General features: G+C 70.1%; 94 protein-coding genes, 5 tRNA genes and 2 pseudogenes (2 of these 101 only partly in view). 64 read left to right on the top strand and 37 right to left on the bottom strand.

Annotation, left to right across the window (positions count from 1 at the left end):
* Nucleotides 1-1,379, bottom strand: the 5' portion of a protein-coding gene (locus tag OG819_RS04620; RefSeq protein ID WP_266648134.1) for an MFS transporter. 190 nt of this gene lie to the left of the window's left edge; the window shows 1,379 of its 1,569 coding nt (coding positions 1-1,379); it begins with the start codon at nt 1,377-1,379; its stop codon lies beyond the left edge, outside the window.
* Between the two features lie 96 nt (nt 1,380-1,475).
* Between OG819_RS04620 and OG819_RS04615 the strand changes: the two genes are divergently transcribed.
* Complete coding sequence (locus OG819_RS04615) at nt 1,476-2,063, top strand: TetR/AcrR family transcriptional regulator (RefSeq protein WP_266628923.1); 588 nt, start codon at nt 1,476-1,478, stop codon at nt 2,061-2,063.
* Nucleotides 2,064-2,069: 6 nt separating this feature from the next.
* Here the strand turns inward: OG819_RS04615 and OG819_RS04610 are convergent, their stop codons facing one another.
* Nucleotides 2,070-3,050 carry an MFS transporter gene (locus OG819_RS04610; protein ID WP_266648132.1) on the bottom strand — a complete coding sequence of 327 codons (981 nt, stop codon included), beginning with the start codon at nt 3,048-3,050 and terminating at the stop codon, nt 2,070-2,072.
* Nucleotides 3,051-3,070: 20 nt separating this feature from the next.
* Between OG819_RS04610 and OG819_RS04605 the strand changes: the two genes are divergently transcribed.
* Entirely contained in the window at nt 3,071-3,232 is a 162-nt protein-coding gene (locus OG819_RS04605) for a hypothetical protein (protein ID WP_266648131.1), read from the top strand.
* Nucleotides 3,233-3,395: 163 nt separating this feature from the next.
* On the opposite strand, the gene OG819_RS04600 is transcribed toward OG819_RS04605, so the two are convergent.
* The gene (locus tag OG819_RS04600; protein WP_266652565.1) at nt 3,396-4,607 is read right to left on the bottom strand and encodes a helix-turn-helix domain-containing protein; all 1,212 of its coding nucleotides are present in this window, start codon (nt 4,605-4,607) and stop codon (nt 3,396-3,398) included.
* Between the two features lie 259 nt (nt 4,608-4,866).
* On the opposite strand from OG819_RS04600, the gene OG819_RS04595 reads away from it, so the two are divergent.
* The 3 genes from OG819_RS04595 (at nt 4,867) to OG819_RS04585 (ending at nt 8,451) form a co-directional block, all read left to right on the top strand.
* A complete protein-coding gene (locus tag OG819_RS04595; protein WP_266648130.1) occupies nt 4,867-5,793 on the top strand; it encodes a proline dehydrogenase family protein in 927 nt (308 codons plus the stop codon).
* 49 nt (nt 5,794-5,842) lie between these two features.
* Nucleotides 5,843-7,483 carry an L-glutamate gamma-semialdehyde dehydrogenase gene (pruA, locus tag OG819_RS04590; protein WP_266648128.1) on the top strand — a complete coding sequence of 547 codons (1,641 nt, stop codon included), beginning with the start codon at nt 5,843-5,845 and terminating at the stop codon, nt 7,481-7,483.
* A gap of 104 nt (nt 7,484-7,587) precedes the next feature.
* Nucleotides 7,588-8,451: an alpha/beta fold hydrolase gene (locus OG819_RS04585; protein WP_266648127.1), complete on the top strand. Its 864-nt coding sequence runs from the start codon at nt 7,588-7,590 to the stop codon at nt 8,449-8,451.
* A gap of 31 nt (nt 8,452-8,482) precedes the next feature.
* On the opposite strand, the gene OG819_RS04580 is transcribed toward OG819_RS04585, so the two are convergent.
* Together OG819_RS04580 and OG819_RS04575 are read right to left on the bottom strand one after the other, a co-directional pair.
* On the bottom strand, nt 8,483-8,689 hold the full coding sequence (locus OG819_RS04580) for a DUF5988 family protein (RefSeq protein ID WP_266628935.1): 207 nt from the start codon (nt 8,687-8,689) through the stop codon (nt 8,483-8,485).
* 142 nt (nt 8,690-8,831) lie between these two features.
* Nucleotides 8,832-10,781 (bottom strand): glycoside hydrolase family 97 protein, encoded by a 1,950-nt coding sequence (locus tag OG819_RS04575; protein WP_266648125.1) that lies wholly within the window; start codon nt 10,779-10,781, stop codon nt 8,832-8,834.
* 196 nt (nt 10,782-10,977) lie between these two features.
* Here OG819_RS04575 and OG819_RS04570 point away from each other — a divergent pair, with 196 nt between their 5' ends.
* The 3 genes and pseudogenes from OG819_RS04570 to OG819_RS04560 all read left to right on the top strand — a co-directional run bounded on the left by OG819_RS04570 (nt 10,978) and on the right by OG819_RS04560 (nt 13,453).
* Complete coding sequence (locus OG819_RS04570; protein WP_266648123.1) at nt 10,978-11,298, top strand: MFS transporter; 321 nt, start codon at nt 10,978-10,980, stop codon at nt 11,296-11,298.
* Between the two features lie 223 nt (nt 11,299-11,521).
* Nucleotides 11,522-12,744 (top strand): annotated as a pseudogene (locus tag OG819_RS04565) (RNA-guided endonuclease InsQ/TnpB family protein).
* 580 nt (nt 12,745-13,324) lie between these two features.
* Nucleotides 13,325-13,453, top strand: coding sequence for a hypothetical protein (locus tag OG819_RS04560; protein ID WP_097286358.1), 129 nt, complete (start codon nt 13,325-13,327; stop codon nt 13,451-13,453).
* Between the two features lie 58 nt (nt 13,454-13,511).
* On the opposite strand, the gene OG819_RS04555 is transcribed toward OG819_RS04560, so the two are convergent.
* Nucleotides 13,512-15,080 carry a metallophosphoesterase family protein gene (locus tag OG819_RS04555; protein ID WP_266648122.1) on the bottom strand — a complete coding sequence of 523 codons (1,569 nt, stop codon included), beginning with the start codon at nt 15,078-15,080 and terminating at the stop codon, nt 13,512-13,514.
* Between the two features lie 142 nt (nt 15,081-15,222).
* Between OG819_RS04555 and OG819_RS04550 the strand changes: the two genes are divergently transcribed.
* Complete coding sequence (locus OG819_RS04550) at nt 15,223-16,266, top strand: 3-isopropylmalate dehydrogenase (RefSeq protein ID WP_266628945.1); 1,044 nt, start codon at nt 15,223-15,225, stop codon at nt 16,264-16,266.
* Nucleotides 16,267-16,527: 261 nt separating this feature from the next.
* A complete protein-coding gene (locus tag OG819_RS04545; protein WP_266628947.1) occupies nt 16,528-17,616 on the top strand; it encodes a branched-chain amino acid aminotransferase in 1,089 nt (362 codons plus the stop codon).
* Between the two features lie 450 nt (nt 17,617-18,066).
* Here the strand turns inward: OG819_RS04545 and OG819_RS04540 are convergent.
* Nucleotides 18,067-18,524 (bottom strand): annotated as a pseudogene (locus OG819_RS04540) (cytosine permease); the annotation flags it as partial.
* A 144-nt stretch (nt 18,525-18,668) separates the two neighbouring features.
* Between OG819_RS04540 and ureA the strand changes: the two are divergent.
* The 5 genes from ureA (at nt 18,669) to cimA (ending at nt 24,712) form a co-directional block, all read left to right on the top strand.
* The gene (gene ureA, locus OG819_RS04535) at nt 18,669-19,388 is read left to right on the top strand and encodes an urease subunit gamma (protein ID WP_266628949.1); all 720 of its coding nucleotides are present in this window, start codon (nt 18,669-18,671) and stop codon (nt 19,386-19,388) included.
* Nucleotides 19,385-21,061, top strand: a complete 1,677-nt coding sequence (locus OG819_RS04530) for an urease subunit alpha (protein ID WP_266648120.1) — start codon at nt 19,385-19,387, stop codon at nt 21,059-21,061. The genes ureA and OG819_RS04530 overlap by 4 nt, the downstream gene beginning before the upstream one ends.
* 14 nt (nt 21,062-21,075) lie before the next feature.
* On the top strand, nt 21,076-22,113 hold the full coding sequence (locus tag OG819_RS04525) for an agmatine deiminase family protein (RefSeq protein ID WP_266648118.1): 1,038 nt from the start codon (nt 21,076-21,078) through the stop codon (nt 22,111-22,113).
* 80 nt (nt 22,114-22,193) lie between these two features.
* On the top strand, nt 22,194-22,730 hold the full coding sequence (locus OG819_RS04520) for a TetR/AcrR family transcriptional regulator (protein WP_266652563.1): 537 nt from the start codon (nt 22,194-22,196) through the stop codon (nt 22,728-22,730).
* 377 nt (nt 22,731-23,107) lie between these two features.
* Nucleotides 23,108-24,712, top strand: a complete 1,605-nt coding sequence (gene cimA, locus OG819_RS04515) for a citramalate synthase (RefSeq protein ID WP_266431044.1) — start codon at nt 23,108-23,110, stop codon at nt 24,710-24,712.
* Nucleotides 24,713-24,746: 34 nt separating this feature from the next.
* Here cimA and OG819_RS04510 read toward each other — a convergent pair whose 3' ends face one another.
* Nucleotides 24,747-25,430, bottom strand: coding sequence for an SLATT domain-containing protein (locus OG819_RS04510; protein ID WP_266648117.1), 684 nt, complete (start codon nt 25,428-25,430; stop codon nt 24,747-24,749).
* Between the two features lie 288 nt (nt 25,431-25,718).
* Entirely contained in the window at nt 25,719-27,587 is a 1,869-nt protein-coding gene (locus tag OG819_RS04505) for a ricin-type beta-trefoil lectin domain protein (protein ID WP_266628957.1), read from the bottom strand.
* A 290-nt stretch (nt 27,588-27,877) separates the two neighbouring features.
* Between OG819_RS04505 and OG819_RS04500 the strand changes: the two genes are divergently transcribed.
* The 4 genes from OG819_RS04500 to OG819_RS04485 all read left to right on the top strand — a co-directional run bounded on the left by OG819_RS04500 (nt 27,878) and on the right by OG819_RS04485 (nt 34,029).
* Nucleotides 27,878-30,895 carry a glycoside hydrolase family 3 N-terminal domain-containing protein gene (locus OG819_RS04500; RefSeq protein ID WP_266628959.1) on the top strand — a complete coding sequence of 1,006 codons (3,018 nt, stop codon included), beginning with the start codon at nt 27,878-27,880 and terminating at the stop codon, nt 30,893-30,895.
* A 350-nt stretch (nt 30,896-31,245) separates the two neighbouring features.
* A complete protein-coding gene (locus tag OG819_RS04495; RefSeq protein ID WP_266648115.1) occupies nt 31,246-32,592 on the top strand; it encodes a hypothetical protein in 1,347 nt (448 codons plus the stop codon).
* Between the two features lie 351 nt (nt 32,593-32,943).
* A complete protein-coding gene (locus tag OG819_RS04490; RefSeq protein ID WP_266648113.1) occupies nt 32,944-33,228 on the top strand; it encodes a hypothetical protein in 285 nt (94 codons plus the stop codon).
* A gap of 9 nt (nt 33,229-33,237) precedes the next feature.
* Nucleotides 33,238-34,029, top strand: coding sequence for a hypothetical protein (locus OG819_RS04485; protein ID WP_266648112.1), 792 nt, complete (start codon nt 33,238-33,240; stop codon nt 34,027-34,029).
* Here OG819_RS04485 and OG819_RS04480 read toward each other — a convergent pair.
* Nucleotides 33,938-34,966: a zinc ribbon domain-containing protein gene (locus OG819_RS04480; protein ID WP_266648111.1), complete on the bottom strand. Its 1,029-nt coding sequence runs from the start codon at nt 34,964-34,966 to the stop codon at nt 33,938-33,940. The two genes, OG819_RS04485 and OG819_RS04480, sit on opposite strands and share 92 nt — an antisense overlap.
* Nucleotides 34,942-35,244, bottom strand: coding sequence for a hypothetical protein (locus OG819_RS04475; protein ID WP_266648110.1), 303 nt, complete (start codon nt 35,242-35,244; stop codon nt 34,942-34,944). The genes OG819_RS04480 and OG819_RS04475 overlap by 25 nt, the downstream gene beginning before the upstream one ends.
* A gap of 214 nt (nt 35,245-35,458) precedes the next feature.
* On the opposite strand from OG819_RS04475, the gene OG819_RS04470 reads away from it, so the two are divergent.
* From OG819_RS04470 to OG819_RS04455, 4 genes are all read left to right on the top strand, one after another.
* A complete protein-coding gene (locus tag OG819_RS04470; protein WP_266648108.1) occupies nt 35,459-36,394 on the top strand; it encodes an ATP-binding cassette domain-containing protein in 936 nt (311 codons plus the stop codon).
* On the top strand, nt 36,391-37,239 hold the full coding sequence (locus OG819_RS04465; protein ID WP_266628971.1) for an ABC transporter permease: 849 nt from the start codon (nt 36,391-36,393) through the stop codon (nt 37,237-37,239). Before OG819_RS04470 ends, OG819_RS04465 begins: the two co-directional genes overlap by 4 nt.
* A 180-nt stretch (nt 37,240-37,419) precedes the next feature.
* Nucleotides 37,420-38,778 carry a sensor histidine kinase gene (locus OG819_RS04460; RefSeq protein WP_266628973.1) on the top strand — a complete coding sequence of 453 codons (1,359 nt, stop codon included), beginning with the start codon at nt 37,420-37,422 and terminating at the stop codon, nt 38,776-38,778.
* On the top strand, nt 38,775-39,470 hold the full coding sequence (locus OG819_RS04455; protein ID WP_266648107.1) for a response regulator transcription factor: 696 nt from the start codon (nt 38,775-38,777) through the stop codon (nt 39,468-39,470). Before OG819_RS04460 ends, OG819_RS04455 begins: the two co-directional genes overlap by 4 nt.
* A gap of 118 nt (nt 39,471-39,588) precedes the next feature.
* On the opposite strand, the gene OG819_RS04450 is transcribed toward OG819_RS04455, so the two are convergent.
* Complete coding sequence (locus OG819_RS04450) at nt 39,589-40,203, bottom strand: YceI family protein (protein ID WP_266628977.1); 615 nt, start codon at nt 40,201-40,203, stop codon at nt 39,589-39,591.
* A gap of 529 nt (nt 40,204-40,732) precedes the next feature.
* Between OG819_RS04450 and OG819_RS04445 the strand changes: the two genes are divergently transcribed.
* Together OG819_RS04445 and OG819_RS04440 are read left to right on the top strand one after the other, a co-directional pair.
* Nucleotides 40,733-42,322, top strand: a complete 1,590-nt coding sequence (locus tag OG819_RS04445; protein ID WP_266431010.1) for an acyl-CoA carboxylase subunit beta — start codon at nt 40,733-40,735, stop codon at nt 42,320-42,322.
* 57 nt (nt 42,323-42,379) lie between these two features.
* Nucleotides 42,380-42,574, top strand: coding sequence for an acyl-CoA carboxylase subunit epsilon (locus OG819_RS04440; RefSeq protein WP_067370986.1), 195 nt, complete (start codon nt 42,380-42,382; stop codon nt 42,572-42,574).
* A 157-nt stretch (nt 42,575-42,731) separates the two neighbouring features.
* Here OG819_RS04440 and OG819_RS04435 read toward each other — a convergent pair whose 3' ends face one another.
* The 8 genes from OG819_RS04435 to OG819_RS04400 form a co-directional block, all read right to left on the bottom strand.
* Nucleotides 42,732-43,313: an ATP/GTP-binding protein gene (locus tag OG819_RS04435; RefSeq protein WP_266431006.1), complete on the bottom strand. Its 582-nt coding sequence runs from the start codon at nt 43,311-43,313 to the stop codon at nt 42,732-42,734.
* Nucleotides 43,294-43,884 (bottom strand): DUF742 domain-containing protein, encoded by a 591-nt coding sequence (locus OG819_RS04430; protein ID WP_266628981.1) that lies wholly within the window; start codon nt 43,882-43,884, stop codon nt 43,294-43,296. Before OG819_RS04430 ends, OG819_RS04435 begins: the two co-directional genes overlap by 20 nt.
* A 94-nt stretch (nt 43,885-43,978) precedes the next feature.
* Complete coding sequence (locus OG819_RS04425) at nt 43,979-44,392, bottom strand: roadblock/LC7 domain-containing protein (RefSeq protein ID WP_266652561.1); 414 nt, start codon at nt 44,390-44,392, stop codon at nt 43,979-43,981.
* A gap of 10 nt (nt 44,393-44,402) precedes the next feature.
* A complete protein-coding gene (locus OG819_RS04420; RefSeq protein ID WP_266648105.1) occupies nt 44,403-47,609 on the bottom strand; it encodes a nitrate- and nitrite sensing domain-containing protein in 3,207 nt (1,068 codons plus the stop codon).
* 350 nt (nt 47,610-47,959) lie between these two features.
* Nucleotides 47,960-48,535, bottom strand: a complete 576-nt coding sequence (locus tag OG819_RS04415) for an ATP/GTP-binding protein (protein ID WP_054235412.1) — start codon at nt 48,533-48,535, stop codon at nt 47,960-47,962.
* Entirely contained in the window at nt 48,516-48,914 is a 399-nt protein-coding gene (locus tag OG819_RS04410; protein WP_266648104.1) for a DUF742 domain-containing protein, read from the bottom strand. Before OG819_RS04410 ends, OG819_RS04415 begins: the two co-directional genes overlap by 20 nt.
* A 111-nt stretch (nt 48,915-49,025) precedes the next feature.
* Complete coding sequence (locus OG819_RS04405; protein ID WP_010984127.1) at nt 49,026-49,439, bottom strand: roadblock/LC7 domain-containing protein; 414 nt, start codon at nt 49,437-49,439, stop codon at nt 49,026-49,028.
* A 9-nt stretch (nt 49,440-49,448) separates the two neighbouring features.
* A complete protein-coding gene (locus OG819_RS04400; protein ID WP_266648103.1) occupies nt 49,449-53,234 on the bottom strand; it encodes a sensor histidine kinase in 3,786 nt (1,261 codons plus the stop codon).
* 598 nt (nt 53,235-53,832) lie between these two features.
* On the opposite strand from OG819_RS04400, the gene OG819_RS04395 reads away from it, so the two are divergent.
* From OG819_RS04395 to OG819_RS04355, 9 genes are all read left to right on the top strand, one after another.
* Complete coding sequence (locus OG819_RS04395; RefSeq protein WP_266648101.1) at nt 53,833-54,018, top strand: hypothetical protein; 186 nt, start codon at nt 53,833-53,835, stop codon at nt 54,016-54,018.
* 249 nt (nt 54,019-54,267) lie between these two features.
* On the top strand, nt 54,268-55,056 hold the full coding sequence (locus OG819_RS04390) for a fumarylacetoacetate hydrolase family protein (RefSeq protein ID WP_266430993.1): 789 nt from the start codon (nt 54,268-54,270) through the stop codon (nt 55,054-55,056).
* Nucleotides 55,049-56,518 carry a glutamate--tRNA ligase gene (gene gltX, locus OG819_RS04385; protein ID WP_266648099.1) on the top strand — a complete coding sequence of 490 codons (1,470 nt, stop codon included), beginning with the start codon at nt 55,049-55,051 and terminating at the stop codon, nt 56,516-56,518. The genes OG819_RS04390 and gltX overlap by 8 nt, the downstream gene beginning before the upstream one ends.
* A gap of 185 nt (nt 56,519-56,703) precedes the next feature.
* The gene (locus OG819_RS04380; RefSeq protein ID WP_266628991.1) at nt 56,704-57,459 is read left to right on the top strand and encodes an HAD family hydrolase; all 756 of its coding nucleotides are present in this window, start codon (nt 56,704-56,706) and stop codon (nt 57,457-57,459) included.
* 91 nt (nt 57,460-57,550) lie between these two features.
* Nucleotides 57,551-57,622, top strand: a tRNA-Gln gene (locus OG819_RS04375).
* A 42-nt stretch (nt 57,623-57,664) separates the two neighbouring features.
* Nucleotides 57,665-57,737, top strand: a tRNA-Glu gene (locus tag OG819_RS04370).
* Nucleotides 57,738-57,799: 62 nt separating this feature from the next.
* Nucleotides 57,800-57,872, top strand: a tRNA-Glu gene (locus tag OG819_RS04365).
* 21 nt (nt 57,873-57,893) lie between these two features.
* A tRNA-Gln gene (locus OG819_RS04360) sits at nt 57,894-57,965 on the top strand.
* 20 nt (nt 57,966-57,985) lie between these two features.
* A tRNA-Glu gene (locus tag OG819_RS04355) sits at nt 57,986-58,058 on the top strand.
* 130 nt (nt 58,059-58,188) lie between these two features.
* Here the strand turns inward: OG819_RS04355 and OG819_RS04350 are convergent.
* A complete protein-coding gene (locus OG819_RS04350) occupies nt 58,189-58,833 on the bottom strand; it encodes a MerR family transcriptional regulator (protein ID WP_266648098.1) in 645 nt (214 codons plus the stop codon).
* A gap of 79 nt (nt 58,834-58,912) precedes the next feature.
* On the opposite strand from OG819_RS04350, the gene OG819_RS04345 reads away from it, so the two are divergent.
* Entirely contained in the window at nt 58,913-59,446 is a 534-nt protein-coding gene (locus tag OG819_RS04345) for a DUF4188 domain-containing protein (protein ID WP_266648096.1), read from the top strand.
* Nucleotides 59,447-59,594: 148 nt separating this feature from the next.
* Here OG819_RS04345 and ndgR read toward each other — a convergent pair whose 3' ends face one another.
* On the bottom strand, nt 59,595-60,311 hold the full coding sequence (gene ndgR, locus OG819_RS04340; RefSeq protein WP_075031172.1) for an IclR family transcriptional regulator NdgR: 717 nt from the start codon (nt 60,309-60,311) through the stop codon (nt 59,595-59,597).
* 189 nt (nt 60,312-60,500) lie between these two features.
* Between ndgR and leuC the strand changes: the two genes are divergently transcribed.
* From leuC to OG819_RS04320, 4 genes are all read left to right on the top strand, one after another.
* Nucleotides 60,501-61,934: a 3-isopropylmalate dehydratase large subunit gene (gene leuC, locus OG819_RS04335; protein ID WP_266628997.1), complete on the top strand. Its 1,434-nt coding sequence runs from the start codon at nt 60,501-60,503 to the stop codon at nt 61,932-61,934.
* Between the two features lie 6 nt (nt 61,935-61,940).
* Nucleotides 61,941-62,534: a 3-isopropylmalate dehydratase small subunit gene (leuD, locus tag OG819_RS04330; protein WP_266628999.1), complete on the top strand. Its 594-nt coding sequence runs from the start codon at nt 61,941-61,943 to the stop codon at nt 62,532-62,534.
* A 277-nt stretch (nt 62,535-62,811) separates the two neighbouring features.
* Nucleotides 62,812-63,042, top strand: coding sequence for a hypothetical protein (locus OG819_RS04325; RefSeq protein ID WP_054235400.1), 231 nt, complete (start codon nt 62,812-62,814; stop codon nt 63,040-63,042).
* A gap of 138 nt (nt 63,043-63,180) precedes the next feature.
* Nucleotides 63,181-63,822: an HU family DNA-binding protein gene (locus tag OG819_RS04320; protein WP_266586099.1), complete on the top strand. Its 642-nt coding sequence runs from the start codon at nt 63,181-63,183 to the stop codon at nt 63,820-63,822.
* Nucleotides 63,823-63,940: 118 nt separating this feature from the next.
* On the opposite strand, the gene OG819_RS04315 is transcribed toward OG819_RS04320, so the two are convergent.
* Nucleotides 63,941-64,144, bottom strand: a complete 204-nt coding sequence (locus OG819_RS04315; protein ID WP_054235398.1) for a hypothetical protein — start codon at nt 64,142-64,144, stop codon at nt 63,941-63,943.
* 108 nt (nt 64,145-64,252) lie between these two features.
* On the bottom strand, nt 64,253-64,900 hold the full coding sequence (gene cofC, locus OG819_RS04310) for a 2-phospho-L-lactate guanylyltransferase (RefSeq protein ID WP_266629002.1): 648 nt from the start codon (nt 64,898-64,900) through the stop codon (nt 64,253-64,255).
* A gap of 145 nt (nt 64,901-65,045) precedes the next feature.
* On the opposite strand from cofC, the gene OG819_RS04305 reads away from it, so the two are divergent.
* From OG819_RS04305 to OG819_RS04295, 3 genes are all read left to right on the top strand, one after another.
* Complete coding sequence (locus OG819_RS04305) at nt 65,046-65,849, top strand: lysophospholipid acyltransferase family protein (protein ID WP_266648093.1); 804 nt, start codon at nt 65,046-65,048, stop codon at nt 65,847-65,849.
* Nucleotides 65,846-66,856 (top strand): NAD(P)H-dependent glycerol-3-phosphate dehydrogenase, encoded by a 1,011-nt coding sequence (locus OG819_RS04300; protein ID WP_266648092.1) that lies wholly within the window; start codon nt 65,846-65,848, stop codon nt 66,854-66,856. The genes OG819_RS04305 and OG819_RS04300 overlap by 4 nt, the downstream gene beginning before the upstream one ends.
* Nucleotides 66,857-66,996: 140 nt before the next feature.
* Nucleotides 66,997-68,154, top strand: a complete 1,158-nt coding sequence (locus OG819_RS04295; protein WP_266648090.1) for a D-alanine--D-alanine ligase family protein — start codon at nt 66,997-66,999, stop codon at nt 68,152-68,154.
* Between the two features lie 57 nt (nt 68,155-68,211).
* Here the strand turns inward: OG819_RS04295 and OG819_RS04290 are convergent, their stop codons facing one another.
* Together OG819_RS04290 and OG819_RS04285 are read right to left on the bottom strand one after the other, a co-directional pair.
* Entirely contained in the window at nt 68,212-68,706 is a 495-nt protein-coding gene (locus tag OG819_RS04290) for a DUF3515 domain-containing protein (protein WP_266648088.1), read from the bottom strand.
* Nucleotides 68,707-68,726: 20 nt separating this feature from the next.
* On the bottom strand, nt 68,727-68,960 hold the full coding sequence (locus OG819_RS04285) for an Lrp/AsnC family transcriptional regulator (RefSeq protein ID WP_059131736.1): 234 nt from the start codon (nt 68,958-68,960) through the stop codon (nt 68,727-68,729).
* Between the two features lie 206 nt (nt 68,961-69,166).
* Here OG819_RS04285 and OG819_RS04280 point away from each other — a divergent pair, with 206 nt between their 5' ends.
* Nucleotides 69,167-70,132, top strand: coding sequence for a thiamine-phosphate kinase (locus OG819_RS04280; RefSeq protein WP_054235392.1), 966 nt, complete (start codon nt 69,167-69,169; stop codon nt 70,130-70,132).
* 12 nt (nt 70,133-70,144) lie between these two features.
* Here OG819_RS04280 and OG819_RS04275 read toward each other — a convergent pair whose 3' ends face one another.
* The 3 genes from OG819_RS04275 to rpmB all read right to left on the bottom strand — a co-directional run bounded on the left by OG819_RS04275 (nt 70,145) and on the right by rpmB (nt 74,875).
* The gene (locus OG819_RS04275) at nt 70,145-71,377 is read right to left on the bottom strand and encodes an FAD-dependent monooxygenase (RefSeq protein ID WP_266648086.1); all 1,233 of its coding nucleotides are present in this window, start codon (nt 71,375-71,377) and stop codon (nt 70,145-70,147) included.
* Nucleotides 71,378-71,445: 68 nt separating this feature from the next.
* Nucleotides 71,446-74,559, bottom strand: a complete 3,114-nt coding sequence (locus OG819_RS04270) for a BTAD domain-containing putative transcriptional regulator (RefSeq protein WP_266648084.1) — start codon at nt 74,557-74,559, stop codon at nt 71,446-71,448.
* 130 nt (nt 74,560-74,689) lie between these two features.
* Entirely contained in the window at nt 74,690-74,875 is a 186-nt protein-coding gene (gene rpmB / locus OG819_RS04265; RefSeq protein ID WP_003993230.1) for a 50S ribosomal protein L28, read from the bottom strand.
* Nucleotides 74,876-75,135: 260 nt separating this feature from the next.
* On the opposite strand from rpmB, the gene OG819_RS04260 reads away from it, so the two are divergent.
* Nucleotides 75,136-76,911, top strand: coding sequence for a DAK2 domain-containing protein (locus OG819_RS04260; protein ID WP_266648082.1), 1,776 nt, complete (start codon nt 75,136-75,138; stop codon nt 76,909-76,911).
* Between the two features lie 272 nt (nt 76,912-77,183).
* Here the strand turns inward: OG819_RS04260 and OG819_RS04255 are convergent, their stop codons facing one another.
* Nucleotides 77,184-80,213: a tetratricopeptide repeat protein gene (locus tag OG819_RS04255; RefSeq protein WP_266648080.1), complete on the bottom strand. Its 3,030-nt coding sequence runs from the start codon at nt 80,211-80,213 to the stop codon at nt 77,184-77,186.
* Nucleotides 80,210-82,048: an HSP90 family protein gene (locus OG819_RS04250; RefSeq protein WP_266629017.1), complete on the bottom strand. Its 1,839-nt coding sequence runs from the start codon at nt 82,046-82,048 to the stop codon at nt 80,210-80,212. Before OG819_RS04250 ends, OG819_RS04255 begins: the two co-directional genes overlap by 4 nt.
* A gap of 166 nt (nt 82,049-82,214) precedes the next feature.
* Between OG819_RS04250 and OG819_RS04245 the strand changes: the two genes are divergently transcribed.
* From OG819_RS04245 to mutM, 8 genes are all read left to right on the top strand, one after another.
* Nucleotides 82,215-85,454, top strand: coding sequence for a helicase-related protein (locus tag OG819_RS04245; RefSeq protein ID WP_266648078.1), 3,240 nt, complete (start codon nt 82,215-82,217; stop codon nt 85,452-85,454).
* Nucleotides 85,455-85,493: 39 nt separating this feature from the next.
* Nucleotides 85,494-86,081, top strand: a complete 588-nt coding sequence (gene rsmD / locus OG819_RS04240) for a 16S rRNA (guanine(966)-N(2))-methyltransferase RsmD (RefSeq protein ID WP_266629021.1) — start codon at nt 85,494-85,496, stop codon at nt 86,079-86,081.
* Nucleotides 86,082-86,107: 26 nt separating this feature from the next.
* On the top strand, nt 86,108-86,587 hold the full coding sequence (gene coaD, locus OG819_RS04235; RefSeq protein ID WP_180362364.1) for a pantetheine-phosphate adenylyltransferase: 480 nt from the start codon (nt 86,108-86,110) through the stop codon (nt 86,585-86,587).
* Nucleotides 86,588-86,686: 99 nt separating this feature from the next.
* Entirely contained in the window at nt 86,687-87,760 is a 1,074-nt protein-coding gene (locus OG819_RS04230; RefSeq protein ID WP_266629022.1) for an ATP synthase F0 subunit B, read from the top strand.
* A gap of 162 nt (nt 87,761-87,922) precedes the next feature.
* Nucleotides 87,923-88,576, top strand: coding sequence for a YceD family protein (locus tag OG819_RS04225; protein WP_266648077.1), 654 nt, complete (start codon nt 87,923-87,925; stop codon nt 88,574-88,576).
* Nucleotides 88,577-88,578: 2 nt separating this feature from the next.
* Nucleotides 88,579-88,752 (top strand): 50S ribosomal protein L32, encoded by a 174-nt coding sequence (gene rpmF, locus OG819_RS04220; RefSeq protein ID WP_006139588.1) that lies wholly within the window; start codon nt 88,579-88,581, stop codon nt 88,750-88,752.
* Between the two features lie 19 nt (nt 88,753-88,771).
* On the top strand, nt 88,772-89,629 hold the full coding sequence (gene rnc, locus OG819_RS04215) for a ribonuclease III (protein ID WP_266629024.1): 858 nt from the start codon (nt 88,772-88,774) through the stop codon (nt 89,627-89,629).
* 165 nt (nt 89,630-89,794) lie between these two features.
* Nucleotides 89,795-90,679 (top strand): bifunctional DNA-formamidopyrimidine glycosylase/DNA-(apurinic or apyrimidinic site) lyase, encoded by an 885-nt coding sequence (mutM, locus tag OG819_RS04210; RefSeq protein WP_266430942.1) that lies wholly within the window; start codon nt 89,795-89,797, stop codon nt 90,677-90,679.
* On the opposite strand, the gene OG819_RS04205 is transcribed toward mutM, so the two are convergent.
* Entirely contained in the window at nt 90,669-91,088 is a 420-nt protein-coding gene (locus OG819_RS04205; RefSeq protein WP_266629025.1) for a helix-turn-helix domain-containing protein, read from the bottom strand. The two genes, mutM and OG819_RS04205, sit on opposite strands and share 11 nt — an antisense overlap.
* 101 nt (nt 91,089-91,189) lie before the next feature.
* On the opposite strand from OG819_RS04205, the gene OG819_RS04200 reads away from it, so the two are divergent.
* Nucleotides 91,190-91,801, top strand: coding sequence for a flavodoxin family protein (locus OG819_RS04200; protein ID WP_266629026.1), 612 nt, complete (start codon nt 91,190-91,192; stop codon nt 91,799-91,801).
* Between the two features lie 163 nt (nt 91,802-91,964).
* Here the strand turns inward: OG819_RS04200 and OG819_RS04195 are convergent, their stop codons facing one another.
* A complete protein-coding gene (locus tag OG819_RS04195; RefSeq protein WP_266648076.1) occupies nt 91,965-92,954 on the bottom strand; it encodes a CAP domain-containing protein in 990 nt (329 codons plus the stop codon).
* A 140-nt stretch (nt 92,955-93,094) separates the two neighbouring features.
* On the opposite strand from OG819_RS04195, the gene OG819_RS04190 reads away from it, so the two are divergent.
* The 4 genes from OG819_RS04190 (at nt 93,095) to OG819_RS04175 (ending at nt 99,612) form a co-directional block, all read left to right on the top strand.
* Nucleotides 93,095-93,376, top strand: a complete 282-nt coding sequence (locus OG819_RS04190) for an acylphosphatase (RefSeq protein WP_266629028.1) — start codon at nt 93,095-93,097, stop codon at nt 93,374-93,376.
* A gap of 381 nt (nt 93,377-93,757) precedes the next feature.
* Nucleotides 93,758-93,961, top strand: coding sequence for a hypothetical protein (locus OG819_RS04185; protein ID WP_028802434.1), 204 nt, complete (start codon nt 93,758-93,760; stop codon nt 93,959-93,961).
* Between the two features lie 221 nt (nt 93,962-94,182).
* On the top strand, nt 94,183-97,941 hold the full coding sequence (locus OG819_RS04180) for an AAA family ATPase (RefSeq protein ID WP_266648075.1): 3,759 nt from the start codon (nt 94,183-94,185) through the stop codon (nt 97,939-97,941).
* Between the two features lie 252 nt (nt 97,942-98,193).
* Nucleotides 98,194-99,612, top strand: coding sequence for a sugar porter family MFS transporter (locus OG819_RS04175; RefSeq protein WP_266586143.1), 1,419 nt, complete (start codon nt 98,194-98,196; stop codon nt 99,610-99,612).
* Between the two features lie 87 nt (nt 99,613-99,699).
* On the opposite strand, the gene OG819_RS04170 is transcribed toward OG819_RS04175, so the two are convergent.
* The gene (locus tag OG819_RS04170; RefSeq protein WP_266430921.1) at nt 99,700-100,671 is read right to left on the bottom strand and encodes an LLM class flavin-dependent oxidoreductase; all 972 of its coding nucleotides are present in this window, start codon (nt 100,669-100,671) and stop codon (nt 99,700-99,702) included.
* Between the two features lie 45 nt (nt 100,672-100,716).
* On the bottom strand, nt 100,717-102,183 hold the full coding sequence (locus OG819_RS04165) for a cytosine permease (protein WP_266648073.1): 1,467 nt from the start codon (nt 102,181-102,183) through the stop codon (nt 100,717-100,719).
* A gap of 128 nt (nt 102,184-102,311) precedes the next feature.
* Between OG819_RS04165 and ftsY the strand changes: the two genes are divergently transcribed.
* A complete protein-coding gene (gene ftsY / locus OG819_RS04160; RefSeq protein ID WP_266629032.1) occupies nt 102,312-103,523 on the top strand; it encodes a signal recognition particle-docking protein FtsY in 1,212 nt (403 codons plus the stop codon).
* Nucleotides 103,524-103,638: 115 nt separating this feature from the next.
* Here the strand turns inward: ftsY and OG819_RS04155 are convergent, their stop codons facing one another.
* Entirely contained in the window at nt 103,639-104,301 is a 663-nt protein-coding gene (locus tag OG819_RS04155) for a bifunctional DNA primase/polymerase (RefSeq protein ID WP_266648071.1), read from the bottom strand.
* 458 nt (nt 104,302-104,759) lie between these two features.
* Here OG819_RS04155 and OG819_RS04150 point away from each other — a divergent pair, with 458 nt between their 5' ends.
* The 6 genes from OG819_RS04150 to ftsH all read left to right on the top strand — a co-directional run bounded on the left by OG819_RS04150 (nt 104,760) and on the right by ftsH (nt 114,469).
* Nucleotides 104,760-106,235 (top strand): hypothetical protein, encoded by a 1,476-nt coding sequence (locus OG819_RS04150; RefSeq protein ID WP_266648069.1) that lies wholly within the window; start codon nt 104,760-104,762, stop codon nt 106,233-106,235.
* Nucleotides 106,236-106,572: 337 nt separating this feature from the next.
* Nucleotides 106,573-107,910: an ammonium transporter gene (locus tag OG819_RS04145; RefSeq protein ID WP_266648068.1), complete on the top strand. Its 1,338-nt coding sequence runs from the start codon at nt 106,573-106,575 to the stop codon at nt 107,908-107,910.
* Entirely contained in the window at nt 107,907-108,245 is a 339-nt protein-coding gene (locus OG819_RS04140) for a P-II family nitrogen regulator (protein ID WP_123997477.1), read from the top strand. Before OG819_RS04145 ends, OG819_RS04140 begins: the two co-directional genes overlap by 4 nt.
* A gap of 27 nt (nt 108,246-108,272) precedes the next feature.
* Nucleotides 108,273-110,723, top strand: a complete 2,451-nt coding sequence (locus tag OG819_RS04135) for a [protein-PII] uridylyltransferase (protein ID WP_266648067.1) — start codon at nt 108,273-108,275, stop codon at nt 110,721-110,723.
* Nucleotides 110,724-110,858: 135 nt separating this feature from the next.
* Nucleotides 110,859-112,412, top strand: a complete 1,554-nt coding sequence (gene ffh, locus OG819_RS04130) for a signal recognition particle protein (protein ID WP_266648066.1) — start codon at nt 110,859-110,861, stop codon at nt 112,410-112,412.
* Between the two features lie 119 nt (nt 112,413-112,531).
* Nucleotides 112,532-114,469, top strand: a complete 1,938-nt coding sequence (ftsH, locus tag OG819_RS04125; protein WP_266648064.1) for an ATP-dependent zinc metalloprotease FtsH — start codon at nt 112,532-112,534, stop codon at nt 114,467-114,469.
* A 52-nt stretch (nt 114,470-114,521) separates the two neighbouring features.
* Here ftsH and OG819_RS04120 read toward each other — a convergent pair whose 3' ends face one another.
* Nucleotides 114,522-115,343: the 3' portion of a class I SAM-dependent methyltransferase gene (locus tag OG819_RS04120; protein WP_266648062.1), read on the bottom strand. 6 nt of this gene lie beyond the right edge of the window; only the last 822 of its 828 coding nucleotides appear in the window; the start codon falls outside the window, past its right edge; the stop codon is at nt 114,522-114,524.

Genomic DNA, 115,343 nt, shown 5'->3' with positions numbered 1-115,343 from the left:
GGCAGCTGGTGGGCGACCGCCAGCGCGCCGCCGAGGGTCTCCTGGGCCGGCGCCGGGGCGCCGGACGGAATCTCGTGGCGGTAGACCGCCGTACCGATGGAGCCGAGGACTGCCATACCGAGCGCGCCGCCGAACTCGGCGCCCGTCTCCAGGAGGGAGGACGCGGCGCCCGCGTTGCCGACGGGGACGGTGCCGAGCGCCAGATCCATCATCTGGGACATCACGGTGACGATCCCCGAGGCGAGGACACCGGCACCGGCGAGGACCAGCCACAGAGAGTCGGTCCCGGTGAGGGCCAGCAGACCGTAGCCGCACGCGCCGAGGACGAAGCCGCCGGAGACGACGTGGGCGCGGTGGACGCCCTTCTGGACCAGCTGCGCGGCGACCGGCGCGGCGACCCCGACCAGGACCGTCGGCAGCAGCGACCACAGGGCGGCCTCCATGGAGCTCTTGCCGAGGACCGACTGCAGGTACTGGGTGGTGAAGTACGCCGAACCCATCATCCCGAACGCGGAGACCAGGTTGAGCACGACGGCGGGCGCGAAGCCTCGGCACCGGAACAACTCGGGGGAGATCAGCGGGGATTTCGCGGTGCGCTGACGGTGGACGAAGAGCGCGGCGAAGACGAGACCGACGACGATCGAGGCACCGTACTCGAACGTCCAGCCCTCGGAGGGGATTTCCTTCACGCCGTAGATGACGGGCAGCACGGCGGCCATCGACAGAGGCACGCTGAGCAGGTCGAAACGGCCCGGTTCCGGGTTCTTCGACTCGGGGAGCAGGATCGGGCCGAGGACGAGCAGCAGCACCATCGCGGGCAGGTTGACGAGGAAGACCGAGCCCCACCAGAAGTACTGGACGAGGACACCGCTCATCACCGAACCGAGCGCGATGCCGCCGGTCATGACGCCGGACCACAGTCCGATCGCCTTCGCGCGCTGCCCGGGGTCGGTGAACATCGTGCGGATGATGGCCATCGTCGACGGCATGAGGGTGGCGCCGCCGATGCCGAGGACCGCGCGGGCCGCGATCAGCATCTCGGCGCTGCCCGCGTAGGCGGCCATGACCGAAGCGGTGCCGAAGGCGGCGGCGCCGATGAGGAGGAGCTTGCGGCGGCCTATGCGGTCGCCGAGCGAGCCCATCGTCATCAGCAGGCCGGCGAGCACGAACGCGTAGATGTCGAAGATCCACAGCTGCTGGGTACCGCTCGGCTCCAGGTCCGCGCTGATCGCGGGGATCGCGAAGTAGAGGACAGATACGTCCATCGAGACCAGGAGCAGCGGAAGCATCAGGACGCCGAGGGCGGTCCATTCGCGGCGGCCGGCGAGGCCTCCGCCGGGTGCGGGGGTGGTGCTCGTCGAGTGCTTCGAGTGCGTCATGACAGCGACTGTACGGACGTCTTAAACGCTTGTCTAGTACGCTTGTTTAAAACAGGCGTCTGGGACGGTTGTCTGTATCGGGGTACGCTGATCGGCATGGGACACCGTGAGGATCTGCTCGAAGGCGCCAAGCGCTGCCTGCTGGAGAAGGGGTTCGTGCGCACCACGGCGCGCGACATCGTGAAGGAGTCCGGGACGAACCTGGCGTCCATCGGCTACCACTACGGATCGAAGGACGCGTTGCTGACGCAGGCCTTCGTGGAGCTGGTGCAGGAGTGGGGCGAGAAGTTCGCCCCGCACCAGGAGCGCGAGGACACGCCCGGGGGTTCCGTGGAGCGGTTCCATGAAGTGTGGGCGCGGATGCTGGAGTCCTTCGAGGACTTCAGGCCCGTCTGGGCGGCCAGCATGGAGATCGTGACGCAGGGGGAGCGGGTTCCGGAGCTGCGGGACCTCATGGCGAAGGCACAGATCGAGGGACGGTCCGGGCTCGTCGCGATGCTCACGGGCCTGGACGAGGAGACGCTCGACGAGCGCACCGTCCAGTCCCTCGGCGGCTTCTACCAGGCGCTGCTCAACGGTCTGATGGTGCAGTGGCTCTTCGACCCGGCGAGCGCCGCCACGGCGGACGACCTCACGGAGGGGCTGCGCCGGGTGATCGAGGGCGCGACCAGGGCGCGGGACTGAGAAGCGTCACCCGGTCACGACTCCGGTCGGCGGGGTGCCGGACCCGCGATCGGCCCGGGCATCGCGGTACGCCGGGATCAGCGCCACCAGCATCAGTACGGCGGTGACGGCGAAGGCCGACGGATACCCCGTCACCCCGGCCAGCACGCCGAAACCCGCCGCGCCGACGCCCATGCCACCGTCGTACGCGATGTTCCACAGCGCGGTGACGGTGCCGTATCCGGAGGCCGGGACCCGCGCGTACATCAGGGCCAGCGTGGCGTTCTGGGCGATGCCGAAGCCGGTGCCGAAGACCGCGACACCGGTGAGGACCGCGACGGGACTGCCGGTCACCGCCGTGATCAACAAGCCCCCCGCCGAGAGGACAAGGCCGGGCACGACGAGTCGCGCGGGCCCGTGCCGGTCGCCGTACCGGCCCGCCGTCCAACGGGCCGCGGTCGACGCGGCCGGCTGCACGAAGAGGGCCACGGCGACGACCGTGCCGTACGCGGCCGGGACCGCCAGCGGCAGGAACGTGACGACGATCCCGGCGGCGAGGGCGGTGGTCGCGAAGACGGCCCCGGGCCGCATCAGACCGCCGGTGCGCAGCCCGGCCAGCACCCCCACCGGTTTCCCGGACGTTCGCTCCCGGTCCGGCAGGCCCGGTACGGCGACGATCGCGGCCAGCGCCGCCATGCCCGCGGCCACGGCGACCGGCCCGTACCCGACGTGCGCGGCGAGCCACACGCCGAGCGGCAGCGCGATCAGCGACGGCACTCCGGAGACCAGGCCCGCCAGCGCGAGGCCCTCCCCGCGCCGCTCGGCCGGGATGAGCGACGCGGTGAGCGCGCCGCCCGCCACGAGCGTGAGTGCGAAGCCGAGGCCGCGGACGAGACAGACCGTCACGATCCACGCCATGCCGTCGGAGGCGGTCAGGACCAGTGCGGGAGCGCCGAGCAGGGTGAGCCCGGCGATCAGCGCGACCCGGTAGCCGTAGCGGGCGCGCACGGTCCGTCGGCCTGTACGGGATGAGCGCCTGCCGCTCGAACCGGGCGACGGCGCCGCCCCGACTCGTCCTGGGCTTCGGTGACGTGGGGGAACGCGCGATCACGGAAGGCATCGCGACGATCGGCGACCTGCTCGTCCGGCCCGGACAGCTCGAACAGCCCGGACGGGTCGTGGCGGGCTAGGACCGGCGCAGGGCCCCGCGCCAGGGTTCCGGCGCCGTCTTCCCGTACTCGACGTCGGTGGTGGCCCCCTCCATCCGTACGGGTATGTCGCGGCCCTCACCCGTGAGGGCGCGCGGAGAGCGCTTCGACGGCGCACCTCACGGCTGATCGCCGCGTACAGGCCTCACAGTCGCGCCGCCTTCAACGCCATGTGCAGCAGCAGGCGGTCCTCGCCGTCGTCCAGGTCCAGGCCGGTCAGTTGCTCGACGCGGGACAGGCGGTAGTAGAGGGTCTGCCGGTGGATGCCCAACTCCGCCGCCGTACGCCCGGCCTGGCCCGCGCAGTCGAGGAACACCTCGGCGGTGCGGGCGAGTTCACGGTGCGCGGGGGAGAGGAGGACGCGGACGGCGGGGTCGTGGGCCGTCTCCGGGGGCAGAGCCGTGAGGAGGCGGTACGGGCCGATGGAGGCCCACTCGGCGACCGGGCCCAGGCGGGGCTCCGCGAGGACGGCGCGGGCGGCGGCGGACGCCTCCTGCCAGGCGGCCCCCAGCTCGGCGAGGCCCATCCGGGCCCCGGCGACTCCGGCGGCCACCGTCGTCCCGGCAGTCGCGGCGCTCCCGGCAGCCTTGGCCGCTCCGGACGCCCCCGCCCCCTGCCCGCCGCCGCGCTCTCCTTCCCCCTCGCGTACGAAGCGTGTCGCCGCCGTGAGTGCCGGAGTCAGTACGTCCGCCGAGCGCAGCCGCACGAGGAGGGCCAGGCTCTGGCCGGCGGCCCCCCACGGCACCGTGCACAGCGCGGTCGCGCCCGGCACCGTACGGACCGAAGGGGCGTCGTCCGGGTCGGCGGACGGCCAGGGGGCGACGCACACCACCGTGTGCAGGCCGTCGCCGCGTGGGCCGAGGGCGGTGCGCAGCTCGGCCACCGCCATCTCCCGTTGCCAGCCGCGCTCGGCGGTCAGGACCGCCCGCAGCTCGCGGGTGAGGTCCGCGCCCGCCTGCGCCTCGTCGGCGAGCAGGTCGCCGATGCGGGCGGCGACCTGCATGGCGGCGGAGAGCTGCGCCTCGGACGGGCCGGGGTCGTCCTCCAGCAGCCACACATAGCCGAGGACGACACCCCGATGGCGTACCGGAAGGCAGATCCGGCCCCGGTACACGCCCGCCTCGGGGGTGGGCGGGATGTGCACGGGCGCCGTCGCGCGCGTGATGCCGAAGCCCTCGAACCAGGTGCGGACTGCCGTCGTGGAGCGGCGCGTGAGGATCGAGCGGGTCCGTACGGGGTCCAGGGCCGACGCGTCGAGCTCGCCCTCGCTGTCGTACGCGCCGAAGGCGATCAGCTCGAAGTCCCGGTTCTCCAGCGTCGCGGGCGCCCCGAGGAGCGCCGAGATCTCGTCGACCAGCTCCTGATAGCCGCCGTGGTCGCCCCGGTGGTCCCGGTGCTCTCTCTGCTCTCTCTGATTCCTGTGTTCACCGCTCACCCGGGCATTCTCCCGCAATTCCGCAGGCCTTCATACATCTGTCTGAGATCCAGGGCACGGATGCGTGACAGCTGTCGATGGCTCAGGATCGGAGGGATCCTTAGGTTTCACGGTGGTTCTCCGTGCCGTACCCGAATGGTCGGGATGCGGCCTTCTGCTCGCCTTGTTGTGGAGGTGCCCCGTGCTGGGTCCCGTGATTCTCGCCGCGTCGCGCAGCGACCGGATGCGCCGCTTCGTGTCGGCGGCGCCCGGCACCAAGCAGGTGGTCGCCCGCTTCATCGCAGGTGAGAGCGTCGACCAGGTCATTCCGGTCGTCCAGGACGCCGTCGCCAAGGGTCTGGAAGTCACCCTCGACGTCGTCGGCGAGGACATCACCACCCGCGAGCAGGCCTTCGCCGCCCGGGACGCGTACCTGGAGCTCATCGAGCACCTGAAGGAGCTGGACCTCGGCACCAAGGCCGAGATGTCGGTCAAGCTGTCGATGTTCGGGCAGGCGCTGGAGGGGGGCCACGAGCTGGCCCTCGCCAACGTGCGCCCCGTCGTCGAGGCGGCCGCCGCCATCGGGACCACCGTCACCCTGGACGCCGAGGACCACACCACCCTCGACTCGATGTTCGCCATCCACGAGGAGCTGCGGAAGGACTTCCCGCAGACAGGGTGTGTCATCCAGGCCTACCTGTACCGCACCGAGGCCGACGCCCGCCGCCTCGCCGCGAGCGGCAGCCGCGTCCGCCTGGTGAAGGGCGCCTACAAGGAGCCCGCCGAGGTCGCCTACCAGGACAAGGCCGAGACCGACAAGGCGTACGTCCGCGTCCTGCGCGTCCTCATGGAGGGCGAGGGGTACCCGATGATCGGGTCCCACGACCCGCGCCTCATCTCCATCGCCCAGGAGCTGGCGCGCAAGGCCGGGCGCAAGCCGGACGAGTACGAGTTCCAGATGCTGTACGGCATCCGGAGCGAGGAGCACCTGCGGCTCGCCGCCGAGGGCCACCGTATGCGCGTGTACACCGCGTACGGCACCGACTGGTACGGCTACTTCATGCGCCGCCTGGCCGAGAAGCCGGCCAACCTGCTGTTCTTCGCCCGCTCGATTGTGACCAAGGGCTGATCCACGGGCCGAGCCCGAACCACCCGCTCATAAAGGAGTTACGGACACCATGGACGCTGTGACCCAGGTCCCCACCCCCGTCAACGAGCCGGTGCACGGCTACGCCCCCGGTACGCCCGAGCGCGCGCGCCTGGAGGCCAAGCTCAAGGAGCTCGCGGAGAACCCGATCGAGCTGCCGATGACCATCGGCGGCGAGAAGAGGCTCGGCGGCGGTGAGCGTTTCGAGGTCGTGCAGCCGCACAACCACAAGGCCGTCATCGGCACCGGCGCGCACGCCACCCAGCAGGACGCGCAGGACGCGATCGACGCGGCTCTCGCCGCCGCGCCCGCCTGGCGTGCGATGTCCTTCGACGACCGCGCCGCGATCATCCTGCGCGCCGCCGAGCTGCTGGCCGGTCCCTGGCGCGAGACGCTGGCCGCCTCCACCATGCTCGGCCAGTCGAAGACCGCCCAGCAGGCCGAGATCGACTGCCCCTGCGAGCTGGTCGACTTCTGGCGCTTCAACGTGGCCTACGCCCGCCAGATCCTCGCCGAGCAGCCCCCGGCGAACTCCCCGGGCGTCTGGAACCGCCTCGACCACCGCCCGCTCGAGGGCTTCGTCTACGCGATCACGCCGTTCAACTTCTCGGCGATCGCGGGCAACCTGCCCACCGCGCCCGCGCTGATGGGCAACGTCGTGGTCTGGAAGCCGTCCCCGACGCAGACCCACGCCGCCGTCCTCCTGATGCGGCTCCTGGAGGAGGCCGGTCTTCCCAAGGGCGTCATCAACCTCGTCACCGGCGACGGCATCGAGGTCTCCAAGGTCGCCCTGGAGCACCGCGACCTCGCGGGCATCCACTTCACCGGGTCGACCAAGACCTTCCAGTACCTGTGGAAGACGGTCGGCAACAACATCGAGAAGTACCGCTCGTACCCGCGCCTGGTCGGCGAGACCGGCGGCAAGGACTTCCTGGTCGCGCACCCCAGCGCCGACCGCGCGGTCCTGAAGACCGCCCTGACCCGTGGTGCCTTCGAGTACCAGGGCCAGAAGTGCTCCGCCACCTCCCGCGCGTACATCCCGGCGTCCATCTGGAACTCCGGGTTCAAGGAGGAGTTCGCGGCCGAGGTCGACTACCTGACCATGGGTGACGTCACCGACCTCGCGAACTTTGTCGGCGCGGTCATCGACGAACGCGCGTTCGCCAAGAACAAGGCGGCGATCGACCGGGCGAAGGCCGACCCGACCTGCACGATCGTCGCGGGCGGCTCGTACGACGACTCGGTCGGCTACTTCGTGCGCCCGACCGTCGTGGAGTGCTCGGACCCGGAGAACGAGGTCTTCAAGACGGAGTACTTCGGCCCGTTCCTCGCCGTGCACGTGTACGACGACAGCTCGGCCGAGAGCTACGACGAGATGCTGACGCAGATGGAGTCGGCGTCCGACTACGCGCTGACCGGCTCGGTCATCTCGGGCGACCGTGCGGCGACGGCGTACACGATGGAGAAGCTCCGCTACGCGGCGGGCAACTTCTACATCAACGACAAGTCGACCGGCGCCGTCGTCGGCCAGCAGCCCTTCGGCGGCGGCCGTTCCTCCGGCACCAACGACAAGGCGGGCGCCCCGCAGAACCTGATGCGCTGGACGCTGACCCGCGCCATCAAGGAGACCCTGGTCCCGCCGACCGACTACACGTACCCGCACATGGGCTGATCAGCCCTTCCGATACCCGGGCCGGGAAGCCTGACCTCCGAGCGGACTTCCCGGCCCGTCTCCATGTCGGGGCGTCTTCGGACGTCTCCGGGCAGAATCTCCCCATGGCCCTGACGCGAAGCGAGACGGTCGAGACCGACGACGGAGTACGTCTGTGGGCGCGGCGGTCGGGTGAAGGCCCCCCGCTCGTGCTGTGCCACGGCGGACCCGGTCTGTGGGACATGTTCGAGGACATGGCCGGATCACTGGCGGACCGGGCCACCGTTCACCGCTGGGACCAGCGCGGCTGCGGACGGTCCCAGCCGTACGCCGGGCCCTGGACGAGCGAGCGGTTCGTCGCCGACCTGGAGGCCGTACGCCGGCACTTCGGGCTGGAGCGGATGACGCTGCTCGGCCACTCGTGGGGTGCGCAGCTGGTGCTGAGCTACGCGCTGGCCCATCCCGAGCGGGTGAACGCGCTGATCTATGTGAGCGGTACGGGGATCGGGCCCGACTCCGACTGGTTCGGCGACTACAAGGCGAACCTCCTCGCCCGGCTGGGCGAGCGTCCCGAACGCCTGGCCCGCTGGCGCGAGTTGACGGACCGTCCCCTTCGCTCCGAGGCGGCGGAACGGGAGTGTGCGGTGCTGCAGTGGTCCGCCGAGTTCGTGGACCGCGAGCGGGACCTGGAGCATGCCGGGCGGATGGCCGAGCCCTGGTTCGACATCAACACCGAGTGCAACAAGGCCTTCAACGCCGAGCGGAGAAGGACCTGGGGCACCCCGGAGCTGTACGCCGCGTGCCAAAAGCTCGACCTGCCCGTGGTCGTCGTCGACGGGGCGCTCGACATCCGGCCGCGTTCGGCGGTGGACTCACTGGAGCGGGCCCTGCCCCGGGTGCGCCGGGTGATCCTGCCGGAGGCCGGGCACCTGCCGTGGGTCGAGGACCCGAAGGGCTTCGGGGAGGCGGTGACGGCGGCGTTGCGGTGATCCGCCGTCCCCCGCCGTGGCGGGCGCGGCGTTACCCGGCGAACTCCGTCCGCTCCCACCACTCGTACACGGGCAGCCTGCCCTCCGGTGTGTCCGCGTGCCGTGGGGTCGCCCTGAAGTGTTCGTATCCAGCGCGCAACTCGATCTTCACGTCCGTTCCAGGGGGCGGGACCGGGACGATTCGTTCCGGCAGATCGTCCGGGCCGCCCTCGAGCAGTGCTTTGGTCGTGTCGCTCATGACGTCACCGTTCCCCCGGCGGAGTCCGATGTCGCATGCCGCGCGGAGGATCAGTCGTGTGGGCGATCCGCTTCTGAGCCGTCGGCGGTCGTCGTGCACGAACGGCTCCCCTGACCCCGGACGGGGCCAGGGGAGGGGTGGGTCAGTTTTCGCAGGTGGTACGGCCCTCGCGTGCGCGACAGGCGAGCGCCGCGAAGCCGCCGTCCGCCACGACCGGTACGGTCAGCGTGCCGCCGCCCCGGACGACGTGCGTCTCGCGCACCAGCCCCGACGGCCCGTCCGTCAGGGTCTCCACCAGCCAGCGGCCGGTGCCCAGCCGCATCGGTACGTCGACCGTGCGGGCCGCGCCCGTGAACGTGCCGCCGATGAACCACCGGCCGTCGGCGGCGCGCCGGGCCAGGACCGCCGAGCGGCCCGGGTCACCGGTCAGCAGCCGGGTCTCCTCCCAGCGGGCGGGGAGCTGCTCCAGATAACGGCGGGCCTCGGGCCGCGCGTCGTACGACTCCGGGGTGCCGGAGAGGTTCTGGATCCCGGACTCGTACAGGACGCTCAGGCCCAGCTCACCCGCGTCCGAGGCGACGTTGGGGCGGTACGGGCGGTGGAAGGCGCCCGGGGTGAAGTCCATGGAGCCGATGACATTGCGGGTGAAGGGGAGCGAGGCCAGCTGCACCGCCGTGTTGTTGCGCTTCTCCTCACCGCCGACGCCCTCCATCGTCATGACCTGCGGCCAGGTGCGCTGGATGCCCTTGGGGATCGTCGAGCCGTGGAAGTTCACCATGAGGTGGTGGTGGGCCGTGGACTCCAGCACGTCGTCGTACCAGCGCATCCGCTCCTGGGACTCCGAGTCCATGAAGTCGATCTTCACTCCCTTGACGCCCCAACGTGACAGCGTGGAAAGCCACTTCTCGCGCTCGACGGGATCGGTCAGCAGGCTGTAGTGCAGCCAGACGTGGATGCCGACGCCCTTGGCCGCCGCGTAGCGCACCAGTTCCGGCATCCAGCTGTCCGTCTGCCACTCGGGATCGATCACGTCCCAGGCGTCCGCCTTGAAGTACCAGCCCGCGTCGACCACTTCATACGGCCAACCGCGCTCGGCCGCGTAGTCCACGTACTTCTCCTGCGCGGCCAGGCTCTGCCCCGCCTCCTTGCCGCCCGCCAGCCAGGTCCACAGTGCGGGGCCCGGCTTGATCCACGAGGTGTCGCGGACCCGGGACGCCGGGGCGAGGTCGTCGATGAACGTCGACTCGGTGACGGTCGCGAGATCGCCGGTGACGATCGCGCGCCACGGGGTGGTGAGCGCGCCGGTCGTCACGATCGGCTCGTCGTTCCAGAGACTCAGCCCGTATGTCGAGGAGTTCGCGGCGTGCGTCAAGTGGGCGCCCGCGTAGGTGCCGTTGACGTCCGACTCGGCGATCAGGGCGTAGTCGCCGTCGCTGCCGGAGGCGCTGCCCCCGTCGCCGCTTCCCCCGTCCGTCCGGAACAGCCCCTGCATCATGTACGCGCCGGCCGGTGCCGACGCCGCGGAGTCGTAGCGGGTGAAGGGGAGCTCGTTGTCGGCGCGGTAGCCGCCGAGGAGGGCGTTCGCGCCGGTGGGGAGGGTGAAGGCGGAGGCCTCGCGCAGCACGTCGCCGTGGTTTCGCGGCAGGACGTAGCGGTAGGCGACGCCGTCGCGGGCGACCCGTGTCACCAGGTCGAGGCGGGAGCCGTCGGCGGTGCGGAAGCGGAAGCGGGCCTCGGTCATGCGGGCGACGCGGTCGCGGGACTTGCCGGTCGGACTGGTGTAGTGCTCGGTGATCGTGCGCTCGGAGCGTCCGGCGAGGGTCAACCCCCGGGAGAAGTCGCTCTGTTCGGTGACCAGGCCGAGGGGGGAGGGTTCCAGGACCGTTCTGCCCTCGCGTCTCACGGCGAGCGTGGGACGCCCGTCCGTCCGGTCGAGTGCGACGACCGCGGTCGGGGAGCCGTGCGGCCCCTTCACCTCCCAGGCGGCCCGTGCCGTGCCCTCGGCGCGGGCGGGGAGCGCCGCCACCGCCGTGGCGAGCAGGGTGGAACAGAGCGTCAACACGATGGTGCGGGCCCGTAACTGGACCGACATCAGGAACCCTCCTTCTCGCAGCCATCTCCTGTATTCATCCGATGATTCTGAGAGTGAAGGTGCGTGATGGGACTGTCAAGGCGTCTGACCGCATCAGAGATGGGATCAATTGCTTCGCTCGGTGGGAGGGGGACGTGCTGTGACCGTCACCCTCACCCGGATGCGTCGACGACGCACCTGACCTCCTCCGCCACTCATGCCAGCGCCGTTGCTCTTCCAGGAGGTGTTCGGCTGGAGCGCGGTGAGGTCGGGCGCGGTGGTGCTGTTCGTCTTCGTGGGGAACATCGGGGTCAAGCCCGCGACGACGTATCTGATCAACCGCTTCGGCTTCCGTCCACTGCTGAGCGTCTCCACGCTCGGGCTCGCGGTCACCACCGCGGCCTGCGCGCTGTTCACGCAGGGGACGCCGGTCGCGGTGATCGCGGTCGTCGCGGTGCTCTCCGGTGTCGCCCGTTCGGTCGGTCTCAGCGGCTACCGGGATTCATTCGCAGTGCATCGGCCTTCAGGCCGGTGGTGAAGCGAATCTGTCATGGTGGCGTGGAGCGTCACGGATGCTGTCCTGCGGAGCATGAGGGCGCAGGCGTCACCACGGCCGGCGCGGAGCGTCACGGGGCCCGGTCCGGCGAAGCCGGGCAACGCCTCCCCCGTTCGGCCCGTTCCGCTCCCCCGGTTCAAGGGGAGTATCGACCGTTCATACGTTCCCTCTGGTAGCGGGCGGCGCTCGTTCGTACGATCACCGCATGCAGCTTCGGTACGCCTTCAGGCTGTACCCGGAACCGGGCCAACGCCTCGCGCTGGTCAGGGCGTTCGGGTGCGCTCGCGTCGTGTACAACGATGCGTGCGCGCCCGCGAGGACGCCCGCAGGGCGGGCGAACCCTTCCCCACGGCGGGTGTGCTGTCCCAGAAACTGATCACCCAGGCCAAGCAGACACCCGACCGGTCCTGGCTGGGCGAGGTCTCCTCAGTGGTGCTCCAGCAGTCCCTGCGCGACGCGGAATCCGCGTACCGGAACTTCTTCGCCTCCCTGAAGGGCGAGCGGAAGGGCGCGAAGAGCGGTGCGCCCCGCTTCAAGTCCCGCAAGGACAGCCGGCAGTCGATCCGCTTCACGGCCAATGCCCGCTGGTCGATCACCGGTTCCGGGAGGCTGAACCTCCCGAAGATCGGCGCGGTGAAGGTGAAGTGGTCGAGGACCCTGCCCGCACAGCCCTCCTCGGTCACCGTGATCAAGGACGCGGCCGGACGGTACTTCGCCTCGTTCGTCATCGACACCGACCCGGCCGCCGACGCCGCCCGCATGCCCGACACCGACCAAACGGTCGGCATCGACCTGGGCCTGACCCACTTCGCCGTCCTCTCCGACGGGACGAAGATCGACAGTCCTCGGTTTCTGCGCCGGGCGGAGAAGAAGCTGAAGAAGGCCCAGCGGGAGCTGTCTCGCAAGCAGAAGGGATCCAAGAACCGGGAGAAGGCCCGCCTCAAGGTCGCCCGCGCCCACGCGCAGGTGGCCGACGCCCGCCGGGAGTTCCACCACCAGCTCTCCTCGACGCTGATCCGCGAGAACCAAGCGATCGGCGTGGAGGATCTGGCGGTGAAAGGACTGGCGCGTACCAGGCTGGCCAGGAGTGTCCACGACGCGGGATGGTCGGCGTTCGTGCACATGCTGGAGTACAAGGCGGCCCGGTACGGGCGGACCCTGGTCAGGATCGGCCGGTTCGAGCCGACCTCCCAGACCTGCTCGGCCTGCGGTGTCAAAGACGGCCCCAAGCCCCTGAACGTCCGGGAATGGACCTGCACCGCCTGCGGCACCCTCCACGACCGGGACCACAACGCCGCGAAGAACGTCAAAACGGCCGCCGGACTGGCGGTGACAGCCTGCGGAGCGCAGGTAAGACCAGGACTCGTCCCGGCACAGCGCGAAGAAACAGGAAGCCACGGATTCCCGCCCGCACCCCGTGCCGCGTAACGGCACAGCAACGGACGAGAAGGCCAGAATCCTCGGGCTCCAGCCCGAGGAGCAAGTCAAGCGACCATCGCCTTCAGCGAGACCCCGCCAGAGCGCCTGCGCGATGCCAACGCCCTCTTCGCGACCTCCCACCAACTGGCCGCGGGGCTGGGCGTGGCCCTCACCGCCGTCGCGCTTCGCGGGGGCGCGGCGCTGACGGACGGGACGCGCTCGGCGTACGCCGTCGCGTTCGTGGTGCTCGGCGTGCTGTGTCTCATTCCGATGGCGGGCGCCCTGCGGCTGCACCCCGCGGCGGGCGACGCCGCGCGAACTGTAGCCCCAGGTCAGGGGCGTGTGACCCAATCCACCGTCTCAGATAGTAGGAAGTCCGAGTAATTGTGGAGACAGATGCTCCGTCCTCGCTTAGTTTTGTAGGAGCCGAACGTCTCGCTAGACCAAGCGAATGGCGGTCGTGAGCCGGTGCCCCTGGCAGGCAACCCCTGCGGCACCGATCCCCGCCCCGGCGTCTCGTATCCCTTCCTCATCGCACTTCCGGTGGCCCCTTCCGGGCCGCTTTCCGGAGGCAAGGAGTCGATCCATCATGGCCGAGACGACCGTCCGCCGAGTCCGCCACGTGTCCCGCACGAGTGAGTCCGACCGTAAGAACGCGGCCGCCGCCCTCCAGCGCGCCCTCGACCGCAGGGACAACGGTGGCGAGACGGGTCACTGACCCGCCCGCACCACCTTTCGTACCGGGAGCCGCACCCGCACGGGGTGCGGCGCGGGGTTCACGCCCCGCGCCGCACCTCGAAGTGGTCGATGCGCTTGCCGCTCTCCGCGAGCGCCGACACCTTGAGCCGGGGCGCCGTGCCCGCCTCCGCCTCCACCGAGAGGAAGGAGAAGCCGGCGTACCGTACCCGGGACCACTCCACCGTCTCCCGCTGCTGGTCCTGAGATTTGGTCCAGTGGAAGCTGCTCACGGGCTCGTGGCGGCCGACATGCCCCTCGTAGCTGTCCTTCACTCCCGACGGGAAGCCGTACAGATCCTTGCCGCCGCCGCCCGCGGTGACGTAGACGGTCCCGTCCCGCGTCGGATCCGTCGAGCCGCCCACCGGCACCGAACGGCCCACCGCGCCCTTCTTGATGGCGTCCGTCCGCTCGTACACGTGGTTGTGCCCGTTGATCACCAGATCCACCTGGTGCTTGGCGAAGAGCGGCAGCCACTGCGCGCGCACCCCGCCGTCGGAGGCGTGCGCGGACGTCGAGTAGGCGCAGTGGTGGAAGAAGACCACGATGAAGTCCACCGCCGTCGAGGAGCGCAGCTCGCCCAGCTTCCGGTCCAGCCACTTCGTCTGCCGGCCGCCCGTGTAGCCCTGGTTGGCGGGAATCTCATACGACACGTCGTTCGCGTCCAGCGCCACGATGCCGACGTTGCCGTAGGTGAAGGAGTAGACGCCCGGTGCCGTCCGCGGGTCGAAGCCGCTGTCCGGGAGGGAGAAACGGGCCGCCTGGCCGCCGTACCCGTCCGGCGAGTACCAGGCCTCCATGTCGTGGTTGCCGGTCGTCACCATCCACGGCACCGACTTCGCCACCGGCTCGGTCTGCTTGAGGAACAGGTCCCAGTACCCGGGGTCGAACCCGTCCGACTTCTTGCCCTGTCCCGTCCCGTCCGCGTAGCAGATGTCACCCGCGTGGAGGTGGAAGGCGGGTTTCTGGCGCAGCAGCACCTTGTCGTTGGCGAGCGCGGCCGAGCTGACGCCCTGGTCGCCGAAGGCGGTGAACACGAACTTCCGCGGGCTCGCCGGCGCCGTACGGAAGGAGCCGATGGTCGAGCTGTGCGCCGGTGAGGCCGGGTCGAAGCCGTCGTGCCCGACACCGTAGTAGTACGTCGTGCCGGGCCGCAGACCGTCCAGGGCCGCGTGCACGTAGTACTGCTCCAGTGCCGGCCGTACGCCCTTGACCCCCGGCGTGTGCAGGGCGCGGACCTCGGCCTCGATCTTCCGGCTCAGCTGCCCGGGATGCGTGCCCACCCGCAGATACGGCCTCCGGACGGCGAGCGGCACCTGCCAGGAGACGCGCATCTGGCTCTTCGGGTCGGCGCCGAAGGCGAGATGGCGGCCGAAGGGGGTGACGACGGAACCGTGCACCTGTCCGGTGACGCTCGCGCCCGTGGCGGAGCCGCGCGTCACCGTCCCCGACGGGGACGAGCAGCCGGCCAGCAGCCCGCCGCCCGCGAACGCGCCCGCCGACACCAGGGCGCGGCGCCGCGTGAGCCTCGTACGCAGGTACTCGTACTGCTCCGCCATGCTCATCCGGCTCGCGAGCTGCTGCGGAATGCCGAAGTCGGGAAGGTCCATGTCGGTGAACTTCCCAGCAAGTCCCAACGCCCGCCATACGTACGGGTGAACGCACGTCGACGAAACGATCCGCGACACCCCGGCGATGTCCGGATGGCGGACACCTCGTGTCATTCCATGGGACACGGAGTACGGTGCCTTCATGTCTCGCAGCATCAATCTCGCAGTGATCCCCGGTGACGGCATCGGCCAGGAGGTCGTGGCCCAGGGGCTGAAGGTGCTCTCCGCCGTCCTTCCGCAGGATGTGAAGCTGGAGACCAAGGAGTTCGACTTCGGGGCCAAGCGTTACCACGCCACCGGTGAGACCCTCACCGAGGCCGACCTCGACGCCCTCAAGCGGCACGACGCGATCCTGCTCGGCGCGATCGGCGACCCCTCGGTCCCGTCCGGCGTCCTGGAGCGCGGCTTCCTGCTCAAGCTCCGCTTCGCCTTCGACCACCACGTCAACCTGCGTCCGTCGAAGCTCCTTCCGGGTGTCGCCACCCCGCTGGCCGGCCAGCCGGAGATCGACTTCGTCGTGGTCCGCGAGGGCACCGAGGGCCCGTACACCGGCAACGGCGGCACGATCCGCAAGGGCACCGAGCACGAGGTCGCCACCGAGGTCTCCGTCAACACGGCCTTCGGTGTCGAGCGTGTCGTCCGCGACGCCTTCGCCCGCGCGCAGGCCCGCCCGCGCAAGAAGCTGACGCTGGTCCACAAGAACAACGTGCTGACCTTCGCGGGTCACCTCTGGACGAACGTCTTCAACAAGGTGGCCGAGGAGTTCCCCGAGGTCACTACGGACTACATCCACGTGGACGCCGCGACGATCTACCTCGTCACGGACCCCGCGCGCTTCGACGTGATCGTCACCGACAACCTCTTCGGCGACATCATCACCGACCTCGCCGCGGCCGTCTCCGGCGGCATCGGCGTCGCCGCGAGCGGGAACATCAACCCCTCCGGCGAGTTCCCCTCGATGTTCGAGCCCGTGCACGGCTCGGCGCCCGACATCGCGGGCCAGGGCAAGGCCGACCCCAGCGCCACCGTCCTGTCCGTCGCCCTCCTGCTGCGCCACCTCGGCTACGAGGCCGAGGCCGCCCGCATCGAGGACGCCGTCTCGGCCGACCTCGCCGAGCGCGTGGGCAAGCCCGCCCGCAGCACCGAGGAAGTCGGCGACGCGCTCGCCGTACGAGTAGCCGGCTGACCCGCCGCGCCACTTACGTCTCGTAGGAGCCGCCGGGTCGCATCCGCGCCCGGCGGCTTTTCCTATGCCCTCGCCGGGTGCCACCATCAATCCCTGGGCAACCCCCGGGCCGTGTTCACCCCGTTTCGTCCATGGCTGCGCGCACGCGATAATCGAACGCGGAGCCGCGGAATGAGGGAATGCTCGGACGTCCTAGCACTGGCCACTGGCAGTACAGGCGTGAGCGCGGCCCGTCACACACAACCGGTGAAGGACAACCACATGACGACGCCCACGATCGAGCTCAAGCCCTCTTCGCAGCCCCGCTCCGCGGCGGAGCGCGAGGCGATCCTCGCCAACCCCGGGTTCGGCCGCCACTTCACCGACCACATGGTGACGATCAAGTGGACCGAGGGCCGTGGCTGGCACGACGGCCAGCTCGTTCCGTACGGCCCGCTCTCCCTCGACCCCGCGAACATGACCCTGCACTACGCACAGGAGATCTTCGAGGGCCTCAAGGCCTACCGCCAGCCGGACGGCTCCGTCGCCACCTTCCGCCCGGACAAGAACGCCCGGCGCTTCCAGGCCTCCGCCCGCCGGCTGGGCATGCCGGAGCTGCCCGTGGAGACGTTCATCGAGGCCTGTGACGTGCTGGTCCAGCAGGACCGCGACTGGGTTCCGACGCACGGGGGCGAGGAGTCGCTCTATCTGCGCCCGTTCATGATCGCGACCGAGGTCGGCCTGGGGGTGAAGCCCGCCAACGAGTACCTCTTCCTCGTCATCGCGTCCCCCGCGGGCGCGTACTTCCCCGGCGGCGTCAAGCCCGTCTCCATCTGGGTCTCCGAGGACCACGTCCGCGCCGTGCCCGGCGGCATGGGCGACGCGAAGACCGGCGGCAACTACGCGGCCTCCCTCCTCGCCCAGGCCGAGGCCGCGGCGAAGGGCTGCGCCCAGGTCTGCTACCTCGACGCGGTCGAGCACAAGTGGATCGAGGAGCTCGGCGGCATGAACCTGTACTTCGTGTACGGGGACAAGATCATCACCCCCTCCCTCACCGGCTCCATCCTGGAAGGCGTCACCCGCGACTCCCTCCTCACCGTCGCCCGCGACCTCGGCTACACCTCCGAGGAGGGCCGCGTCTCCATCGACCAGTGGCAGCGCGACGCGGAGAACGGCACCCTGACCGAGGTGTTCGCCTGCGGCACGGCCGCGGTCATCACCCCCGTCGGCACGGTCAAGCGCACCGGCAGCGAGTGGCTGCAGTCCGGCGGCGAGCCCGGCGAGGTCACCCTGAAGCTGCGCGAGGCACTCCTCGACATCCAGCGCGGCATCAGCGAGGACAAGCACGGCTGGATGCACCTTCTCGGCTGATCCCTCGGCTGCCTCTTGATTTGACCCTCACCGGTCTCTGCCCTCCCCGGCAGGATGGCAGGGACCGGCAGTTCCTTCGACGCGTATGGATGCACCGTTTCTCAGTTGATCGGCTGGTGTTGGCCAAATCCGGCATCCCGAACAGCGTGAGTTGCTGGTTTGGAATGCTGGGCCCCCGAACGGTGGTGGGGCCGTGGGGCGGGTGCTTTCCGGGCGGGCGCGCTCGCGTCTGACGCACCACGGGTGGGGTGCTGCGCGTTGTCCTGGCCGGAGCTGTCCGCTCCGTGCGGCCTAGGGTGCGGTGACTCGGCGTTTCGGGGACGGCTGGCCCGGTGTGATCCTCCGGTCGCACGGCCCCCACCTCGGCAGGCTGTGAGGCGTGGGTGGTGGGGGTTTGGCGGGGTGCGTCTTTCCTGCGCCGGGCCGTGCAGCCCAGACCGCGTCTGCCCCCGCGCCCGCGACGGTGGCGGCGGCGAGGACGGCGTAGACGACGGCGTACGACAGTCCGTTCGTCGGCAGCCCGAACAGCCGGCCCAGCACGCTCACCATCACATCGCCGCCGATCCAGACGGTCAGCGCGGTGTAGCCGAGGGCGAGCAGCAGTCCGAGGACCGAGCCGACCAGCCGTCCGCGCACGCCGAACTGGGCGCCGGAGGAGGTGGAGAGGTTCGTCGCGGTGCGCAGGGACACCAGCGCGAGCGGCGCGGTGAGCGCCGTGCCGATCACCGTGCCCGCCACGTCGCGCTCACCGACGACCACCAGTCGAGCCCGAAGGACGGTGGCAGCCAGCCGAAGATGATCACGCCCAGACAGAGGTTCGACCCCAGCAGGATCGAGACGAGGTCCTTGGGACCGCTGGTGCGTTCCTCGTCCGGGATGGTGCCGACTCCGCGCTGTTCGATGGGCATGGCTGGTCTCCTTCGACGGCCGTCCGAGAGTTAGAGCGACGTTCAATGTCTGGTGACCAGATTCGGGATATCAATCTTTCCGTTCCATGAATCTCACGTTTAGAGTGGTGCTCTAAATCGAGGAAGGCAAGGAGGTGCCCGGACATGAGACTGACCCCCACGGAACGTGACCGGCTGCTGCTCTTCGGGGCCGCGGAGCTGGCCCGTGCCCGCCGGGCCCGGGGCCTCAGGCTGAACGTCCCCGAGGCGACCGCCCTCATCGCGGACACCGTCTGCGAGGCGGCCCGGGACGGGCGCCGGCTCGCCGAGGCGATCGCGGCGGCCCGCGCGGTGCTCGGCCCGGACGACGTCCTGCCGGGCGTCGCCGATGTCGTCACCGAGGTGCACGTAGAGGCCGTCTTCGACGACGGGTCCCGGCTCGCGGTCGTCAGCGACCCCATCGGGGGAGGGCTGGGGGAGCGGGCGCCGGGCGCACTGCTGCCGGGGCCGGAGCACGCCGAGCCCGCCGCGGTCGTGCGGCTGACGGTCACCAACACCGCGACCGTGCCCGTCTCCGTGACCTCGCACTTCCACTTCTTCGAGGCCAACCCGCGGCTGGACTTCGCGCGGGCGACGGCCTACGGGATGCGGCTCGCGGTCCCGGCCGGGTCCTCCGTGCGCTTCGGACCGGGCGAGAGCGCCGAGGTCGGGCTGCTGCCCATCGGCGGTGAGCGGATCGCCATCGGCTTCGCGGGACTGGTCGACGGACCGCTGGACGCGCCCGGAGCCAGGGAGGAGGCCCTGCGCAGGGCCGCCGCCTGCGGGTACCTCGGAGTCGGGGACACCGGAGGCAGCGCGGGAGCCGAGGGAGCTGAGCGGCGATGAATCCCTACGAGTACGCCGCCACCCACGGCCCCCGCGCCGGCGACCGCGTCCGCCTCGGTGACTCCGGGCTGACCATCCGCGTCGAGTCCGACGCCCAGCGCCACGGCGACGAGTTCCTCGCCGGCTTCGGCAAGACCGCCCGCGACGGACTACACCTCAAGGCCGCCGCCGTCCGCGAGACCTGTGACGTCGTCATCAGCAACGTGGTGGTGATCGACGCGGTCCAAGGGATCCGCAAGGTCTCCATCGGCATCCGCGAGGGGCGGATCTGCTCGATCGGGCGGGCCGGGAACCCCGACACGCTCGACGGGGTCGACGTGGTGGTCGGTACGGGCACGTCGATCGTCTCGGGCGAGGGCCTCATCGCCACCGCCGGAGCCGTCGACACCCACGTCCACCTGCTGTCGCCGCGCATCATGGAGGCCTCGCTCGCCTCCGGCGTCACCACGATCATCGGCCAGGAGTTCGGGCCTGTGTGGGGCGTCGGCGTCAACTCGCCCTGGGCGCTGCGCCACGCCTTCAACGCCTTCGACGCCTGGCCGGTCAACATCGGCTTTTTGGGCCGGGGTTCGTCCTCCGACGCCGCCCCCCTCGTCGAGGCCCTGGCCGAGGGCGGCGCGAGCGGCTTCAAGGTGCACGAGGACATGGGCGCCCACACCCGCGCCCTCGACACCGCGCTGCGCGTCGCCGAGGAGCACGACGTCCAGGTCGCCCTGCACAGCGACGGGCTGAACGAATGTCTGTCGGTCGAGGACACCCTGCGCGTCCTCGAAGGCCGGACCATCCACGCCTTCCACATCGAGGGCTGCGGCGGCGGGCACGTACCGAACGTTCTGAAGATGGCGGGGGTCCCGAACGTCATCGGCTCCTCCACCAACCCCACCCTGCCCTTCGGCCGGGACGCGGTCGCCGAGCACTACGGCATGATCGTCTCCGTCCACGACCTGAAGACCGACCTGCCCGGCGACGCGGCCATGGCCCGCGACCGGATCCGCGCCGGGACCATGGGCGCCGAGGACGTGCTGCACGACGTGGGCGCGATCGGGATCACCTCCTCGGACGCGCAGGGCATGGGACGCGCGGGCGAGACCGTACGCCGCACCTTCGCGATGGCCGGAAAGATGAAGGCCGAGCGCGGCGCCCCGACGGACGTGGACCACGACAACGAGCGCGTCCTGCGCTACATGGCCAAGCTCACCATCAACCCCGCCATCGCGCACGGATTCGCCCACGAGGTCGGCTCGATCGAGGTCGGCAAGCTCGCCGACATCGTCCTGTGGCGCCCGGAGTTCTTCGGCGCCAAGCCGCAGCTCGTCCTCAAATCCGGCTTCCCGGCGTACGGCGTCGTCGGCGACCCGAACGCCGCCACCGACACCTGCGAACCCCTCGTCCTGGGGCCGCAGTTCGGGGCGCACGGCGCGACGCCCGCCGAGATCTCGGTCGCCTTCGTCGCCCAGGCCGCCCTCGACCAGGGCAACGACCTCATGCCGACGCGTCGGCGCCGGGTCGCCGTGCGCGGCACCCGCGGGATCGGCCCCGCCGACCTGCGCCTCAACTCCCGTACCGGATCCGTCGACGTCGACCAGCGCACCGGCCTGGTCACCCTCGACGGTGACCCGCTGAGCTCCGAGCCCGCCGACTCGGTCTCCCTCAACCGCCTCTACTTCCTCTGATGAAGGTGCACGTCATGACCCCTGCCGCCGACGGTTTCCGGATGCCCGCCGAGTGGACCCCGCACGAGCGCACCTGGATGGCGTGGCCGGGCCCCAACCCCACCTTCGACAACCCCGACGACCTCGCCGAGGCGCGCGCGGCCTGGGCGGCGGTGGCGCGCGCGGTCCGCCGGTTCGAACCGGTGACGGTCGTGTGCGGGCCGGGCCAGTCGGACGGGGCCCGGGCGCTGCTCGGCCCGGACGTCGACACCGTCGAACGCGAACTCGACGACGCCTGGATGCGTGACATCGGCCCCACCTTCCTCACTAATGGGAAGGGCGAACTGGCCGCGGTGGACTGGATGTTCAACGGCTGGGGTGCCCAGAGCTGGGCCCGCTGGGAGCGCGACGCCAAGATCGGCGCGGCTGTCTCGGACCTCGCGGGCGCGAAGACGTACGCCTCGAAGCTGGTCAACGAGGGCGGTGCGATCCATGTCGACGGCGAGGGGACCGTGCTCCTGACCGAGACCGTGCAGCTGGGCCCCGAGCGCAACCCCGGCTGGACGCGCGAGCAGGTGGAGACGGAGATCCACGCCCACCTCGGCACCCGCAAGGCGATCTGGCTGCCGCGCGGGTTGACCGGTGACTATCCCCCGCACGGATTCGGCACGCTCGGCCACGTCGACATCGTGGCGGCCTTCGCCCGCCCCGGAGTCGTGGTCGCGCACTCCCAGCCGGACCCGGCGCACCCCGACCACGAGGTGACCAAGGAGGTCATCGGCCTGCTCAAGGCCGCGACCGACGCGCGCGGGCGCCGCCTGGAGGTCGTCGATGTTCAGGCCCCGACGGTCCTGGAGGCCGACGGCCACTGGGCCGACTATTCCTACATCAACCACTACCTCTGCAACGGCGGCGTGGTCCTCTGCGGCTTCGACGACCCGCGCGACGAGCTCGCGGCCGGCATCTTCCGACGGCTCTTCCCCGAGCGGACGGTGACAGTGGTGGACGCACGTACGATCTTTGCCGGAGGCGGTGGCATCCACTGCATCACCCAGCAGCAGCCGAGGATCTGAACCAGGAGTCGCACGTGGCAGGGGACAGCACGCCGCGGAGGAAGAACGCGCCTCCGCGCGAGGACGTGCTGGCGGCCGCCATGGACATGATCGCCGAGCGCGGTCTGGAGAAGCTCACCATGGCGGCGCTCGGCCGCGAGGTCGGCATGAGCAGCGGTCATCTCCTCTACTACTTCCACTCCAAGGACGAGCTGCTGCTGCAGACCCTGGAGTGGAGCGAGGGGCGGCTCGGCGCCGAACGCGGCCGCTTGCTCGCCGCCCGGGGCACCGCCCGTGAGCGGCTCGACGCGTACGTCGACCTGTACGTCCCCGACGGTCACCGCGACCCGCACTGGACGCTCTGGCTGGAGGTCTGGAACCGCTCGCAGAACGCCGACGACGACGCCCGTGAGCGGCAGGTCACCATCGAGGGCGCCTGGCACCGCGACCTGGTCGCGCTGCTCGCCGAGGGTGTCTCGCGCGGCGAGTTCCGGCCGGTCGACCCGGACCGCTTTGCCGCCCGGCTGCGGGCCCTCCTCGACGGCTTCTCCATCCATGTGGCGATCGGACTGCGCGGCACGGACAGGGAGCGGATCCTGCTCCACGTAAGGGAATTCCTGGACGAATCCCTGAGCTGACCGTTGACGGCGCGTTATGTACGGGATCTGCGCACCGGCCGCGTCCAGCACTTCCCCGGCGCCTCGGAGCCGAAGGCGCGGTTCGCATCCTGAGACAACCCGTGAGCATGGGGGCGGAATGTGCCAGACTGCCCCCGTGCTCTCGTTCGCCATGATTATTGGCAGCAGGCGCGCCGGTCCGCAGTGACCGCCACGTACCACCACGTACGGGCGGACATCGTCGTCCTCGACCCGCGCGCAGACCTCTCGCACCCGCGAGAGGTTTTTCGTTTTCCTGGCCCACCTCAAGCCGGGAAGGGAGCGCGCGGGATCATTGGAGGACGGTGGAGCCGGTCATTCCGGTACAGACCGAGATCCGACATCAGGAGCCGAACACCATGACCGAAACCAGCGAGCTCGACGATTCGTTCCACGTCTTCGACACGACCCTGCGCGACGGCGCGCAGCGTGAGGGCATCAACCTCACCGTGGCGGACAAGCTGGCCATCGCACGGCACCTGGACGACTTCGGGGTGGGCTTCATCGAGGGCGGCTGGCCCGGCGCCAACCCGCGGGACACCGAGTTCTTCGCCCGCGCCCAGCAGGAGATCGACTTCAAGCACGCCCAGCTGGTCGCCTTCGGCGCCACCCGCCGCGCGGGCGGCAAGGCGAGCGAGGACCCGCAGGTCAAGGCCCTTCTCGACTCCGGTGCCCAGGTGATCACCCTGGTCGCCAAGTCCCACGACCGCCACGTCGAACTCGCACTGCGCACCACCCTCGACGAAAACCTGGAGATGGTCCGCGACACGGTCGCCTACCTGTGCTCGCAAGGCCGCCGGGTCTTCGTCGACTGCGAGCACTTCTTCGACGGCTACCGCGCGAACCCCGAGTACGCGAAGGCCGTCGTCCGCGCGGCCTCCGAGGCGGGGGCCGACGTCGTCATCCTCTGCGACACCAACGGCGGCATGCTCCCCGCCCAGGTCCAGGCAGTCGTCGGCACGGTTCTCTCCGACACCGGCGCCCGGCTCGGCATGCACGCCCAGGACGACACGGGCTGCGCGGTCGCGAACACCCTGGCCGCCGTCGACGCGGGCGCGACCCACGTGCAGTGCACGGCGAACGGCTACGGCGAGCGGGTCGGCAACTCCAACCTGTTCCCGGTCGTGGCCGCCCTGGAGCTGAAGTACGGAAAGAAGGTCCTCCCCGAGGGCCACCTGCGTGAGATGACCCGTATCTCGCACGCGATCGCCGAGGTCGTCAACCTCACCCCTTCCACGCACCAGCCGTACGTCGGCGTCTCGGCCTTCGCCCACAAGGCGGGCCTGCACGCCTCGGCCATCAAGGTCGATCCGGACCTCTACCAGCACATCGACCCCGAGCAGGTCGGCAACACCATGCGGATGCTGGTCTCCGACATGGCGGGCCGAGCCTCGATCGAGCTCAAGGGCAAGGAACTCGGCATCGACCTCGGCGGCGACCGCGAGCTGGTGGGCCGCGTCGTGGAACGCGTCAAGGAACGCGAGCTCAAGGGCTACACGTACGAGGCCGCGGACGCGTCCTTCGAACTCCTGCTCCGCGAGGAGGCCGAGGGGCGGGCCCGCAAGTACTTCCAGGTCGAGTCCTGGCGCGCGATCGTCGAGGACCGCCCCGACGGCACCCACGCCAACGAGGCGACCGTCAAACTCTTCGCCAAGGGCGAGCGCATCGTCGCCACGGCGGAGGGCAACGGTCCGGTCAACGCCCTCGACCGCGCCCTCCGTGTCGCCCTCGAGAAGATCTACCCCCAGCTCGCCAAGCTGGAGCTGGTGGACTACAAGGTCCGCATCCTCGAGGGCAAGCACGGCACCCAGTCCACCACCCGTGTGCTCATCTCCACCTCCGACGGTGTGGGGGAGTGGTCCACGGTGGGCGTCGCGGAGAACGTGATCGCGGCGTCCTGGCAGTCGCTGGAGGACGCGTACACGTACGGCCTGCTGCGGGCCGGGGTCGAGCCCGCCGAGTAGATCCGCACAGGCAGCGGCCGGGGCGGCCGCCGGGTCACAAGGCCGTCTCGCGCGACCTCTGCACGGGGTCACCGCCCCGGTCGCGCACGGGCGGGCGATCCAGCCGGAGAAGTCCGGCGGACCCCGGCCGCTGCGCCGAGGGGTGGGCCGTGGAACGGGTCAGCTCCTCGACCCCCTCCGCGAGATAGCCCACCCAGCTCGTGCTCTCGTCCTCCATGACGCGCTGGGCATCCAGCCGAAGGCGCTCGATCACCCCCAGCAGCGCGGCCTGGTCCTTGTCGCTGGGGGAATCGGTGACCCTGAGGAAACTCTGGGTCCATTCGCTCTGGGCCCTCTTGAGAATGTGCTGCAACGCCAATTCGCTCCTGATGTACCGCGTCCAGGAAGCGGAGAAGCCGAAAATCCGGTCGAAGAGCACGCAGCCGGCGCCGGCTGCCAGGAAGACGAATCCCCATTCGGCCTGCACGGTCTTTGGACTCACCGTGTGGACCAAGGGCGTGAGGGTCCCGGCGATGCCCAGCAACGCGGTGAGGGCACGCAGTGAGCGCGACCAGCGGGCCGGGACGCGGCGACGCGCCAGGTACCAGCCGATCGCCTCGATCACCTCGCTCTCGGCGTGCCGGAACAGTTCCCACAGCACGTCCGCACGCGTCCGTGACCGGTCCAGGTCGGCGAGTCGGGACACCTGTATGTCCGCGGCTCGCTGTCTTTCGAGCATGCCCCCTGCCCTTCAGCCATGACCAGTCGGCCCGTGTTGCCGACGTCAGCAAAGAGGCATCGTATGCGTAAGCGGCGGTGTGTGGCCCCATCGGCTCAAGTCGCCGCTCGCCGGCATCGCCACTCGGCGCGAGCAGCTCCCGACCGGCCCGGCCGGCGCAGCACCGCACCCACAGGCTCCAGGGGCTCAGGAACCGGCGGATGCGGGCGCTGCGACAGCGGGGAGGGCGGTGGATCGAGCCCGTCTAGACGACCAGCCGGTTCCCGCCGTACCCGCGAGGGCGACCCGTCACTGCAGGTGCCACTTCTGATTGGCCGCCCCGGTGCACGACCAGATCTGCGCCCGTGCCCCGTTCGCGGACGAGTTGTCGGTCACGTCCAGACATTTGTCGGCGGCCGTTTGGACGAGGTCTCCGGTCGACGCGTTGTACGACCAGCGTTGGGCGCTCGTGCCGTTGCAGTCGTACAGCTGGGCCTTCGCTCCGTCGGCAGTGGAACCACCGGCCACGTCCAGGCACTTGCCGAGCGCCTGGACGGTCCCGTCGGCCTGTACCGTCCAGCGCTGCGCCGTCGACCCGTTGCAGTCGTACAGCTGCACCGCCGTCCCGTTCGTCGTCGAACCGCCCGCCACATCGAGGCACTTGCCCGCGAGTCCCACGAAGGCCCCCGACTGCGCACCCCCACCAGCCTGTGTCCCGGCCCAGGTGAAGGTGGCGGACGTCTTGCCCGGCAGAGAGTACGTCGCGTGCTGCGAGCCCCAGTTGATGGTCATGGTCTTCGCGGACGAGGAGTCGTTGTAGGCGATCAGCGCCTTCGAACCGTCAGGATTGCGCCACGCCACGTTCGGCACCGCCGTACTCGCGGTCGAGGCCACCCGCTGAGCCCCCGGTCGCACGAACTTCGTCAGCTGCCCCATCGTGTAGTACTCGATCGTGTAGTCGACCTGCCCGCTCGCCCCGTCCCCGTTGTGGACGGTGATCAGCCCGGAGCACGTCCCGCACCCCCCGTTGTGCGGCCCCCGGTTCTGGTCCACGGCCAGTGACCACTTCGTCACCGACTTTGCCCAGTTCCGCGTGTAGTCGACGATGTTGAGCATGTCCTCGCGCTGCTGGTTGGCGATCCAGGTGCCACCCGAGTGTTCGGTCCCGAAGGCGTCCACCCCCGGGTACTGGTTGTGCACGCTCGTCTGCTTGCCCACGTCCCCGCCGTACCCGTGCCAGGCGATCCCCCCGAAGTTCGGATGCGCGCGCACGGCCGCGTCGTCGACGGTCTGGGCGGCGTACGAGTCGTACACGTCCCAGTTCCAGTCGTGCGCCAGCACCTTCGTGGACAGCCCCGCGGCCTGCAGCTTCGGCAGCAGCTCACTCTTCGTGAAGTACGCGAGCCCCGACGCGTTCCAGCTCATCGACGGATACCCCGAGCAGCACGTCGGCTCGTTCTGCGCGGTGACGTACGAGACCGGCACCCCCTGGTCCCGGTACGCCTGGAGGTACTTCACGAAGTACGAGGCGTACGCCTCGTAGTCCTCCGCCTTCAGCCAGCCCCCGTTGAGCTGCCCGCTGTCCTTCATCCAGGCGGGCGCGGTCCACGGCGAGGCCATCACGGTCAGCGAGGGGTTCAGCTGGAGGGCCTGCTTGGTCAGCGGCACCACATCGGCCAGATCGTGCGCGATCGAGAACGACGAGAGGGACGGGTCGGTCTGCCCGGCCGGCACGTCGTCGTACGTGTACCCGTACCGGGCGAGATCGGACGCGCCCATCGGATTGCGCAGGAACGAGAGCCCGATGCCCTCGGTCGGCGAGAACAGCTTGCGCATCGTCGCGTCCCGTGTGGCCGCCGACAGCGCCCCGCTGCTGTTCATCAGCCAGGCCGCGGTGTCGGTGAAGGACGCGCCGCCCCCGGTGAAGGTCTGGTAGCGGGTGTTCTCGTCGACGGTGATGTTCTCGCCGCTGCCACCGGCGCCGGCCTGGAAGGCGAACGGCGTCTGGGCCTGCAGTCCGCGGACGACATGGCGTCCGCCGTCGTCGTCCGTCGTGGTCAGCCAGGCGGTGACGGGTTCGCCCGCGGCGTGCGCGGGCGCCGCCGTGACGGCGGTCAGCCCTGCGGTGGTGAGCAGTCCGGCGAGAAGAAAACGGACCGCCCGAGAGGATCTCCTCATGACGCGTCGCCCTTCTGGGTGTGGGGGAGGGGGCGTGCGAGCCGTGAGTAAATGACGGCTTCGGGCCCACGTCAAGGGGTCTCGCGTTCAGAGCGTGAAAGAACAACTGCCCTGCTCCGGCCGCACGTTGGCCGTGTACCTGTTCTGACGTGAAGTCTTGACGGCCTCCCGGGACACCAGTTAACTCACGGCGTGATCTAAGTCGTAAGAGACCAACCGGAGACGCCGTCAGGCATTCGCTCAGAGATCACCAGGGATTACAGGGACTACCTAGAGTCGAGGGAAGGTCCATGCGAAGAACCGCCCTGCTCGCCTCCGCCGCCATGCTCACCGGGCTGCTGCCGCTTCTGTCGGCCGGAGCGGCCACGGCCGACGAACCGACCCCCGTCCCCGTCGACCGCTTCGAGGGCGAGGTCCCCTTCGCCAGCCCCCCTGCCGAGGGCCTCTTCACCTGGGGCGGCGACGCCGACGACCCGCCCACGCTCGCCCTGACCACCCGCACCGACGCCCCCGAGGGCACCAAGGTCCTCGCGGGCGCCTACGACATCAGCGGCTACGGCGGCTTCACGCACGACTTCGCCTTCGATCAGCCGGCCCACGACTGGTCGGCCCACAAGGGCATCCGCTTCTGGTGGGACGGCCAGAACAACGCCAAGAAGGTCGCCTTCGAGATCAAGGACGGCGGTGCAAACGGCGAGGCCTCCGAGCTGTGGACGACGTCCTTCACCGACGACTTCACCGGCTGGAAGCAGATCGAGATCCCCTTCACCGACTTCACCTACCGCACGGACTACCAGCCCGTGGGCGGCATCGACCAGGTCCTCGGCCTGACCCAGATGTGGGGGTACGCCCTCACGCTCCCGGTCGGCGTCAAGGGCCGGTTCGCCATGGACGACGTCGAGTTGTACGGCAAGGCCGACCAGTCCCTGCGCGCCTCCGTCACCACCGACTCCGCCGTCCACCCGGTGAAGGAGGGGGCGACGGCGACGGTGAAGCTCTCCGTCGCCACCACCGGAGCCGCCCCGATCGACGAACCCGTGACCGTCGCCTACGAGAGCGCCGGCGGCACCGCCGAGCCCGGCAAGGACTACACGCCGGTCAAGGGCGAGATCACCTTCCCGGCGGGCACGACCTCCGGGACCACGCGCACCATCCAGGTCCCGACGCTGCGCGACAAGTCCGCCGAACCCGCCGAGACGATCCCCCTGAAACTCACGGTCACCGGTGCGAAGGCCCCCGCCGAGAGCCCGCAGATCGTCATCGACGCCCACGGCCTGCCGTACCTGGACCCGAAACTGCCCGTGAAGAAACGGGTCGCCGACCTCGTGTCCCGTATGTCCCTGGAGGAGAAGGCCGGACAGATGACCCAGGCCGAACGGGGCGCGCTCACCGCACAGGGCGACATCGCGACGTACGACCTCGGCTCGCTCCTGTCCGGCGGCGGCTCGACCCCGACGCCCAACACCCCCGAGGCATGGGCGAAGATGATCGACGCCTTCCAGCTCCGGGCGCAGGCGACACGGTTCCAGATCCCGCTGATCTACGGTGTGGACGCGGTGCACGGCCACAACAACCTCACCGGCGCGACGATCATGCCGCACAACATCGGCATCGGCGCGACCCGTGATCCCCAGCTGGCCCAGCGGACCGGCTCCGTGACGGCGGCCGAGGTGCGCGCCACCGGCATCCCCTGGGACTTCGCCCCCTGCCTCTGCGTCACCCGCGACGAACGCTGGGGCCGCTCCTACGAGTCCTTCGGCGAGGACCCCGCGCTCGTCGAGTCCATGGAAACGATGATCCAGGGCCTCCAGGGCGCCGCCAACGGCAAGGACCTGAAGGACAACGACAAGGTACTGGCCACGGCCAAGCACTTCGTCGGCGACGGCGGCACGGAGTACGGCTCGTCCACGACGGGCTCGTACACCATCGACCAGGGCGTCACGAAGGTCACCCGGCAGCAGTTGGAGGCCATCCACCTGGCGCCGTACGAGACGGCGGTCGACCGCGGCATCGGCTCGGTCATGCCGTCCTACTCCTCACTCGACATCCTCGGTGACGGACAGGGCCCGGTGAAGATGCACGCCCGCGCGGACATGATCAACGGCGTGCTCAAGGACCGCATGGGCTTCGACGGATTTGTCATCAGCGACTGGGCCGCCATCGACCAGATCCCCGGCGACTACGCGTCCGACGTCCGTACGTCGATCAACGCGGGCCTGGACATGATCATGGTTCCGTACGCCTACAAGGACTTCCGTACGACGCTGGTCGACGAGGTACGGGCGGGCCGCGTCAGCGAGGCGCGGGTGAACGACGCCGTGTCCCGCATCCTCACCCAGAAGTTCAAACTCGGCCTCTTCGAGAAGCCGTACGCGGACACGAGCGGCGCGGCGCAGATCGGTTCCGCCGGGCACCGGGCGGTCGCCCGCGAGGCGGCGGCCAAGTCCCAGGTCCTCCTGAAGAACGCGGCCGGCGTACTGCCCCTGAAGAAGTCCCAGAAGGTGTACGTCGCCGGTTCGAACGCCGACGACCTCGGCAACCAGACCGGCGGCTGGACGATCACCTGGCAGGGCGCGTCCGGGAAGCACACGGACGGTACGACGATCCTTCAAGGCATGCGCAACGCCGGCGGTGACGTCACCTACTCGAAGGACGCCTCGGCACCGACGTCCGGATACGACGTGGGAGTGGTCGTCGTGGGCGAGACCCCCTACGCGGAGGGCGTCGGCGATGTGGGCAACGGCAACGACCTCGCTCTGACCCCCGCCGATCAGGCCGCCGTGGACAAGGTGTGCGCCGCCATGAAGTGCGCGGTCCTGATCGTCTCGGGCCGCCCACAGCTCATCGGGGACCGCCTGGGCGAGATCGACGCCCTGGTCGCCTCCTGGCTGCCCGGTACGGAGGGCGACGGCGTGGCGGACGTGCTGTACGGCAAGCGCGCCTTCACCGGCCGGCTCCCCGTCACCTGGCCCAGGTCGGAGGCGCAACTCCCGATCAACGTCGGCGACGCGTCCTACGATCCGCAGTTCCCCTACGGCTGGGGCCTGACAACACTCACCAAGGTCCCCGGCGGCGGCACGGCCACGCTCCAGGCCCTCGCCCTCGCGGCCCGGACGGCGGACCGGACCGGCTCGAAGCAACTGGGCCGCGCCGCGGTCACCAAGGCCCGCCTCCTGGTCCAGCAGAGCGCGGGCTCGACCATCACCCCCGCATTCGCCAAACCCTTCGCGGACGCCGACCACCTACTCCTGACCACCCACTACGCCCAGGCACTGACGAAGCTCCAGGAGGCATACCGAGCAAGATGACCCCACCGCCCCCCGTGCCCGCGTGCCCTTTGTGCCCGCGGGCACGTGGGGGCGGCCCACAGTCCCCCGCGCCCCTGGGGCGGGGCTTCGCCCAGCGTTCCCGCCCGCCCGGTTCGTTTGGCCGGGGGCCCCTGAAGGGGCGCTGCGCGCATCTCCAGCCCGTCCGGCGTTTGAGGACGAGCCCTTTGGGCGACGGGGGTCCGGGGGTGGAGCCCCTGGTGGGGTTGAAGGGGCGAAGCCCCTGGGGATGGGAATGGGTAGGGGCGGCGGGGGCGAGAACCCCCTCAGATCCCCCCACCCCCATCAGCCACAATGCCCATATTTACGCACGTTCAGGTAGCTTCGGAGATATGAAGGCCGCACTGATCCGAGGACTCCCCGGACTGCTGATCGCGCTGACACTCGCCGCCCTCACGGCACTCGCCCTCACCACACCCCCCGCCCACGCGGCCACAGACGTAGGAACAGTCGCGGCAGCCCTCCGCAAGAGCCCCGTCTACGTGGACCCCGCAGCCTCCGTGCAACTCTCCAAGGCGGACGCGGACACCCTGGCGAAGAAGATCAAGAACGCGAACAAGCCCGTCTTCGTGGCCGTCCTCCCCGCGGACTTCCCCACCCAGAACCTCTTCCAGAACCTCCGCACCGACACCGGCATCACAGGCCTGTACGCCATCAGACTGGGCACCCGCTTCGACGCCCGCGCCGACACCGCGGTCATGCCCCGCACCGCCGTCCAGAACCTCGTCACCAGCGTCCAGGGCGAACCCGCGAACACCCAGCTGAACAACTTCACGGACCGAGCCCTGACCAACATCAACGGCTCGGCCCCCAAGAGCTGGGGCTCGAGCGGTGGAGGCGGAGTCTCCACCGGCGCCCTGATCGCGGTGGCCGCGGTGGCCGTGGCGGGAGGCGCGGGCGCCTACACCCTCGTACGCCGCAACCGCCGCCGCAAAGCACAGGAACAACAGGAAGCACTGGACAAACTCCGCGTGGTCGTCGACGAGGACATCACCGCGTTCGGCGAGGAACTCGACCGGCTCGACTTCCACCCCGCCGAGGCCGGCGCCGACGACGCGATGCGCGCCGACTACGAACGCGCGCTCGACGCCTACGAACAGGCGAAGTCGTCCATGGCCGCGGCCCGCCGCCCGGAGGACGTACGCGCCGTCACCCAGTCCCTGGAGGACGGCCGGTTCTCCCTCGCGCTCCTTTCCGCCCGCCGTGAGGGCAGGCCCCTGCCCGACCGCCGTGCTCCCTGTTTCTTCGACCCGCGCCACGGCCCGTCGGTCGCCGACGCGATCTGGACACCCGCCGGCGGCGCTCCCCGGGAGGTCCCGGTCTGCGCGGCGGACCAGGCCCGCCTCGCGGACGGCCGTGCCCCCGCGGTCCGCGAGGTCGACACCGACTACGGCCGCCGCCCGTACTGGGACGCCGGCCCCGCCTACGGCCCCTGGGCGGGCGGCTACTTCGGCGGCGGCCTCCTCCCCGGCCTGCTCGTCGGCACCCTGCTCGGCAGCATGATGGCCACCCCCTCCTACGCCTCCGACTACGGCTCCGGTTACGGAGACTTCGGCGGCTACGACGGCGGTGACGTCTCCGGATCCGACTTCGACCCCGGCGATTTCGGCGGCGGTTTCGGGGACGGCGGTGGCGGCGACTTCGGCGGCGGAGGAGGAGACTTCGGCGGAGGCTTCTGAATCAGAGGCGTCTTAGACGAAGGCGTCCAAGACGAAGGCTTCTGAACAGAGCCGTCCGAAACCAAGGCGTCCGAGACGAAGTCCTCTGAAGCGCAGCCTCCCCCCACGAAACCTCCCGAGACCTGGTTTCCGAGAGGCGGTCCATCAGCGCCCCCGCCAACCGCAACACCTCGCGCTCGGTCTCGCTCAATGTCCCGAGCGCCGCCGCCAGCCAGGCATGATCCGCACGACGTTCACGGCGACCCCGCGCCGGGGCGGGTCCTTGCCGCGAAGGCGCTGGTGATCGGGGGTGCCACCTTTGCCGCGGGCCTGCCTGCCACGGCGATCACCTTCCCGCTTGCCCAACGTGTGATGCGTTCCCACGGCTTTGCGCCACCCGCCTACCCCGACCTGTCGCTCCTCGACCCACCCGCCCTGCGGGCGGTGGTGGGCAGCGCGGCGCTGCTGTCCCTGGTGGCGGTCCTCGCGCTCGCGCTGGGCGCGGTACTCCGGAACAGCGCGGGCGCGATCACGGCCGTCGTGGTCCTCGTGATCCTCCCGCAGATTCTTGCCTTCGCCCTCCTGCTCCCGATCGCGCACTGGCTGCTGGGCGCGACCCCGGCAGCGGCCTTCGCGATCCAGCAGGGCGTGACGTAGTACCCCCAGGTGCAGCACGGCTGCCTCCCGGAGAGCGGCTGTTATCCCATTTCACCGTGGAACGGCTTCGCGGTCCTGTGCGTGTACGCGGCCGTGGCGCTCGCTCTCGCGGGCCGGGCCCTGCGCAGGGAGGGACGTACGAGGCGCGCACGGTCGGAACTCCCCGCACTTCCGGCACAGTCCGCACTCCGTACACAGTCCGCACTCCGCGCGCTTCACGCCGAGTGGACCAAACTCCGTACGTTGCCCAGCAGTTGGCTGCTGCTGGCCGCGACGGTGGCGCTGACCTTCGCTGTGGGCACGGCCGCGATGTCCTCGGTCAGCACCCGGGAGTGCGCGAGCGCCGCGGCCTGCCATGAGGACACGGTGAAGCTGGCCCTGACGGGTGTCTGGCTGGGCCAGGCGACCGTCCTCGTCCTGGGCGCCCTGTCGATGGGGGCGGAGTACGGCACGGGCACGGTACGGACGATGCTGACGTCGATCCCGCGCCGGGCGACGGTCCTGGCGTCGAAGGCGGCAGTGCTGGCCACGGCGACGGGCATCGCGGCCGACACGGCGATCCTCGCCTCCCTCGCCACGGCCCACTGGATCCTCTCGGGCAACGGCTTCACCCCCGAGGCGGGCTACTTCCTCGTCTCCCTCACCGACACGTCCGCCCTCCGCGCCGCCCTCGGTTCATTTAACCCTCTGCCTGATCCTCATAGCGTCTCTAGAACTCTGTGTGTGCCTGTGGTTTCCAGGCTTTTCGGGCGCGGCGTGGCCGTGTGCGTTCACCGGTGTGGGGTCCGAACCTCGGGGTGAGGGGGTGGACCTGGGTGGCGTGCAGGTGGTGGAAGCCGGTCCGCTCGGCGGCGCGGGTGCGCCGCCGACAGGTTCTGCGTGAGAGCCGCATCCGGCCGGCTGGAAGAAGGTGCTCTTCGGGCCGGTGGGGTGCGGGTACTCCATGACCTGGCACCGGCCCGGATACGGCGGCTGGTGCCTGGGTGTCATGCCCCGCCGGACGCTGGACTGCCCCCGTGGTGGGGGTGGTGGCGGGGACCGTACGCACATCGGGCACACGGTGGGAAGTCTTCGGGCCCGGGGCCTGTGCTGGGGCAGCACGCCGGGCGGGCTGGTACCGGGGGCCGGTGGGCCTGCTGGGCGTGGGGTGCCTCTTGCCCGAAGTGGTCTTCGGCCCGGCTGGGCGGGGTGGGGCCGTCTCGGCGCGGCGTTGGCGGCGCAGGCGGCGGGTGGTTTTCTTCGGACGGCGGACCAAAGCCACCGTGCCCTCCACCGTGATACGGATACTCCGGGTACTGGTGGCGCGTTCGGTGACGGTGTGGGGTTGGGCGAGCAGGCCGCGGGAGACGATCCGGCGGGCGGCGGCATGGTCGCGGTCCATCGACAGTCCGCAGCCCGCGCAGTGCGCCCACTTCCAGCCGTGTTCGGCGAGTCGGTCGGGGGCGGGGTGGTGGGTGAGGGTGTTCAGGCAGCCGGGGCACAGTTTGGAGGTGCCTCGGGCCGGGACGGTGACCGCCGCGATCCCCGCCTTCGCACCCAGGTGCCGCATCGCTTCGGCGACGGTGCCGCGGACCTGCCCGGACAGGCGGGCGTTGCCGCGCCGGTGGCCACGGGCTTCCAGGGCGGTCAGGTCTTCCAGGTAAATGACGCTCGCGCCGAGTGCGACCGCCTGGTCGACGGCCCAGCGGGCCGCCGCCCAGGCCAGCGCCTGATTCAGGTGCCGGATGCGGGCACACACCCGGCCGTGCTCGATCTCCAGTACCCGGGCCCGGTCGAGGTGTCCGCCCCAGGCCGGGTGCGCTGGGGGTGCTGCTGGTGGGCGGCGCGATGTTCACACGCCGGGACGCGTAGCCGGGAAATCCGTGGCCCGGAGGGCGCCTTCGCGAGGATGCCGCCGAGCTCGTCGTCATCGAAGGCCGGCCCGGTCATCGACCCGGTCCTGACCTGTTCGGCGTAGTCGGCGGCGCCCCTGTCGTACGACGCCCGGACGGCGGCAGGGTGGGCGGGATCAGTCACCCGGGCGACTGCGGGGGAGAGCCCGCGACCTCCGTAACCACCAGGGCGTATGCGGGCGGTGACGTCATCCCACGCGCGTGGCCCAGTGGTACCTCGGTACTACGGGCCTCACCTCATTGAGCTCCCGGGTACCACGGATCCCGGTCCGCGGGCCCCTAGCGTGGCCAATGAGCAGTCATGCGGGGTCAGGCCCCCCGAGCGTGAGGGAAGAGCGATGATCGAGGCACATCAGCTGACGAAGCGGTACGGGGAGAAGACGGCGGTCGACCGGCTCGACTTCGTCGTCAGGCCCGGCACGGTCACCGGCTTCCTGGGCCCGAACGGCGCGGGCAAGTCCACCACCATGCGCATGATCGTCGGACTGGACGCGCCGTCCGGCGGCAGCGTGACGGTCAACGGCAAGCACTACGCCGAGCACACCGCGCCGCTGCAGGAGGTCGGTGCGCTGCTGGAGGCCAAGTCGATCCACCCGGGCCGTTCGGCGTTCGACCACCTGATGGCGCAGGCCTACACCCACGGCATTCCGCGCCGCCGGGTGGAGGAGGTCATCGCGCTGACCGGTCTGCAGTCCGTGGCCAAGAAGCGCGCGGGCGCCTTCTCCCTCGGCATGGGCCAGCGGCTGGGCATAGCAGCGGCACTCCTCGGCGACCCGGCCACCGTCATGCTCGACGAGCCCGTCAACGGACTGGACCCCGAGGGCGTGCTGTGGATCCGCAACCTGCTGACCGGACTCGCGGCGGACGGCCGTACGATCTTCGTCTCCTCGCACCTGATGAGCGAGATGGCGCTGGTCGCCGACCACCTGATCGTCGTCGGCCGCGGCCGCCTGCTCGCCGACACCACCGTGCGGGAGCTGGTCCAGCAGGCCGGCGGTGACACCGTGACCGTGGCCTCGGACCGGTCGGCCCGCCTGCGCGAGGTCCTGGCCGGCCCCGGCGTCGAGATCACCGGCGAGGTGGGATCCGAGGAGCTGCACGTGACGGGCCTGTCCGCGCGGGCCATCGGCCTGAAGGCCGCCGAGCACGGCATCCCCCTGTTCGAGCTCAGCTCCCGGACCGTCTCGCTCGAACAGGCCTTCATGGAACTGACCCGCGACGCCGTCGAGTACCACGCCACCGCCACCGTCGAGACCCCTGGGAGGGCGGCATGAGCACCATCACCGTCACCGACAGCTCCGCGCCCGCACCGGTGCGGGTGGCACGTCCGGCGTACAAGGTCACCGGCCGACGCGTGCTGCGCTCCGAGTGGGCCAAGCTGTGGTCTCTGCGCTCCACCTGGATCACCCTCGGCCTGGGTCTGCTCTTCCTGGTCGCGTTCGGTGTGATCGCCGCCGCGCACTACAAGTCCCAGATCAACTCCGGTCAGCGGCTGCGCCCGGACGACGCCTCGGCCACCGCGCTCAGCCTCTCCGTGTTCGGCACGCACTTCGCCCAGCTGGCGCTCGGCGTCCTGGGGGTGCTGGTCACCGCCGGCGAGTACTCCACCGGCATGATCCGCTCCACGCTTGCCGCCGTCCCGCGCCGCCTGCCGGTGCTGTGGTCCAAGGCGGCGGTGTTCGGCCTGGTCGCCCTCGTCGTCTCCACCGTCGGCGTCTTCGTCGCGTTCCTGATCACCAGCGGGATAGTCTCCGGCACCCCAGCGGCCCTTACGCTCTCCCACTCCGGTGTGGTGCGCGGTCTCCTGGGCGCGGGCCTCTACCTCGGCCTGGTCGGCGTGATCGGCGCCGCCCTGGGAGCCCTCTTGCGCTCGGTCGCCGGCGGCATATCGGTTCTGGTCGCCACGCTGATGCTGATCCCCGGCCTGATCTCGCTGCTGCCCACGTCGTGGCAGGACAACATCAGCCCGTACCTGCCCAGCAACGCGGGCGAGTCGATGTTCGCGCTCACCCACGACTCGACGACCCTCGCGCCCACCGCCGGGCTGCTGGTCTTCCTGGGCTGGACCGTGCTCGCCCTGGCGGGCGCCGCCTACCGCCTCGTACGCACCGACGCCTGACGCCTGCCCCTGACGCCCGACCTCCTGGCCGGCGCGACACCCCGACCGGGTCACCGGACCCGGTGCCGCGCCGGCCGGCCGTTTCCCGGGCCGCGACGGACGTGCGGAGGAACGCGGACGGAGAGGCGGACGGACACACAATGGACAGGTGACACCCATGAACGCGGACCAGTGACCCCCATGAGCATCGACGGCACCTCCCCCACAGGGGCACCCTCCGACCTGCCCTTCGCGGAGGCGGAGCTCCCGTGGAACCATCCCTTGGCCCGCGGGCTGTCCCGGTTCGGCCGACGGCTCAAGCAGGGCGACCGGAACCGTCCGTGGATCCTGGACATGGGCGTGATCGTGGTCGTGGCGCTGATGTTCTGCGTGCCGGACCTGGTGCACGACGGCGACGGCCGACGACGGGCGTTCGACACCCAGGTCACCCACCTGCCCTGGCCGGTGACCGTCGCGCTGCAGGCCGGACTGGTCCTGCCCCTGCTGTGGCGGCGCCGGAGGCCGTCACTCGCCTTCGCCGTGATCGCCGCGGTGCTCCTCGTCCAGGTGGCTCTGGGAGTCTGGCTGCGCGCCGATGTCGCCCTGCTGATCGCCCTCTACAGCCTGGTGCTGCACGGACAGCTCCGGCGGCTGCCCATGGCCTGCGCCGTCACCGCGGCCGCCCTGGGGCTGGTCGCCCTGCGGCTGCCGTCCGCGGTGTCCGTCCTGGACGCGCTGTTCTTCCTGTTCACCACCATCACGGCGGCGGTCGCGCTCGGTCTGGCGGTACGGATCCGACGCGCCCAGCTCGCCGTCCTGCGCGACCGCGCGACCCGCCTGGAGATCGAACGCGACCAGCGCAGCAAGCTGGCCGCCGCCGCCGAACGCACCCGGGTGGCCCGCGAGATGCACGACATCGTCGGTCACAACCTCTCCGTCATCATCACTCTCGCCGACGGAGGCGCGTACGCGACCGACCTCGCCCCGGAACGTGGCAAGCAGGCCCTGCTGCTCATCGGTGACACCGGGCGCCAGGCGCTGGGCGAACTGCGCCGTATGCTCGGCGTGCTGCGCGAGCAGACCCAGACCCCCGCCGCGCCCCAGCTCAGCCCCCAGCCGGGCATGGCGGACATCGACGCCCTGTGCGCCCGGATCCGCGCCGCCGGTCCCCAGGTCGCCTACCGCACGGGCGGCGAACTGAACAGCCTGGACCGCGGTGTCCAGCTGACGGTGTACCGCATAGTGCAGGAAGCTCTCACCAACGCCCTCAAGCACGCGGGCCACGACACCCGCGTCGAGCTCGCCGTGACTGTCAGGGACACGCGGCTGCACATCGACGTCCACGACACCGGACGGGGCGGCGGTACCGTCCGTCCCGGGCCGTCCCAAGAGGAAGGACACGGACTCGCCGGTATGAGAGAACGCGCAGCCCTCTACAACGGGACCGTCGCCGCGGGGCCCACCTCCGGCGGAGGATGGACGGTGCGGGCCACCCTCGACCTCACGCCCCTGGCCGAGACCGACGTCATCCCACCGGCCGCCACGGGCGGTGCGGTGTGACCACCGTGCTCATCGTGGACGACCAACCACTGCAACGTCTGGGTTTCCGGATGCTCCTGGAGAGCACGCCCGACACCGAAGTCGTCGGCGAGGCGGCTCATGGCGCGGACGCCGTGCGCAGGGCCGCCGAACTGCGCCCGGACGTGATCCTCATGGACGTACGGATGCCCGGCATGGACGGCATCGAGGCCACCCGTCGCGTGGTCGCCTCCGGTGACCGCTCCCGCGTCCTCATCCTGACCACGTTCGACCTGGACGAATACGCCCACGCGGCGCTGCGCGCGGGAGCCAGCGGCTTCCTTCTCAAGGACGCCCACCCCGAGGAACTGCTGGCCGGCATCCGCGCGGTCGCGGCGGGCGACGCGGTGATCGCCCCCGCGCTGACCCGCCGCCTCCTCGACGCCTACGCCAAACACCTGCCCAGGGACTCGTCGAGTCAGTCGGGGCGGTCGGGGCAAAGGACGGCGGACGACCCCCGGGTGCGCGCCCTCACCGAACGGGAGTACGAGATCTTCGTCGCCATAGGCCAGGGCTGGAGCAACAGCGAGATCGCAGAGCGCCTGGTCGTCGCGGAATCCACCGTGAAGACGCATGTCGGCCGGGTCCTGGCGAAGGTGGGAGCCCGCGACCGCGTGCAGGCGGTCATCCTCGCCTACGACCTCGGCCTCGTCCATCCGAACCCACCCGACTAGAACCTGTGCGGCCGGAGCCGAGGGGCGACGTACGCGGGCATGCCCGAGCGCCCGCCCTCCCGCTACGGGGGAGTCAGAGGACGGGCGCGCTCAGGGCACACTGGCGTCAGTCGACGGCTCAGGCGTTCTTGATCGCCGAGATGTCGAAGGTCAGCTTGATCTTGTCGGAGACGAGGACGCCACCGGTCTCCAGGGCCGCGTTCCAGGTGAGGCCCCACTCGGAGCGCAGGATCTCCGCCTTGCCCTCGAAGCCGACGCGCTCGTTGCCGAAGGGGTCCTTCGCGGAGCCGTTGAACTCCAGGTCGATGGAGAGCGGCTTGGTGACGCCGAGGATCGACAGGTCGCCGGTGATCCGGTAGTCGTCGCCGCCCAGGGCCTCCGCCTTGGTGGAGCGGAAGGTCATCGTCGGGAACTCGTCGGTCTTGAAGAAGTCGGAGCTCTTCAGGTGGCCGTCGCGGTCCGCGGAACCCGTCTCGATGCTGTCCATCGTGACGTCGATCGTGGCGGTGGACTTGGACGGGTCCGTGCCGTCCAGGTGCAGGGCGCCCTCGAAGTCCTTGAAGTAGCCCTTGACGTTCGTCACCATGGCGTGACGGGCGACGAAGCCGATCTCCGAGTGGGACGGGTCGATCGTGTACTCGCCGGTGAGCGCCGCGAGCTCGGGGCTCACAGCGGTGGCGTCCGTCGTCGCGGCGGCGGGGGTGTCGGTGGATTTGCGGCCGAAGATGCCCATGACGTGCTCCTAGGGGGACGGAACGCGGCTTCGTCGGGAAGTCGGAAGCCGCGGCAGAGAGGTTGTTGAAGATTCAACGAGACCAACAAGGGAGACAGTAGACCTATTCCGTTCAACTTTCAACATCATCCGTCATGTGTGTACGACGTTACGTCGCGGTTCACCCACATGCTTCCCGGCCGTCACTCACCGCTCTCGCGCGGTGGCCGCATCTCCCGCGGTGCAGGGACGAAGCCGAGCGGTGCCCCCGTGGGCGGCAACCTGGACGGGGACGGGGCCGCCGGTCGGTGTGCGCCGAACGGGTCTCGCTCAAGGCTCCGTGTCACTCTAGGGATGGCATGGGCTCCTCGCGAATGTGAGCCGACTCTCAGCCCGTCGCTTTGTGCGACCTCTACAAGCCATATGCCCTCTGAGCAGTCAGATCGCCTGCATGCCGTCACGGTTCTGTTCAGGGGTACCAGGAAAACGGGCCGGAGACTGTACGGAGTCGACGGCCCGCTTTTCTTGTTCGACTTCGTATGGTCGCTACATGACCGTTTTGGATGAGGCCGCACCCTCAGGCGAACCCACGGACGCACGCGGGCGCGTGGCCGAACTGCACGCGATCCGCGGGGCGGCGCTGCGAGGACCCAGCGAGAAGGCGACCGAGGCGCAGCACGCCAAGGGCAAGCTGACCGCCCGGGAGCGCATCGAGCTGCTGCTGGACGACGGCAGTTTCCAGGAGGTCGAGCAGCTGCGCCGGCACCGGGCGACCGGGTTCGGCCTGGAGGCCAAGAAGCCGTACACCGACGGTGTCATCACCGGCTGGGGCACGGTGGAGGGCCGTACGGTCTTCGTCTACGCGCACGACTTCCGTATCTTCGGCGGCGCGCTGGGCGAGGCCCACGCCACGAAGATTCACAAGATCATGGACATGGCCATCGCGGCCGGCGCGCCGCTGGTGTCCCTCAATGACGGTGCGGGCGCCCGGATCCAGGAGGGCGTCTCCGCCCTCGCCGGATACGGCGGCATCTTCCAGCGCAACACCAAGGCGTCCGGTGTCATCCCGCAGATCTCGGTGATGCTCGGCCCGTGCGCGGGCGGCGCCGCCTACAGCCCCGCGCTGACGGACTTCGTGTTCATGGTGCGTGAGACCTCGCAGATGTTCATCACCGGCCCCGACGTCGTCAAGGCGGTCACCGGCGAGGAGATCACCCAGAACGGGCTCGGCGGCGCCGACGTCCACGCGGAGACCTCCGGTGTCTGTCACTTCGCGTACGACGACGAGGAGACCTGCATCGCGGAGGTCCGCTACCTCCTGTCGATGCTTCCGCAGAACAACCGCGAGAACCCCCCGCACGCGGCCTCGCAGGACCCCACGGACCGCCGTTCGGACGTCCTCCTGGACCTGGTTCCGGCAGACGGCAACCGGCCGTACGACATGACGAAGGTCATCGAGGAGCTCGTCGACGACGGCGACTACCTGGAGGTCCACGAGCGCTGGGCCCGCAACATCATCTGCGCGCTGGCCCGTATGGACGGTCAGGTGGTGGGCATCGTCGCCAACCAGCCGCAGTCCCTCGCGGGTGTGCTGGACATCGAGGCCTCCGAAAAAGCTGCGCGCTTTGTCCAGATGTGTGACGCTTTTAATATTCCGATCATCACCCTCCTGGACGTTCCCGGATTCCTGCCCGGGGTTGACCAGGAGCACGGCGGGATCATCCGGCACGGCGCCAAGCTGCTGTACGCGTACTGCAACGCGACGGTGCCGAGGATCTCGCTCATCCTGCGCAAGGCGTACGGAGGTGCCTACATCGTCATGGACAGCCAGTCCATCGGGGCCGACCTCACCTACGCCTGGCCCACCAACGAGATCGCCGTGATGGGTGCGGAAGGTGCGGCCAACGTCATCTTCCGCCGGCAGATCGCCGAGGCCGCCGACCCCGAGGCCATGCGCGTACGCATGGTCAAGGAGTACAAGGCCGAACTCATGCACCCCTACTACGCGGCCGAGCGCGGCCTGGTCGACGACGTCATCGACCCGGCGGAGACACGCGAGGTGCTGATCCGCTCCCTGGCCATGCTGCACTCCAAGCACGCGGACCTGCCCTCCCGCAAGCACGGCAACCCCCCGCAGTAACCCTGCGGATCCTCCGCGGTACCGCCGCGGAAACCTCTCTCACGGAGACTGAAACCTATGGACACCCCTGACATCCGCGTCGAGAAGGGCCACGCCGAGCCCGAAGAGGTCGCCGCCATCACGGCCATCCTCCTGGCCCGCGCCGCCGCCCAGCCGGACACCACCCCGACCCACCGTGGCCGTGCGAAGGCCGGCTGGCGCCGCCTGGAGCGCGAGCCCGGCTTCCGCGCCCCGCACAGCTGGCACGGCTAGCCTCCGGCACCTCAGCAACGAGGAAGGGCCCGCTCTGTGAAGAGCGGGCCCTTCCCTTTGTCCCTTGGTCCCAGAGCAGCGGAAGGGGCCCTCTCCACCGAGTGGAGAGGGCCCCTTCTTGCTTGCTGCTTCCTTGCTGCTTCGCCGCGCGGAGGCGCTACCGCAGACGCGCCATCAGGGCGTGCTCGACGAGGGTGATGAGGGTCGACTTGGCGTCGGCACGGTGCCGGGCGTCCGTCGTGATGATCGGCGCGTCGGGGCCGATCTGAAGGGCTTCCCGGACCTCGTCCGGGTTGTACGGCTGGCTGCCGTCGAAGCCGTTGAGGGCGATGACGAACGGCAGGCCGCTGTTCTCGAAGTAGTCGACCGCGGGGAAGCAGTCGGCCAGGCGGCGCGTGTCGACCAGTACGACGGCGCCGATGGCGCCGCGGACCAGGTCGTCCCACATGAACCAGAAGCGGTCCTGACCCGGCGTACCGAAGAGGTACAGGATCAGGTCCTGGTCCAGGGTGATGCGGCCGAAGTCCATGGCGACGGTGGTCGTCGTCTTGTCTCCGGTGTGTGTGAGGTCGTCGATGCCGGCGGAAGCGGACGTCATGACGGCCTCGGTGCGCAGCGGGTTGATCTCCGAGACGGCGCCGACGAACGTGGTCTTGCCCACGCCGAAGCCGCCCGCCACCACGATCTTCGCGGACGTGGTGGAGCGGGAAGGCCCTCCGCTAGAGCTTGCGAAGTCCACTGAGCACCCTTTCGAGCAAAGTCACGTTTGGCTGGCCACCGGCGCTCTCGTCGCCGCCGGGCTGATGGATGGCGACCAGGCCCGCCTCCGCCAAGTCGGCGACGAGAATCCTGGCCACACCGAGAGGGATCGTCAGCAGCGCCGAGATTTCGGCCACCGACTTGATCTCCCGGCAGAGGTTGCAGATCCGCTGATGTTCGGGCAACTGGCCCTGCATCTGGTGCGGTTGTGCGGTGGTGTGCACCAGGGCCTCGATGGCGAGCTGGTAGCGGGGCCTGGTGCGGCCGCCCGTCATCGCGTACGGACGCACCAGAGGGTTGTTCGACGACCCCGCGGGCGCCGCCTCGGGGGTGCGTCGCTGCGGCTGCACAGGCTGGATGCGCGGCGCCGACGGCTGGTCGTACGGCGAGGGACCGGGGCCCTGCGGTGTGTACGGCTGCTGACGCCGGTGGCTTGGCGCGGAGGGGAAGTTGTATCGGTTCGGGTTCTGTGAACCGTCACCCTGGCCCTGCCCCTGGCCGGGGCCGTACGACCAGTTGCCCGAAGACGAACCGCCTGGGGGTGTTGCCACTTTCTCCTCCTCCGACTGTACCGGGCACCCATCACTGTGGGTCCGCGTCCCGAAACCTTACGGCCCCGGGACGCCAATCCGCACGGTGTGCCTGTTAGTTGAGAAGGCTCCCTTGGAGCTCCGCTCGAAGATCCGGGGTCAGAACCGTACCCGCACGGTCCACCAGAAGGGCCATCTCGTACCCGATGAGACCGATGTCCGCTTCGGGATGTGCAAGGACCGCGAGCGACGAACCATCGGAAATGGACATGATGAAGAGGAATCCTCGCTCCATCTCCACAACTGTCTGGTTCACGCTGCCGCCCTCGAAGATGCGGGAGGCGCCCGCGGTCAGCGAGGTCAGCCCGGACGCGACGGCCGCGAGCTGGTCGGCGCGGTCACGGGGAAAGTTTTCGGACATCGCCAGAAGGAGTCCGTCGGCGGAGACCACCACCGTGTGCGACACCCCGGGGGTGCTGTCCACGAAGCTGGTGATCACCCAGTTGAGGTTCTGCGCCGCCTGGCTCATCGGGCTCACACTAACGCTCCTGGTTGTAGGTGCTGTCAGGGCCGAAGCCCTGGCCGTTCGTGTCACTACCTGCATTGCGTCCCTGCTGGACGCCGCGGCGCAGGTTGCTCAGCCTGCCCCGGATGTCCTCGGGAGCTCGGGAGACCTGGGGGCCGCCCTGTGGGGTCGTTTCCGCGGTTCCCTCGACCAGATTGGCCTTGGGTACCCGCCGGGGAAGACCGGACGAGGTGACCCCGCCCGCCTTGGGCTTCTTGAGTTGCTCGGCGCGCTGCCAGCGGTCGTCGTTGGACGTACGCCAGTCGCCGTCGCCGTTGCTCGCGGTGGCCGCGGACGGTGCCTGGATCCCCCGGGTGCCATGGTCCACGGGCCGCTGGCCGTTGGTGTCGCTCGCGGTGGATCCGCGGCGCGGCAGCCCGGCGTCGGTCAGCTCATGGGCGGCGGAGGGGGTCGGTCCCGGACGGCTGAAGCCTACGCGGTCCTGCTCACTCACGTCAGCGGCCTGCGGAGATTCCGCCTCGGACGGGTAGCCGTTCCGGTAGGAGTCCTGCTGCGGCCAGTCGTCCTGGGACGGCGCGTCGAAGGCCGAGAAGGTGTCCGAAGCGGAACTCCGGGCTCCCGTGTGCTCCTCCTGGACCGGCTCCGCGTACGCGGGTTCCGGGTAGCCGCCGTTCGACGGGAAGTACGTCTCGTCGTACGTCCCCTGCCGCGGTTCCTCGTACGCCGTCTGCTGGTCGTACGAGGCCTGCTGCTCCTCGTAGACACCCTGGCCGTTGTCGTACCCGGGCTGCGCGTTGCCGAAGGAGGACTGAGCGTCGTTGTACCCGGGCTGTGGGGCCTCGAAATCGTCCTGGTACCTCGGCGCCTCGATGGCCTCCGGCTGGACCTGTGCCTGGGCCTCCAGGGCCGCACGGCGCTCATCACGCATCAGGGAGCGGCCGACGGGGTCGAGCTCACGGATGTCGTCGGGGACCTCCGTGTAGCGGCTGTCGTCGAAGCCGAGTTCGGCGGCGGTGCGTATCGGCTGCTGAGCCTGGAAGGCCTGCTCCGGCTGGAAGCCCTGCTGCTCCGGGATGATCTGCGAGACGGTGAACTCGTCGCGCTGGAGGTGCTGTTCGCCGCCGCCACCACCGTGGGTGATCGCGTCGGGGAGCATGACGAGCGAGGTCGTACCGGCCTGCTCGCCGGAGGGGCGCAGCTGGACGCGGATGCCGTGCCGGTCGGACAGCCGGCCGACCACGAACAGCCCCATGCGCTGCGAGATCGCGGCGTCCACGGTCGGCGGGTTGGCCAGCTTGTGGTTGATGTCCGCGAAGTCCTCGGCGGTGAGGCCGATGCCCTTGTCGTGGATCTCGACCATGATGCGGCCGTCGGGCAGCCGGGTCGCGGTGACGCGGACCTTGGTCTGCGGGGAGGAGAACGTGGTGGCGTTCTCCAGGAGCTCGGCGAGCAGGTGCACGAGGTCGGTCACGGCGCGGCCGTGGATCTCGGCCTCCGGGACGCCGGAGAGCTCGATGCGCTCGTACTGCTCCACCTCGGAGGAGGCGGCGCGCAGCACGTCCACGAGGGGCACGGGCTGGTCCCAGCGGCGGCCGGGCTCCTCGCCCGCGAGGACGAGGAGGTTCTCGCCGTTGCGGCGCATACGGGTCGCGAGGTGGTCCAGGCGGAAGAGGTTCTCCAGCTGGTCCGGGTCGGCCTCGTTGTTCTCCAGGTCGGTGATCAGGGTCAGCTGGCCCTCGATCAGGGACTGGTTGCGGCGCGAGAGGTTGGTGAAGATCGCGTTGATGTTGCCTCGCAGGAGGGCCTGCTCGGCGGCCAGTCGTACGGCCTCGCGGTGGACCTGGTCGAAGGCGCGGGCGACCTCGCCGATCTCGTCCGTGGTGGTGATCGGGATGGGCGTGACACGGGTGTCGACGCGGCCCGGGTCGGTGCGCGAGAGCTGGTCGACCAGCATCGGCAGACGCTGCTCGGCGACCCCGAAGGCCGCGTTGCGCAGCTGGCGCATCGCGCGGCTCATCTGGCGGGCCATGAGCCCGGCCAGGATGAAGGCGGCGAGCAGGGCGATCACGACGATGGCGCCGTTGATGTAGGCCTGGCGCTGGGCGTTGGAGGCGATGCTTCCGGCGTCGTTCACGGCCCGGTCGATCAGCTCGTTCTCGACCTGGCTGTAGCCCTGGAACTTGAGGGTGGCGGCAGCCATCCACGTCTCGGGGGTGATGCCCTGCACGGCGAGCTGGGCGGGCGTGGCACCGCTGGCGATCGCCTGGATCATCGTGTCCATGGCGGGCGGCGCCACGAAGGTCCCGCCCGCGGCCTCGGTCTTGCTCTTGGCCGCGGCCAGCTGGCTCTTGCCTTCGGCGGTCTTCTGCTCCATGACCGTCTTGAGCCGGGCGGCGTCCGCCTCGGTACCACCGGAGACGTACTCCTGAAGAGCGATGCCCTCCAGGTACGCGTACGAGGTGAAGGAGGTGAGCTGCAGCGCGTGGTTCTTCGTGTTGGTGCTGGGCTTGACCAGCAGGTGGGTGCCGATCGAGCGCTGCAGCGACTCGGCGCCCTTGGCCAGCGCGACGGCGTACACCGAACGGCCGTAGCTGGTGATGTTGCCGGTGCCCAGGCCCAGCTCGTTCGAGAACTCCATGAGGTAGTGCTCGACGGTGACGTAGCCCTCTTCGGTCTTCACCGGGTCCATGGACTTGGTGAAGGCCGCCTTGCGGATCTGGTCCAGCTGGGGCTCGGCCTTCACCACCAGGCTCAGCCGACGCTCAAGCCCCTGCTTGGCCGGCATGCCGACGACTTCCTTGTGGAAGGCGTCGGCCATCTGGTCGGTGGTGGCGCGGACCTTCTTGACCGTGGCGTTGTTCCGGTCGCCCTTGAGCAGTGGCTCGGCGGACACGTCGCGCTCGTTGAGCAGCGCTTCGGCGTAGTCGCTGGCGGCCGCCACGATCTTCGCGACCTTCTCGGCGTCGCGCGCCTCCTGCCAGGTGTTGATCGAGTTCTTCACCTGGAAGCCGCCCATGATGAGGCCGACGATCACAGGTATGAGCAGGATCGCGTTCAGCCTGGTGGGTACGCGCCAGTTACGGGGGGACAGACGACCGCCGCTCGGCGCGGGCGCCGGCGTGGGCTCCGGGACGGGCACCTGCGCGGGCGCCGCTCCGCGCGGCGGCGGGGTGAAGTTGCCCCGTGCCGACGGCTCGGGACCGTTCTTGCTTCGCCTCACTCGACCAACAACCTCTCGGCGTCGGCACCTACGTTGTGCCGCGGTGTCTCCAGCGCCCTTGACTACTGGGCAGTTCAGCGCATTCCAGCACGTCAGGCAGCGCCCTTCCAAACACTCGGAACCGATCGTTCCGGGTGACGCATCCCCCAGATAAAACGGTCATAAAGAGCGAGCCCCGTCAAAAGACGGGGCTTTTGTGAGCGCAGCGACACTGAACGACAGCGATGCGTGTCGGTGCTCGCGGAATTCCATGTCGAAACGTTATGAACACTGTGGCCGACCGTGTCAAACGACACAGCCGGCTCCAATGTCCCTACGACAACTGTCTTACGAAGCTGTCGACTTGAGTGTTACCGCAGACGCGCCATGAGTGCGTGTTCGACCAGCGTGATCAGCGCGCTCTTCGCATCTGCACGGTGCCGGGCGTCCGTCGTGATGATCGGGGCGTCCGGTCCGATCTGGAGCGCCTCGCGCACCTCTTCGGGGTTGTAGGGCTGATGTCCGTCGAAGCCGTTGAGGGCGATGACGAACGGCAGGCCGCTGTTCTCGAAGTAGTCGACCGCGGGGAAGCAGTCGGCCAGGCGGCGCGTGTCGACCAGTACGACGGCGCCGATGGCGCCGCGGACCAGGTCGTCCCACATGAACCAGAAGCGGTCCTGACCCGGCGTACCGAAGAGGTACAGGATCAGGTCCTGGTCCAGGGTGATGCGGCCGAAGTCCATGGCGACGGTGGTCGTCGTCTTGTCTCCGGTGTGTGTGAGGTCGTCGATGCCGGCGGAAGCGGACGTCATGACGGCCTCGGTGCGCAGCGGGTTGATCTCCGAGACGGCGCCGACGAACGTGGTCTTGCCCACGCCGAAGCCACCCGCCACCACGATCTTCGCGGAGGTGGTCGTCCTACCTCCGTCAGAGCTTGCGAAGTCCACTGAGCACCCTTTCGAGCAAAGTCACGTCCGGCGCGCCGCCGTTGTTCTCATCGCCGCCAGGCTGGTGAATGGCGACGAGTCCGGCCTCCGCGAGGTCCGCGACGAGGATCCTGGCCACACCGAGCGGCATGGACAGGAGGGCCGACACCTCGGCCACCGACTTGACCTCACGGCACAGGTGGCAGATCCGCTGGTGCTCCGGGAGCAGCCCCATCAGCTGCGTGGGGTCGGCCGTAGTGCTGATCAGCGCCTCGATGGCGAGTTGGTACCGCGGCCGGGTCCGGCCGCCGGTCATCGCGTACGGACGTACCAGCGGCTGGTCGCCCTCGTCCGCGTACGGCTGTGCGTACGGATCATGAGAGGCGGTGGGCGGGGTCATGAATCCTCCGGGCGGGACAGCAGGTCGGTCAGTCGTGCCGTCTGTTGGGGCCGGTGGGGGGATTGTGGCGGCCGGACGGTGATTTCGTGCAGTCTCTAGAACCAGGGCCCTTTAGTGGAGCAGACTTCCCTGGAGTTCGGCGCGCAGGTCCGGTGTGAGTACGGCCCCCGCCCGATCGACGAGCAGTGCCATCTCGTAGCCGACAAGGCCGATGTCGCACTCCGGGTGGGAGAGGACCGCCAGGGACGAGCCGTCGGAGACGGACATCAGGAAAAGGAAGCCGCGTTCCATCTCGACGACCGTCTGGGCCACCGTGCCGCCCTCGAAGATCCGGGAAGCCCCGGCGGTCAGCGAGGTCAGCCCGGAGGCGACGGCCGCGAGTTGGTCGGCGCGGTCGCGTGGGAATCCTTCGGACATTGCCAGAAGGAGCCCGTCGGCGGACACGACGACGGTGTGGGACACCCCGGGGGTGTTGTCCACGAAGTTGGTGATCAACCAGTTGAGGTTCTGTGCCGCCTGGCTCATCGGGCTCAACTAACGCTCCTGCTGGTGAGTGGGGCTGGGGAAGCTGCCGGTCTGGCCGGTACCGGCCTGTCGACCCTGCTGAATGCCCCTACGGAGATTGGTCAGCCGACCGCGTACGTCATCAGGCGCACGGGAGACCTGCGGACCAGTTTGGTGCTGTTGTTGCTGTGCCGTGCCCGCGACGAGGTTGGCTCGCGGGACGCGGCGCGGCAGGCCCGAGGTGGTGACCCCGCCCGCCGACGGTTGACGGACGCGTTCTGCCTGCCGGACGAGGTCGTCGTTCGGCGAGGTGCGCCAGTTGGCGGGGGCCGGCGCGGCGGCCGGCCGTTGCGGTGGTGCTGTGGGGGTCTGGTGGGGCTGCTGCGAGGGCTGCGAGCCGTTGGTGTGAACGCCGCCGTTCTGGGAGCCGTTGTGAACTCCGTTGGCGGAGCCGTTCTGGGCGCCGTTCGCCTGACCGTGGAACCAGTTGGTCTCCAGCGTGTCGTACAGCGGCGTACGTCCGTCACCAGGGCCTGCCGCCGGCGGCAGCGCCTCGGGCTGCTGCGGACGCGTGGGCCGCTGCTGCGGGGGCGCCGGGCGTTCGAACTGGCCCGTGGACGAGGGGTCCTGGGAGGCACCGTAGCCGGGCGCCGCGAACTGGCCGGTCGACGACGGGTCCTGGCCGTTGGCGTAACCGGGCCGAGCGAACTGGCCGGTGGACGAGGGGTGCTGAGAGGCACCGTAGCCGGGCGCCGCGAACTGGCCCGTGGACGAGGGGCCCTGGGAGGCACCGTAGCCCGGGGTCGCGTACTGGCCCGTGGTGGACGGGCTCGGGGCAGCCGGAGCCGTGCCCGAGGAGCCGTACACGTCGGGGCGGACGAACTGACCGTTGCTCTGCCCGTTGTTCTGCGGCACGTTCATGCCGGGGCGCGGGGCGTCGAAGTCGGGACGGGGGAACCCCGAGGTGGCTGCGGGACCCTGGCGGTCGTCGATCCGCGGCATCTCCGAGGTCGCGGTCGGGTCCTGGCGGTCGTCGATCCGGGGCATGCGCGAAGTGGAGTCGGGTTCCTCGTGACCGCGCGGGGCGTCGAGGGACGCGCGCGGCACCGGCGGCTGCGCGTTGTCGTCGCTCCAGCTCGGCCGGGACTGCTGCGGGCTGCCACCGGGCAGTTCGGCACGCGGACCACCACGTCCCGGCAGCTGCGGCCTGCGGCGGCCGCCGCCCTTGTTGCCCGCGGGCTGCTGCGGGGGAGCGGCGGCGGGGCCGCTGTTGTCACTGAAGTCGAAGCCCTGGCGGGTTCCGGGGCCGTCACCGAAGCCCTGGGGGGCGCTGGTTCCCGCGGCTCCCTGGCCCTGCGGGCCCTGCCCGAAGGCACCCGCGCCGGCCGGGGCCGGCCTGCCCTGCTGCTGGTTGCCGGGACCCTGCGGTCCACGCGCGCCACCCGGCGTGCCGCCAGGGCGAGCGCCCTGGTTGTTGCCGGGGAGCGCGGCCCGCGGACCCTGACCGGCGCCGACCTGTCCGCGCTGCGGCGGGGCACCGAGGAGACCGCCGCCACCGGCGGGGGCACCAGCCCCGAGGGACGGAGCGCCGCCCTGCCCGCCGCGGCGGGCCGCCGCGACACCGGCCGAGGCCTGTGCGGCGGCCGGACCACCGGAACCGCCCGGACCCGGCTTGCCCGGAGCCTTCTTGCCGCCCTGAGCGACATCGACGGGGAGCATGACGAGCGCGGTGGTGCCACCGGAGTCGGACGGACGCAGCTGGATACGGATGCCGTGGCGCTGCGACAGACGACCGACCACGAACAGACCCATGCGGCGGGAGACGGAGACGTCCACGGTGGGCGGCGAGGCGAGCCGCTCGTTGATCGCGGCCAGGTCCTCGGGGGAGAGGCCGATACCTGTGTCGTGGATCTCGATCAGTGCGCGGCCGTCGGGCAGCGCGTGACCGGTGACCTTGACCTTGGTCTGCGGGGAGGAGAACGACGTGGCGTTCTCGAGGAGCTCGGCGAGCAGGTGCACGAGGTCGTTGACGACTCGGCCGGCGACCTGCGTCGTCGGGACCGAGGCCAGCTCGATGCGCTCGTACTGCTCCACCTCGGAGGCGGCGGCGCGGAGCACGTCGACCAGCGGGACCGGGCGGGTCCAGCGGCGGCCGGGCTCTTCACCGGCGAGAACGAGGAGGTTCTCACCGTTACGGCGCATGCGGGTCGCGAGGTGGTCGAGCTTGAAGAGGGAGGACAGCTGGTCCGGGTCGGCCTCGCGGGACTCCAGTTCGGAGATGAGCGAGAGCTGACGCTGGATGAGGCCCTGGGAGCGGCGCGAGAGGTTGGTGAACATCGCGTTGACGTTGCCTCGCAGGAGGGCCTGCTCGGCGGCCAGTCGTACGGCCTCGCGGTGCACGTCGTCGAAGGCCGCGGCCACCTGGCCGATCTCGTCCCGGGAGTGCACACCGACGGACTCGACGGAGGTGTCGACGTCCTGCGGGTCGGACTCGGAGAGCTGCTTGACCAGCTCGGGCAGGCGGTCCTGGGCGACCTTGGTCGCGGTGTCCTGCAGCCGGCGCAGCGAGCGGATCATGGAGCGGGCCACGACGAAGGCGCCGACCAGCGAGACGCCGAGGACCAGCAGGATCAGCGCACCGGAGATGATCGCCTCCTGCTGGGAGGCGTTCTTCAGCTCACGGGCCTTCTGCTCCATCTCGTTGAGCAGCGTCAGCTCGATCTTCGACATCTGCTCGATCTTGGCAGTGTCGTCGTCGATCCAGTCCCTGTACGAGCGCTTGTCCTGGGCGCTCAGACCGTCCCGCGAGCCGAGTACGCGGTTGGAGTACTCGTCGGCGGACTGGATGGTCGGGTTGCCCTGGTCGATCGGCTTGGTGAGGTCTTCTGCCCCGGAGCCGTAGATGCTCGCGAAGCTGGTGCGCTCGGAGCCCTCGCTGTCCTGCGCGGAGTTCGCGTACAGCCGGTCGTTGTCGGAGAGCTTGCCGAAGGTGGTGTTGTTGTCCGGCAGCGCGACGGCGATGACGGCGCGCTGGACGGAGGCGTATTCCTTGGCGGAGGAGAAGGCCGACAGGGCGCGGGTGCGCGAGATCATCTCCGGGTTGCTGGTCGCCTCGGCCATGTCCTGGGAGAGGCCGATCAGCTGGGTGATGAGGCGGTGGTACCCGTCGACCGTCTGCGAGGAGTTCTTGGGGTCGCTGTAGGCGCCGTTGCGGATGGTGCCCAGCTTGTTCAGCTCGCCTGCGATGGCCACGAGGCTGTCACGGACACCGGTGAGCTGTCCGTTCGCGCTGGCGGTGTCGATCTCCTGGGTGCCCGCGATGAACTGCTGCTTGGCGACGTCCGTCGCGTCGCGCATTCCCTTGACCGTGATGTCGTTGGCCTTCGCGCCGTGCGCGAGAGGACCGGCCGACTGGTCGCGCTCCTTCTGGAGGGCGGCGGCGAGCTGGGTCGCCTGCTGGGTCATGTCGGTCAGCAGCTTCATGTTCTCGAGCTGCTGGATGTTGTCCATCGACTCGTTGATGCGCAGGGCACCCAGAGTGGTCGCGGCGACCACGGGGAGCGCGAGCAGCGACACCAGACGCGTGGAGATGCGCCAGTTGCGCAGAGCTATTCGAGAGCCGGGGCCGGTGGGGACCTTCGGCGTCGTGGGTGGTTGGTCGGGAGCCGTCGCGCCGGGGCGCGCGGAGCGCTCACCGCCGCCGAGTTCTGATTGTCCCGGGTTCTGGGCGTGCTGGGGCGAGGAACCGCGGTCGGTCCCGCCGTGCGCCTCCGGCTCCGCCGGAGCGCTGCCATCCCTCTTGAAACGTCCCTGCACTAGCGTCGCAACCTCTGGACCAGGCGCCCCTCCGCGAAAACGGCGGGACGGTGTCGGCGTCGTTCAGGGGCACACATGCGCCCCCAGGTGTGGTCGTGAGTGACCGGCGCTGCTTCCCCTTCCCGCCGCCACTCGGCGCTGAGTCGCGCCCTCTGCGCGCCGGTTCGATCCCGCGGCGGTCCGAGGAATTCCAGCACAGTGCAGGATCTCCAACAAGGCCCGTGTACCAGGCTGTGACCACCGTGACACCCTGTGAGGGATGCGTTACGAGACGTAGAAAGTGATCTCGTACATAAAGGGCGTATACGCACGAGCTACTGGCACACCAGGGGTGTCCCAGTCGCGATGATCAGGAGCGGAATGTTGGGTTCACTGAGCCAATGTCCGTTTCGCCGGAGCGAGTTGGCGGCCTGAATTGACCGGTTTGCCCACTGGCGAGTGAGCAAACTCACACGGCGATCATGAGGTCTTCACGGCTTCGACAGGGAATTGCATGTTTAGCCTGGCGCTTTACAGGGATGGCAAATCCGACAACCTGCGCCGACCCGGCGGTCCTTGAACCCGCTCGGCGCCCGCCATGACGAGGTCGAATACAACAGTGAAGACGACGATGATGTTCCGCAACATAGCCAACCCGCGACGCACGACGCTGGCGCACCTCGAGGACGCCGACGCGCTGCAGGCGCCGGAGCAGCCGGAACACTCGGTCGACCTCCCCACCCAGACCGCCAATCCCCGCCGCACCATCCTGATGGAAGCCCCGGTCACGGCCGCCGCCGAGTAATACGCACGCGGACCGCCACCGACTCACCGCGCCGGTGGCCGGCGGTCCCCCACGGCTCGCGGCCCATCGGCGACGCGGCCGGGAGCCGACTGGCGCACCTGGCCGGCAGTCGCCGGCGCACGCGCCCGACGGCCGTCGGGCACACCCGGCTCGCGGCCCACCGGCGTATATACGCGAAGCTCGCCCCCCTCCCCGCGTTAGCCTGGAGCGTCAGACTCCAGCCAGCTCAGTGAGGGGCGCAAGGATCCCGTGCGCATCGCCAGGTTCTCCATCGACGGCAACGTCGCTTTCGGCGCGGTCGAGGGCGACAAGCCGGACGAGCTCGTCCTCGACATCATCAAGGGCATCCCGTTCGCGGACTTCGAGCTCTCCGGTACGAAGGTCCCGCTGAGCAAGGTGCGGCTGCTGCCGCCGGTGCTCCCCAACAAGGTCGTGGCCTTCGGCCGCAACTACGCGGAGCACGCGAAGGAACTCGGCAACGAGGTGCCCGACGCCCCGTTCGCCTTCTTCAAGCCGTCGACCTCGGTGATCGGCCCCGGCGACGACATCCAGTACCCCTCCTTCTCCAGCGAGCTGCACCACGAGGCCGAGCTCGCCGTGGTCATCGGCCGGATGTGCCGGGAGGTCCCGCGCGAGCGCGTCAAGGACGTCATCCTCGGCTACACCTGCGCCAATGACGTCACCGCGCGTGACGTCCAGAAGCGCGAGAAGCAGTGGGCCCGGGCCAAGGGCTTCGACAACTCCTGCCCGCTCGGCCCCTGGGTGGAGACGGACCTCGACCTCACCGCGATCGCCGAGGGCATCACCATCCAGTGCACGGTCAACGGCCAACAGCGCCAGCTCGGCCGCACCAGCGAGATGATCCACTCCATCGAGGATCTGATCGTCAACATCACCGAGGCCATGACGCTGCTCCCCGGCGACGTGATCCTCACCGGCACCCCGGCTGGGGTCGGCCCCCTGAACGTCGGCGACGAGGTCGCCGTCACCATCGAAGGCATCGGCACTCTCACCAACAAGGTGATCAAGCGTGGCTAACGCGAACGTCCGCGTACGTTTCTGTCCGTCCCCGACCGGCAACCCCCACGTGGGCCTGGTCCGCACCGCCCTGTTCAACTGGGCGTTCGCCCGGCATCACGAAGGCACTCTGGTCTTCCGCATCGAGGACACCGACGCGGCCCGCGACTCCGAGGAGTCGTACAACCAGCTGCTCGACTCGATGCGCTGGCTGGGCTTCGACTGGGACGAGGGCCCGGAGGTCGGCGGCCCGCACGCGCCGTACCGCCAGTCGCAGCGCATGGACATCTACAAGGGCATCGCGCAGCAGCTCCAGGACGCCGGCCACGCGTACCACTGCTACTGCTCGACCGAGGAGCTGGACGTCCGCCGCGAGGCCGCCCGCGCCGCCGGCAAGCCCTCCGGCTACGACGGCCACTGCCGCGACCTGACCGACGAGCAGAAGGCCGCCTACGTGGCCGAGGGCCGCACGCCCATCGTCCGCTTCCGGATGCCCGACGAGGCGATCACCTTCGACGACCTGGTCCGCGGCGAGATCACCTACCTCCCGGAGAACGTCCCGGACTACGGCATCGTCCGGGCGAACGGCGCACCGCTCTACACCCTGGTCAACCCGGTCGACGACGCCCTGATGGAGATCACCCACGTCCTGCGCGGCGAGGACCTGCTCTCCTCCACCCCGCGGCAGATCGCCCTCTACAAGGCGCTGATCGAGCTGGGCATCGCCAAGGAGACCCCCGCCTTCGGCCACCTGCCGTACGTCATGGGCGAGGGCAACAAGAAGCTCTCCAAGCGCGACCCGGAGTCCTCGCTCAACCTCTACAGGGAGCGCGGTTTCCTCCCCGAGGGCCTGCTGAACTACCTCTCCCTGCTCGGCTGGTCGCTCTCGGCGGACCGCGACATCTTCACCATCGGCGAGATGGTCGCCGCCTTCGACGTCACGGACGTGAACCCGAACCCGGCGCGCTTCGACCTCAAGAAGTGCGAGGCGATCAACGCCGACCACATCCGCCTGCTCGATGTGAAGGACTTCACCGAGCGCTGCGCCCCCTGGCTGAAGGCACCCTTCGCCCCCTGGGCGCCGGAGGACTTCGACGAGGCGAAGTGGCAGGTGATCGCCCCGTACGCGCAGTCTCGCCTGAAGGTCCTCTCGGAGATCACCGACAACGTCGACTTCCTGTTCCTGCCGGAGCCGGTCTTCGACGAGGCCTCCTGGACGAAGGCCATGAAGGAGGGCAGCGACGCCCTGCTCCGCACGGCCCGCGAGAAGCTGGACGCGGCCGACTGGTCGTCACCGGAGTCCCTCAAGGAGGCCGTCCTGGCCGCCGGTGAGGAGCACGGCCTCAAGCTCGGCAAGGCCCAGGCGCCGGTGCGCGTAGCCGTCACTGGCCGCACGGTCGGCCTGCCGCTCTTCGAGTCCCTGCAGATCCTGGGCAAGGAGAAGGCCCTGCCCCGCATCGACGCGGCGCTGGCGAAGCTGTAGCCGCACGTCGTACGACAAGGGGGCGGCGTCCGTTTTCGGACGCCGCCCCCTCGTCGTGTGCCGTGGCGCCGCGCCCGGCCCAACTCCCGCCCGTGGGGCGGCGTTCGAGGGAGTGTCCCTCGTCACCGGCGCGACAAGCGTCAACCGGCCGACATGGGAACCACTCTCCGGGTTACCGTCGAGCCATGACCATCAGGGCCGTGATCTGGGACGTGGACGACACCCTCTTCGACTACACCACCGCCGACCGCACCGGTATGCACGGTCACCTGGTGGCCGAGGGCCTGCTCGACGGGTACGAGTCCGTCGAGCAGGCCCTCGCGCAGTGGCGGGAGATCACCGAGCGGCAGTGGGCGCGCTTCTCGGCGGGGCAGACCTCCTTCGAGGGGCAGCGCCGGGACCGCGTCCGGGTCTTCCTGGGCGAGACGCTGACGGACACCGAGGCCGACGCCTGGTTCCAGCGGTATCTCACGCACTACGAGGCAGCCTGGGCCCTCTTCCCGGACGTCCTGCCCGTCCTGGACACCCTGGCCGCCAGCCACCGGCACGGGGTGCTGTCGAACTCGAGCCTCACCGTCCAGGACCGCAAGCTGCGCGTCCTCGGCGTGCGTGAGCGCTTCGAGGCCGTCCTGTGCGCCGCCGAGCTCGGCGTCTCCAAGCCGGACGCCCAGGCTTTCCACGCGGCCTGCGAGGCCCTGGAACTGGCCCCGCGACAGGTCGCGTACGTCGGCGACCACCCGGAGATCGACGGGCGGGGAGCCGCGGACGCCGGTCTGCTGTCGGTCTGGCTCGATCGCGACGGCGACCGGGCGGTCGGCGACACGCCCGGCGACACGCCCGTCGACGCGTCCGTCGGCCCGCACCGGATCGCCTCGCTGGCCGAACTCCCCGCGATCGTCGGCGCCGATACCCGTTTTGGAGCGCCGTCCACCTTCAGGTAATGTTCCTCCTGCGCCGCCGGAGAGCGGGCCGAAAGGTCCGGAACCGGAGGCGCAAGCTAAAACAAGATCCCCACAGGGGATTGAGTTTCAGTGGCCTATGGTGTAATTGGCAGCACGACGGTTTCTGGTTCCGTTAGTCTAGGTTCGAGTCCTGGTAGGCCAGCTCGCAGAGCTTATCTGCACATGCGGAGACCAGCTCCGCAACGCCCCCGTTGTGTAGCGGCCTAGCACGCTGCCCTCTCACGGCAGTAGCGCCGGTTCGAATCCGGTCGGGGGTACAGATCCTTCCCAGGAAGGCAGTTAGGGTCGTACCCGCTGTCTCTCATGCAGGATCGCTAGGGCCCCCGTTGTGTAGCGGCCTAGCACGCCGCCCTCTCAAGGCGGTAGCGCCGGTTCGAATCCGGTCGGGGGTACTCGGTGGTCTAGACCACCGTTGGGCTATGGTGTAATTGGCAACACGACGGTTTCTGGTTCCGTTGTTCTAGGTTCGAGTCCTGGTAGCCCAGCTGGATCACTTGTGGTCCTTGCCCCCGTTGTGTAGCGGCCTAGCACGCCGCCCTCTCAAGGCGGTAGCGCCGGTTCGAATCCGGTCGGGGGTACGTGAAGTCCGATGGACCTCCACTTCGGTGGGGGTCCATCGGCGTTTCCGGGTTCCGGTGCCGGCGGCCCCGCCCCTTGGGTTCACGGACTCCGCCGTCCTGGGCGCCGCCGCCCCGGACGGCGTACGCGTCACTCGATGCCGTAGCGCCGGGCCGACTCCTCCTCCTGGGCCAGCCGGTGCAGCGCTTTGAGGACCGGTTCGAAGAGAATCGCCGCCGCGACCGCCGTCTCGACCTTCTCCTCCTCCGAGGGGTGCTTCTCCAGGAAGTCCAGGTCGCGGACGGCCGCCTGGTGCATCAACCGTGCGTACGGTGCCATGAGTTCGGCGTCCCAGGCATAGCCGAGCCGGATCAGCGTGGCCACCGCCGACACCAGGGAACGGTGCACGGGGGAGAGGGTGCCCAGTTCCCGGGCGGTCTCCCAGCCCAGCGACTCCAGGAGCCGGTCCACCTCGCGGCGCGCGGAACGGACGGCCGGGTCCCGCTCGTCCGGCTCGGGCTCCTGCGGCAGCGCCCACAGGGCAGCGCCCAGCCGGATCGTCCGGCCCAGGGACTCGTCGTCGACATGCCCGAGGATCTCCTTGGCCGTGGCCACGGGGACCCGCCCCGCCTGGATCAGCGCTCGCACCAGCCGCAGCCTGCGCAGATGGCTCTCGTCGTACTCGGCCGTCGTCGCACTGACGCGGCGGCCCGGTGCCAACAGCCCTTCGCGCAAGTAGTACTTGATCGTCGCGATGGACACCCCGCTGCGCTCACTCAACTCCGACAGCCGCATCCCTTGCGCCCTTCCTTGGGTGGCGCCACTATCCAAACAGACACCATCGGATAGTGCCGCTAACCAACAGGGGGAAGACATGTTAGGGAAGCCCGCGGCCGCAGGCCGTACCACCGCGGCAGCCGAAGGGGACGTGGTCGTCCTGCTGATCGGCATGCGCGTCAACCACTTCTGGGCGGTGCACCAGTGGGTACCAGTGTTCTTCGCCATGCTGCGCATGGTGCGGGACCTGGAGAAGGACGGCGGTCGAGGCCTGCTCGGCCGCGTGCTGCTGACGGCGTCACCGCGGACGTACTACGTCGTCCAGTACTGGGAGTCCAAGGAGAAGCTCTACGCGTACGCGTCGGCGCCCGACATGTTCCACCACAAGGTGTGGGCGATCATCAACCGCAAGGAGCGGGCGGGGAAGGTGCGCCAGCACGTGGGGATCTGGCGCGAGGCGTATGTCGTGCCGGAGGGGTCGTACGAGTCGATCTACGCGGACATGCCGCCCTTCGGGCTCGCGGCCGCGTACGGGGCGTTGCCCGTGGAGAAGCGGGGGCGGCGGGCGGCGGACCGGTTCGCTCATCGGTCGCCCAAGGAGGGCGCGGAGGCCGGGGGAGCGGCGGGTTGATCGGATGGTGCGGGCCGGCTGCGGCTGGTCGCGCAGTTCCCCGCGCCCCGGCAGGGCGGAGCGGGGAGGGGCGGGGAGGTGTCCGGGGGATGAGCCTGCCGCGGCGTTGAGGCCGGCTCGTCCCCCGGTGTCGTACTGGAGGGGTGGCTCAGCCCGTGCGGCGGAGGGCCTCGGAGAGGCGGGCGGCGGAGTCGATGACCGCCTGGGCGTGCATACGGCCCGGGTGCCGGGTCAGGCGCTCGATCGGGCCGGAGACCGAGACGGCGGCCACCACACGGTTCGAGGGGCCCCGTACGGGCGCGGAGACCGACGCGACGCCCGGCTCGCGCTCGCCGATCGACTGGGCCCAGCCCCGGCGCCGTACGCCCGAGAGCGCCGTGGCGGTGAAGCGGGCACCCTGGAGGCCGCGGTGCAGGCGCTCCGGCTCTTCCCAGGCCATCAGGATCTGCGCCGAGGAACCGGCCTTCATCGTGAGCGTCGAGCCGACCGGGACCGTGTCCCGAAGGCCGGACAGGCGCTCGGCCGCGGCGACGCAGATGCGCATGTCGCCCTGGCGGCGGTAGAGCTGGGCGCTCTCGCCCGTGACGTCGCGCAGATGCGTGAGCACCGGGCCGGCCGTCGCGAGGAGACGGTCCTCGCCCGCGGCCGCGGCCAGCTCGGCGAGGCGGGGGCCGAGAATGAAACGGCCCTGCATGTCGCGCGCCACCATGCGGTGGTGTTCAAGTGCCACGGCGAGGCGATGTGCCGTGGGTCGTGCCAGTCCGGTCGCCGCGACCAGTCCCGCGAGGGTGGCCGGACCGGACTCCAGAGCGCTCAGGACAAGGGCTGCCTTGTCCAGAACGCCGACGCCGCTACTGTTGTCCATGCAACGATACTCGCGTCTCACTCTGTGAAACGCAAGTTCAATTTTCGGTGGAACGCGCCACCCTTGTAGACACAGCGGCCCGCGGACCAACGGGCCCGGTGGAGGGCGTCCGGACGAGGGGTACGGACGCCGCCGCCCCGGAAATCTCTAGTTGGGCCGGCGCCACACAGGCCGGCCGGAGGGAAAGCGATGGGTAGGACACTCGCGGAGAAGGTCTGGGACGACCATGTCGTCCGGCGCGCCGAGGGCGAGCCCGACCTCCTCTTCATCGATCTGCACCTGCTGCACGAGGTGACCAGCCCGCAGGCCTTCGACGGCCTCCGCCAGGCGGGGCGTCCCGTGCGCCGTCTCGACCTCACCATCGCCACCGAGGATCACAACACCCCGACCCTCGACATCGACAAGCCCATCGCGGACCCGGTCTCCCGGGCCCAGCTGGAGACGCTGCGCAAGAACTGCGCCGAGTTCGGTGTACGGCTGCACTCGCTGGGTGACGTCGAGCAGGGCGTCGTCCACGTGGTGGGACCGCAGCTGGGTCTGACCCAGCCCGGTACCACCGTGGTCTGTGGCGACTCCCACACCTCCACGCACGGTGCCTTCGGCGCGCTGGCGTTCGGCATCGGCACCTCGCAGGTCGAGCATGTGCTGGCCACCCAGACGCTGCCGCTGGCCCGTCCCAAGACCATGGCCATCACGATCGACGGCGAGCTGCCCGAGGGTGTCACCGCCAAGGACCTGATCCTGGCGATCATCGCCAAGATCGGTACGGGCGGCGGCCAGGGCTACATCCTGGAGTACCGCGGCTCCGCCATCGAGAAGCTCTCGATGGAAGCCCGGATGACCATCTGCAACATGTCGATCGAGGCCGGCGCCCGCGCGGGCATGATCGCCCCCGACGAGACCACCTTCGAGTACCTCAAGGGCCGTGCGCACGCCCCCGAGGGCGAGGAGTGGGACGCCGCGGTCGCGTACTGGAAGACCCTGAAGACGGACGAGGACGCGGTTTTCGACGCCGAGGTGGTCATCGACGGCCCGTCGCTGGCGCCGTTCGTCACCTGGGGCACCAACCCGGGCCAGGGAGCGCCGCTTTCGGCGTCCGTCCCCGACCCGGCTTCGTACGAAGACGCATCGGAGCGCATGGCCGCCGAAAAGGCCCTGGAGTACATGGGGTTGACCGCCGGACAGCCGCTGCGCGACATCAAGGTCGACACCGTCTTCGTAGGTTCCTGCACCAACGGTCGCATCGAGGACCTGCGCGCCGCCGCCGCGATCGTCGGGGGCCGCAAAGTCGCCGACGGCGTACGGATGCTGGTGGTCCCCGGCTCCGCGCGGGTCGGTCTGCAGGCCGTCTCCGAGGGCCTGGACGTGGTCTTCAAGGAGGCCGGCGCCGAATGGCGGCACGCGGGCTGCTCGATGTGTCTGGGCATGAACCCCGACCAGCTGGCCCCCGGTGAGCGCTCCGCGTCCACCTCGAACCGCAACTTCGAGGGCAGGCAGGGCAAGGGCGGCCGAACGCACCTGGTGTCGCCGCAGGTCGCCGCCGCCACCGCCGTACTCGGTCACCTGGCCTCCCCGGCCGATCTCGTCGACTCGTCTGCCGCCCGCACGCCCGCTGGAGTCTGAGAAGTCATGGAAGCATTCACCACACACACCGGCCGGGCCGTTCCGCTGCGCCGCAGCAACGTCGACACCGACCAGATCATCCCCGCCCACTGGCTCAAGAAGGTGACCAGGGACGGTTTCGAGGACGGGCTGTTCGAGGCCTGGCGCAAGGACTCGTCCTTCATCCTCAACCAGCCCGAGCGCGCGGGCGCCACGGTCCTGGTCGCGGGCCCCGACTTCGGCACCGGCTCCTCCCGCGAGCACGCCGTCTGGGCGCTGCAGAACTACGGCTTCAAGGCCGTCATCTCGTCCCGATTCGCGGACATCTTCCGCGGCAACTCGCTCAAGAACGGCCTGCTCACGGTGGTTCTGGAGCAGAAGATCGTGGACGCGCTGCAGGAGCTGACGGAGAAGGACCCGCAGGCCGAGATCACGGTCGACCTGGAGGCCCGTGAGGTGCGCGCCGAGGGCATCACCGCCGCCTTCGAGCTCGACGAGAACGCCCGCTGGCGGCTGCTGAACGGCCTGGACGACATCTCCATCACCCTCCAGAACGAGGGCGACATCGCGGAGTACGAGGCCAAGCGCCCGTCGTACAAGCCGAAGACGCTGCAGGTCTGACGCCCGGGACGCCTCGCGGCTGAGGCACGGCTGATTTCAGCCACCGCAACACCCCTCTGTACCCCCAATCGTGGACGGTTGGGGGTACAGCTGTGTCTGCCCCCGGACGCCCCCCGCGCACCCCTTCGATGGGCTTCAACTCCCCTAGTTACAAAGGAGATTGCCTGGGTACGCGCTTCTTGGAGCCGCAGCTCTCCGGGGCGCTCAGGACCCTCTCCAGGGACGGCAGTTACCCCCTGGGCAGGCGACAACTCGCCCCAGATGGCACAATCTGTGCATGGAACACGACGGCCAACTCGAGCTCTATGCGGCAGTCGCGGCCCAACTGAAGGAAGCGCACACAAGAGTGCGCGCACTGCAAGTCCCGGAGGGCGTACGGATGGCGCTGACCCGGAAGCTGCTGGTCATTACGGCCGTGGCCAAGCACGATCTCGCCGACGCGACAAGGCGGCTGGAGCGGTTCACCACCGACCTCGACGAGGGTCGATTCCTCGAAGGGGATCGCTGAGGAACTCCGCGACAGTCCGAGTTCGTTGCGGCACAAGGGTGATTAGCCCGTTTCGTGTTTGATTTGCGGTATATATCTGCCTAACGTGCGAAAAAGCTTGAACGCATTCGTTCGGGCAATGTCTCCGAAGGGGAAGACGTGAACAAGGCGCAGCTCGTAGAAGCGATTGCCGACAAGGTCGGCGGGCGTCAGCAGGCCGCCGACGCGGTCGACGCCGTACTGGACGCGATCGTCCGTGCAGTTGTCGGCGGGGACCGGGTCTCGGTCACCGGCTTCGGTTCCTTCGAGAAGGTCGACCGTCCGGCTCGTTACGCCCGTAACCCGCAGACGGGTGAGCGTGTTCGGGTCAAGAAGACCTCTGTGCCGCGCTTCCGCGCGGGTCAGGGCTTCAAGGACCTGGTGAGCGGCTCGAAGAAGCTCCCGCGCGGTGGCGAGGTCGCGGTCAAGAAGGCGCCCAAGGGTAGCCTGACCGGGGGTGCCGCGGCGACGGTCAAGAAGGCCGCGGCCAAGAAGACCACCGCTGCCAAGAAGGCGACTGCGAAGAAGACCACCGCCGCGGCGAAGAAGACGGCGGTCAAGAAGACCACCGCCGCCGCGAAGAAGACGACGGCCAAGAAGACGACCGCCAAGAAGACGACGGCGACCGCCAAGAAGACCGCGGCGACCGCCAAGAAGGCGACGGCCAAGAAGGCCCCGGCGAAGAAGGCGACCGCCAAGAAGGCCCCCGCCAAGAAGTCGACGGCTCGCAAGACCACCGCCAAGAAGACCACCGCCCGCTAGAAGCAGGGGCGCAGGGAACCCACGCGCCGGGCCGGACTCCCACGGGGAGCCCGGCCCGCGGCGTGTCCGGGACCTGGTCGGTGAGAAGGCCTGGTCGGAGAGTCCGGCGAAGGCCTGTTCAGAAGGTCTGGAGCGTCACCAGGGTGATCCGGCGGGCCTCGCCGTCGCCCTCGGTCTCGATGCGTACGCGCTGCCCCGGGCGCAGCAGCCTGAGCCCGCCGGCGTCGAACGCGGCGCCGTCGAAGGGCACCGGCGTGCCGTCGTCGAGCAGCACCTGGCCGCTACGGGTGTCGGGGTCGTACGTGTACGCGGTCGCCTGCATGCCGAAAGCCTATCCAGGGCTGGTGTGCGCCGCTGGTGGGCCCGGCGGACGCGGCGTCGGCGAACGGCGGTTCGCGCGGCGGCCGGCGGTTCGCTCGGCGACCGGCGTTCAGGTGCCCGGTTGGCCCGGGATCAGGAGTTTCGCCGCCATCCTGGCCGTGCGTGGGCCCACTCCCAGTGCGAGCGCCGCGCGCAGATCATCCCCGGTGTCGACGTCCTGGCGTACGGAATCCACCGCGGTGAGAACGAGTTCCGCGGCTCCCGAGGCGCGATGACGGGTTCGGGAATCGGTGCCGAAGGCGGGGCGCAATTCGCGGCCGGGGGATGCGGCCAGCAGAGTGGTGCCGATTGTGGCCGCATCGGGGAGAAAAGCGCGCGGGAATTCGGCGGCGGCATCGAGTACCCGAGCCAATTCCAGGGGCCGCAAGGCGGGCAGATCGGCGTTCAGTGCGGCCACGGCGCATTCGGGAGTCCGGGAGCGTACGGCCGCTGCCCCGTGCGCCAGCGCGGCGTTGAGACCGCCGCCCGGCTCGTCCGGGACGATCCACGCTCCCAGCGCGGCCAGCTCCCGCCCGGCCAGCGCGTCGTCCGTGACGACCGCCACATCGCCGACCGCCGCGCAGGCCAGCGCGGCCGCCACGGTGTCCTGCGCGAAGGCGAGGGCGAGTCCGGGGCGCACCGCGTCCGCGGCGGTGTCAGAGAGCCTGCTCTTGGCCCGCGCCAGGGCTTTGAGGGGGATCACCAAGGTCCACTGCACGAGCGCTTCGTTCCTCCCTTGTCGCGCCCATTGTGACCCGGTACCCGTGGCGGTCCGGACGTCGGGGCGTACGGTGTTCTCGACAGACCGGCGGCCTGGGGTGACACTTGTGCGGCCCCCCAGGCCCTAAGAGGAAGGTGCCCGCGTGCCCCGCCGCAGAATCGGCTTCTGGTACCGCTTCGCAGCGGTTCTCTGTAAACCGCCACTGGTGGTTCTGATCAAGCGGGACTGGCGCGGAATGGAGAACATTCCGGCTGAGGGCGGATTTATCACGGCGGTGAACCACAATTCGCATGTGGACCCGTTCGCGTATGCCCACTATCAGTACAACACCGGGCGTGTTCCGCGTTTCCTGGCCAAGGCCGGGCTTTTCAGGAAGGGATTCGTGGGGGCCGCGATGCGCGGCACCGGACAGATCCCCGTCTACCGCGAGAGCACCGACGCGCTGAGCGCGTTCCGGGCCGCGATCGACGCCGTGGAGCGCGGCGAGTGCGTCGCGTTCTACCCCGAGGGCACCCTCACCCGTGACCCCGACGGCTGGCCGATGACCGGCAAGACCGGTGCCGCCCGGGTCGCCCTGCAGACCAAGTGCCCGGTGATCCCGGTCGCCCAGTGGGGCGCCAACGAACTGCTGCCGCCGTACGCCAAGAAGCCGAACCTCCTTCCCCGCAAGACCCACCACGTTCTCGCGGGCCCCCCGGTCGACCTGTCGCGCTTCTACGACAGGGAGATGAGCCCGGACCTCCTGAAGGAGGCCACCGAGGTCATCATGGCCGCCGTCACCGCGCAGCTTGAGCAGATCCGCGGCGAAAAGGCCCCTGAGACGCCCTACGACCCGCGCCAGGTGCGGATCGAACAGCGCAGGCGTACCAGGGCCCAGGAGCGGGCTCAGGAGCGGGTACAGGCCCAGCAGGCACCGGCACAGCAGGAAGAGGGGCAGAGCACGTGAGCAAGCCGGTCAAGGCGGCCGTCTTCGGGACCGGATCGTGGGGTACGGCCTTCGGCATGGTGCTCGCCGACGCGGGGTGCGAGGTCACCCTGTGCGCGCGGCGCGCCGAGCTCGCCGAGGCGGTCAACTCCACGCATACGAACCCGGACTACCTGCCGGGCGTCGAACTTCCCGAGAACCTGCGGGCGACGACCGACGCCGCCGAGGCCGCGCGTGACGCCGACTTCACCGTGCTCGCCGTGCCCTCGCAGACCCTGCGCGGGAACCTCGCCGAGTGGACGCCGCTGCTGGAGCCGGACACGGTCCTGGTCTCTCTCATGAAGGGCGTCGAACTCGGTTCCGCGATGCGGATGAGCGAGGTGATCGAGGACGTCGCCAAGGTCGGCGCCGACCGTATCGCCGTGGTCACCGGCCCCAACCTGGCCCGTGAGATCGCCGCCCGGATGCCGGCCGCCGGTGTGGTCGCCTGCACCTCGGAAGTGGTCGCCCAGCGTCTCCAGGCCGCCTGCCACGCCCCGTACTTCCGCCCGTACACCAACACCGACGTGGTGGGCTGCGAACTGGGCGGCGCGGTCAAGAACGTGATCGGCCTCGCCGTCGGCATCGCGGACGGCATGGGCCTGGGCGACAACACCAAGGGCTCGCTGATCACACGCGGACTCGCCGAGACCACCCGCCTCGGTCTCGCCATGGGCGCCGACCCGTTGACCTTCTCCGGACTCGCGGGCCTGGGCGACCTGGTGGCCACCTGCTCCTCGCCGCTGTCGCGCAACCACACCTTCGGCACCAACCTCGGCAGGGGCATGACCCTCCAGGAGACCATCGCGGTCACCAAGCAGACGGCCGAGGGCGTCAAGTCCTGTGAGTCCGTGCTGGATCTGGCCCGCAGGCACGGCGTCGACATGCCCATCACCGAGACGGTCGTCGGCATCGTCCACGAGGGCAAGTCGCCGGTCGTCGCGGTCAAGGAGCTGATGGGGCGCAGCGCCAAGCCCGAGCGCCGCTGAGGATCCACGTCGCGCCGCCGCCGGAAATCAACGCTCCGCAACGGCTTGTACGACGCTGAGCGACCACCCGTGCGACGTTGGACAACGGCCGCCGTGGGGCGCTGACCGAGCGCCGTACCAACGGGTACTCTCAACGCGATATGAGCACCGAGAACCTCCCCCAGAGCCCTGAGCAGCCGCCTCGCAAGCCGCGTGTGGCCGTTGTCTTCGGCGGCCGCAGCTCCGAACACGGGATCTCCGTGGTCACGGCCGGCGCCGTCCTGCGCGCCATCGACCGGACGAAGTACGACGTCCTGCCGATCGGCATCACCCGTGACGGCCGTTGGGCGCTCACCGCCGATGAACCGGACCGCATGGCCATCGTCGACCGGCGCCAGCCGGACGTGGAGCAGCTCGCCGAGTCGAACGAGGGCGGCGTGATCCTCCCCGTCGATCCGGCCAACCGCGAAGTCGTCTACAGCGAGCCCGGATCGGTCCCCAAGGCGCTGGGCGAGGTCGACGTCGTCTTCCCCATGCTGCACGGCCCCTACGGCGAGGACGGCACCCTCCAGGGCCTCCTGGAGCTCTCCGGAGTCCCGTACGTCGGTGCGGGCGTGCTCGCCTCGGCCGTCGGCCAGGACAAGGAGTACATGAAGCGGGTGTTCACCTCCTTCGGGCTGCCCGTCGGCCCGTACGAGGTGATCCGGCCCCGCGAGTGGCAGCGCGACGAGTCCGCCGCCCGCAAGAAGATCATCGACTTCGCGGGGGAGCACGGCTGGCCGCTGTTCATCAAGCCCGCGCGCGCGGGCTCATCGATCGGCATCACCAAGGTCGACTCCCTCGAAGGCCTCGACGAGGCGATCGAGGAGGCGCAGCGCCACGACCCGAAGATCATCGTGGAGGCGTTGCTGCGTGGCCGCGAGATCGAGTGCGGGGTTCTGGAGTTCGAGGACGGTCCGCGCGCGAGCGTGCCCGCCGAGATCCCGCCCGTGCAGTCGCACGCGTACTACGACTTCGAGGCGAAGTACATCGACTCGACGCCCGGCCTCGTGCCCGCCCCGCTGACCCCCGAGCAGACCGCGGAGGTCCAGCGGCTCGCGGTCGACGCGTTCGAGGCCGCCTCCTGCGAGGGCCTGGTGCGCGCGGACTTCTTCCTCACCGAGGACGGCGAGTTCGTGATCAACGAGATCAACACCATGCCGGGCTTCACGCCCATCTCCATGTACCCGCAGATGTGGCAGGCGAGCGGCGTGGCCTACCCGGAGCTGGTGGACCGCCTGATCCAGGCGGCGCTGCGCCGCTCGACGGGGCTGCGCTAGAGCTGCGGCACCGGGGCTCCGCTCCAGGGCACGCGCCTCCGGGCGCGCGCGTGTACGTCAGTCGGCGATCCCTTCGGGGATCGCCTTCTTGATGGGTGCGGCCAGGTCGACGAGCGAACCCGACCCGTCCCGTTGGACCCACTTCGTCGGCACGCTGACCTCGACGTACGCCCGGCGCAGACCCGAGGTGAAGCGGTACGACCCGTCGCCCTGGTTCTCCATGAGCCAGCCGACACCGTTCACCTCGCCGCTGAGCGCGTTCTCATCGCTCATCTTCGCGGGCCGTTCGACGCCGCAGCGCAGTATGATCGCCGGGCTTCCCCAGCCCGCGGTCAGCGCGGACCGGGGCTCGGGATCGTTCCGGTCGAGGCCGTCGATCTTCTTCGGCAGCACCTTGTCCAGGTTCTGGCACAGCTCGGTGACCTTCGCGTCCGGGCTGGGAACCACGGCCGATGCGCCGTCGTCTGCTGAGGAGCAGCCCGTGGCGGCCATCAACAGAGCGAGAGCAGGCAGCCCGAAGAGAGCGGTGTGCCGGTGACAAGAGAAGTTCACCGGCCAAGGGTAGACGGGGGCTAGAGGTGCACCACCGGGCAGGTCAAGGTACGGGTGATGCCGTCCACTTGCTGGACTTTCGCGACCACCATGCGGCCGAGTTCGTCGACCGTGTCGGCCTGGGCGCGCACGATCACGTCGTACGGTCCTGTCACGTCCTCGGCCTGGATCACCCCCGGGATCTTGCTGATCGTTTCGGCGACGGTCGACGATTTGCCGACCTCCGTCTGGATCAGGATGTACGCCTGTACCACGGAACCTCCAGGGCGGCCACGAGGATCATGTGGGGAAAAGGAACGCCACGGTATCGCGTCGCCGCTCGCCACGGGGAGACCCGCGGTGGCTGGGGCTTGCGCGCCGGGGTGCACGGACTGCACAAGTTGACGGTCAACTCGACCGTACCGAGTACAGAGACGGCTCGCTACCGGGCACGGGTAGCGGCAGAGGGAGCAGTACGATCATGAAGGGCACCGTGGGCGAGTTGGGGGAGTTCGGGCTCATCAAGGAGCTCACTTCGCGTCTCACCACCACCCCGGCGGTCCGGGTCGGCCCCGGCGACGACGCCGCGGTGGTGGCAGCGCCCGACCGCAGGGTGGTGGCGAGCACCGACATCCTTCTGGAGGGGCGGCACTTCCGCCGCGACTGGTCCACGGCGTACGACGTCGGGCGCAAGGCGGCCGCACAGAACCTCGCGGACATCGCCGCGATGGGCGCCGTACCGACCGCGCTGCTGCTCGGCCTGGTCGTCCCGGCCGAACTCCCGGCCACCTGGCCCTCCGAGATGATGGACGGGCTGCGCGACGAGTGCCAGGTCGCGGGCGCGTCCGTGGTCGGCGGCGATGTCGTACGCGGCGACACCATCATGATCTCGATCACCGCGCTCGGCGATCTGCGCAACCACGAACCGGTCACCCGGGGCGGCGCCCAGCCCGGTGACGTGATCGCCGTGACGGGCTGGCTGGGCTGGTCCGCGGCCGGGCACGCGGTGCTCTCCCGGGGCTTCCGCTCACCGCGCGCCTTCGTCGAGGCCCACCGCCGCCCCGAGCCGCCGTACCACGCGGGTCCCGCCGCCGCCGGGCTCGGTGCGACGGCGATGTGCGACGTGAGTGACGGGCTGATCGCCGACCTGGGGCACATCGCCGAGGCGAGCAAGGTGCGCATCGACATCCGTTCGGGCGCGATCGACATCCCCTCCCAGATGAACGACATCGGCCAGGCCGTCGGCGTCGACCCCATCCAGTGGGTGCTGACCGGCGGGGAGGACCACGCGATCGTTGCGGCCTTCCCGCCGGACGTGAAGCTGCCCGCGCGCTGGAAGGTGATCGGCGAGGTCCTCAACCCCTCGGCGCTGCCCCAGGTCACGGTGGACGGAGCGCCCTGGACCAGCAAGGGCGGCTGGGACCACTTCGGCGACATCGAGTCGTAGCCGCCCACCCCGTCAGGCGGGGTATGCGCGGAGTTTGATGCCGGTGGCCGCCTTCTCGGTGAGCTTCTTGAAGAAGCCTGCCAGGAGGCGGGAGCTGAGCAGCCGGTACGCGCGGTCCCGGCTGCGGATGCGCCGTTCGGTCGGCGGCGCGAAGAACGGCCCCGCGTTGCCCGAGATCTTCTGGCAGCCCTTGGCGAAGTCCCGTACGCGGGTCTCGTACTCGGCGAAGGCGGTGCGGTGGTCGCCGCCCGCGAGGGCCAGCTCGCCGGCCAGGACGTACGCCCCGACGATCGCCACCCCGGTGCCCATGCCGCCCATCGTGGCCCCGTATCCGGCGTCCCCGAGCAGCACCACGCGGCCCTGGGTGAGCCGGTCGACATGGATCTGGGCGATCGCGTCGAAGTACAGGTCGTCGGCCCGCTCCAGAGCCTTGAGGATCCCCGGGGTCTGCCAGCCCATCCCCGCGAACCGCTCCGCCAGGATCCGCTTCTGCGCGGCCACGTCACGGCGGTCGAACTCCAGCTCCTCGGACCGGAAGACGAGCAGCGCGCCCGCCCGGTCCGGATCGCCGTCGTAGTTGCCGACGACCACCGCCCGTCCCGGTTCGCTGTACAGCTGCCCGGTGCGGTCGAGGCCCAGGTCGTTGGGGACTCCGAAGGCCGCCACGTAGTGGTCGAGGAAGCGCAGGTAGCGGGACTCCTCACCGAAGACGAGGCGCCGGGTGAGGGAGTGCAGTCCGTCGGCGCCCACGACGAGGTCGAAGCGACGCGGGGCGCCGCGCTCGAAGGTCACGTCGATGCCTTCCGGGGTCTCGACGAGGGTGGCGATCGAGTCCCCGAAGACGTACTCCACCTTGTCCTTGGTGCGTTCGTACATGATCCGCGCCAGCTCGCCGCGGAAGATCTCCACGTCGCCGCTCATCAGCTCGGGCGGCAGGTCCACGCGCGGGGTGCCGTCGGCGTCGACGACGGTCTGCCGGCCCATGTGGGTCTGATGGGCGTGGATCTCGTCCCAGATGCCCATGGCGGTCAGGACGGTCCGGTGGACGTGCCCCCGGAAGTCGACCGCGAATCCGCCGGCGCGCAGGTCGGGTGCCTTCTCGACGACGGTGACGCGGGCGCCGTACCGGATCAGGTTGAGGGCGACGGCGGGGCCCGCGACGCTGGCGCCGGAGACGAGGACGTGAAGGTGGGCGAGCTTTCGCGCCGGGTCGTCCGCCATGTTCTGTGTCGTGTTCGTTGTCATGGCCAGGAGCTTCGCGGGAGGCGCTGACCGTGCTCCTACCGTTCGCTGACCGTGTTCCCGGCCGTTGGTCAGCGCGGCTCCTGACTGTGGTGAGAGCCGTCGGTGAGTGCCGCCGCCCCGAGGGCGCGCCCCTGCTCAAAGGCCTTTTCGTACGCTTCGGGGGGCAGCTTTTCGCGGATGTTCCGCTCGATGCGTACGGCTTCGGGGTCGCCCAGCGGCGCGGCCCCGCGCAGACCGACGGCGGCGCCCAGCAGGACGGCGGCGCGCTCGGGGGAGCCGGCGAGGAACGCCAACGCCTCCGCGGACTCGGCGAGTTCCAGCACGCAGGGACTCTCGACGGCGAGGTCGGTGGCCTGGCGGGCGTAGTCGCGAGCCTCGTCGAGGCGCCCCTCCGCGGCGGCCGAGCGGCCCAGACCGATGAGGATGCGCACGGTCTCGCCGACGCTGAACCAGTTGGCCGCGCAGGACTCCAGGGCGCTCTCGTAGTGCACACGCGCGTGGCGGGTGTCTCCCGCGAGCCGAGCGGCGTCGCCCAGGCCCCGCAGGGCACCCGCCACCTTGTCGGCGAGGCCCACGGTGCGGGCAAGGGTCAGCGCCTGGCTGAAGTGCTCCTTCGCCGCGGCCAGTTCCCCCTGGTGCAGCAGCACGGTCGCACGGGCGCGCAGGAGGTCCGAGGTCTCCTCGGGGGCGGCCAACTCCCTGATGTGCGAAAGCCCTTCGTCGAGCAGTTCGAGTGCGCGCCGGTGTTCCCCGCGCGAGTCGGCGAACATACCCAGCGGGTCGAGACAGTTCGCCATGCCCCAGCGGTCCCCGGTCGTGCGAAAACCCCTCAAGGCCTGTGCGAACGACTCCTCGGACGCCGTCGGACGCCCCGCGAACTGCTCCTGGAAGCCTAGGCCGAGATCAAGAAGCGCCCGGCCCCACGTGTTGTTCCCGACCTGTGCCCGCACCCGGTCGTTGGCGTGGGGCCGAGGCCCGCCCGACACCGACCACAGCACCACGGCGAAGGGCAGCCGCAGAGGGCCGGGCAGTCCGGCCAGCAGGGCTTCCACGTGATCCAGACGTTCCTGATCGGCCGGGCCGTCGCCCTCCCCGGAGACCGCGTTGAGCAGGCACAGGACGTACTCCTCGGTGAGACCGGCCGGCGGTTCGGCGCCCACGGCCGCGAGCAGCTCCCGAGCCGAGGACACCTGCCCGCCGTGGAGGCCGCGCAGCCGCCAGAACCAGGAGAGCCCGGCCATCAGCCGCAGGGCGTTCGCGCGATCGGCGCGCACGAGACGGCGCAGCGCCGCGTCCAGGTTGCCGTGCTCGGCGGTCAGCCGGTCCAGCCAGGGCAGCTGGTCGCCGCCGCGCAGGAACGGCTCCGCCCGCTCGGCCAGCCGCAGGAAGTACGCGGCGTGGGCGTCCCGCAGGCGTTCCTGCTCGCTTGCGCGCACGAGGTGCTCGGCGGCGAACGCGCGGATGGTCTGCAGCATCCGATAGCGCCCCTCGGTGACCTCCAGGAACGACTTCTCCGCCAGCGAGGCCAGCAGGTCCTCGGGACACGGCGTCCCGCACACCGCCTCGACCGCCTCGACCGTCGCGCCCCCGGAGAACACGGTCAGCCGTCGTGCCAGCTCCCGCTCCTCCTCGTCCAGCAGCTCCCAGCTCCACTCCACGATGCCACGAAGGGTGCGATGCCGGGGTGTCTTGGTGCGGTCGCCCCGGGACAGCAGCCGGAAGCGGTCGTCCTCGACATGCTCGGTGAGGCGGTCGGCCAGTTCGTCCGGAGTCAGCGTCCGCAGCCGCGCCGCCGCCAGCTCGATCGCCAGCGGCAGCCCGTCCAGGGCGGCGCAGATGTCCGGCACACGCGCGTGCCCCGCGAAACCGGGGCGCACCGCGGCCGCCCGGTCCAGGAAGAGCCGCGCGGCCGGCTCCGCCGACAGCGGCGGCACCGGGCACAGCACCTCGCCGGTGATCCCCAGCGACTCGCGGCTCGTGGCGAGGATCCGCACACCCGGGCAGGCGCCCAGGAGCAGGCCGGCGATCCGTGCCACGTCCTCGACGAGATGCTCGCAGTTGTCCAGGACGAGCAGCAGCTCGCGGTCCTCCAGGGCGGTGAGGAGCCGGTCGGTGGTGTCCCCCGAGGGGGTGCGGAAACCTTCGCGCAGACCGAGGGCGGTGAGCAGGGCGTAGGGGAGCTGGGAGGGGTCGGTGAGAGGGGCGAGCTCGACCAGGCAAACGTTCGCGTAAGCGTGTGCGTAAACGTTTGCGTAAGCGCTTACGCGACTATGTGCGTCGACGTGCGCGTCCGCGTTCGCATGCGCGAGCTCGATCGCCAGACGGGTCTTGCCCGCTCCGCCCGGCCCGGTGAGTGTGATCAGGCGCTCGCGGGCGAGCAGGGCGCCGATGCGCGCGAGTTCGCCGTCGCGTCCGATGAAGCGGGTCAGCTGGGCGGGGAGCCGCCGGTGGGCGGGGCCCGTGTCCTGGAGCAGTTCCAGGTGGAGGGCGGACAGGTCGGACGAGGGGTCGGTGCCCAGCTCCTCGGCCAGGGTGCGCCGCGCCTCCTCGTACACCGTCAGCGCCTCAGCGGCCCGGCCGCTCGCGTGCAGGGCCCGCATCAGCTGTCCGTACAGCCGCTCGCTCAGCGGATGCGCGTCGAGCAGTCCGCGCAGCTCCGGTACGAGTGCGGGGCCGCCGCCGAGCACGAGGTCCGCGTCGACTCGGTCCTGTACGGCGGTGAGCCTCAGCTCTTCGAGACGGGTCACCTGGGCGCGCGCGCTGGGGAGGTCGGCCAGGGCCGGGCCGCGCCACAGGGCGAGCGCCTCCCGGAGTACGGCCTCGGCCCGCGAGTGATCGCCCTGGGCGAGGGCCGCGGCTCCGTCGCGGGCCAGCCGCTCGAAGCGGTGCGCGTCGACGGCGTCGGGGGAGACGGCGATGCGGTAGCCGGTGGGGTCGGCCTCGATCCCTGCGTCAGGACCGAGCCGCCTGCGCAGCCGGGAGACCTGGGACTGGAGGGCGTTGGCGGCTCCGGCCGGCGGCTCGCCACCGTACAGACCGTCGGTCAGCCGCTCCGTGGAGACGGTCCGGCCGGCATCCAGGAGGAGCAGGGTGAGCAGCGCGCGGGGGCGGGGGCCGCCGGGGTCCAGGGGGCTGCCGTCCGTGGTGCGGATCTCGAGGGGTCCCAGGATGCCGAAGCGCATTCGGCAGATTCTGGCAGGTCCGGAAGACGGGCAGCATCAGGGCGACGGCACGAAGACGACAAAAAACCGGCCCACCGTGAGGTGGACCGGTTCTTAAGCGAACCAGCAGTGGCCGCGCGCTAGCGTTACGTCAGCGCGAGACCTTGCCGGCCTTGATGCACGAGGTGCAAGCGTTCACGCGCTTCGGCGTCCCGCCGACCACGGTACGGACGCGCTGGATGTTGGGGTTCCAGCGACGGGACGTACGGCGGTGCGAGTGCGAGATGTTGTTGCCGAAGCCCGGCCCCTTGCCGCAGACGTCGCAGTTGGCAGCCACGGGTCACTCCAAAGACTTCAGATGCTCTTACGGTTGATCCCGGCATGCCGGAATCAAGATCTAGGATCTGAGTGGCGGTGCCAGGGGGAAGACCCGATCGAATCGGGCAACTGGAGCAGCATACAACGACTGCGTCCGGAGAACGAAACTACCATGACTGCCCCCGGGGTCCGCCCCGGCCCTCCTCGGGGCCCACTACCGGCAGTAACGCATTCTGGGTCTACGCTGCGAGCCACGTCCAGAAGCTCAAGGAGGCGCAGGTGCCGCAGGTGCCGCAGACATTGGATGCTCTCGCGGTGCGCACCTGGTGCGGCCTCGCGCTGGAGGCGCTGGGGCGGGCGCGCGAGGAGATCGACGCCATCAATGTCTACCCGGTCGCGGACGGGGACACCGGGACGAATCTGTATCTGACGGTGGAGTCGGCGGCAGCGGCGGTGGAGGCGGTTTTCGCGGGCTACGAGACGGTCGCGGCCGTAGTTCCCACAGGGTCCGCCCCGACTGGGGCCGTTTTCACGGGGGTCACAGGAGTCGATCTGCCCACTCTCGCCGACACCGTGCGGGCGATGGCACACGGGGCGCTGATCGGGGCCCGAGGGAACTCCGGGACGATCCTCGCGCAGCTGCTGCGCGGCATGGCGCAGGTACTCGCCGCCGACGGCGATGCCGATGGTGAGGCCCGTAGTGAGACCCATGGTGGGGCCGCTCACACCGACGGACAGGCCCTCCGGTTGGCCCTCCGACAGGCCGCCGACTCCGCGCGCGAGGCCGTCGCGCACCCCGTGGAGGGCACGGTCCTCACGGTCGCCGCGGCCGCCGCCGAGGCGGCCACCGGCACGGAAGGCGACTGCGGCACGGTCGCGTGCGCGGCGTACGAGGGAGCGCGGGCGGCCCTCGTGGCGACCCCCGGCCAGCTGGCCGTGCTGGAGCGCGCCGGTGTGGTCGACGCGGGTGGGCGAGGGCTGCTGGCGGTGCTGGAGGCGCTGGCGGAGACGTTCACGGGGGAGTCCCCGGGCGCCGGACGGGTGACAGGCGAGATCCACGCGCGCGTGCACGGCACGGACCGTGTGGATGTGGACGGTGCGTGCGTGGACGGGCGGCCGGGCGACGACGGTCCGGCCTTCGAGGTGACCTATCTGCTGGAGGCGGACGACGCGGCCGTGGCGCGGTTGCGGGCCCGGCTCGACCGCCTCGGCGACTCGCTCGTCGTGGTCGGCGGGGACGGGCTGTGGAACGTCCATGTGCACGTGGACGACGCCGGGGCCGCCGTGGAGGCGGGGGTCGAGGCCGGGCGGCCGTACCGGATCAGGATCACGCACTTCGGGCTCGGCGACGCCCATACGGCGGGCGCGGCGGGGCGGCCGCCCCGGGAGCGGGCGCAGCGGGCCGTCGTTGCGGTCGTGCCCGGCGAAGGGCTGGCCGGGCTGTACGCCGAGGCCGGGGCGACCACCGTGCTCGCGCGGCCCGGGGAGCCCCCCGCGAGCGGGGAGCTCGTCGAAGCCGTACGCCGGGCCCACGCCCGCGAGGTGGTGTTGCTGCCCAATGACGCCGACCTGCGTCACACCGCGGCCGCCGCCGCCGAGCAGGCCCGTACGGAAGGCGTCCGGGTCGCGCTGATCCCGACCCGCTCCGCGGTCCAGGGCATCGCCGCGCTCGCCGTCCACGAGTCCGAACGTCGCTTCGACGAGGACGTCGTCGCCATGACCTCGGCGGCGGGCGCCACCCGTTATGCCGAGGTCGCCGTCGCCGAGCGTCAGTCCTGGACCATGGCCGGCATCTGCCAGGCCGGCGACGTCCTCGGGCTCATCGACGGTGATGTCGCCGTGATCGGCTCGGACATTACCGCCACCGCCGAAACCGTCCTCGACCGCATGCTCGCCGCCGGCGGGGAGATGGTGACCCTCGTCCTGGGCGACGAGGCTCCCGAGTCCATCACCGCCCATCTCGAAGTGCGGGTCCGGGAGTCGTACTTGGCCGTGGACACGGTGGTGTACCGGGGCGGACGACAGGGAGCGTTGCTGCTGATCGGGGTGGAGTAGCCGCGGGACGCCGGCTCAGGACCGCGGGTGTGTTCCTCGGCCGCGCGTGTGGGGGCTGATCGCGCAGTTCCCCGCGCCCCTGGGCCGGGGCTGCGCCCCGGATCCCCGCCCGGCCGAGTTGCTTGGCCGACGGTCGGCGGGGGCCGTTCGCGCAGTTCCCCGCGCCCCTTGAGGGGCGCGGGCGCGCATCTTTCAGCCCGTCCGGCGTTTGAGGACGAGGCCGTTCAGGCCGAAGCGGGGGTCTGGGGGCGAGACCTCCCCGCCCCCACCCGTCACTCGTCCCGCTGCTTCTCCATCACGCCCAGCATGTTCTCCGCCTCGGCCCGACGCGCCTCCGCGGTCTCCCCGTCCACCCCCGCATACGCGGAAAGCACCGCACGCGCGCGTGCGGCCGCGGCCGAGGGCCGGAGCAGGTCGGCCTCCAGCCACCCCGCCGCGAGCTCGGCCCCGGTACGCGCGTCGAGGGCGTCGTCTCCGAGGGACGCGAAGACGGAGACGGCCTGTGTGAAGTGGGCCAGCGCCTCCTCCGCGTCGTCCGGAACGGAACGGGCGACGAGGTCACCGAACTGCCGGTGGGTGTGACCGAGTTCGGCGACAAGGCGATGACGGGCCTCCGCGGCATCCGAGCCCTCCACAGCCTCGGCCCCGACGGAGGACGACACCGTCCGAAGCCCCTCCTCGCACTCCCGCACCGCCGCCGACATCAACTCCCGCGCCCCGTCCAGCCCCGAGTCCGTGCGCAACGCGACCCACGCTCGGGCCCGCAGCGAGCGGATCAGACCGTGGACGTTACCGAGGGAACGCCACAGATCACCGGCGCGCGCGTACGCCTGCTCGGCCTGCGCGGGCAGCTCGGCGTGGCCGAGCGCCTCGGCGGCGAGATGGGCGAGCATTGCGTGGTCGCGCTGTTCGGGCCAGTGCTCGGCGATGTCGGCGGCCCGCAACCAGTGTTCGGCCGCCGCACGGTGTTCGCCGAGCTCGGTGAGACAGTCGCCGAGCCACCACCGCGTCTGAACGATCGCACCGTCGCCGTGCATGTCGGCGGTCAGATCGGGCAGCGCCGACTCCAGGATCTCCGCGGCCTCGGCCCACCGCCCCTGACGCAGCAGGAAACCGCCGAGCTGGTGCCGGGCCCAGGCGCCCAGCGTGGGCCCCTCGCCCGCCTCGTCGGCCCAGTGCGCGGCCTCCAGGGCGTGTTCCGCGGCCGGGCCGGACTGCCCGGTGGAGCCGAGGACCTCGGCGAGCTGAAGGTGCAGCTGCGCGTGCCCCATCGGCTCCAGGCGAGGCCCCGCGTGCTCCAGCGCCGCGCGCGCGGCCCGCTCGGCCCCTTCCGCGTCGCCCAGGTGCCCGGCGATCCCGGCGAGCCGGGACTCGTACTCCACGGCGAACCACGGCAACCCCGCCGCCACGAACGCCTCCGCGGCCTGCCCCAGCAGCTCCGCGGCGGCCTCGGCATCCCCGGCGTGCGCCGCGAGCTCTCCGAGCATCGCCCGCGCCTCCGCGGCCCGCGAGGCCATCCGCACGTCCGAGACATGTGGCTCGGCCAGCGTCAGCAGTTCCCGCACGGCCGCCTCCGCAGCGCGCACGACCTCGTCTCCGGCGGCCCCGGAATCGGCCGCCCCGGAAGCCGTCGCCCCCGACTCGTCCTCGCTCGCGTCCTCCTGCACCAACCGCATCAATATCCGCGCCCGCCCCACCAGCACGGACGCCGCCTGGGACACCCCCGTCCCGCCGTCCGCGAGAAGGGCGAGCACGCCCTCGTGCAGCTCCGAGACGGTCGCGAGCGCCTCCTCGGGCCCGCCGGTGAGGGCGAGCACGTACGCGGCGCGGGCACGGGCCGCGAGCGCCTCGCCGGGGTCGCCCGCCTCGGCGTAGAGCTCGGCGGCCTCATGGAAGAGCTCGATGCCCTCGGGACCGCGCTCCATCGCCGCGTGGTCGGCGATCTCCGCGCGGTCGCGGACGTCCAGCTCCCGGCCCTCGGCGGCCCGTGCGACCGTCGCCCAGGCCTCGACGGCGTCCGGGCTCCGGGTCGCGGACAGCCGCCGGGCCTCGGCGAGCAGCGCCGAGAGCGAGGACGGGTCCGAGCCGACACCCGACTCCACGACGGCGGCCGACGATTGCGCCGAAGCCGAAGCCGAAGCCGAAGCCGAAGCCGAGCCCGACCGTGGCACCTGTCGCGCGGACCGGGACCGCACCCCCAACGGCAACCGCTCCACCAACGGCCGCTGGTCTATGCGCCCACGAGCCCGCTCACTGACATACGACGTGCCGTTGCGCGCGTCGAAGAGCGCTGCCAGGGAAAGCGCCTCCCCGCGTGCGTGGACGGCGAGCCCGCTCGCGGTCCAGGTCCGGCCGGCCGGTCCCGGCACCGGCTGATCGCCGAGGCCGAGCTCGGTCACGCGGTCCATGAGGAGGGCCGTCACGGCCATGAAGTCGAGTTTGCTGCGCGGGTCCCCGGAGTCGGTGAAATAGGCGGGGCGCTCCGCGAGCAGTTCCAGGGCGCGCGCCTCGTTTCCGGAGAGCGCGCAGAACTCCACGTGGTCCGCGTACGCGCCGCGCATGCTCTCCATGGGGCGCACCAGCCGGAAGCCCCGCAGATGATGGGCACGGGCCTCGTCCGGACGGCCCAGACGCAGCAGGGGGAGCAGCGAGGACGCCAGGACGGTGTGCGGCTCGTGGGCGCAGGTGTACTCGCCCTCCAGGACCGGCCGCCACAGTTCGAGTGCTTCCTCGTCGGCGTCGCGCTCCGCCTGCCACCACCCCTGGCTGTGCAGTTCGCACGCATGGCAGTCGGCCATGGTGTCCCGGTCGGCGGCCAGCCAGGCGGTGTACGCCCGCTCGGCGCGCGCCAGGTCGCCCACGTGCGCGGCGACGCTGAACTCGGCGCCCCGCACGGCCCGTTCGGAGTGACCGGCGAGCCGGTAGCGGTGCTCCATCTCGCCGAGCCACTTCTCTATGGAGGCGAGCGGGATGTGCGGCTGGTCGAGCATGCCGGCCGACATCCACTTGAAGACCCAGTGCAGGGAGTGTGTCTCGTACTCGTCGAAGTCCTCGGGGCGCTCGTCCCACATGCGCAGCAGGCGCGCGAAGGGGACGAACATCTTGTCCTTCTCGGAGCTGTAGTTGTAGACCTTCAGCTGGTGTCCGAGCGCCTCGATCACGGCGAGCGGGATGTTCAGCTTCTCGGCCTCGACGAGCAGTTGCTCCGAGCGCGCGTTGCGGGCGGGCCCCTCCGGCTGCTCCTGGTTGTCCGCCATCGCCTGGCGCAGGGTGTCGAAGTCCATGCCCATGGCCTGGCTCATCGCAGATCGTCCTTCCCGGGCTCGGTGTGGGTGGCCCACTCCAGGAGGCCGATGAACGCGCGGTTGAGGAGCGCGGAGTCGGCGGGCCGCAGGGGGCGCTGCGCCATGAGGAGGGCCTGTCCGTAGAGGGACTCCGTGGCGGTGCCTATCAGCTCTGGGTCGCGCAGTGAACTGATCCTTCGGATCAGTGGGTTGAGGTGGTTGAGGACCAGGCGGGCGCGGGGCGCGCTGCCGCGCAGCGAGCCGAGAATGCCCGCCCACAGGTCGTCGGCCTGTTCCTCGGCCTCCGCGCGGGCCTGCTCGTGGCGGGCCGCCCGGTCGTCCAGGTGCAGGGCGGGCACGGAGAGCGGGTGGAAGGCGCGCAGCACCACGTCGCAGCCCAGGGGGTCGAGCTTGGCCCGCGCCGCCATCAGGAAGCCCGAGACAGCCAGTTCCTCGGCCGGGTCGACCGTGTCCAGGTGCGCCGTCACGGTGTCGGCGTCCAGCTCCGAGACGACCGCACCCGGGCGCACTGACGGCAGCGCCTCCACCAGCTCGCTGTCGTACGTGTAGCCGCCGTTGATCACTCCGATGCCCTGCGCGGAGGCGATGGGCGCGACCTGCCGGTACTCCTCCACGGTCCGCGTGAAGTGCACCACCGGGTGGCGCAGCGCGAACTCCTCCAGGGACAGCCGTCCGTCGGTCGTCTCGAAGGGCAGCCACGGCAGCATCGTGCGAAGCATCTCGTTGTCGTGCCGCGCCAGGGACTTCACGCCCAGGTGGTGCACCGACAGGAAGGCCGCCAGGCGCTCCGGGTCGCCCGCCGCGAGCCCCGTCAGCCACGACCGGATGCGCTCGCCCAGGGCCTCGCGTACGGTCGCCAGGGTCTCGTCCTCGTACAGCGACTCGCGCGAGGCGGTGGGTCGCAGGCTGTCCGTGTCCAGGACACAGCGCACGAAGAACGCCCAGTCGGGCAGCAGCTGTTCGGCCCGCTCGGTGAGCAGCATGCCCTTCAGGTGCACCCGGTGGCTCGCGCGCTGGGCGGGGCTGACCGCGGACGGCAGGACGTACGCCACGCCACGGACCCCGGCGAGTGGCACGTTCAGGTCGATCGTGTCCAGCGGTGTGAAGCCGAACAGGTCGTGGCAGTGGCGGGCCAGGGCCACCCTGCGGGTGGTGGGGCTCGGGTAGGTGCGGTCCCAGGGCGCTGGGAGGTCCGCGATCGCCTCGTCGCCGATGCGTACGTCGTACGGCAGCAGCGAGCCGAAGTCCCGGGCCAGGGAACGGACCCGGTCCTCGGCGAGCCATTCGCCGGCTCCGGCGCGCGCCACCAGGTGCACGGTGGTCCCCGGTTCGGGACGGGCCTCGTGCGGCAGTGTGCGCACGGTGTACGAGCCGTCGTCGGTCGCGGTCCACTCCACGGGCGCGGCGTCGGGCGTACGCGCGCTGCGGCTGACGACGCGGATGCGTTCGGCGACCACGAAGCAGGCCAGCAACCCGATGCCGAACTGGCCCAGGAAGTCGGAGCGCGCCGCCTGCAGGCCGTCCTCCCGCTTGGAACTGCGGCCGATCGTCGCGAGGAGGCTGTGCACGTCGGACTCGGTGAGCCCGACGCCGGAGTCCTCCACACGCAGGGTGCCGCCCTCGGCGTACAGGCGCACGGCGGCCGGGGCATCCGGCTGCTCGGCCCGCCGGGCGGTGATCGCGTCCACGGCGTTCTGCAGCAGTTCGCGCAGGTAGACCTTGGGACTGGAGTAGAGGTGATGGGAGAGCAGGTCCACCAGACCACGCAGGTCGACCTGGAAGGTGTGAGGTGACTGGGATGCCTGTGATGACTGTGAGGTCTGGGAGTCCATCGTCGCTGCGCCGAGGGTGGGGGGACGTGCGACGGCGCGGGGTCGGGCGGTCCCGGGGGACGGTGACCGCGAAGAGGGCCGGAGCGCGTCATCCTAGGCCCGGAACGAGCCGCCTGACCAGCGGATTTCCAAGACGTATACGGCAATGTCAGTGGTGTGGTGTGCAATGGATCTCGTGCCCGCGCTCGATGAACCACTGAAGAAGGTGCTCGGTCCCCCCACCGCGAAGGTGATGGCCGAGCACCTCGGCCTGCACACCGTCGGCGACCTGCTGCACCACTACCCGCGTAGATACGAGGAGCGCGGGCAGCTCACCCACCTCGCCGACCTGCCCATGGACGAGCACGTCACGGTGGTCGCCCAGGTCGCCGACGCGCGCCTGCACAGTTTCGCCTCGTCGAAGGCACCCCGCGGCAAGGGCCAGCGGCTCGAAGTGACCATCACCGACGGCAGCGGCCGCCTCCAGCTGGTCTTCTTCGGCAACGGGGTGCACAAGCCCCACAAGGACCTGCTGCCCGGCACCCGCGCGATGTTCTCGGGCAAGGTCTCCGTCTTCAACCACCGTCTGCAGCTGGCCCATCCGGCCTACGAGCCGCTGCGCGCCGACAGCGACGACGCCGCCGAGACCGTCGACTCCTGGGCGGGCGCGCTCATCCCGATCTACCCGGCCACCGCCAAGCTGGAGTCCTGGAAGATCGCCAAGTCCGTGCAGACGGTGCTGCTCAGCGCCCAGGAAGCCGTCGACCCGCTGCCGGACTCCCTCCGGGACGGTCGCGGCCTGGTCTCCCTCCCCGAGGCCCTCCTGAAGATCCACCGCCCGCACACCAAGGCGGACATCCACGACGCCCGCGCCCGCCTCAAGTGGGACGAGGCCTTCGTCCTCCAGGTCGCCCTGGCCCGCCGCCGCCACGCCGACGCCCAACTCCCCGCCGTGGCCCGCCTCCCCAAGCCGGACGGACTGCTGACCGCCTTCGACGCCAAGCTGCCCTTCACCCTCACCGAGGGCCAGCAGAAGGTCTCCAAGGAAATCTTCGACGACCTCGCCACCGAGCACCCGATGCACCGGCTGCTCCAGGGGGAGGTCGGCTCCGGGAAGGCTCAACCTCTCGATTCCCTGGTGCTGACCCCGAGCGGATACCGGCCCATGGGCGAGATGACTGTTGGCGACATCGTCGTTGTGCCTTCCGGTGAACTTGCGCCAGTGGACGGAGTCTTCCCGCAAGGCGAGCGCGACGTGTGGCGAATCGTGCTGTCCGACGGCAGCTCTGTCGAGTGCGACGACGAGCACCTGTGGATCGTTGGTACCAGCTGTGCCTGGGACCGAGGGCAGCCGCCCAAGGTGATGTCGACACGGCAGATCAGACTGGATACGCATAAGGCGAATGGATCTTCAAAGTGGTACATCCCGCAGGCTACTCCGGTCGATCTCTGGAGTGACGCCGAGCCGCCGCTGGATCCCTATCTTTTCGGTCTTCTTCTTGGCGACGGATCATTCCGGCACAATCTGCGGCTGTCAACGGTGGACGATGAAATCAGAGAGGCAGTCGATGCCGCGCTAGCCCCTGATTGCACGCTCGTGCCCGTGCCCGGTTCCAGGTGCGACTACACCGTTCATCTGGCAGGGCCCAAGGGCGGAGGGCGAAGGAATCCGGTGATCAGTACCCTTCGCTCACTCGGGCTCTGGGGCGTCACATCGCACGACAAGTTCGTCCCCTCGGAGTTCAAGAACACGACGATCAAGAATCGGTTGTCTCTTCTGCAGGGCCTCATGGACACCGATGGGACTGTCAAGCCCAGCGGCCTCGACGCGTCGTTCTGCTCTGCTTCCAGGCAATTGGCCGAAGATGTCGCCTGGCTGGTGCGGTCCCTCGGCGGCCGGGCGCGGGTAGTGCCAAGGAAGGCGGCTTACACCGTCTCGGTCGCGCTGCCGGACGAGTACGTGCCCTTCAGGCTGTCGCGCAAGGCGGCGTTTATGCGACCGCGACCGAAATACAACACCTTCCGGCGAGGAATCCGGGCCGTGGAGTATGTCGGCAGGAAGCCGGTGCAGTGCATCAGCGTGGCTCATCCTGATCGTGCATATGTGACAGACCACTTCACAGTGACGCACAACACGATGGTCGCCCTGCGCGCCATGCTCGCCGTCGTCGACGCGGGCGGGCAGGCCGCGATGCTCGCGCCCACCGAGGTGCTCGCCCAGCAGCACCACCGGTCGATCACCGAGATGATGGGCGAGCTGGCCGAGGGCGGCATGCTCGGCGGGTCCGAGCACTCCACCAAGGTCGTGCTGCTCACCGGATCCATGGGGGCCGCGGCGCGGCGGCAGGCGCTGCTCGACCTGGTCACCGGTGAGGCCGGGATCGTGATCGGCACGCATGCGCTGATCGAGGACAAGGTGCAGTTCCACGACCTGGGCCTGGTCGTGGTGGACGAGCAGCACCGCTTCGGTGTCGAGCAGCGCGACGCCCTGCGCGGCAAGGGCAAGCAGCCCCCGCACCTTCTGGTGATGACCGCCACGCCCATTCCCCGCACGGTCGCGATGACCGTCTTCGGCGACCTGGAGACCTCGGTCCTCGACCAGCTCCCCGCCGGGCGTTCGCCGATCGCCAGCCATGTCGTCCCGGCCGCCGACAAGCCGCACTTCCTCGCGCGCGCGTGGGAGCGCGTGCGCGAAGAAGTGGAGAACGGCCATCAGGCGTACGTGGTCTGCCCCCGCATCGGCGACGACGTCGATGAACCCGGCGACCCGAAGAAGACCAAGAAGAAGTCCCCCGAGGACGAGGCCGAGAAGCGCCCGCCGCTCGCCGTCCTCGACATCGCCGACCAGCTCGCCAAGGGACCCCTCCAAGGGCTCAGGGTCGAGGTCCTGCACGGCCGTATGCAGCCCGACGACAAGGACGCCGTGATGCGCCGCTTCGCCGCGGGCGAGACGGACGTCCTGGTCGCCACGACGGTGATCGAGGTCGGGGTGAACGTGCCGAACGCCACGGCCATGGTGATCATGGACGCCGACCGGTTCGGCGTGTCCCAGCTGCACCAGCTGCGCGGCCGCGTCGGCCGTGGCTCCGCCGCCGGACTCTGCCTCCTGGTCAGCGAGATGCCGGAGGCGAGCCCGGCCCGCCAGCGGCTGACCGCGGTGGCGTCCACACTCGACGGCTTCGAGCTCTCCCGCATCGACCTCGAACAGCGCCGTGAGGGCGATGTCCTAGGCCAGGCCCAGTCCGGCGTCCGCTCCTCGCTGCGGATGCTCGCCGTCATCGAGGACGAGGAGATCATCGCCGAGGCCCGCGAGGAGGCCGCCGCGGTCGTCGCCGCGGACCCCGAGCTCACCGCCTTCCCCGGCCTGCGTACGGCCCTGGAGGCCCTTCTCGACGAGGAGCGCGAGCAGTACCTCGACAAGGGCTGAGAGACTGGTCCTGACACACTCCGAGCGCAAAGGACCCTCATGACCCGCGTGATCGCCGGCCGGGCCGGCGGACGCCGTCTGGCCGTCCCGCCGGGTACCGGCACCCGCCCCACCTCCGACCGGGCGCGCGAGGGCCTCTTCTCCACCTGGCAGTCCCTGCTCGGCGGCCCGCTGGAGGGCGAGCGCGTCCTCGACCTGTACGCGGGCTCGGGCGCCGTCGGCCTGGAGGCGCTCAGCCGCGGCGCCGGCCACGCCCTCCTCGTCGAGGCCGACGCCCGCGCGGCCCGGATCATCCGCGAAAACGTGAAAACGCTCGGTCTGCCCGGCGCCGAAGTCAGATCGGGCAAAGCGGAGCAGATCATCCAGGCACCGGCGCCGGCGGATCCGTACGACCTGGTCTTCCTCGACCCGCCGTATGCCGTCTCCGACGGCGATCTTCGCGAGATTCTGCTCACACTACGGACGCAGGGCTGGCTCGCGGGCGAAGCGCTCGTCACCGTTGAGCGCAGCACCAGAGGCGGCGAATTCGGCTGGCCGGACGGTTTCGACGCGATCCGGGCCCGTCGTTACGGCGAGGGGACGTTTTGGTACGGTCGCGCCGCCGCTACGTGCGAAGACGCACGATGACCGGACCGGAGAGCGAGGGACCACAGTTGCGCCGCGCCGTCTGTCCGGGGTCATTCGACCCCATCACCAATGGACATCTCGACATCATCGCCCGCGCTTCCAGGCTCTACGACGTCGTGCACGTCGTGGTGATGATCAATCAGTCGAAGCAGGGCCTGTTCACCGTCGACGAGCGGATCGAGCTGATCCGCGAGGTCACCGCCGAGTTCGGCAACGTCCAGGTCGAGGCCTACCACGGGCTCCTTGTCGACTTCTGCAAGCAGCGCGACATCCCCGCCATCGTCAAGGGTCTGCGCGCGGTCAGCGACTTCGACTACGAACTCCAGATGGCCCAGATGAACAACGGCCTCTCGGGCGTCGAGACGCTGTTCATTCCGACCAGCCCCACGTACAGCTTCCTGTCCTCCTCGCTCGTGAAGGAGGTCGCACAGTGGGGCGGCGACATCTCCCACCTGGTGCCGGAGGTGGTCCTGGAGGCGCTCAAGGGGCGGCTCGGAAAGAGCTGAGCGCCTGACAGTGCGTCACCCGGTGTCGGCCGGGGCGGGAGTGGTCGTACAGTCGACCCGTCCGTCTCCATCACAGCTGTAGAGAGTGGCGAGCACACGGTGGACGTGCAGAAGAAGCTCGATGAGATCGTCGCGGCGGTCGGCAGCGCCCGTTCGATGCCCATGTCGGCCTCGTGCGTGGTCAACCGCGCCGAGCTGCTCTCGATGCTCGAAGAGGTGCGCCAGGCGCTGCCCGGCTCCCTCGCGCAGGCCGAGGAGCTGATCGGCGGCCGCGAGCAGATGGTCGAGCAGGCCCGCCAGGAGGCCGAGCGGATCATCGAGTCCGCGCACGCCCAGCGCGGCTCCCTGATCTCCGACACCGAGGTCGCCCGCCGCTCGCAGAACGAGGCGGACCGCATCCTCACCGAGGCCCGCCAGGAGGCCGAGGAGATCCGCGCCGAGGCCGACGACTACGTCGACTCCAAGCTCGCCAACTTCGAGGTCGTCCTCACCAAGACCCTCGGCTCCGTCGGCCGCGGCCGCGAGAAGCTCCTCGGCACCGGTCCCGGCACCGACGAGCAGGGCTACGAGGACGAGGACGCCCCCGAGCGCAGCCACGACCCGGAGACCCTGCGCAAGGACGCCGACACGTACGTGGACGTCAAGCTCGGCGCCTTCGAGGCGGTCCTCGCCAAGACCCTGGAGGCCGTCGGCAAGGGCCGCCAGAAGCTGCACGGCAGGATCGCCAGCGACGATCTGGGCGAGCTGGGCACCTTCGCGGAGGACGGGACTCCCGGCCACCACACCAGCGACGCCGACTACCTGGCCGGTCTCGCCGAGCTCTCGGAGACCCCCGAGCGACCGGCGCAGACCCCTGAGGTGCCGGCCCAGCCGAACTACGGACAGCAGCAGGACGCCTACGCGTACCAGCAGCAGCCCGACCCCTACGGCTATCAGCAGCAGTACGCCCAGCAGGACGCGTACGGCTACCAGCAGGCCGACCCGTACGCCGCCTACCCGCAGCAGCAGGGCTACGACCAGCAGCCGGCGTACGACCAGAGCGGGCAGCAGGCCTACCCGCAGCAGCAGCCGGCGGCTCTGGACCCGATGGCGAACGCCCTGGACGAGACCAGCCTCTTCGACACCACCATGATCAGCGCCGAGCAGCTGCGGGCGTACGAGCAGGGTCGCTGACCCCGGTCGGACACCGTCCCGCGTACTGGCCGGGGACCGGATTGGGCCGAGAGCGAAAGGTCCAGTATCCTGGCTCTTCGGTCGCGTGTACGTCCGCGATCAACGCTGCCCACGGAACTCCAGGGGTGGCATCCCCTTGAGCTTCGAAGATCGAAAGCAGGAATGGCTCTGAACACCCACCTCGACCACCGCAACCCTCTTGTGTTCGACACACACGAGCTGGGGCGGCGTCCTGGTGCTCTGCAGCGCTTGAACCGCATGATCGACGCCCCCACGGATCTCGGGATCCAGGGAGTCATCGGAGTGCCGGAAGGCACCCCGGTGGAGCTCGAACTCCGCCTTGAGTCGGTCATGGAAGGGGTGCTTGTCACAGGCACCGCCCGTGCACAGGTCAAGGGGGAGTGCGTAAGGTGTCTGGAGCCGCTCGAGCAGCAACTCGAAGCGGAATTCCAGGAGATGTTCTCGTACCCTGACGCCGACGACCGGGGCCGCCCCAAAGCGGAGCCGGTCGACGACGCCGAGGAAGACGAGGACACGCTCTTCATCGAGGACGGTCTGTTCGACCTCGAACCCGTGCTGCGTGATGCGGTGGTGCTCGCACTGCCGATGCAGCCGGTGTGCCAGGACGACTGCCCCGGCCTGTGCTCCGAGTGCGGAGCGCGGCTCGCGGACGACCCGGACCACCACCATGACGCCGTCGACATCCGTTGGGCGGCACTGCAGGGACTCGCCGGTTCACTCGAAGATGGCGAGAAGGACGAGATGAGCGGCGGCGCGCTTCCTTCAGCGCACGCCGACGAGAAGCAGGAGAAGTAGCCGTGGCTGTTCCGAAGCGGAAGATGTCGCGCAGCAACACGCGCCACCGCCGGTCGCAGTGGAAGGCTGCGGTCCCCACCCTGGTTGCGTGCGAGCGCTGCCACGAGCCCAAGCTGCAGCACATCGCGTGCCCTGCTTGTGGCACCTACAACAAGCGCCAGGTCCTCGAGGTCTGAGCGGCTGGTGAGAGGTCTGATGTCTGACGCCAAGGCGGACCCAAACGCCAAGAAAAAGGCGGACAACACAGCCTCGTCCCACACGCTTCTGGAAGGGCGGCTCGGGTACAAGCTCGAGTCCGCCCTTCTGGTGCGTGCGCTGACCCACCGTTCCTACGCGTACGAGAACGGCGGTCTGCCGACCAACGAGCGTCTGGAGTTCCTCGGGGACTCCGTGCTCGGCCTCGTGGTCACGGACACGCTGTACCGCACCCACCCCGACCTGCCCGAAGGCCAGCTGGCCAAGTTGCGGGCCGCGGTGGTCAACTCGCGTGCGCTGGCGGAAGTGGGCCGCGGCCTCGAACTCGGCTCCTTCATCCGGCTCGGCCGGGGCGAAGAAGGCACGGGAGGCCGGGACAAGGCATCCATCCTCGCCGACACCCTTGAAGCGGTGATCGGCGCGGTCTATCTCGACCAGGGTCTGGACGCGGCGGGCGAACTCGTCCACCGGCTCTTCGACCCGCTGATCGAGAAGTCCTCGAATCTGGGAGCCGGCCTGGACTGGAAGACCAGTCTCCAGGAGCTCACCGCGACCGAGGGGCTCGGTGTTCCCGAGTACCTGGTCTCGGAGACCGGCCCGGACCACGAGAAGACCTTTACTGCTGCCGCCCGCGTCGGAGGCGTCTCGTACGGCACCGGCACCGGCCGCAGCAAGAAGGAAGCGGAGCAGCAGGCCGCGGAGTCCGCGTGGCGTGCCATCCGCGCCGCCGCGGACGAACGCGCGAAGTCGGCCCAGGCCGCCGAGGAAGCGGCTCAGGCCGCCGAGCAGACGGCCGAGGTCACCGAGGGGACCGCCGACACCCCCTCGGCTCCGACGAGCGACTCGGCCACGGCCTGATTCCTTCGTAGCACCTTCAAGCATGCGGCCCCTGCCGCGGCGTCAGCGCCGCGACAGGGGCCGCATGCGTCGCGTCCCTGTGCGTCCGGGGCCCTCGTCCGGGTGACGCGAGCACGAGGTAACCTTCGGGCGTCGTTCCCTTGCCCGCCCCCGCGGAGGAGTCCCGTGCCCGAGTTGCCCGAGGTCGAAGTCGTGCGGCGCGGCCTGGCGCGGTGGGTCAGCGGGCGGACCGTGACCTCGGTCGAGGTACGCCACCCACGCGCCGTACGGCGGCATCTCACCGGACCCGAAGGGTTCGCGAAGGCACTCGCGGGCCAGCGCGTCGGACCGGCCATGCGCCGCGGCAAGTACCTGTGGCTGCCCCTCGAGGACTCCCCGTACTCCGTTCTCGCGCACCTCGGCATGAGCGGCCAGCTCCTCGTGCAGCCCGAGGACGCCCCGGACGAGAAGCACCTGCGCATCCGCATTCGCTTCGACGACATCCGGACGCCCGCCCCCGCCGGGGCGGAGGGTACCGAGCTGCGCTTCGTCGACCAGCGCACCTTCGGCGGGCTCTCCCTCCACGAGAACACCCCGGACGGCCTGCCGGACGTCATCGCGCACATCGCCCGCGACCCGCTGGACCCCCTCTTCGACGACGCGGCGTTCCACACGGCCCTGCGTGCCCGCCGTACGACGATCAAGCGCGCCCTGCTCGACCAGTCGCTGATCAGCGGCGTCGGCAACATCTACGCGGACGAGGCGCTCTGGCGCGCCAGACTGCACTACGAACGCCCCGTGGCCGGTTTCACCCGGCCGCGCACCGCCGAACTCCTCGGCCACATCCGCGACGTCATGAACGAGGCCCTCGCCGTCGGCGGCACCAGCTTCGACAGCCTGTACGTCAACGTCAACGGCGAGTCCGGCTACTTCGACCGCTCGCTCGACGCGTACGGCCGCGAGGGCGAGCCCTGCCACCGGTGCGGGACGCCGATGCGGCGGCGAGCCTGGATGAACCGGTCCAGCTATTTCTGCCCGCGCTGCCAGCGCCCGCCGCGCGTCACGCCGTAACGGAGTTCTCGCGGGTCTCGTCGTAGTGCTCGCGGGCCTCCAGGACGTCGTCCATGCGGCCCTCCACGAAGCGGATGAGGGTCAACAGACGCTCGGAGACCTCGTGACCGAGCGGGGTGAGCGTGTAGTCCACGCGCGGGGGGTTCGTCGGCTGCGCCTCGCGGTGCACCAAACCGTCGCGCTCCAGCGCGTGCAGCGTCTGGGAGAGCATCTTCTCGCTGACGCCGTCGACCCTGCGCCGTAGCTCGTTGAAACGGAACGTGCCCTCGTGCAGCGCTCCCAGCGTGAGCGATCCCCAGCGTCCGGTGACGTGCTCCAGCGTGCCCCGGGACGGGCAGCCGCGCGCGAACACGTTGTACGGGAGGTCCTGACACTCACCGCTCTCGGCGGTCTGCACGCTGGGTTCCATGGGGCCACCATACTCCGGCGCAGCGCTAACCATTAGATTGCGCTATCCGATAGTTAGTGCTTACCTTTGGTTTGTCATCACCACCTGGAGGAGTCCCCATCGTGAGCACCCCTGTCCGCACCCCCGTTGTCTCCATCGCCCACCACTCCGGCTACGGACACACCGCCGTGCTCGCCGAGGCCGTTCGCTCCGGCGCCGTCGAGGCCGGTGCCCAGGTGCACCTGATCAACGTCGACGGGATCACCGACGCGCAGTGGGAGCTGCTCGACGCCTCGGACGCGATCGTGTTCGGCTCGCCCACCTACATGGGCACCGCTACCGGCGCCTTCCATGTCTTCGCCGAGGCGTCCTCGAAGCGCTGGTTCGGACGGGACTGGCACGACAAGCTCGCCGCCGGATTCACCAACTCCGGCTCCAAGAGCGGCGACAAGCTGCACACCCTGCAGTACTTCCAGATCCTGGCCGCCCAGCACGGCATGAACTGGATCAACCTCGGTCTGCACCCCGGCTGGAACAGCTCCTCGGCCTCCGAGCACGACCTCAACCGACTCGGCGTCTTCGCCGGCGCCGCCGCACAGACCAACATCGACGAGGGCCCGGAAGCGGTCCACAAGGCCGACATCGCCACGGCGGAGCACCTCGGCCGCCGGGTCGCGGAGGCGGCGCGGGTGGTCGCGCTGGGTCGCGCGGCGGTCGCCGACGCGGCCGCGTAAACGCTTGCGCAAACGTTCGCGCAAAGGGTTGCGTAAGCGTTTACGCGGTCGTTTACGCGGGCGCACCACGAAGCCGCGCCACCTCGTTCGTCGAGGGGCGCGGCTTCGTGGTGCTTCGTGGTGCGGCGGTGCTTCGTCGTGCGGTGAGGGGCGGGCCGTCCGGCTAGTAGCCGAAGTCCTGCGTCCACCAGGGGCCGCCGGTGCCGAGGTGCACACCCACGCCCAAGGTCTTGAAGTCGCAGTTCAGGATGTTGGCACGGTGGCCGGGGCTGTTCATCCAGGCGTCCATGACGGCGGCGGCGTCGGCCTGGCCGCGGGCTATGTTCTCGCCGCCGAGGCTGGTTATCCCGGCCTTGGCCGCCCGGTCCCAGGGGCTGAGCCCGCTCGGGTCGGTGTGGTCGAAGAAGTCGCGCGTGGCCATGTCCTCGCTGAAGGCCTGGGCGAGGTCCGACAGGGCGCTGTTCGCCGCCACCGGACTGCAGCCGACCTTGGCCCGCTCGTCGTTGACCAGCTTGAGCACCTCGACCTCGGCCGCCGTCTGGGCGGAGACATCGATCGGAGCGGTGGTCGTGGGCGCCGTCGTCTTCCGGGCCTGGCCGGGCGGAGTCGCGGGCTTGTGCGGGTTGGCGGTCTTGCCCGGCTTGGTGGTGCTGGGCTCCTGGGAGGGCGCTGTCGTCGGCGCGGCCGAGGAGGTCGAGGGAGCGGCGGACGCCGAGGCGGAGGGCGACGCGGAGCGGTCGGAGCCACGGCTCGTCGACGTGCCTTCACGGCCGCCCGCGCTCGCGCTGCCCGACGTACCGCCCTGCTGGGTCTCGTGGGTGGAGGGGGACCCTACGGCCTGCACGCTGTCGGAGTTGTTGCTGCCACCGCCGAGCGAGTAGTTCTCGGTGCCGGGCAGCACACCCGAAGCGACGGCCACGGTGCCCAGTGCCACGGCTGCGGAGACGCCGAGCAGACCCACGCGTACCGGGATCGCGGTCTTCCGCTTGCGGTGCGAGCGGGCAGCCGGGGTGACGGGGAGGTCGGCGACGGCGGCGTAGCCGTACAGATTCTCCGGGCCGTAACTTTCCGTAGCAGGTCCGCGGGCCTCCGTGACCCCGGTGCCGCGGCCCGTGGCGTCGCGGCCGGCGGCAGAGCGTCCGTGGCGTCCCATCTCCTGGCCTTCCTCATTCTTGGTCAGCGATCCTCACCCGAAAGAGTGAGTTTCATATGAGACTCATTGGGTCGGGACGGTACCTCATGACGGGAGGGGAGGATGTGCTGCGAGAGACTTTGTCCGGTTAGCGTGCACTCATGAACGAGGTTGTGCGGCTGGTCGTCTGGGTGCGCGGACGTGTCCAAGGTGTGGGTTTCCGCTGGTTCACGCGGGCCAAGGCGCTGGAGATCGGCGGCCTGAGTGGCTTTGCTCTCAATTTGGACGACGGACGGGTCCAGGTCGTAGCGGAAGGATCCCAGGCCGAATGTCAGGGGCTGCTCGACTGGCTCCAGGGGGACGACACACCCGGGCGTGTGGACGGAGTCACTGAGATCTGGGACACGCCCCGCAGGATCTACGACGGCTTCGCGATCCGGTGACGGCGACCCGCGCAACGCCCCTGACGGAAGCGGTATGGCATGCCACCGGCACCTGTCAGAAGCAGAAATGACCTGGTGGTTGCCAAGAACGGCTCGGCGTGGCAGGCTCCCGGAAGAAGGATGATCTCCACGCCCCCGGGCCCCGCAGGAGTCGCAGCGCCGCCGTCCGCAGGGCCGCGCGACAGCGGGTTGCCCGCCAATACGGGGCGTGATCGTGTTGACCGTCAAACTTTTTGGTGAGACGCTGAAAGCCCCGCGCACCTTAGCTGTTTGGCATGTGGAACCGCAGCAGGAATTTAGCAAGTGTCAAGCATCGCGGGTGCGATTCCCTCACGACCCACACCGCTTCGGTCGGTCACTCAGTGTGGAGGACCATCCATCATGGCAAAGGCGCTTCTCGGTTACGTCGGCGGTTCCGACCCGCGACTCATCGCCGAGATGCGACGGCTCCAGCAGCGCGTCCAGGACCTCGAATCCGAGCTCGTACGGATTCAGGCCGAGAACGACGCGCTCGCGGCTGCCGCTTCTCACGACTCGCTTCTCGAGAGCATCGACGTACCCCAGGCGGAGCCTGCGCTCACCTGATCACTGCACCGCACTACGACAGCAGTGGTTGGGTTGCCCGTGTCAACCGCTAAGTTGTCAGATTTGCAAGGGACGCCTCTTCGGCGTCCCTTCTTCTTTCCCCCGCGTGTCTTTCCCCCGTGTGCCCTCCCACTCTTTAACGTCTGGTGTGCCCTGCACGTTCATGGGTGAAACCGCGGGTTCATGGAGTGAGACCAGCCCGAAAGGTAGAGTCCGGCGGCGTGCACCTCAAGGCCCTGACCCTGCGCGGGTTCAAGTCGTTCGCCTCGGCGACCACGCTGCGGTTCGAGCCGGGCATCACCTGTGTCGTGGGCCCCAATGGTTCGGGCAAGTCCAATGTCGTGGACGCCCTGAGCTGGGTCATGGGTGAGCAGGGGGCCAAGTCGCTGCGCGGCGGCAAGATGGAGGACGTCATCTTCGCCGGCACCACGGGGCGGCCGCCGCTCGGCCGGGCCGAGGTGTCCCTGACCATCGACAACTCCGACGGGGCGCTGCCCATCGAGTACGCCGAGGTCACCATCACGCGGATCATGTTCCGCAACGGCGGCAGCGAGTACCAGATCAACGGTGACACCTGCCGTCTCCTGGACATCCAGGAGCTGCTGTCCGACTCCGGCATCGGCCGCGAGATGCACGTCATCGTCGGGCAGGGCCAGCTCGACTCCGTCCTGCACGCCGACCCGATGGGACGCCGCGCGTTCATCGAGGAGGCGGCGGGCGTCCTCAAGCACCGCAAGCGCAAGGAGAAGGCGCTGCGGAAGCTGGACGCGATGCAGGCGAACCTGGCCCGCGTCCAGGACCTCACCGACGAACTGCGCCGCCAGCTCAAGCCGCTGGGCCGGCAGGCCGCAGTGGCCCGCCGCGCCGCCGTCATCCAGGCCGACCTGCGCGACGCCCGCCTCCGTCTGCTCGCCGACGATCTCGTACGACTGCGGCAGGCGCTCCAGTCCGAGATCGCCGACGAGGCCGCGCTCAAACAACGCAAGGAAACGGCCGAGGCCGAACTGAAGAGGGCGCTCCAGCGGGAAGCGCTCCTGGAGGACGAGGTCCGTCGGCTCACGCCCCGGCTCCAGCGCGCCCAGCAGACCTGGTACGAGCTCTCACAGCTCGCCGAGCGGGTGCGCGGCACGATCTCGCTGGCCGACGCGCGGGTGAAGAGTGCCACTTCGGCGCCCGCCGAGGAGCGGCGCGGGCGCGACCCCGAGGACATGGAGCGCGAGGCCGCGCGGATCCGTGAGCAGGAGGCCGAGCTCGAAGCGGCCCTGGAGGCGGCCGAGCACGCCCTGGAGGACACGGTCGCGCACCGGGCCGAGCTGGAGCGCGAGCTCGCCGTCGAGGAGCGCCGCCTCAAGGACGTGGCCCGCGCCATCGCCGACCGCCGCGAGGGCCTGGCCCGCCTCAACGGCCAGGTCAACGCCGCCCGTTCACGGGCGGCCTCCGCCCAGGCCGAGATCGACCGGCTCGCCGTCGCCCGTGACGAGGCCCAGGAGCGGGCGTTCGCCGCGCAGGAGGAGTACGAGCAGTTGCAGGCCGAGGTCGACGGCCTGGACGCGGGCGACGCGGAGCTGACGGAGCGGCACGAGGCGGCCAAGCGGGCGCTGTCCGAGGCGGAGGCCGCGCTGAGCGCCGCCCGTGAGGCGGCCACGGCGGCCGAACGCAGGCGCGCCGCGACCCAGGCCCGCCATGAGGCCCTCGCCCTGGGGCTGCGGCGCAAGGACGGCACGGGGGCGCTCCTGGGGGCCAGGGACCGCCTCACAGGGCTCCTCGGTCCCGCGGCCGAGCTGCTGTCCGTCACCCCCGGCCACGAGGTCGCGCTCGCCGCCGCCTTCGGCGCCGCGGCGGACGCCATCGCGGTCACCACCCCGGCCTCGGCCGCCGAAGCCATCCGTCTGCTGCGCAAGCAGGACGCGGGCCGGGCGGCCCTGCTGCTGGCCAGGGCGCCGGAGGAGGCGGGGATTCGGGAAACCAGGGGTATCGACGGCACCGGGCAGCACGGGGCGGCGGGTGACAGCACTTCCCGCACGGTGCCCGGCGCCGGCCACCCCGGGGGGCGTGACGCATCCGGCGGTGCAGGCCCCTTCACGGCATCTGAGGGCGACGCGACTCCAAGGGCCGTCCCGGGGGCCCGGACTCCGGACGTCACCTCCGGTGACGTGGCCCCGCAGACGGCCCCCACCGGGCCGCCGTACGCCGCCGACCTGGTCCGTGGTCCCGCCGAGCTCATGCCCGCCGTACGGCGGCTGCTGCGGGGGATCGTCGTGGTCGGCACCCTGGAGGACGCCGAGGACCTGGTCTACGCGCGGCCGGAGTTGACCGCGGTCACCGCGGAGGGGGACCTGCTCGGAGCGCACTTCGCGCATGGTGGGTCCGCCGGAGCGCCCAGCCTTCTCGAAGTACAGGCGTCCGTCGACGAGGCGGCGGCCGAGCTCGAGGAGCTCGCCGTGCGCTGCGAGGAACTCGGCGCGGCGCAGCACCGGGCCGCCGAGGAGCGGGGGGAGCGGGCCGCGCTCGTCGAGGAGCTGGGGGAGCGGCGGCGGGCCGCCGAGCGGGAGAAGTCGTCCGTGGCCCAGCAGTTGGGGCGGCTGGCCGGGCAGGCGCGCGGTGCGGCCGGGGAGGCCGAGCGGAGCACCGCCGCCGCGGCGCGGGCGCAGGAGGCGCTCGACCGGGCCGTGGAGGAGGCCGAGGAACTGGCCGAGCGGCTGGCCGTGGCCGAGGAGATGCCCGTCGAGGAGGAGCCCGACACCGCGGTACGGGACCGGCTCGCCGCGGACGGGGCCAACGCGCGGCAGACCGAGATGGAGGCCCGCCTCCAGGTGCGTACGCACGAGGAGCGGGTGAAGGGGCTCGCGGGACGGGCCGACGGACTCGACCGGGCCGCGCGGGCGGAACGGGAGGCACGCGCGCGTGCGGAGCAACGACGGGCCCGGCTGCGGCACGAGGCGACGGTGGCCGAGGCGGTCGCCTCCGGAGCGCGGCAACTCCTCGCGCATGTCGAGGTGTCGCTGCGCCGGGCCGAGGAGGAGCGCACCGCCGCCGACACGGCCAAGGCCCGCCGTGAGCAGGATCTTGTCGCCGCGCGCAACGAAGGCCGTGACCTCAAGGCCGAGCTCGACAAACTCACGGATTCGGTTCACCGCGGCGAGGTACTCGGCGCGGAGAAGCGGCTGCGGATAGAGCAGCTGGAGACGAAGGCGCTGGAGGAGCTCGGTGTCGAACCGGCGGGGCTTGTCGCGGACTACGGTCCGGGCCAGCTCGTGCCGCCCTCGCTCCCCGCCGAGGGTGAGGAACTGCCCGAGGATCCCGAGCACCCGCGCAATCAGCCCCGGCCGTTCCACCGTGCCGAGCAGGAGCGACGGCTCAAGTCGGCCGAGCGGGCCTACGCGCAGCTGGGGAAGGTCAATCCGCTGGCGCTGGAGGAGTTCGCCGCGTTGGAGGAGCGTCACAAGTTCCTCAGCGAGCAGCTGGAGGACCTCAAGAAGACGCGGGCCGATCTGCTGCAGGTGGTGAAGGAGGTCGACGAGCGCGTCGAACAGGTCTTCACGGAGGCGTACCGGGACACCGCACGTGAGTTCGAGGGCGTCTTCAGCAGGCTGTTCCCGGGAGGGGACGGGCGGCTGATCCTGACCGACCCCGACAACATGCTCACCACGGGTGTGGACGTCGAGGCGCGGCCCCCCGGCAAGAAGGTGAAGCGGCTGTCCCTGCTGTCCGGTGGGGAGAGGTCCCTCACCGCCGTCGCGCTCCTTGTGTCGATCTTCAAGGCGCGACCCAGTCCGTTCTATGTGATGGACGAGGTGGAGGCGGCGCTCGACGACACCAACCTGCAGCGGCTGATCCGGATCATGCAGGAGCTGCAGGAGGCCTCGCAGCTGATCGTGATCACGCACCAGAAGCGGACGATGGAGGTCGCCGACGCGCTGTACGGCGTCTCCATGCAGGGCGACGGTGTGTCGAAGGTCATCAGCCAGCGGCTCCGCTAGATGCGTGTAGCGCACACCGGTCATGACCTGGGCTTCTAGTTTGATTCAAGTAGTGAACGCATGATGACCCCTCGAGTGCGAAAAAGTCACAGCTGTCGAACTGTTGACTTCAGAACTTGAAGGCATAGTCTCTGCAACGTTGCTTTTACCTTCAGGTGGTGGGCAGTGCGAAGTTATGCGGCACTGGTACCACCGAAGGGCTTGCCCCCACACCCCCCCGGCAGCGAGGCCGGGTGGCCCGAGGAGTTACACGTGACCAGCACCGCGCAGGCGCCCCGACCAGGAGCCAGGACGGCTCATCCCGAACATCTCGGGCATGTCATCTTCATCGCGGCGGCGGCCGCTATGGGCGGCTTCCTCTTCGGTTACGACAGTGCCGTGATCAATGGTGCCGTCGAGGCCATCCGAAGCCGCTACGACATCGGCTCCGCGACCCTGGCCCAGGTCATCGCCATCGCGCTGATCGGCTGCGCCATCGGCGCGGCGACCGCGGGCCGCATAGCCGACCGCATCGGCCGCATCCGGTGCATGCAGATCTCCGCCGCCCTCTTCACGGTCAGCGCCGTCGGTTCCGCGCTGCCCTTCGCGCTGTGGGACCTCGCCTTCTGGCGCATCATCGGCGGATTCGCCATCGGTATGGCCTCCGTCATCGGCCCCGCCTACATCGCCGAGGTCTCCCCGGCCGCGTACCGCGGACGACTGGGCTCCTTCCAGCAGGCCGCGATCGTCGTCGGCATCGCCATTTCGCAGCTGGTCAACTGGGGCATCCTGAACGCCGCCGGCGGTGACCAGCGCGGCAAGCTGATGGGCATCGAGGCCTGGCAGGTCATGCTCGGCGTCATGGTCGTCCCGGCCGTCCTCTACGGTCTGCTCTCCTTCGCGATCCCCGAGTCGCCGCGCTTCCTGATCTCCGTGGGCAAGGAAGAGCGCGCCCGCGAGGTGCTCAAGGAGGTCGAGGGGGACAAGATCGACCTGAAGGCCCGCGTCGCCGAGATCGAGCACGCCATGAAGAGCGAGCACAAGTCGACCTTCAAGGACCTGCTCGGCGGCGGCTTCTTCTTCAAGCCGATCGTCTGGATCGGTATCGGCCTCTCGGTCTTCCAGCAGTTCGTCGGCATCAACGTCGCGTTCTACTACTCCTCGACGCTGTGGCAGTCGGTCGGTGTCGACCCCTCGCAGTCGTTCTTCTACTCGTTCACGACGTCGATCATCAACATCGTCGGCACCGTGATCGCCATGATCTTCGTCGACCGGATCGGCCGTCGGCCGCTCGCGCTCATCGGCTCCGTGGGCATGGCCATCGGCCTCGCGCTGGAGGCCTGGGCCTTCTCGTACGACCTCGTGGACGGCAAGCTGCCGGCCGCCCAGGGCTGGACCGCCCTGATCGCCGCGCACGTCTTCGTCCTCTTCTTCGCCCTCTCCTGGGGTGTCGTGGTCTGGGTCTTCCTCGGCGAGATGTTCCCGAACAAGATCCGCGCCGCCGCCCTGGGTGTCGCCGCCTCCGCGCAGTGGATCGCCAACTGGGCCATCACCGCGAGCTTCCCGTCGCTGGCCGACTGGAACCTCTCCGCGACCTACGTGATCTACACGATCTTCGCCGCGCTCTCCATCCCCTTCGTGCTCAAGTACGTCAAGGAGACCAAGGGCAAGACGTTGGAGGAAATGGGCTGAGCCTCCTGAAGAGGCCCCGAGACTCGAGGAGAAGGGCCAAGTCCCCGCTGCCCCTCTCCTCGTACCCGTAAGACGTACTGCCCCGGCTCACTCCCCGAGCCGGGGCAGTACGTCTTCGCAGAACAGGTGCAGGCTGCGCCAGCCCTCGTCGATCGGCATCCCGCCGGACAGCGGGTGCAGCACGTGGTTGTCGAGACCCTGCGCCACGCACTGGTCGGGCGTGAGGATCCGGTACACGCCCTCCGCGCGCAGTTCCTCCACCGTCGTGGCCGCCGACTTCACCGCCGAGCGGATGTCACCGGACTGCCAGGAGGCGTACGTCCGCGCCTCGTGCAGGAAGTGCCCGCCGTACTCGGCCCACGCCCGGTCCGGGTCCTCGGCGATGTGCAGCAGCGGGGTCTCGGCGGCGGGCATCATGGTCCAGCCCTCGGTGCCGTACTCGACGAGCCGCTCCTTGTAGTACGCCTCCAGCTCGGGGAGGTGCGCGCTGGGGAAGAACGGGAGCCCGAGCCGGGCGGCGCGCCGGGCCGCGGCCCTGGACGAACCGCCGACCAGCAGCAGGGGGTGCGGATCGGAGAACGGGCGCGGTGTGACGCGTACCGTACGGTCCCGGTAGGTGAACTCCTCGCCGGTCCACGCCTTCAGCACCGTCTCCAGGAGCTCGTCCTGGAGTGCCCCGCGCCGCTTCCAGTCGACGTCGAACAGGGCGTACTCCTCGGGCCGGTAGCCGATGCCCGCGACGGTGACGAGGCGGCCGCCGCTGAGCAGGTCGAGTACGGCGATGTCCTCGGCGAGGCGCAGCGGATCGTGCAGCGGGCCGATGACCGCGGAGACGGTGACGGCGAGGTGGCGGGTCGCTCCGAAGACCGCGCCCGCGAACGCGAACGGCGAGGGCAGCCAGTTGTTGGCGACGCCGTGGTGTTCCTCGGTCTGCACGGTGGTGATGCCGCGGTCGTCGGCGTAGGCGGACATCTCGATGGCCGCCTTGTAGCGGGCGCTCAGCGACGCGGGGGTGGCGGCGGGGTCGACGAGGTTGAAGCGCACGACGGTTACGGGCATGGAAGCCCCCCTTCGGTGTGGAGGGGGACGGTAGCTGACAGGGCGTCAGACAGCCATAGTCGCGGAACCTTTCGCGGGCTGCGCCGCGGGCGCCACCGCGGGCTTCGGCAGCACCACGTACAGCAGGAAGGAGACCGCGCTGGTCGCCACCCAGCCGAGGCCGTACTCGCCGACGGGGTTGTTCGACGCCAGCGGACCCGTGAACCAGTCGGACGTGGTGAACAGCAGGCCCGAGCCGAGCCCCAGCGCCCACGCGGCGACCGCGGCCGGGCTGAAGCCGCCCCGGTACCAGTAGGCACTGGTGCGCGTGGTGTCGAGCAGGGCCTTGGCGTCGTACTCCACGCGGCGCACCATGTCCGCGCCGAAGACGCCGACCCAGGCCGAGAACGCGACCGCGAGCAGCGACAGGAACGCGATGAACGAGCTCGCGAAGGAGGTCGCCACCAGCATCAGGACGCCGCCGAGGACCAGCGAGATCACGGCGTTGACCAGGACCGCCCACTGCCGCGGCACCTTGATGCCGAGGGTCTGTGCGGTGAAGCCCGCCGAGTACATCGACATCGCGTTGATCAGCAGAACGCCGACCAGGGCGATGAGCAGGTAGGGCACCGCGATCCACAGCGGCAGGGTCGCGCCGAGGAAGGAGACCGGGTCGGCGGTCGAGGCCAGGCCCGGCGTCGAGACCGCCATCACGGCGCCCATCAGGATCAGGGGGAGTACGACGATGCCGGCGCCGCCCACGGAGTTGCGGACGATCGCCGCCGACGAGGCCGTACGCGGCAGATAGCGCGTGAAGTCCGGCGCCGTCGGCGCCCAGCTGATGCCGCCCGCCGCGATCAGACCGACCCCCGTGATCATCAGGGAGGCAGGGCCCGCGGGCCGCCCGAAGACACTGCCCCAGTCCGTGTCCGCGACGAGATGTCCGAGAACGAGCACGGAGAAGCCGCCGAAGAGGCACGTCGCCCACCTGCTGCACGTCCGGACGGCGCTGATGCCGAGGCCCGAGATCGCGAACGTCGCGACCACGAAGAACAGCAGCGTCGCGACGATCAGGAACGTGTTGCTCCTGATGCCGAAGACCACGTTCAGGACGGTGAGCAGGGCGTAGGAGCCAGTCACCGCGTTGATCGTCTCCCAGCCCCAGCGGGCGATCCAGATCAACGAACCCGGCAGCAGATTTCCGCGCTGGCCGAAGACCGCGCGGGACAGGGTCATACCGGGAGCGCCGCCCCGCTTGCCCGCGATGCCGACCAGACCCACCAGGCCGTACGACAGGATCGGCGCCGCGAGGCCGACGACCAGGGCCTGCCAGAAGTTGAGTCCGTAGGCGACGGCCAGGGTCGCGCCCATGGCCGGCAGCAGGACGGTGATGTTGGCGGCGATCCAGGTGGGAAGGAGTTCGCGGGTCTTCGCGTGCCGCTCGGAGTCGGGGACGGGCTCGATGCCCCGGGTTTCCAGAACGTGGTGCGCGTGTGTGTCGAGGGCGCCATCGGAGCGGTCGGTGGTCCTCATGGAAATTAAGCATACTTTGTCTTGTTTTTATGCTTTTACGATGCATGTTCTCGGAGGAAGCCACGGAATCCCTCCGATGACACGGAGAATCCCTCCGGAGAGGGGGATGGCTGATACTGGGGAGCGTTATGGAAACCGTCATCCTTGCTGTAGTCATCGCCGTGGTCGTGATCGGCGCACTCGGCGGGCTCCTCATCGGCAGTCGCCGCAGGAAGCCGCTGCCCCCGGCGCCCCCCACGACGCCCGACATCACCGCCCCTCCGGCCGAACCGCACGTCGGCGACGAGGCCGAGACCCCGCGCGACGAGGCGCGCCGGACGATAGAGGAGGTGGATCTCCCCGACGGCTCGGCGACGGCGCCGGTCGCCGTCGAGGAACCCTCGCCCATTGTCGAAGCTCCCGCGATCGAGATCCCGGAGCCGACCGCCGGGCGCCTGGTGCGGCTGCGTGCCCGCCTCTCCCGCTCGCAGAACGCGCTCGGCAAGGGGCTGCTCACGCTCCTCTCGCGCGAGCACCTCGACGAGGACACCTGGGAGGAGATCGAGGACACCCTGCTCACCGCCGACGTCGGCGTGCAGCCCACTCAGGAGCTGGTCGAGCGGCTGCGTGAGCGCGTGAAGGTGCTCGGTACGCGAACGCACGACGAGCTGCGCACCCTGCTGCGCGAGGAGCTGCTGCAGCTCCTCGTCCCCGAGTTCGACCGGGAGGTCAAGACCGACTCGCCTCTCGACACCCCGGGCATCGTGATGGTCGTCGGTGTCAACGGCACCGGGAAGACCACCACCACCGGCAAGCTCGCCCGTGTACTCGTCGCCGACGGCAAGAACGTGGTGCTCGGCGCCGCCGACACCTTCCGCGCCGCCGCCGCCGACCAGCTGCAGACCTGGGGCGAGCGCGTGGGCGCCCGTACCGTGCGCGGCCCCGAGGGCGGCGACCCCGCCTCGATCGCCTTCGACGCGGTCAAGGAGGGCATCGAGGAGGGTGCCGACGTCGTCCTCATCGACACCGCCGGACGACTTCACACCAAGACCGGCCTCATGGACGAGCTCGGCAAGGTCAAGCGTGTCGTCGAGAAGCACGCCCCGCTCGACGAGGTGCTGCTCGTCCTCGACGCCACGACCGGCCAGAACGGTCTGGTGCAGGCCCGCGTCTTCGCCGAGGTCGTCGACATCACCGGCATCGTGCTGACCAAGCTCGACGGCACCGCGAAGGGCGGCATCGTGATCGCGGTCCAGCGCGAGCTGGGGGTGCCGGTCAAGCTGGTGGGTCTGGGCGAGGGCGCGGACGATCTGGCGCCGTTCGAGCCGGAGGCGTTCGTTGACGCCCTTATCGGAGAGTAGTCAGCCTACTGACGTTCAGCAGGTTGCAAGAAGCGCTCGCCCCCAAGGTGCAGTTGGAGGCGGGCGCTTCGTCATGTGTCGGTCATCTCGGCAGCGGCAGCGGCAGCGGCAAGGGCTACGCGCGCGACCGGTGCGCCACATACGCCAGCGTCCCCAGCAGCAACCGTGCCTGCGGCGGCTTCGTCGCCGAGTCCAGGGCGGGGGAGCGCAGCCAGCGGACCGGGCCGAGGCCGGCGCGGTCGGAGGGCGGGGCGGTGACGTACGTACCGGGGCCGAGGCCGTGCAGGTCGAGGGAGGCGTCGTCCCAGCCCATCCGGTAGAGCAGCTCGGGGAGCTCGGCCGCGGCGCCGGGGGCGAGGAAGAAGTGGGCCCGGCCGTCCGGGGTCGCGGTGACCGGCCCGGTGGGCAGCCCCATCCGCTCCAGGCGGACCAGCGCGCGGCGCCCGGCGGCCTCGGCGACCTCGATCACATCGAACGCGCGGCCGACCGGCAGCATCACCGCGGCACCGGGGAACTCGCTCCAGGTCTCGGAGACCTCGTCGAGGGTGGCGCCCGCTTCGAGCAATGGCGCGAAGTCCAGCGGATGCGCCCCCGGCGCGGGGCAGTCGGTCCTGCCGCACGAGCACGTGCCCGCGGCGGCCCGGGCGCCGGGGACCACGTCCCAGCCCCACAGCCCGGTGAACTCGGCCACGGCGGTGCACTCCGACGAGCGGCCGCGGCGACGGGTGCCGGGCCGGCTTTCGCGCATCCCCCGACTGCTGCCGATCGTGAAGCCCATGCCCCCTCCAACGGGTCCGACGTGCCGATGGTTACGCGATGAACGCGGCGCGTCACTCAGTGTGTTCATGTCTCCGGGTGTCGCGTGGCTGCCGACGCGATCCTGGCGGCGTCTGGAAGTGTCCTGGGTGGTGCGCTCGGCGGCGTGCGCCCCCGAATGCATCGTTCCGCCACTTCTGGCTGCCCTATGTCAAGTGAATCGCGTACAGGTGATCCGGAGTTCATTCGAAGGGGTGGCGAATGGTGGCGTTTCCGGGATCGCCATGGCTGGACGCGTGATCGTAGGATTACTTTGAGTGCACGAGCCCTGGGGACGTATGCACTCGTGGGTATGCCGGAGGCAAGTCGGCTTCCCGTTCGAAGGGTGAGAACTACCGGACGTGCGGCCGTATTTACCGGCATTCTGATAGGGCTTGGCGCACGCAGCGTACAAGTGGTCTCAGGGATGGGGGCGTTCCAGTGGGCGGCAACGGCGGAAGCGGTATGAACGCTGACAAGCGCCCGAATGAGCTGTTGGGCTCGTGGTTCGTGCGCAGTGGCTGGTCGAAGGGCGAGCTGGCGCGGCAAGTGAACCGAAGGGCCCGCCAGTTGGGGGCCAATCACATCTCCACGGACACCTCCCGGGTGCGCCGCTGGCTGGACGGCGAGAATCCGCGCGAGCCGATTCCGCGGATCCTGTCCGAGCTGTTCTCCGAGCGGTTCGGCTGTGTGGTCGCCGTCGAGGACCTCGGTCTGCGCGCCGCCCACCAGTCACCGTCCGTGTCGGGTGTCGACCTGCCCTGGACCGGCCCCCAGACCGTGGCGCTGATCAGCGAGTACTCGCGCAGTGACCTGATGCTGGCGCGGCGCGGCTTCCTCGGCAGCTCGCTGGCCCTCGCCGCGGGCCCGGCCCTCATCGAACCCATGCAGCGCTGGCTGGTGCCCTCGCCCGTCGCGCCCCAGGAGGAGCCCGAGTCCCCGGCCGCCGCCCGCCGCCCCGGCCGGCTCTCCCAGCCCGAGCTGGACCTCCTGGAGTCCACCACGGTGATGTTCCGCCAGTGGGACGCCCAGTGCGGCGGCGGCCTGCGCCGCAAGGCGGTCGTCGGCCAGCTGCACGAGGTGACCGACCTGCTCCAGGAGCCGCAGCCCGGGGCGACCAGCAAACGCCTGTTCAAGGTCGCCGCCGAGCTCGCCGAGCTGGCGGGCTGGATGAGCTACGACGTGGGACTGCAGCCCACCGCGCAGAAGTACTTCGTGCTCGCCCTGCACGCCGCCAAGGAAGCGGGCGACAAGCCGCTGGGCTCGTACATCCTCTCCAGCATGAGCCGCCAGATGATCCACCTCGGCCGGCCCGACGACGCGCTCGAACTCATTCACCTGGCGCAGTACGGAAGTCGTGACTGCGCGAGCCCGCGCACCCAGTCCATGCTGTATGCGATGGAGGCCCGCGCCTACGCGAACATGGGCCAGCCCGGAAAGTGCAAGCGGGCCGTCCGGATGGCCGAGGACAGCTTCGAGGACGTTCACGAGTGGGACGACCCGGACCCCGACTGGATCCGCTTCTTCTCGCCGGCCGAGCTGCACGGCGAGAACTCGCACTCCTACCGGGACCTGGCCTATGTCGCGGGCCGCAGTCCCACGTACGCCTCGCTCGCCGAGCCCCTGATGCAGCGGGCCGTCGACCTCTTCGCCAAGGACGGCGAGCACCAGCGTTCGTACGCACTCAATCTCATCGGCATGGCCACCGTGCACCTGCTGCGGCGCGAGCCCGAGCAGAGTGCGGTATTGGCCAAGGATGCGATGGCGATCGCCAAGAAGGTGCGCTCCGAGCGCGTCAACACTCGTATCCGAAAGACGGTCGACACGGCCGTCCGTGACTTCGGTGACCTCGCCGAGGTCGTGGACCTCACCGAGCAGCTCGCCGTCGACCTTCCGGAGACCGCGCAAGCGGTCTGAGCCCGGGCCGCGCAAGCGGTCCGATCCCAGTACCCCGGCCACGGCCGGTCGTCCCGAACTGCCCGACTCGGCTCCCCCATGCCAGGTCATCGGACGACCAGCCGTGGCCGGTTTGTTTGCCTTCTGGGAAGGTTGCGCCACGATAACGATCGCTCCGCCCGGCATCAGGCAGTTCATGGACGCGTAACACACGAGGTGCCTTCGTCACTGCGGCGAAACATCGAGGGGCGTCGACGGAAACCGCGCTGCGTCAATCTCATGGCGCATAACCGGCCCACCCCTCATGACCGCTCAGGCTTCGCCCGCACGGGGCCGTACCAACGACGAGGAGACGCCGATGGCACCAGCCATCACGCTAGCCGCAGAAGCTCCCAAGCTCTCGGCCGCCAACACCGGGTTCATGCTCATCTGCTCCGCCCTGGTGCTGATCATGACCCCCGGCCTCGCCTTCTTCTACGGAGGCATGGTCCGTGTCAAGAGCACCCTGAACATGCTGATGATGAGCTTCATCAGCATGGGGATCGTCACGATCCTGTGGGTGCTGTACGGCTTCTCCCTCGCCTTCGGCACGGACAAGGGTTCGTTCATCGGCTGGACCTCGGACTGGGTCGGCCTCAGCAACATCGGCCTGACGGAGCTGTGGCCGGGCTACACCATCCCGATCTTCGTCTTCATGGTCTTCCAGCTGATGTTCGCCATCATCACGCCCGCGCTGATAAGCGGTGCGCTGGCGGACCGGGTGAAGTTCACGGCGTGGTCGCTGTTCATCGCGCTGTGGGCCACGGTCGTCTACTTCCCGGTCGCCCACTGGGTCTGGGGCACCGGCGGATGGGCCTTCGACCTGGGCGTGATCGACTTCGCCGGTGGTACGGCGGTCCACATCAACGCGGGTGCCGCGGCGCTCGGCGTGATCCTCGTCATCGGCAAGCGCGTCGGCTTCAAGAAGGACCCGATGCGTCCGCACAGCCTCCCGCTGGTGATGCTCGGCTCCGGTCTGCTGTGGTTCGGCTGGTTCGGATTCAACGCCGGCTCGTGGCTCGGCAACGACGACGGCGTCGGCGCGCTGATGTTCGTCAACACGCAGATCGCCACCGCGGCCGCCATGCTGGCCTGGCTCATCTACGAGAAGATCCGCCACGGCGCGTTCACCACGCTGGGCGCCGCCTCCGGCGCGGTCGCCGGTCTGGTCGCCATCACCCCGTCCGGTGGTGCGGTCTCGCCGCTCGGCGCGATCGCCGTCGGCGCCATCGCCGGTGTCGTGTGCGCCATGGCGGTGGGCCTCAAGTACAAGTTCGGCTACGACGACTCCCTCGACGTGGTCGGCGTGCACCTCGTCGGCGGTGTCATCGGCTCCCTGCTGATCGGCTTCTTCGCCAGCGGCAAGGGCCAGTCCACGGTCGAAGGCCTCTTCTACGGTGGCGGTCTCACCCAGTTCTGGAAGCAGTGCGCCGGTGTCTTCGCCGTCCTCGGCTACTCCCTGGTCGTCTCCGCGATCCTCGCCTACATCATCGACAAGACGATGGGCATGCGGGTCACCGAGGACGAGGAGATCGCGGGCATCGACCAGGCCGAGCACGCGGAGACCGCATACGACTTCAGTGGAGCGGGCGGCGGCATCGTCGGCGGCTCGGTTTCCGCCCTCGCGGGTACGGAGAGCAAGAAGGTGGACGCATGAAGCTCATCACCGCCGTCGTGAAGCCCCACCGGCTCGACGAGATCAAGGAGGCCCTGCAGGCCTTCGGGGTGCACGGTCTGACGGTCACGGAGGCCAGCGGTTACGGTCGGCAGCGGGGACACACCGAGGTCTACCGTGGTGCCGAGTACACCGTCGACCTCGTCCCCAAGATCCGCATCGAGGTGCTGGCCGAGGACGACGACACCGAGCAGCTGATCGACGTCATCGTGAAGGCGGCCCGCACCGGCAAGATCGGTGACGGCAAGGTGTGGTCCCTCCCGGTCGAGACGGCCGTCCGGGTCCGGACCGGCGAGCGCGGCCCGGACGCGCTCTAAACAGAAGATCAGAACAGGAGCCACTGGGTGACGAGTACGGAGATGCGCACGGAAGCAGAGGACTCGGGACCCAGCGGCTACGCGGCGGCCCGGCTGCGCCTCCTCCAGGAGGGGGCGCAGTCCGGGCCGCCGCGCCGTGCTGCCCTCGCCGAACTCACGGACGAGTGGCTGACCGGCCTGTTCGGCGCGGGAGCCGAGGGACTGCGCGGTGTCTCACTCGTCGCCGTCGGCGGCTACGGCCGCGGTGAACTCTCCCCACGCAGCGATCTCGACCTGCTGCTCCTGCACGACGGCGGTGACTCGGGCGCGGTCGCCGCCCTCGCCGACCGCGTCTGGTACCCCATCTGGGACCTCGGCCTGGCCCTCGACCACTCGGTCCGTACGCCGGGTGAGGCACGTAAGACCGCGGGCGACGACCTCAAGGTGCAGCTCGGCCTGCTGGACGCCCGCCACATCGCGGGCGACCTCGGCCTCACCGCCGGACTGCGGACGGCCGTCCTCGCCGACTGGCGCAACCAGGCGCCGAAACGTCTCCCCGAACTCCAGGAGCTGTGCGCGGAGCGCGCCGAGCGCCAGGGCGAGCTGCAGTACCTGCTGGAACCCGACCTGAAGGAGGCCCGCGGCGGCCTGCGCGACGCCACCGCCCTGCGCGCCGTCGCCGCCTCCTGGCTCGCGGACGCGCCCCGTGAGGGCCTCGCGGACGCCCGCCGCAGGCTCCTCGACGTCCGCGACGCCCTCCACCTGACCACCGGCCGCGCCACCGACCGCCTCGCGCTCCAGGAGCAGGACCAGGTCGCCGCCGAACTCGGACTCCTGGACGCCGACACCCTTCTGCGCCAGGTGTACGAGGCCGCGCGCGTCGTCTCGTACGCCAGTGACGTCACCTGGCGCGAGGTGGGGCGCGTGCTCAAGTCGCGCGCCGTGCGGCCGCGGCTGCGCGCCATGCTCGGCGGCGGGCCCAAGCCCGCCGCGGAGCGCTCACCGCTCGCCGAGGGCGTGGTCGAGATGGACGGCGAGGTGGTGCTCGCCCGCGCCGCACGGCCCGAGCGCGACCCCGTGCTCCCGCTGCGTGCCGCGGCCGCCGCCGCACAGGCCGGGCTCCCGCTCTCCCTGCACGCCGTACGGCGCATGGCAGCCGTCGCGCGCCCACTGCCCACACCCTGGCCCGCCGAGGCCCGGGAACAGCTCGTCACGCTCCTCGGCTCGGGCCGCCCGACCATCGAGGTCTGGGAGGCACTGGAGGCCGAGGGCCTGATCACCCGGCTCCTGCCCGACTGGGAACGCGTGCGCTGCCGCCCGCAGCGCAACGCCGTGCACATCTGGACCGTCGACCGCCACCTGATCGAGACGGCCGTCCGCGCCTCCGAACTCACCCGGCGGGTGGGCCGCCCCGACCTCCTCCTCGTCTCCGCCCTGCTGCACGACATCGGCAAGGGCTGGCCCGGCGACCACTCCGTCGCGGGCGAGATCATCGCCCGGGACGTGGCCGCCCGCATCGGCTTCGACCGTGCGGACGTGGCGGTGCTCTCCACCCTCGTACGCCACCACCTGCTGCTCATCGACACCGCGACCCGGCGCGACCTGGAGGACCCGGCGACCGTCCGCTCGGTCGCCGAGGCCGTCGGATCGCAGGGCACCCTCGAGCTGCTGCACGCCCTCACCGAGGCGGACGCGTTGGCCACCGGGCCTGCGGCCTGGTCCTCCTGGCGCGGATCCCTCGTCGCCGACCTGGTCAAGCGGGTCGCCGCCGTGCTCGCCGGAGACGTCCCCGAGGAGCCGGAGGCCACCGCGCCCACGGCCGAGCAGGAGCGGCTCGCCATCGAGGCGCTGCGCACCGGCGGGCCCGTACTGGCACTGCGCGCACAGACCGAACCGCCCACCGAGGAGGAACCCACCGGCGATCCGGAGCCCCTGGGCGTCGAACTGCTCATCGCCGTACCCGACCAGCCCGGAGTGCTCCCCACGGTCGCTGGTGTCCTCGCGATGCACCGCCTGACCGTGCGCACGGCCGAGCTGCGTGCCCTGGACCTGCCCGACGGCGTCGAGGGCTCGGTGCTGCTGCTCAACTGGCGGGTCGCCGCCGAGTACGGCTCCCTACCCCAGGCCGCCCGGCTGCGCGCCGACCTCGTGCGCGCCCTGGACGGGTCCCTGGACATCGCGGCCCGGCTCGCGGAGCGCGACGCCGCCTATCCGCGCCGCCGGGGCACGATCGCGCCGCCGCCCAGGGTGACGGTCGCCTCGGCCGCCTCCCGCCACGCGACGGTCATCGAGGTCCGCGCCCACGACGCTCCTGGCCTGCTGCACCGCATCGGCCGGGCCCTGGAGGAAGCGAGCGTACGGGTGCGCAGCATGCACGTGTCCACCCTCGGTGCCAACGCCGTGGACGCCTTCTACGTCACCGGCCCCAAGGGCGCGCCCCTGCCGGCGGAGGAGGTGGTCTCGGTGGCGCGTGGGCTGGAGGAGATGCTGCGGGGGTGACCTCGCGGTCCTGTCCGCGTTCACAGAACGCGGTCCCTGTCCGGTATTCACACCGGGCAGGGGCCACCAACCCTTTTCGGGCAGATACCCTGGAGGGCAACCCAACCGCCCCCGACTCCGAGGACCGACGCCACCGTGTTCGATACCCTCTCAGACCGCCTGAGCGCGACTTTCAAAAACCTCCGCGGGAAAGGCCGGCTCTCCGAGGCGGACATCGACGCCACGGCCCGCGAGATCCGTATCGCGCTCCTTGAAGCCGATGTGGCCCTGCCGGTCGTCCGGACGTTCATCAAGAACGTGAAGGAGAGGGCACTCGGGAGCGAGGTCTCCAAGGCCCTCAACCCTGCCCAGCAGGTCCTGAAGATCGTGAACGACGAGCTCGTCACGATCCTCGGCGGCGAGACCCGCCGCCTGCGGTTCGCCAAGAACCCGCCCACCGTGATCATGCTCGCGGGTCTGCAGGGCGCCGGTAAGACCACGCTCGCCGGAAAGCTCGGCAAGTGGCTCAAGGACCAGGGCCACTCCCCGCTCCTGGTCGCCGCCGACCTCCAGCGCCCGAACGCCGTGGGCCAGCTCAGCGTCGTCGCCGAGCGCGCCGGTGTGGCCGTCTACGCCCCCGAGCCGGGCAACGGCGTCGGCGACCCGGTCAAGGTCGCCAAGGACTCCATGGAGTTCGCGAAGACCAAGGTCCACGACATCGTGATCGTGGACACCGCCGGCCGCCTCGGCATCGACCAGGAGATGATGCAGCAGGCCGCGGACATCCGCGACGTCGTCTCCCCGGACGAGATCCTCTTCGTCGTCGACGCGATGATCGGTCAGGACGCGGTCAACACGGCCGAGGCCTTCCGCGACGGCGTCGGCTTCGACGGCGTCGTCCTGTCGAAGCTCGACGGTGACGCCCGCGGTGGTGCCGCGCTCTCCATCGCCTCGGTCACCGGCAAGCCGATCATGTTCGCGTCGAACGGCGAGAAGCTGGACGACTTCGACGCCTTCCACCCGGACCGGATGGCCTCCCGCATCCTCGACATGGGTGACCTGCTCACACTGATCGAGCAGGCGGAGAAGACGTTCAGCCAAGAAGAGGCCGAGAAGATGGCCTCCAAGCTGGCGTCCAAGAAGGGCCAGGACTTCACCCTGGACGACTTCCTGGCCCAGATGGAGCAGGTCAGGAAGATGGGCAGCATCAGCAAGCTGCTCGGCATGCTCCCGGGCATGGGCCAGATCAAGGATCAGATCAACAACCTCGACGAGCGCGACGTCGACCGTACGGCCGCCATCATCAAGTCGATGACGCCGGGCGAGCGCCAGGAACCGACGATCATCAACGGCTCGCGCCGCGCCCGTATCGCCAAGGGCTCGGGTGTCGAGGTCAGCGCGGTCAAGAACCTGGTGGAGCGCTTCTTCGAGGCCCGCAAGATGATGTCCCGCATGGCCCAGGGCGGCGGCATGCCGGGAATGCCCGGGATCCCGGGCATGGGCGGCGGCCCCGGCCGCGCCAAGAAGAAGCAGAAGGTCGCCAAGGGCAAGCAGCGCTCCGGCAACCCGATGAAGCGCAAGCAGCAGGAGGACGAGGCCGCGGCGCGCCGTGAGGCCGGTGCCCAGTCGGGCGGCGCCTTCGGTCTGCCCGCCGGGCAGCAGGCTCAGGACTTCGAGCTGCCGGACGAGTTCAAGAAGTTCATGGGCTGACGGTTCGTTTCCGTACGGGGTCGTTCTCGTACGTCACTGGGGGCGCCCCTCGCCGGAGGGGTGCCCCCAGTGGTTTTTCTGCGCATGCTGGCAGGCATCTCGTGTCGTAACGTCCTAATATGAGCAACCCTGTGCCGCCGCGCAAGGACCCTGACCAACCGTGGCGTACCGAGGGAACGCCACCGGAGTCGACCGGTCCACCCTCCGGGAAAAGGAAGATGCCCGGCGGCTGGATAGGCCTGATCGCCGCTGCCGTGGTCCTGTTCGTGATCGCCGTCCTGGTGCTGTCCTTCTACAACGAGGGCAACGAGCCGACGATCTCGTACACGGAGTTCAGCAAGCAGGTGGACAGCGACAACATCGGCAAGATCTACTCCAAGGGCGACGCCATCCAGGGCGAGCTCAAGAGCGCCAAGGTCAATCCGGACGGCGGTGGGAAGTACACCAAGTTCAAGACCCAGCGCCCGTCCTTCGCGGACGACAAGCTCTGGCAGAACCTGGAGAAACGCCACGTCACGGTGACCGCCTCACCCGTGGTCCAGCAGCGCAGCTTCCTTTCCAACCTGCTGCTCTCCCTGGTCCCGATCGTGTTCCTGGTGCTGCTGTGGATCTTCTTCGCCCGACGGTTGCGGGCCGGCTTCGGCGGCCCGGGCGGCATGCTCCACCGCAAGGCACCCCCGAAACCGGTCGAACTGCAGCCCGGCGCCCAGCGCACGACCTTCGCCGACGTGGCCGGAATCGACGAGGTCGAGGGCGAACTGAACGACGTCGTCGACTTCCTCAAGAATCCGGACGCGTACCGCAGGATGGGCGCGAAGATGCCCAGAGGTGTGCTCCTCGCGGGTGCGCCCGGCACGGGAAAGACCCTGCTCGCGCGGGCCGTGGCGGGAGAGGCGGGCGTTCCGTTCTTCTCGGCCTCGGCATCGGAGTTCATCGAGATGATCGTGGGCGTGGGCGCGTCCCGGGTCCGTGAGCTCTTTGCCGAGGCCAGGAAAGTGGCCCCTTCGATCATCTTCATCGACGAGATCGACACCATCGGACGGGCCCGGGCCGGCGGCTCGGCGATGGGCGGCCACGACGAGCGCGAGCAGACCCTGAACCAGATCCTCACCGAGATGGACGGCTTCTCGGGCTTCGAGGGCGTCATCGTCATCGCGGCGACGAACCGTGCGGACATCCTGGACCCGGCACTGACCCGCCCCGGCCGCTTCGACCGGATCGTCAACGTCGCGCCCCCCGACCGCCGTGGCCGTGAGGCGATCCTGCGGATCCACACCCGCGATATCCCGCTGTCCCCGGAAGTGGACCTGGCCCAGGTGGCCCGCACGACGCCGGGCATGACCGGCGCGGATCTGGCCAACCTCGCCAACGAGGCGGCGCTGCTCGCCGTCAAGCGCAAGCAGGACGAGGTGGCGCCGACGGACCTCTCCGAGGCGCTGGAGAAGGTGCAGCTCGGCGCGGAGCGTTCCCTCGTGATGCCCTACGAGGAGCGCCGCCGGACCGCGTACCACGAGAGCGGCCACGCCCTTCTCGGCATGCTGCAGCCGGGCGCCGACCCGGTTCGCAAGATCACCATCGTCCCGCGCGGGCGCGCGCTGGGCGTCACGCTCTCGACACCGGACACCGACCGGTACTCGTACACCGAGGAGTACCTGCGCGGTCGGATCATCGGTGCCCTGGGGGGCATGGCCGCCGAACACGTCGTCTACGGGGTCATCACGACCGGCTCCGAGAACGACCTCGAACAGGTCACCAACCTCGCTCGCGGCATGGTCGCCCGCTGGGGCATGAGCGACCGGGTCGGCCGTCTCTCCGCCCTCCCCAACGACGCCCAGCAGGCCTACGGCCTCGCCGCCGCGCCGGCCACCCTCGACTCCATCGACCACGAGATGCGGCGCATCGTCGACGAGTGCTACGAGGAGGCCTGCCAGAAGCTCCGCGACCACCGCGACCAGCTGAACGCCCTCGCGGAGGCGCTGCTGGCGAACGAGACGCTGGAGGAGGCACAGGCCTACCGGATCGCGGGTGTGACGCGCCTGAAGAAGGAGGAGGTGTGAGGCGGTTGCCCGCACGCCCTCTCAGGGGCGGCGGGGGCGAGACCCGGCGACCTCAGCCCGTGCGTGCGATCAGGTACCGGAAGACGTTCGGCATCCACACCGTGCCGTCCCCGCGCTGATACGGATGCAGCGCCTCCGTCAGCTCCTTGCCGACCTGCACCACATCCGTCGCACCGACCGCCGCGTCGAACAGCCCGGTCGACAACAACCCCCGCACCGCACTCTCCACATCCGCGTACCCGAAGGGACACGCCACCCGCCCGGATCCGTCCGGCCGGAGCCCGGCCCGCTGGGCGACGTCCTCCAGGTCGTCCCGGCGAGGAGCCTGCCCGCACCCCTCGCCCGGCAGCACCGCGGACGTGGCACACCGCTCCGGCGGCCCCCATCCGACCAGCACCACGGCCGCCCCCCGCTCGGCGAGCGGAGTCGCCGCCGACAGCAGCTCCCCGAGCTCCTCGGCGTCCCCCGGCGCGCACCCGATCGGCTCGAACGCGGTCACCAGCGTGTACGCGGCCGCCGCCGGGTCGGTGAGGTCCGAGGGGGACCCCTCCACGATCCGGGCGTCGGCACGCGCGCGTGTGCCCCACTCGTCCGGCAGCAACCGTTCCCGCGCGAGTGCCACCCGTTCGGGCGACGAGGAGTCGACGCCGGTCACCGCCGCTCCCCGGGAGGCCGCCATCAGAAGGGCCAGCCCGGTACCGCAGCGCAGGCCGAGGAGCCGTGTCCCGCCGCCCACTTCGAGCCGCTCGTAGACGGCTTCGTAGAGCGGCACCAGCATCCGCTCCTGGATCTCGGCCCAGTCACGCGCGCGTGCACACGGATCCACCCGGGGCGGCGCGGCCGCGTGAGGTAGGTGTTGCCGCACGAGCGTAGG

Origin of the sequence: Streptomyces sp. NBC_01549 (assembly GCF_026339955.1) — a bacterium.
In the GTDB taxonomy this organism is placed as follows: domain Bacteria; phylum Actinomycetota; class Actinomycetes; order Streptomycetales; family Streptomycetaceae; genus Streptomyces.
The sequence above is the reverse complement of the archived record's forward strand: the minus strand, read 5'-3'. Positions and strand labels throughout refer to the sequence as shown.

Bases quoted from the DNA above. Each gene is read 5' to 3' on its own strand.
- OG819_RS04570 (WP_266648123.1), top strand. From the start codon at position 10,978: ATGCCAGCGCCGTTGCTCTTCCAGGAGGTGTTCGGCTGGAGCGCGGTG.
- OG819_RS04520 (WP_266652563.1), top strand. From the start codon at position 22,194: ATGGACATGATCGCCGAGCGCGGTCTGGAGAAGCTCACCATGGCGGCG.
- OG819_RS04140 (WP_123997477.1), top strand. From the start codon at position 107,907: ATGAAGCTCATCACCGCCGTCGTGAAGCCCCACCGGCTCGACGAGATC.
- OG819_RS04295 (WP_266648090.1), top strand. From the start codon at position 66,997: ATGAGCACCGAGAACCTCCCCCAGAGCCCTGAGCAGCCGCCTCGCAAG.
- OG819_RS04345 (WP_266648096.1), top strand. From the start codon at position 58,913: ATGTTAGGGAAGCCCGCGGCCGCAGGCCGTACCACCGCGGCAGCCGAA.
- OG819_RS04185 (WP_028802434.1), top strand. From the start codon at position 93,758: ATGGCAAAGGCGCTTCTCGGTTACGTCGGCGGTTCCGACCCGCGACTC.
- OG819_RS04445 (WP_266431010.1), top strand. From the start codon at position 40,733: ATGACCGTTTTGGATGAGGCCGCACCCTCAGGCGAACCCACGGACGCA.
- OG819_RS04510 (WP_266648117.1), bottom strand. From the start codon at position 25,430: ATGCTCGAAAGACAGCGAGCCGCGGACATACAGGTGTCCCGACTCGCC.
- OG819_RS04410 (WP_266648104.1), bottom strand. From the start codon at position 48,914: ATGACCCCGCCCACCGCCTCTCATGATCCGTACGCACAGCCGTACGCG.
- OG819_RS04530 (WP_266648120.1), top strand. From the start codon at position 19,385: ATGAATCCCTACGAGTACGCCGCCACCCACGGCCCCCGCGCCGGCGAC.
- OG819_RS04580 (WP_266628935.1), bottom strand. From the start codon at position 8,689: ATGAGCGACACGACCAAAGCACTGCTCGAGGGCGGCCCGGACGATCTG.
- OG819_RS04470 (WP_266648108.1), top strand. From the start codon at position 35,459: ATGATCGAGGCACATCAGCTGACGAAGCGGTACGGGGAGAAGACGGCG.
- OG819_RS04555 (WP_266648122.1), bottom strand. From the start codon at position 15,080: ATGGACCTTCCCGACTTCGGCATTCCGCAGCAGCTCGCGAGCCGGATG.
- OG819_RS04190 (WP_266629028.1), top strand. From the start codon at position 93,095: ATGAACGAGGTTGTGCGGCTGGTCGTCTGGGTGCGCGGACGTGTCCAA.
- leuC (WP_266628997.1), top strand. From the start codon at position 60,501: ATGGGTAGGACACTCGCGGAGAAGGTCTGGGACGACCATGTCGTCCGG.
- OG819_RS04560 (WP_097286358.1), top strand. From the start codon at position 13,325: ATGGCCGAGACGACCGTCCGCCGAGTCCGCCACGTGTCCCGCACGAGT.
- OG819_RS04380 (WP_266628991.1), top strand. From the start codon at position 56,704: ATGACCATCAGGGCCGTGATCTGGGACGTGGACGACACCCTCTTCGAC.
- OG819_RS04270 (WP_266648084.1), bottom strand. From the start codon at position 74,559: ATGCGCTTCGGCATCCTGGGACCCCTCGAGATCCGCACCACGGACGGC.
- cimA (WP_266431044.1), top strand. From the start codon at position 23,108: ATGACCGAAACCAGCGAGCTCGACGATTCGTTCCACGTCTTCGACACG.
- leuD (WP_266628999.1), top strand. From the start codon at position 61,941: ATGGAAGCATTCACCACACACACCGGCCGGGCCGTTCCGCTGCGCCGC.
- OG819_RS04250 (WP_266629017.1), bottom strand. From the start codon at position 82,048: ATGGACTCCCAGACCTCACAGTCATCACAGGCATCCCAGTCACCTCAC.
- OG819_RS04500 (WP_266628959.1), top strand. From the start codon at position 27,878: ATGCGAAGAACCGCCCTGCTCGCCTCCGCCGCCATGCTCACCGGGCTG.
- OG819_RS04615 (WP_266628923.1), top strand. From the start codon at position 1,476: ATGGGACACCGTGAGGATCTGCTCGAAGGCGCCAAGCGCTGCCTGCTG.
- OG819_RS04575 (WP_266648125.1), bottom strand. From the start codon at position 10,781: ATGTCGGTCCAGTTACGGGCCCGCACCATCGTGTTGACGCTCTGTTCC.
- OG819_RS04280 (WP_054235392.1), top strand. From the start codon at position 69,167: ATGAAGGGCACCGTGGGCGAGTTGGGGGAGTTCGGGCTCATCAAGGAG.
- OG819_RS04145 (WP_266648068.1), top strand. From the start codon at position 106,573: ATGGCACCAGCCATCACGCTAGCCGCAGAAGCTCCCAAGCTCTCGGCC.
- OG819_RS04490 (WP_266648113.1), top strand. From the start codon at position 32,944: ATGCGTTCCCACGGCTTTGCGCCACCCGCCTACCCCGACCTGTCGCTC.
- OG819_RS04275 (WP_266648086.1), bottom strand. From the start codon at position 71,377: ATGACAACGAACACGACACAGAACATGGCGGACGACCCGGCGCGAAAG.
- OG819_RS04155 (WP_266648071.1), bottom strand. From the start codon at position 104,301: ATGGGCTTCACGATCGGCAGCAGTCGGGGGATGCGCGAAAGCCGGCCC.
- rsmD (WP_266629021.1), top strand. From the start codon at position 85,494: ATGACCCGCGTGATCGCCGGCCGGGCCGGCGGACGCCGTCTGGCCGTC.
- OG819_RS04225 (WP_266648077.1), top strand. From the start codon at position 87,923: ATGGCTCTGAACACCCACCTCGACCACCGCAACCCTCTTGTGTTCGAC.
- OG819_RS04585 (WP_266648127.1), top strand. From the start codon at position 7,588: ATGGCCCTGACGCGAAGCGAGACGGTCGAGACCGACGACGGAGTACGT.
- OG819_RS04350 (WP_266648098.1), bottom strand. From the start codon at position 58,833: ATGCGGCTGTCGGAGTTGAGTGAGCGCAGCGGGGTGTCCATCGCGACG.
- ftsH (WP_266648064.1), top strand. From the start codon at position 112,532: ATGAGCAACCCTGTGCCGCCGCGCAAGGACCCTGACCAACCGTGGCGT.
- OG819_RS04460 (WP_266628973.1), top strand. From the start codon at position 37,420: ATGAGCATCGACGGCACCTCCCCCACAGGGGCACCCTCCGACCTGCCC.
- ftsY (WP_266629032.1), top strand. From the start codon at position 102,312: ATGGAAACCGTCATCCTTGCTGTAGTCATCGCCGTGGTCGTGATCGGC.
- OG819_RS04195 (WP_266648076.1), bottom strand. From the start codon at position 92,954: ATGGGACGCCACGGACGCTCTGCCGCCGGCCGCGACGCCACGGGCCGC.
- OG819_RS04325 (WP_054235400.1), top strand. From the start codon at position 62,812: ATGGAACACGACGGCCAACTCGAGCTCTATGCGGCAGTCGCGGCCCAA.
- OG819_RS04425 (WP_266652561.1), bottom strand. From the start codon at position 44,392: ATGAGCCAGGCGGCGCAGAACCTCAACTGGGTGATCACCAGCTTCGTG.
- pruA (WP_266648128.1), top strand. From the start codon at position 5,843: ATGGACGCTGTGACCCAGGTCCCCACCCCCGTCAACGAGCCGGTGCAC.
- OG819_RS04165 (WP_266648073.1), bottom strand. From the start codon at position 102,183: ATGAGGACCACCGACCGCTCCGATGGCGCCCTCGACACACACGCGCAC.
- OG819_RS04450 (WP_266628977.1), bottom strand. From the start codon at position 40,203: ATGGGCATCTTCGGCCGCAAATCCACCGACACCCCCGCCGCCGCGACG.
- OG819_RS04205 (WP_266629025.1), bottom strand. From the start codon at position 91,088: ATGGAACCCAGCGTGCAGACCGCCGAGAGCGGTGAGTGTCAGGACCTC.
- OG819_RS04550 (WP_266628945.1), top strand. From the start codon at position 15,223: ATGTCTCGCAGCATCAATCTCGCAGTGATCCCCGGTGACGGCATCGGC.
- OG819_RS04525 (WP_266648118.1), top strand. From the start codon at position 21,076: ATGACCCCTGCCGCCGACGGTTTCCGGATGCCCGCCGAGTGGACCCCG.
- OG819_RS04440 (WP_067370986.1), top strand. From the start codon at position 42,380: ATGGACACCCCTGACATCCGCGTCGAGAAGGGCCACGCCGAGCCCGAA.
- OG819_RS04465 (WP_266628971.1), top strand. From the start codon at position 36,391: ATGAGCACCATCACCGTCACCGACAGCTCCGCGCCCGCACCGGTGCGG.
- OG819_RS04405 (WP_010984127.1), bottom strand. From the start codon at position 49,439: ATGAGCCAGGCGGCACAGAACCTCAACTGGTTGATCACCAACTTCGTG.
- ndgR (WP_075031172.1), bottom strand. From the start codon at position 60,311: ATGGACAACAGTAGCGGCGTCGGCGTTCTGGACAAGGCAGCCCTTGTC.
- rnc (WP_266629024.1), top strand. From the start codon at position 88,772: ATGTCTGACGCCAAGGCGGACCCAAACGCCAAGAAAAAGGCGGACAAC.
- OG819_RS04495 (WP_266648115.1), top strand. From the start codon at position 31,246: ATGAAGGCCGCACTGATCCGAGGACTCCCCGGACTGCTGATCGCGCTG.
- OG819_RS04605 (WP_266648131.1), top strand. From the start codon at position 3,071: ATGAGCGCCTGCCGCTCGAACCGGGCGACGGCGCCGCCCCGACTCGTC.
- OG819_RS04255 (WP_266648080.1), bottom strand. From the start codon at position 80,213: ATGAGCCAGGCCATGGGCATGGACTTCGACACCCTGCGCCAGGCGATG.
- OG819_RS04505 (WP_266628957.1), bottom strand. From the start codon at position 27,587: ATGAGGAGATCCTCTCGGGCGGTCCGTTTTCTTCTCGCCGGACTGCTC.
- OG819_RS04245 (WP_266648078.1), top strand. From the start codon at position 82,215: ATGGATCTCGTGCCCGCGCTCGATGAACCACTGAAGAAGGTGCTCGGT.
- OG819_RS04545 (WP_266628947.1), top strand. From the start codon at position 16,528: ATGACGACGCCCACGATCGAGCTCAAGCCCTCTTCGCAGCCCCGCTCC.
- OG819_RS04170 (WP_266430921.1), bottom strand. From the start codon at position 100,671: ATGCCCGTAACCGTCGTGCGCTTCAACCTCGTCGACCCCGCCGCCACC.
- OG819_RS04315 (WP_054235398.1), bottom strand. From the start codon at position 64,144: ATGCAGGCGACCGCGTACACGTACGACCCCGACACCCGTAGCGGCCAG.
- ureA (WP_266628949.1), top strand. From the start codon at position 18,669: ATGAGACTGACCCCCACGGAACGTGACCGGCTGCTGCTCTTCGGGGCC.